This is a genomic window from Corynebacterium sp. NML 120412 (assembly GCF_002285155.1).
Taxonomy (GTDB): Bacteria; Actinomycetota; Actinomycetes; order Mycobacteriales; family Mycobacteriaceae; genus Corynebacterium; species Corynebacterium gottingense.
In genome coordinates this window covers 1,194,787-1,310,129 of the sequence record NZ_NSGL01000001.1, presented here as the reverse complement: position 1 = coordinate 1,310,129, position 115,343 = coordinate 1,194,787, and the positions used below count along the sequence as shown (strand labels likewise).

Annotated in this window: 101 protein-coding genes, 2 tRNA genes and 1 riboswitch (2 of these 104 only partly in view); of the genes, 55 read left to right on the top strand and 48 right to left on the bottom strand. The window is 65.6% G+C overall.

Translation table 11 applies throughout. The features are described 5' to 3' along the window. On the bottom strand, window positions 1-654 hold the 5' portion of the coding sequence (trmB, locus tag CKJ84_RS05980; RefSeq protein WP_095536024.1) for a tRNA (guanosine(46)-N7)-methyltransferase TrmB. The gene continues 126 nt to the left of window position 1, outside the view; 654 of the gene's 780 nt are visible here — the first part of the coding sequence; the start codon lies at window positions 652-654; its stop codon lies off the left edge, out of view. A gap of 382 nt (window positions 655-1,036) precedes the next feature. On the opposite strand from trmB, the gene CKJ84_RS05975 reads away from it, so the two are divergent. Together CKJ84_RS05975 and CKJ84_RS05970 are read left to right on the top strand one after the other, a co-directional pair. After that, window positions 1,037-2,863, top strand: coding sequence for a phosphoenolpyruvate carboxykinase (GTP) (locus CKJ84_RS05975; protein WP_095546232.1), 1,827 nt, complete (start codon window positions 1,037-1,039; stop codon window positions 2,861-2,863). Window positions 2,864-3,436: 573 nt separating this feature from the next. Continuing rightward, window positions 3,437-5,203 carry a DUF726 domain-containing protein gene (locus CKJ84_RS05970; protein ID WP_095546231.1) on the top strand — a complete coding sequence of 589 codons (1,767 nt, stop codon included), beginning with the start codon at window positions 3,437-3,439 and terminating at the stop codon, window positions 5,201-5,203. 165 nt (window positions 5,204-5,368) lie between these two features. On the opposite strand, the gene CKJ84_RS05965 is transcribed toward CKJ84_RS05970, so the two are convergent. Beyond that, entirely contained in the window at window positions 5,369-5,788 is a 420-nt protein-coding gene (locus CKJ84_RS05965) for a hypothetical protein (protein ID WP_133064877.1), read from the bottom strand. Window positions 5,789-5,895: 107 nt separating this feature from the next. Beyond that, window positions 5,896-6,645, bottom strand: a complete 750-nt coding sequence (locus CKJ84_RS05960; protein ID WP_095546229.1) for a class I SAM-dependent methyltransferase — start codon at window positions 6,643-6,645, stop codon at window positions 5,896-5,898. 4 nt (window positions 6,646-6,649) lie between these two features. Here CKJ84_RS05960 and CKJ84_RS05955 point away from each other — a divergent pair, with 4 nt between their 5' ends. Then, on the top strand, window positions 6,650-7,726 hold the full coding sequence (locus CKJ84_RS05955; RefSeq protein WP_095546228.1) for a glycosyltransferase family 4 protein: 1,077 nt from the start codon (window positions 6,650-6,652) through the stop codon (window positions 7,724-7,726). Here CKJ84_RS05955 and CKJ84_RS05950 read toward each other — a convergent pair whose 3' ends face one another. Further along, window positions 7,727-8,182, bottom strand: a complete 456-nt coding sequence (locus CKJ84_RS05950; RefSeq protein WP_095537473.1) for a DIP1984 family protein — start codon at window positions 8,180-8,182, stop codon at window positions 7,727-7,729. A 403-nt stretch (window positions 8,183-8,585) separates the two neighbouring features. Then, entirely contained in the window at window positions 8,586-8,714 is a 129-nt protein-coding gene (locus CKJ84_RS12605) for a hypothetical protein (RefSeq protein WP_255407227.1), read from the bottom strand. Here CKJ84_RS12605 and CKJ84_RS05945 point away from each other — a divergent pair. Then, window positions 8,661-9,910 (top strand): IS3 family transposase gene (locus CKJ84_RS05945; protein WP_369801163.1). Its coding sequence is split into 2 segments (ribosomal slippage): window positions 8,661-9,009 and window positions 9,009-9,910, totalling 1,251 coding nucleotides; the frame shifts between segments, so codons are not numbered across the junction. The genes CKJ84_RS12605 and CKJ84_RS05945 overlap by 54 nt on opposite strands. Window positions 9,911-10,014: 104 nt before the next feature. Here the strand turns inward: CKJ84_RS05945 and CKJ84_RS05940 are convergent. Continuing rightward, the gene (locus CKJ84_RS05940; RefSeq protein WP_095546227.1) at window positions 10,015-10,260 is read right to left on the bottom strand and encodes a three-helix bundle dimerization domain-containing protein; all 246 of its coding nucleotides are present in this window, start codon (window positions 10,258-10,260) and stop codon (window positions 10,015-10,017) included. 250 nt (window positions 10,261-10,510) lie between these two features. Between CKJ84_RS05940 and CKJ84_RS05935 the strand changes: the two genes are divergently transcribed. Beyond that, window positions 10,511-10,990: a hypothetical protein gene (locus CKJ84_RS05935; protein WP_143340321.1), complete on the top strand. Its 480-nt coding sequence runs from the start codon at window positions 10,511-10,513 to the stop codon at window positions 10,988-10,990. Here CKJ84_RS05935 and CKJ84_RS05930 read toward each other — a convergent pair. Next, window positions 10,915-12,354, bottom strand: a complete 1,440-nt coding sequence (locus tag CKJ84_RS05930; protein WP_198949244.1) for a hypothetical protein — start codon at window positions 12,352-12,354, stop codon at window positions 10,915-10,917. The two genes, CKJ84_RS05935 and CKJ84_RS05930, sit on opposite strands and share 76 nt — an antisense overlap. After that, window positions 12,338-13,063, bottom strand: a complete 726-nt coding sequence (locus CKJ84_RS05925; protein WP_233125515.1) for a porin PorA family protein — start codon at window positions 13,061-13,063, stop codon at window positions 12,338-12,340. Before CKJ84_RS05925 ends, CKJ84_RS05930 begins: the two co-directional genes overlap by 17 nt. Here CKJ84_RS05925 and CKJ84_RS05920 point away from each other — a divergent pair. Then, window positions 13,040-14,140: an acyltransferase gene (locus CKJ84_RS05920; protein ID WP_198949256.1), complete on the top strand. Its 1,101-nt coding sequence runs from the start codon at window positions 13,040-13,042 to the stop codon at window positions 14,138-14,140. The two genes, CKJ84_RS05925 and CKJ84_RS05920, sit on opposite strands and share 24 nt — an antisense overlap. On the opposite strand, the gene CKJ84_RS12045 is transcribed toward CKJ84_RS05920, so the two are convergent. Together CKJ84_RS12045 and selD are read right to left on the bottom strand one after the other, a co-directional pair. After that, entirely contained in the window at window positions 14,073-14,405 is a 333-nt protein-coding gene (locus tag CKJ84_RS12045) for a hypothetical protein (protein ID WP_143340320.1), read from the bottom strand. The genes CKJ84_RS05920 and CKJ84_RS12045 overlap by 68 nt on opposite strands. A 16-nt stretch (window positions 14,406-14,421) precedes the next feature. Beyond that, window positions 14,422-15,414 carry a selenide, water dikinase SelD gene (selD, locus tag CKJ84_RS05915; protein ID WP_095546224.1) on the bottom strand — a complete coding sequence of 331 codons (993 nt, stop codon included), beginning with the start codon at window positions 15,412-15,414 and terminating at the stop codon, window positions 14,422-14,424. 24 nt (window positions 15,415-15,438) lie between these two features. On the opposite strand from selD, the gene CKJ84_RS05910 reads away from it, so the two are divergent. From CKJ84_RS05910 to CKJ84_RS05900, 3 genes are all read left to right on the top strand, one after another. Continuing rightward, a tRNA-Sec gene (locus CKJ84_RS05910) sits at window positions 15,439-15,533 on the top strand. Window positions 15,534-15,556: 23 nt separating this feature from the next. Further along, entirely contained in the window at window positions 15,557-16,228 is a 672-nt protein-coding gene (locus tag CKJ84_RS05905) for a SelB C-terminal domain-containing protein (protein WP_095546223.1), read from the top strand. Window positions 16,229-16,346: 118 nt separating this feature from the next. Further along, on the top strand, window positions 16,347-17,423 hold the full coding sequence (locus CKJ84_RS05900; RefSeq protein WP_143340319.1) for an HNH endonuclease signature motif containing protein: 1,077 nt from the start codon (window positions 16,347-16,349) through the stop codon (window positions 17,421-17,423). A gap of 11 nt (window positions 17,424-17,434) precedes the next feature. Here CKJ84_RS05900 and CKJ84_RS05895 read toward each other — a convergent pair whose 3' ends face one another. Together CKJ84_RS05895 and CKJ84_RS05890 are read right to left on the bottom strand one after the other, a co-directional pair. Beyond that, window positions 17,435-18,631 (bottom strand): hypothetical protein, encoded by a 1,197-nt coding sequence (locus tag CKJ84_RS05895; RefSeq protein WP_095546221.1) that lies wholly within the window; start codon window positions 18,629-18,631, stop codon window positions 17,435-17,437. Window positions 18,632-18,691: 60 nt separating this feature from the next. Next, window positions 18,692-19,636 (bottom strand): DUF808 domain-containing protein, encoded by a 945-nt coding sequence (locus CKJ84_RS05890; protein WP_095546220.1) that lies wholly within the window; start codon window positions 19,634-19,636, stop codon window positions 18,692-18,694. A 112-nt stretch (window positions 19,637-19,748) separates the two neighbouring features. After that, window positions 19,749-19,860, top strand: a riboswitch (TPP riboswitch). On the opposite strand from CKJ84_RS05890, the gene CKJ84_RS05885 reads away from it, so the two are divergent. The 4 genes from CKJ84_RS05885 (at window position 19,855) to CKJ84_RS05870 (ending at window position 23,030) form a co-directional block, all read left to right on the top strand. Beyond that, the gene (locus CKJ84_RS05885) at window positions 19,855-20,478 is read left to right on the top strand and encodes an ECF transporter S component (RefSeq protein ID WP_095535184.1); all 624 of its coding nucleotides are present in this window, start codon (window positions 19,855-19,857) and stop codon (window positions 20,476-20,478) included. It overlaps the preceding riboswitch by 6 nt. After that, window positions 20,479-21,804 carry an ABC transporter ATP-binding protein gene (locus tag CKJ84_RS05880; protein ID WP_095546219.1) on the top strand — a complete coding sequence of 442 codons (1,326 nt, stop codon included), beginning with the start codon at window positions 20,479-20,481 and terminating at the stop codon, window positions 21,802-21,804. Next, window positions 21,801-22,562, top strand: a complete 762-nt coding sequence (locus CKJ84_RS05875; RefSeq protein ID WP_095275809.1) for an energy-coupling factor transporter transmembrane protein EcfT — start codon at window positions 21,801-21,803, stop codon at window positions 22,560-22,562. The genes CKJ84_RS05880 and CKJ84_RS05875 overlap by 4 nt, the downstream gene beginning before the upstream one ends. Beyond that, a complete protein-coding gene (locus CKJ84_RS05870) occupies window positions 22,563-23,030 on the top strand; it encodes a hypothetical protein (protein ID WP_095546218.1) in 468 nt (155 codons plus the stop codon). On the opposite strand, the gene CKJ84_RS05865 is transcribed toward CKJ84_RS05870, so the two are convergent. Together CKJ84_RS05865 and CKJ84_RS05860 are read right to left on the bottom strand one after the other, a co-directional pair. Further along, window positions 23,027-23,563, bottom strand: coding sequence for a DUF402 domain-containing protein (locus CKJ84_RS05865; RefSeq protein ID WP_095546217.1), 537 nt, complete (start codon window positions 23,561-23,563; stop codon window positions 23,027-23,029). The genes CKJ84_RS05870 and CKJ84_RS05865 overlap by 4 nt on opposite strands. A gap of 5 nt (window positions 23,564-23,568) precedes the next feature. Next, window positions 23,569-24,255, bottom strand: coding sequence for a hypothetical protein (locus CKJ84_RS05860; protein WP_095275816.1), 687 nt, complete (start codon window positions 24,253-24,255; stop codon window positions 23,569-23,571). A 239-nt stretch (window positions 24,256-24,494) separates the two neighbouring features. Between CKJ84_RS05860 and typA the strand changes: the two genes are divergently transcribed. From typA to CKJ84_RS05825, 7 genes are all read left to right on the top strand, one after another. Then, window positions 24,495-26,411 (top strand): translational GTPase TypA, encoded by a 1,917-nt coding sequence (gene typA, locus CKJ84_RS05855; RefSeq protein WP_095275818.1) that lies wholly within the window; start codon window positions 24,495-24,497, stop codon window positions 26,409-26,411. A gap of 11 nt (window positions 26,412-26,422) precedes the next feature. Continuing rightward, window positions 26,423-28,069, top strand: a complete 1,647-nt coding sequence (locus CKJ84_RS05850; protein ID WP_095546216.1) for an ABC transporter family substrate-binding protein — start codon at window positions 26,423-26,425, stop codon at window positions 28,067-28,069. A gap of 50 nt (window positions 28,070-28,119) precedes the next feature. Continuing rightward, window positions 28,120-29,001: an N-acetyl-1-D-myo-inositol-2-amino-2-deoxy-alpha-D-glucopyranoside deacetylase gene (gene mshB, locus CKJ84_RS05845; RefSeq protein WP_095546215.1), complete on the top strand. Its 882-nt coding sequence runs from the start codon at window positions 28,120-28,122 to the stop codon at window positions 28,999-29,001. Beyond that, on the top strand, window positions 28,998-29,378 hold the full coding sequence (locus tag CKJ84_RS05840; protein WP_233125514.1) for a hypothetical protein: 381 nt from the start codon (window positions 28,998-29,000) through the stop codon (window positions 29,376-29,378). Before mshB ends, CKJ84_RS05840 begins: the two co-directional genes overlap by 4 nt. A 13-nt stretch (window positions 29,379-29,391) precedes the next feature. Then, entirely contained in the window at window positions 29,392-29,715 is a 324-nt protein-coding gene (gene fdxA, locus CKJ84_RS05835) for a ferredoxin (RefSeq protein WP_095546214.1), read from the top strand. 4 nt (window positions 29,716-29,719) lie between these two features. Next, window positions 29,720-30,826, top strand: a complete 1,107-nt coding sequence (dapC, locus tag CKJ84_RS05830) for a succinyldiaminopimelate transaminase (protein WP_095546213.1) — start codon at window positions 29,720-29,722, stop codon at window positions 30,824-30,826. A gap of 190 nt (window positions 30,827-31,016) precedes the next feature. Continuing rightward, complete coding sequence (locus CKJ84_RS05825; protein ID WP_095546426.1) at window positions 31,017-31,550, top strand: GtrA family protein; 534 nt, start codon at window positions 31,017-31,019, stop codon at window positions 31,548-31,550. Between the two features lie 55 nt (window positions 31,551-31,605). On the opposite strand, the gene dapD is transcribed toward CKJ84_RS05825, so the two are convergent. From dapD to CKJ84_RS05805, 4 genes are all read right to left on the bottom strand, one after another. Then, complete coding sequence (gene dapD, locus CKJ84_RS05820) at window positions 31,606-32,571, bottom strand: 2,3,4,5-tetrahydropyridine-2,6-dicarboxylate N-succinyltransferase (RefSeq protein WP_095546212.1); 966 nt, start codon at window positions 32,569-32,571, stop codon at window positions 31,606-31,608. 5 nt (window positions 32,572-32,576) lie between these two features. Continuing rightward, window positions 32,577-33,977, bottom strand: a complete 1,401-nt coding sequence (locus tag CKJ84_RS05815) for an amino acid permease (protein ID WP_095546211.1) — start codon at window positions 33,975-33,977, stop codon at window positions 32,577-32,579. Then, a complete protein-coding gene (locus CKJ84_RS05810; protein WP_369801168.1) occupies window positions 33,974-35,380 on the bottom strand; it encodes an amino acid permease in 1,407 nt (468 codons plus the stop codon). Before CKJ84_RS05810 ends, CKJ84_RS05815 begins: the two co-directional genes overlap by 4 nt. 109 nt (window positions 35,381-35,489) lie before the next feature. Continuing rightward, the gene (locus tag CKJ84_RS05805; protein WP_095546209.1) at window positions 35,490-36,434 is read right to left on the bottom strand and encodes a succinyltransferase; all 945 of its coding nucleotides are present in this window, start codon (window positions 36,432-36,434) and stop codon (window positions 35,490-35,492) included. Window positions 36,435-36,466: 32 nt separating this feature from the next. Here CKJ84_RS05805 and dapE point away from each other — a divergent pair, with 32 nt between their 5' ends. The 7 genes from dapE to CKJ84_RS05770 all read left to right on the top strand — a co-directional run bounded on the left by dapE (window position 36,467) and on the right by CKJ84_RS05770 (window position 41,671). Beyond that, window positions 36,467-37,594 (top strand): succinyl-diaminopimelate desuccinylase, encoded by a 1,128-nt coding sequence (dapE, locus tag CKJ84_RS05800; protein WP_095546208.1) that lies wholly within the window; start codon window positions 36,467-36,469, stop codon window positions 37,592-37,594. 29 nt (window positions 37,595-37,623) lie between these two features. Then, entirely contained in the window at window positions 37,624-38,430 is an 807-nt protein-coding gene (locus CKJ84_RS05795) for a TIGR00730 family Rossman fold protein (protein ID WP_095275845.1), read from the top strand. Then, on the top strand, window positions 38,387-39,262 hold the full coding sequence (folP, locus tag CKJ84_RS05790) for a dihydropteroate synthase (protein WP_233125512.1): 876 nt from the start codon (window positions 38,387-38,389) through the stop codon (window positions 39,260-39,262). The genes CKJ84_RS05795 and folP overlap by 44 nt, the downstream gene beginning before the upstream one ends. Then, complete coding sequence (locus CKJ84_RS05785) at window positions 39,259-40,014, top strand: glucosyl-3-phosphoglycerate synthase (RefSeq protein ID WP_233125511.1); 756 nt, start codon at window positions 39,259-39,261, stop codon at window positions 40,012-40,014. The genes folP and CKJ84_RS05785 overlap by 4 nt, the downstream gene beginning before the upstream one ends. A 10-nt stretch (window positions 40,015-40,024) precedes the next feature. Continuing rightward, entirely contained in the window at window positions 40,025-40,444 is a 420-nt protein-coding gene (locus CKJ84_RS12345) for a cell division protein DivIVA (RefSeq protein WP_198949243.1), read from the top strand. 94 nt (window positions 40,445-40,538) lie between these two features. Continuing rightward, entirely contained in the window at window positions 40,539-40,709 is a 171-nt protein-coding gene (locus CKJ84_RS05775; protein ID WP_095275850.1) for a DUF3117 domain-containing protein, read from the top strand. A 65-nt stretch (window positions 40,710-40,774) separates the two neighbouring features. After that, window positions 40,775-41,671, top strand: a complete 897-nt coding sequence (locus CKJ84_RS05770; RefSeq protein WP_095546207.1) for a methyltransferase domain-containing protein — start codon at window positions 40,775-40,777, stop codon at window positions 41,669-41,671. Window positions 41,672-41,685: 14 nt separating this feature from the next. Here CKJ84_RS05770 and CKJ84_RS05765 read toward each other — a convergent pair whose 3' ends face one another. Together CKJ84_RS05765 and glgA are read right to left on the bottom strand one after the other, a co-directional pair. Then, entirely contained in the window at window positions 41,686-43,116 is a 1,431-nt protein-coding gene (locus CKJ84_RS05765; protein WP_095546206.1) for a GH32 C-terminal domain-containing protein, read from the bottom strand. Between the two features lie 17 nt (window positions 43,117-43,133). Continuing rightward, window positions 43,134-44,288: a glycogen synthase gene (gene glgA, locus CKJ84_RS05760; protein WP_198949242.1), complete on the bottom strand. Its 1,155-nt coding sequence runs from the start codon at window positions 44,286-44,288 to the stop codon at window positions 43,134-43,136. A gap of 132 nt (window positions 44,289-44,420) precedes the next feature. On the opposite strand from glgA, the gene glgC reads away from it, so the two are divergent. Next, window positions 44,421-45,638 (top strand): glucose-1-phosphate adenylyltransferase, encoded by a 1,218-nt coding sequence (gene glgC, locus CKJ84_RS05755; RefSeq protein WP_369801156.1) that lies wholly within the window; start codon window positions 44,421-44,423, stop codon window positions 45,636-45,638. Here the strand turns inward: glgC and CKJ84_RS05750 are convergent. Continuing rightward, complete coding sequence (locus CKJ84_RS05750) at window positions 45,635-46,321, bottom strand: O-methyltransferase (RefSeq protein WP_095546204.1); 687 nt, start codon at window positions 46,319-46,321, stop codon at window positions 45,635-45,637. The genes glgC and CKJ84_RS05750 overlap by 4 nt on opposite strands. Window positions 46,322-46,430: 109 nt before the next feature. Between CKJ84_RS05750 and sigE the strand changes: the two genes are divergently transcribed. From sigE to tatB, 3 genes are all read left to right on the top strand, one after another. Beyond that, the gene (gene sigE / locus CKJ84_RS05745; RefSeq protein ID WP_095536998.1) at window positions 46,431-47,045 is read left to right on the top strand and encodes an RNA polymerase sigma factor SigE; all 615 of its coding nucleotides are present in this window, start codon (window positions 46,431-46,433) and stop codon (window positions 47,043-47,045) included. 140 nt (window positions 47,046-47,185) lie between these two features. Further along, entirely contained in the window at window positions 47,186-47,572 is a 387-nt protein-coding gene (locus tag CKJ84_RS12640) for an anti-sigma factor (RefSeq protein ID WP_143340318.1), read from the top strand. Between the two features lie 12 nt (window positions 47,573-47,584). Beyond that, on the top strand, window positions 47,585-48,049 hold the full coding sequence (tatB, locus tag CKJ84_RS05735) for a Sec-independent protein translocase protein TatB (RefSeq protein WP_095275863.1): 465 nt from the start codon (window positions 47,585-47,587) through the stop codon (window positions 48,047-48,049). 19 nt (window positions 48,050-48,068) lie between these two features. Here tatB and CKJ84_RS05730 read toward each other — a convergent pair whose 3' ends face one another. Continuing rightward, on the bottom strand, window positions 48,069-49,205 hold the full coding sequence (locus CKJ84_RS05730) for an Mrp/NBP35 family ATP-binding protein (RefSeq protein ID WP_095275865.1): 1,137 nt from the start codon (window positions 49,203-49,205) through the stop codon (window positions 48,069-48,071). Between the two features lie 79 nt (window positions 49,206-49,284). Between CKJ84_RS05730 and CKJ84_RS05725 the strand changes: the two genes are divergently transcribed. Together CKJ84_RS05725 and CKJ84_RS05720 are read left to right on the top strand one after the other, a co-directional pair. Then, a complete protein-coding gene (locus CKJ84_RS05725) occupies window positions 49,285-49,857 on the top strand; it encodes a general stress protein (RefSeq protein WP_198947126.1) in 573 nt (190 codons plus the stop codon). 51 nt (window positions 49,858-49,908) lie between these two features. Next, entirely contained in the window at window positions 49,909-50,694 is a 786-nt protein-coding gene (locus CKJ84_RS05720) for a hypothetical protein (protein ID WP_095536996.1), read from the top strand. 81 nt (window positions 50,695-50,775) lie between these two features. Here CKJ84_RS05720 and CKJ84_RS05715 read toward each other — a convergent pair whose 3' ends face one another. The 3 genes from CKJ84_RS05715 to CKJ84_RS05705 all read right to left on the bottom strand — a co-directional run bounded on the left by CKJ84_RS05715 (window position 50,776) and on the right by CKJ84_RS05705 (window position 59,351). Then, window positions 50,776-54,555 carry a multifunctional oxoglutarate decarboxylase/oxoglutarate dehydrogenase thiamine pyrophosphate-binding subunit/dihydrolipoyllysine-residue succinyltransferase subunit gene (locus CKJ84_RS05715; protein WP_095275872.1) on the bottom strand — a complete coding sequence of 1,260 codons (3,780 nt, stop codon included), beginning with the start codon at window positions 54,553-54,555 and terminating at the stop codon, window positions 50,776-50,778. Between the two features lie 115 nt (window positions 54,556-54,670). Beyond that, window positions 54,671-58,387: an ABC transporter ATP-binding protein gene (locus CKJ84_RS05710; protein WP_095546202.1), complete on the bottom strand. Its 3,717-nt coding sequence runs from the start codon at window positions 58,385-58,387 to the stop codon at window positions 54,671-54,673. Between the two features lie 4 nt (window positions 58,388-58,391). Beyond that, a complete protein-coding gene (locus tag CKJ84_RS05705; RefSeq protein WP_158221675.1) occupies window positions 58,392-59,351 on the bottom strand; it encodes a hypothetical protein in 960 nt (319 codons plus the stop codon). Between the two features lie 160 nt (window positions 59,352-59,511). On the opposite strand from CKJ84_RS05705, the gene CKJ84_RS05700 reads away from it, so the two are divergent. Both CKJ84_RS05700 and CKJ84_RS12215 read left to right on the top strand, forming a co-directional pair. Then, a complete protein-coding gene (locus tag CKJ84_RS05700) occupies window positions 59,512-61,083 on the top strand; it encodes a carboxylesterase/lipase family protein (RefSeq protein ID WP_095546200.1) in 1,572 nt (523 codons plus the stop codon). Between the two features lie 146 nt (window positions 61,084-61,229). After that, entirely contained in the window at window positions 61,230-62,036 is an 807-nt protein-coding gene (locus CKJ84_RS12215) for a hypothetical protein (protein ID WP_095546199.1), read from the top strand. Window positions 62,037-62,046: 10 nt separating this feature from the next. Here CKJ84_RS12215 and CKJ84_RS05690 read toward each other — a convergent pair whose 3' ends face one another. Then, entirely contained in the window at window positions 62,047-62,565 is a 519-nt protein-coding gene (locus tag CKJ84_RS05690; protein WP_233125510.1) for a hypothetical protein, read from the bottom strand. A gap of 117 nt (window positions 62,566-62,682) precedes the next feature. Between CKJ84_RS05690 and CKJ84_RS05685 the strand changes: the two genes are divergently transcribed. From CKJ84_RS05685 to CKJ84_RS05665, 5 genes are all read left to right on the top strand, one after another. Next, window positions 62,683-63,897, top strand: a complete 1,215-nt coding sequence (locus CKJ84_RS05685; RefSeq protein ID WP_095546198.1) for an MFS transporter — start codon at window positions 62,683-62,685, stop codon at window positions 63,895-63,897. A gap of 1 nt (window position 63,898) precedes the next feature. Continuing rightward, entirely contained in the window at window positions 63,899-64,894 is a 996-nt protein-coding gene (locus tag CKJ84_RS05680) for a nucleoside hydrolase (protein WP_095275885.1), read from the top strand. A 170-nt stretch (window positions 64,895-65,064) separates the two neighbouring features. Beyond that, the gene (locus CKJ84_RS05675) at window positions 65,065-65,841 is read left to right on the top strand and encodes a glycosyl transferase family 9 (protein ID WP_095537063.1); all 777 of its coding nucleotides are present in this window, start codon (window positions 65,065-65,067) and stop codon (window positions 65,839-65,841) included. Further along, window positions 65,834-66,514 (top strand): energy-coupling factor transporter transmembrane component T, encoded by a 681-nt coding sequence (locus tag CKJ84_RS05670; protein ID WP_233125509.1) that lies wholly within the window; start codon window positions 65,834-65,836, stop codon window positions 66,512-66,514. Before CKJ84_RS05675 ends, CKJ84_RS05670 begins: the two co-directional genes overlap by 8 nt. Next, window positions 66,505-67,641: an ATP-binding cassette domain-containing protein gene (locus tag CKJ84_RS05665; RefSeq protein WP_095546197.1), complete on the top strand. Its 1,137-nt coding sequence runs from the start codon at window positions 66,505-66,507 to the stop codon at window positions 67,639-67,641. Before CKJ84_RS05670 ends, CKJ84_RS05665 begins: the two co-directional genes overlap by 10 nt. Before the next feature lie 824 nt (window positions 67,642-68,465). Here the strand turns inward: CKJ84_RS05665 and CKJ84_RS05660 are convergent. From CKJ84_RS05660 to CKJ84_RS05630, 6 genes are all read right to left on the bottom strand, one after another. Further along, window positions 68,466-71,882: an SNF2-related protein gene (locus CKJ84_RS05660; RefSeq protein ID WP_198949241.1), complete on the bottom strand. Its 3,417-nt coding sequence runs from the start codon at window positions 71,880-71,882 to the stop codon at window positions 68,466-68,468. After that, window positions 71,882-76,006, bottom strand: a complete 4,125-nt coding sequence (locus CKJ84_RS05655; RefSeq protein ID WP_095546196.1) for a hypothetical protein — start codon at window positions 76,004-76,006, stop codon at window positions 71,882-71,884. Before CKJ84_RS05655 ends, CKJ84_RS05660 begins: the two co-directional genes overlap by 1 nt. Window positions 76,007-76,481: 475 nt before the next feature. Further along, window positions 76,482-77,474 carry an L-lactate dehydrogenase gene (locus tag CKJ84_RS05645; RefSeq protein ID WP_233125508.1) on the bottom strand — a complete coding sequence of 331 codons (993 nt, stop codon included), beginning with the start codon at window positions 77,472-77,474 and terminating at the stop codon, window positions 76,482-76,484. 168 nt (window positions 77,475-77,642) lie between these two features. Beyond that, complete coding sequence (locus tag CKJ84_RS05640; protein ID WP_095536986.1) at window positions 77,643-79,046, bottom strand: amino acid permease; 1,404 nt, start codon at window positions 79,044-79,046, stop codon at window positions 77,643-77,645. A 91-nt stretch (window positions 79,047-79,137) separates the two neighbouring features. Then, entirely contained in the window at window positions 79,138-80,037 is a 900-nt protein-coding gene (locus tag CKJ84_RS05635; protein ID WP_095546194.1) for a trypsin-like serine protease, read from the bottom strand. A gap of 2 nt (window positions 80,038-80,039) precedes the next feature. Further along, window positions 80,040-80,981 carry a DUF418 domain-containing protein gene (locus tag CKJ84_RS05630; RefSeq protein WP_095546193.1) on the bottom strand — a complete coding sequence of 314 codons (942 nt, stop codon included), beginning with the start codon at window positions 80,979-80,981 and terminating at the stop codon, window positions 80,040-80,042. 81 nt (window positions 80,982-81,062) lie between these two features. Here CKJ84_RS05630 and CKJ84_RS05625 point away from each other — a divergent pair, with 81 nt between their 5' ends. Further along, window positions 81,063-81,731, top strand: coding sequence for a response regulator transcription factor (locus CKJ84_RS05625; RefSeq protein WP_095546192.1), 669 nt, complete (start codon window positions 81,063-81,065; stop codon window positions 81,729-81,731). Then, window positions 81,728-82,798, top strand: a complete 1,071-nt coding sequence (locus tag CKJ84_RS05620) for a HAMP domain-containing sensor histidine kinase (protein ID WP_095546191.1) — start codon at window positions 81,728-81,730, stop codon at window positions 82,796-82,798. The genes CKJ84_RS05625 and CKJ84_RS05620 overlap by 4 nt, the downstream gene beginning before the upstream one ends. Here the strand turns inward: CKJ84_RS05620 and CKJ84_RS05615 are convergent. Genes CKJ84_RS05615 through CKJ84_RS05600 form a run of 4 tightly spaced genes read right to left on the bottom strand, consistent with a single transcriptional unit; the run spans window position 82,795 to window position 87,009 of the window. Then, complete coding sequence (locus CKJ84_RS05615) at window positions 82,795-83,829, bottom strand: hypothetical protein (RefSeq protein WP_143340317.1); 1,035 nt, start codon at window positions 83,827-83,829, stop codon at window positions 82,795-82,797. The genes CKJ84_RS05620 and CKJ84_RS05615 overlap by 4 nt on opposite strands. Window positions 83,830-83,886: 57 nt before the next feature. Then, window positions 83,887-84,885 (bottom strand): hypothetical protein, encoded by a 999-nt coding sequence (locus CKJ84_RS05610; RefSeq protein ID WP_143340316.1) that lies wholly within the window; start codon window positions 84,883-84,885, stop codon window positions 83,887-83,889. Between the two features lie 42 nt (window positions 84,886-84,927). Then, on the bottom strand, window positions 84,928-85,599 hold the full coding sequence (locus CKJ84_RS05605) for a hypothetical protein (RefSeq protein ID WP_095546188.1): 672 nt from the start codon (window positions 85,597-85,599) through the stop codon (window positions 84,928-84,930). Window positions 85,600-85,653: 54 nt separating this feature from the next. Further along, entirely contained in the window at window positions 85,654-87,009 is a 1,356-nt protein-coding gene (locus CKJ84_RS05600; RefSeq protein ID WP_095546187.1) for a CitMHS family transporter, read from the bottom strand. A gap of 152 nt (window positions 87,010-87,161) precedes the next feature. Here CKJ84_RS05600 and CKJ84_RS05595 point away from each other — a divergent pair, with 152 nt between their 5' ends. The 3 genes from CKJ84_RS05595 to CKJ84_RS05585 all read left to right on the top strand — a co-directional run bounded on the left by CKJ84_RS05595 (window position 87,162) and on the right by CKJ84_RS05585 (window position 91,201). After that, complete coding sequence (locus CKJ84_RS05595) at window positions 87,162-89,210, top strand: DEAD/DEAH box helicase (RefSeq protein ID WP_095546186.1); 2,049 nt, start codon at window positions 87,162-87,164, stop codon at window positions 89,208-89,210. A gap of 202 nt (window positions 89,211-89,412) precedes the next feature. Continuing rightward, entirely contained in the window at window positions 89,413-90,225 is an 813-nt protein-coding gene (locus tag CKJ84_RS05590) for a hypothetical protein (protein ID WP_122086280.1), read from the top strand. Window positions 90,226-90,283: 58 nt separating this feature from the next. Continuing rightward, a complete protein-coding gene (locus tag CKJ84_RS05585; protein ID WP_095546184.1) occupies window positions 90,284-91,201 on the top strand; it encodes a trypsin-like serine protease in 918 nt (305 codons plus the stop codon). A gap of 61 nt (window positions 91,202-91,262) precedes the next feature. On the opposite strand, the gene CKJ84_RS05580 is transcribed toward CKJ84_RS05585, so the two are convergent. The 3 genes from CKJ84_RS05580 to putP are packed head-to-tail and all read right to left on the bottom strand — an operon-like array spanning window position 91,263 to window position 94,056. Beyond that, a complete protein-coding gene (locus CKJ84_RS05580) occupies window positions 91,263-91,745 on the bottom strand; it encodes a DUF2269 domain-containing protein (RefSeq protein WP_095546183.1) in 483 nt (160 codons plus the stop codon). A 33-nt stretch (window positions 91,746-91,778) separates the two neighbouring features. Further along, window positions 91,779-92,438: a DUF1524 domain-containing protein gene (locus CKJ84_RS05575; RefSeq protein WP_095546182.1), complete on the bottom strand. Its 660-nt coding sequence runs from the start codon at window positions 92,436-92,438 to the stop codon at window positions 91,779-91,781. 49 nt (window positions 92,439-92,487) lie between these two features. Continuing rightward, a complete protein-coding gene (gene putP, locus CKJ84_RS05570; protein ID WP_095546181.1) occupies window positions 92,488-94,056 on the bottom strand; it encodes a sodium/proline symporter PutP in 1,569 nt (522 codons plus the stop codon). A gap of 149 nt (window positions 94,057-94,205) precedes the next feature. Here putP and CKJ84_RS05565 point away from each other — a divergent pair, with 149 nt between their 5' ends. From CKJ84_RS05565 to CKJ84_RS05540, 6 genes are all read left to right on the top strand, one after another. Then, on the top strand, window positions 94,206-97,319 hold the full coding sequence (locus CKJ84_RS05565; protein ID WP_095546180.1) for a DEAD/DEAH box helicase: 3,114 nt from the start codon (window positions 94,206-94,208) through the stop codon (window positions 97,317-97,319). Further along, window positions 97,320-98,141, top strand: a complete 822-nt coding sequence (locus CKJ84_RS05560; RefSeq protein WP_095536973.1) for a hypothetical protein — start codon at window positions 97,320-97,322, stop codon at window positions 98,139-98,141. 84 nt (window positions 98,142-98,225) lie between these two features. Next, window positions 98,226-99,413, top strand: a complete 1,188-nt coding sequence (locus CKJ84_RS05555; RefSeq protein ID WP_095546179.1) for an exonuclease SbcCD subunit D — start codon at window positions 98,226-98,228, stop codon at window positions 99,411-99,413. Between the two features lie 3 nt (window positions 99,414-99,416). After that, the gene (locus tag CKJ84_RS12635; RefSeq protein ID WP_095546178.1) at window positions 99,417-102,086 is read left to right on the top strand and encodes an AAA family ATPase; all 2,670 of its coding nucleotides are present in this window, start codon (window positions 99,417-99,419) and stop codon (window positions 102,084-102,086) included. Between the two features lie 79 nt (window positions 102,087-102,165). Then, window positions 102,166-102,690, top strand: coding sequence for a MarR family winged helix-turn-helix transcriptional regulator (locus CKJ84_RS05545; protein ID WP_095546420.1), 525 nt, complete (start codon window positions 102,166-102,168; stop codon window positions 102,688-102,690). A gap of 106 nt (window positions 102,691-102,796) precedes the next feature. Further along, window positions 102,797-103,015 carry a PspC domain-containing protein gene (locus CKJ84_RS05540; RefSeq protein WP_095275938.1) on the top strand — a complete coding sequence of 73 codons (219 nt, stop codon included), beginning with the start codon at window positions 102,797-102,799 and terminating at the stop codon, window positions 103,013-103,015. A gap of 84 nt (window positions 103,016-103,099) precedes the next feature. On the opposite strand, the gene CKJ84_RS12495 is transcribed toward CKJ84_RS05540, so the two are convergent. Next, on the bottom strand, window positions 103,100-104,035 hold the full coding sequence (locus CKJ84_RS12495; protein WP_233125507.1) for a hypothetical protein: 936 nt from the start codon (window positions 104,033-104,035) through the stop codon (window positions 103,100-103,102). A 979-nt stretch (window positions 104,036-105,014) separates the two neighbouring features. Further along, the gene (locus CKJ84_RS05530) at window positions 105,015-105,329 is read right to left on the bottom strand and encodes a Shedu anti-phage system protein SduA domain-containing protein (protein ID WP_095546418.1); all 315 of its coding nucleotides are present in this window, start codon (window positions 105,327-105,329) and stop codon (window positions 105,015-105,017) included. 90 nt (window positions 105,330-105,419) lie between these two features. On the opposite strand from CKJ84_RS05530, the gene CKJ84_RS05525 reads away from it, so the two are divergent. Next, window positions 105,420-106,883 carry an integrase core domain-containing protein gene (locus tag CKJ84_RS05525; protein WP_095546138.1) on the top strand — a complete coding sequence of 488 codons (1,464 nt, stop codon included), beginning with the start codon at window positions 105,420-105,422 and terminating at the stop codon, window positions 106,881-106,883. A 94-nt stretch (window positions 106,884-106,977) separates the two neighbouring features. Here CKJ84_RS05525 and CKJ84_RS05520 read toward each other — a convergent pair whose 3' ends face one another. Continuing rightward, window positions 106,978-107,331, bottom strand: a complete 354-nt coding sequence (locus CKJ84_RS05520; RefSeq protein WP_095535077.1) for a Shedu anti-phage system protein SduA domain-containing protein — start codon at window positions 107,329-107,331, stop codon at window positions 106,978-106,980. Window positions 107,332-107,351: 20 nt separating this feature from the next. Further along, window positions 107,352-107,756: a hypothetical protein gene (locus tag CKJ84_RS12210; protein ID WP_158221674.1), complete on the bottom strand. Its 405-nt coding sequence runs from the start codon at window positions 107,754-107,756 to the stop codon at window positions 107,352-107,354. A gap of 39 nt (window positions 107,757-107,795) precedes the next feature. On the opposite strand from CKJ84_RS12210, the gene CKJ84_RS05510 reads away from it, so the two are divergent. Together CKJ84_RS05510 and CKJ84_RS05505 are read left to right on the top strand one after the other, a co-directional pair. Then, window positions 107,796-108,155: a helix-turn-helix transcriptional regulator gene (locus CKJ84_RS05510; protein ID WP_095275948.1), complete on the top strand. Its 360-nt coding sequence runs from the start codon at window positions 107,796-107,798 to the stop codon at window positions 108,153-108,155. Further along, window positions 108,152-108,754, top strand: a complete 603-nt coding sequence (locus tag CKJ84_RS05505) for a cadmium resistance transporter (RefSeq protein WP_095535075.1) — start codon at window positions 108,152-108,154, stop codon at window positions 108,752-108,754. Before CKJ84_RS05510 ends, CKJ84_RS05505 begins: the two co-directional genes overlap by 4 nt. Window positions 108,755-109,087: 333 nt before the next feature. Here CKJ84_RS05505 and CKJ84_RS05500 read toward each other — a convergent pair. From CKJ84_RS05500 to CKJ84_RS05480, 5 genes are all read right to left on the bottom strand, one after another. Continuing rightward, a tRNA-Arg gene (locus CKJ84_RS05500) sits at window positions 109,088-109,161 on the bottom strand. A 315-nt stretch (window positions 109,162-109,476) separates the two neighbouring features. Further along, the gene (locus CKJ84_RS05495; RefSeq protein WP_095275952.1) at window positions 109,477-110,130 is read right to left on the bottom strand and encodes an LUD domain-containing protein; all 654 of its coding nucleotides are present in this window, start codon (window positions 110,128-110,130) and stop codon (window positions 109,477-109,479) included. A 2-nt stretch (window positions 110,131-110,132) separates the two neighbouring features. Then, window positions 110,133-111,701, bottom strand: coding sequence for a LutB/LldF family L-lactate oxidation iron-sulfur protein (locus CKJ84_RS05490; RefSeq protein WP_198949239.1), 1,569 nt, complete (start codon window positions 111,699-111,701; stop codon window positions 110,133-110,135). Further along, entirely contained in the window at window positions 111,698-112,483 is a 786-nt protein-coding gene (locus tag CKJ84_RS05485; RefSeq protein WP_095546176.1) for a (Fe-S)-binding protein, read from the bottom strand. The genes CKJ84_RS05490 and CKJ84_RS05485 overlap by 4 nt, the downstream gene beginning before the upstream one ends. A gap of 57 nt (window positions 112,484-112,540) precedes the next feature. Further along, complete coding sequence (locus CKJ84_RS05480) at window positions 112,541-114,217, bottom strand: L-lactate permease (RefSeq protein WP_095546175.1); 1,677 nt, start codon at window positions 114,215-114,217, stop codon at window positions 112,541-112,543. A 288-nt stretch (window positions 114,218-114,505) separates the two neighbouring features. Here CKJ84_RS05480 and argS point away from each other — a divergent pair, with 288 nt between their 5' ends. Further along, window positions 114,506-115,343, top strand: the 5' portion of a protein-coding gene (gene argS / locus CKJ84_RS05475; RefSeq protein ID WP_095546174.1) for an arginine--tRNA ligase. The gene runs 815 nt beyond the window's last position; only the first 838 of its 1,653 coding nucleotides appear in the window; the start codon lies at window positions 114,506-114,508; the stop codon falls past the right edge of the window.

The window sequence follows — 115,343 nt, the reverse complement described above, 5'->3', positions numbered from 1 at the left end:
CAGCAGCGGCTCCACATCCACCAGCTCGTCGATCCACTCGGCGTAGTCGGCGTGGTCGGTGGCCACGTGCAGCACCCCGCCGGGCTTGAGGCGGGTGGCGATCAGGTTGAGCGTGCCCGATTGGATGATGCGCCGCTTGTGGTGGCGCGCCTTGGGCCACGGGTCTGGAAAGAAGACGCGTACGCCGTCGAGCGAGGCTTCCGGGAACATGCGCGCCAGCACCTCCACGCCGTCGCCGCGCACCATGCGGACGTTCTCAATCCCGCCGCGCACGACCGCGCCGAGCAGCTTGGCCAAGCCGGGTTTGTACAGCTCCACCGCGATCACGTTGGTGTCCGCCTCGAGCGGCGCCATCGCGGCGGTGGAGGTGCCGGTGCCCGAGCCGATCTCCACAATCGTGGGGTGGCCCGCGCGCCCGAACCACTCGTCCACGTCAATGTGCCCGTCCGTCTCGTTCGTGAGCACGCGGCCGAGGCGCGGCCAGTGCTCGTTGAATAGGGCCTCCTGGTTCTCCGTGAGCGTGCCGCGGCGGAAGGTCACCGAGCCGAGCCGCGGGTAGTCCAGCCCGGTGCCAAAGTCAGTTTGCAGCGGGCGCCCGGCGGGCAGCTCGCCAGTCCCCTCGCGGGGAGTTTGGGAAAAATCAGCGTTATTCATTGTGTTTATTGTCCACATGACGTGCAGTGACGCAAGTTTGTGAGGGGCTTTCGTGCGCTTATCGACGCCCCCTTGCCACCCCATTCCAGGGGGAGGCGCCACGCAGGTCGGGCAACGGTGTCCGTTTGACCCCCGCGCGGTCCCCCGTTTGCCCAGTGTGCCGCGCTGTTTCGGGCTTGTTTTACGGCGGACGTATACCCCCAAATGGGGAGGTGGTGGCCCCAAATCCGCACGCGAATGTATGGTGTGCGTCACTTCAGGGTGTAGCGTTCTACCTGGGAAAACGTGGATTCTATCCGGCGCGCCCGCGATTCAGATACGCTGGAAATCCCGAGGATTTGTGCGGGGACGCAAAGCGGACGTGAACTATGAAGGAGAGCACATGACCACTGCAGTGAACCGTTTGGAGGGTACGGCTCCGACGGACAATGAAGCACTTATTGCCTGGGTAAACGAGTCGGTCGAGCTGTTCCAGCCCGACAAAGTGGTCTTCGCCGACGGTTCCCAGGAGGAGTGGGACCGCCTGGCCGCAGAGCTGGTAGAGAAGGGCACCCTGCTCAAGCTGAACGAGGAGAAGCGCCCGAACTCCTTCCTGGCTCGCTCCAACCCCTCCGACGTTGCCCGCGTGGAGTCCCGCACCTTTATCTCTACGGAGGAAGAGGAGGGCGCCGGCCCGACCAACAACTGGATGAAGCCGGCCGCGCTGAAGGAGGAAATGCTCGAGCACTTCTCCGGTTCCATGAAGGGCCGCACCATGTACGTGGTGCCCTTCTGCATGGGCCCGATTAGTGATCCGGATCCGAAGCTCGGCGTCCAGCTCACCGACTCCGCCTACGTGGTCATGTCCATGCGCATCATGACCCGCATGGGTCAGGAGGCCCTGGACAAGATTGAGGGCGACAAGTTCGTCCACTGCCTCCACTCCGTCGGCGCTCCGCTCAAGCCGGGCCAAGAGGACGTTGCGTGGCCGTGCAACGACACCAAGTACATCTCCCAGTTCCCTGAGACCAAGGAGATCTGGTCCTACGGTTCCGGCTACGGCGGCAACGCCATCCTGGCCAAGAAGTGCTACGCGCTGCGCATCGCTTCCGTGATGGCCAAGGAGGAGGGCTGGATGGCCGAGCACATGCTCATTCTCAAGCTCACCAGCCCGGAGGGCAAGAACTACCACGTCGCTGCGGCGTTCCCGTCGGCGTGCGGTAAGACCAACCTGGCCATGCTCACCCCGACGCTGGAGGGCTGGACCTCCGAGGTCGTGGGCGACGACATTGCGTGGCTGCACCTCAAGGAGGACGGCCTGTACGCCGTGAACCCGGAGAACGGTTTCTTCGGCGTTGCGCCGGGCACGAACTACAAGTCCAACCCGAACGCGATGCGCTCCATGGAGCCGGGCAACACCCTGTTCACCAACGTCGCGCTGACCGATGACGGCGATGTCTGGTGGGAGGATATGGACGGCGAACCGCCGGCCCACCTCATCGACTGGCGTGGCAACGACTGGACCCCGGACTCCGCCGAGAAGGCGGCGCACCCGAACTCCCGCTACTGCGTACCGATCAAGCAGTGCCCGACCGCTGCGCCGGAGTTCGACGACTGGCGTGGTGTGAAGCTGGACGCAATCCTGTTCGGTGGCCGTCGCCCGGACACCGTCCCGCTGGTCACCCAGGCACTGAGCTGGGAGCACGGTACCCTCATCGGCGCGATGCTCTCCTCCGGCCAGACCGCTGCCTCTGTGGAGGCGAAGGTCGGCTCCCTGCGCCACGACCCGATGGCCATGCTGCCGTTCATCGGCTACAACGTGGGCGACTACTTCCAGAACTGGCTGGACATGGGCGAGCGCGGCGGTGACCGTCTGCCGTCCATCTTCTTGGTCAACTGGTTCCGTCGCGGCGAGGACGGTCGCTTCCTGTGGCCGGGCTTCGGCGAGAACTCCCGCGTGCTCAAGTGGGTCGTGGAGCGCATCGAGGGCAAGGTCGGGGCCGAGGAGACCCCGGTTGGCCACACCGCACGGGTGGAGGACCTGGACCTGACCGGCCTGGACACCCCGGCCGAGGATGTCAAGGAGGCGCTCTACCCGGATCCGGAGCTGTGGGCTCACGACGTGGCAGACGGCCGCGAGTACCTCGAGGGCCTTGGCTCCCGCGTACCGCAGGAACTGTTCGACCAGCTCGATCAGCTTGCTGAGCGCGTGAAGGCAGCGCGCAGCTAGCCTGCTGACCCAAAAGGCCCGCCTGTTTGAATGTGAACTGGCGGGCCTTTCGTCATGCGAATTTTGCGGCGAGTGTTGTGAGCCCCGTTCTGTGCTGTATCCCGTGCTCTCGCAGGAAGGCGGAGACTTTCTTCTTGATGGTGATTTCTGCGTAGGTGAGCCACGTTGCGATCTGGCGGTTGGTTGTCCCCTCAGAGTTTTGTTTTTGCGGTTGTCACGTTGCCGTTAGCAACAGGGTGAATTGCCTCGATGATCTCAGCCGGGCGTTGACTCTTGATTGCATGCCTTGCGGCTGAAGCGCCCCAGGTTTTGTTCCGTTTGAGTAGATGGGAAAAGCTGGAATATGACGAGAAAATTTGACCAGGATGCGAAGGACCGCGTGGTTCGTCTCGTGGAAGACCGAATCTTGGCGCAAAATATGTCGATGCAAGCCGCGTGCCAGGCAGTAGCCCCAACTTGTTTACACAACTCTTCGCACGGTTGCATTTGCTAACTAATATCCGGCCGCTAAATTGGCAGTTGCTGACATAAAATCAACACAATTCTTATTCCTTGACTGAAAGGCTATCCGCCATGGCCAAGAAGAACTCCATTGAGTCTGCCGCAATTTCGTTCAGCTCTGAGGAGGATGGCGCCTTTTCCTGCGAGCTGCGTTCCAATCTTGGTCGGTTTGTGCGCGTTGTGCAGCGCGGTGATATTCAGTCGCCGGAGGTAGAGGGCGATCCGGAGCTAACTGAATCGACGGCTATCGTAAATGCGCTGTGGCTTGCCGCGGTGGGGCAGAAGGAATCGGATGATGTGGAAGCACAACTTCCGTCTGTCGTGGCTGCGGTGCAGGAAGACTTCAATTTCAATAACGAATTTATTAGCCCAGATGATCAAAGAGACTTCGCCGCTAAGGCAGTAAAGCGCGCAGTCAAGCGTCAAGAAGGTGAGGTCCAAGAACTTAGGGAGCAAGCTATTGCTTCCGCAAAGTTGGCCACGACTTTGGCCGAGCTCATGGACACGCTAAGCGACGACACCGAAGAAGGCTGGTGCTCTCGTTGCTTGACCAAATCCACCCACAGGAAGTCCAAGTCTAAATCGCTGTATGTATGCGAAAGCTGCGGCTCGGCGACGTCCCACTGTACCGTACCCCAGTGCAATAACTTCGCCGCTGCTGGCCTAGGCTTGGTGGCTTTGCCAGCCGTGTGCGCAGAACACCTTCATCAGGTTCCGGACTTTGAGAGCCTCGAGCATCGCATTGATGACCTCACTCAGTGGCGTGAGCTGCGCGAATTCAAGGCAACCAATGTTGGTCGCGCAGCCAAGTTTGCTGCTGTTGGCGCCGTCGCCCTAGTTCTCGGAGTTGCCGGTGGATGGGTTGCTGCACCGATGGTAGGCAGCGCTTATGGAACCACGATTCTTGGGTTATCTGGCGCTGCTGCCCACAATGCTGGCCTAGCAGCGCTCGGCTTCGGCTCTTTGGCCTCGGGCGGGTTGGGGATGGCAGGAGGAAGCCTGGTCGTTACTGCTGCTGGTGGACTGCTTGGCTCCGCCTACGGAATTAAGGCGCTTAACTCTTATGTTGGCGAGGATGACTCCTTTGATATTCAGTGCGTCCGCAAGGGGAGCGGCACGCCCGTTCTCATTGCGCGTGGTTTTACCACTGAGAAGAAGCTAGATTGGCGGACGGAAGTTAAATCGGTTGAAGCCGCGTACCCTGATTCCCCGATTTACCTCGTGACGTGGGGCAGCAAGGAAATTCTGGAGCTTGCTGGTTTTCTTTCCCCAGGTGTTGGCCTCGTCGGAGGTGGCGTGCTGAAGGGGATGGTCAAACATGCCGGAACGAAGCTGGCTAAGAAGGCAACGCCTGCCGGTCTGGCGCTAGGTGTTGTGGATCTGGTCAAGAACCCATGGACGGTTGCAGTTAACCGTGCAAATAAGACTGCCCTAGCTCTCGCCGCAATTATCCAGCGCTCCAACCTAGAGTCCGTGGTACTCGTAGGGCATAGCTTGGGTGGCCGCGTCATGCTAAACCTCGCTACTGCACTTGCGGGCGCTGCCGGAACTGAAAACGAGGTCCGGGTTGAAGCCGTGCATCTTCTGGGCGCGGCCATTGGTCAAGATACGAGGTGGGATTCTGCTGGTGAATTCCTAACCGGCGTCGTCCACAACTACCATTCCCACAGTGACCGGGTCCTCGGGTACCTATACCCTGCCGCGATGGGCGGTAGGAAAGCGATCGGTTTTGAGGGCTTGGACGCTAGTTTCGCGGTTAATCACGACGTGAGCGAGGAAGTTAAATCGCATTCTGCTTACTACGAGAACGTACAACTAGCTCGTGCCGTTCAAGACTAGGTAGGAAATAAACCCAGGACGCTTCACGACCGGCTATTTGGTGGCAGCGTCGTGACTTTCCGGAGGCGCTTGAGTGAGTATCGGGTAACGCATTGGTGACCCCGAGACTGACTACAGGGCACGCGACATTATCAGAGGAGTCTGATCGTGACTGACTGCCCGACGCTATTGCACAGTAATTTTGACAACTTGCGGTGCGTCGAAGCTCTTTACTATCGCGTGGCCTTCCAAACGCTTTTTACCGGAGGAAAGGGCACTAACACTGGGGCATGATGCGTCAATGCGTTCTTCGCCGGGCTTGAGCTCCCAGTAGTAGACGGAATTCTTGTCGGTGTAGTGCACTTTCTCCTGGCGCAGGCCTCCGAGTGCGCATACACCTGCTGTCTTTCCATCCACCGTGACGACCTGGATCACAGACTTCTCGCCGCGGGGCTCGACGGTTGGTGCTTTCGAGGAAGATTCCCCAACTGCGATAGCTGTCACGAGGGAAATCAGGGCAATCACGCTGGCTAGAAGCGCTCCCACCGTGTGTGGGGTGAAAGGAATCTGCTTCATTGCAGCTTGAAGTTGGGATGGGAGTTGCATTGCGGTCCTTCTCTTTCAGGGGGCTCATCGATACGGGCTGCTACTGTCGGCCGCCTCGGGGTAAGTATCTATCACGCACCCCGTAAAAGCAATGGAATCTGGCGAGCCTATCCGCGCAGCACAAGCACCAGGTTCGAAACCGCGAACTCTCGGAGGACGGGCACGCGCGAAAGCCACCACGCCCAATGCGGGTGGTAGCGCGGGAAGGCGGTGAGCAAGCGGCCGGTTGATTCCGCCCACTTGAGCCCTTCGCGGGCCGAGACCGCGAACAGGGAGGTGCCCCACACGTTCTTGGGCGGTTTCCCATGCTTCCGCTCGTAGCGTCGGCGTGCGAACCCTCCGCCGATGTAGTGCTCCCACAACCCAGTCTCGTGGCCGCCGAAGGGGCCTAGCCACACGGTGTAAGACAGTACGACCAGGCCGCCGGGTTTGACCACGCGCAGCATTTCCTCGCCCATAGCTCGCCAGTTGGGGATGTGTTCGGCCACGTTGGAGGAGTACACGAGGTCGAATGAGCCGTCGGCGAAGGGCAAGTGTGCCCCGTCGCCGCGCACCGCGCCGAAGCCGGTAAGCCCCGCGGCGGAAAGCTCGGAGACGTCCGGCTCCATCCCGACGTAGAAGGTGTCCGCAAAGACGTCGGCGAAGTAGCCGGGCCCGCCGCCGACGTCCAACACAGCACGTCCGGTGAGGCCGGTTTGGCTGGGGGCGGTGGTGTCCTGCCACAGGGCGTCGAGAAGCATGCGGGTGTCGCGCGCCAGGCCGGTGTAGAACACGGCGGGGCGGAACTGCTCGTAGGCAAACGAGCGCAGAAGGCGCAGCGAACGTGCCAGGGTGGCGAGGCGGCGGGTACGGTACATAGCAATGAAGATACTGCTGATGTGCTGGCGCGACTCCACCCACCCGCAGGGTGGCGGCAGCGAACGCTACCTGGAACGCGTTGGCGAGTACCTCGCGACGCAGGGCCACGAGGTCATTTTCCGGACCTCGAGCCACACCGATGCGCCGCGGCGCAGCACTCGTGCCGGCATCCGCTTCGAGCGCGCCGGCGGTAAGTACGGCGTGTACGTGCTGGCACCGCTGTCGATTTGGCGCAACCGGCCGGACGTGATCGTGGATACGCAAAACGGGATCCCGTTCTTCGCGCGCCTGTTCACGCGCCGCCCGGTCGTGCTGCTCACGCACCACTGCCATAAGGATCAGTGGCCGGTGGCGGGCCCGGTCATCGGGAGGCTGGGCTGGTTTTTGGAGTCCAAGGTGGCGCCGCGGGTGTATCGGGGTGTGCGGTATGTGACGGTGAGTGAGGCGTCGAAAAGCGATTTGGTGGCGCTCGGCGTGCGCGAGCGCGACATCGCGATTGTGGAAAACGGCGTGGATCCGATCCCGGACGAGCTGCCCGTGGTGCCCGACGACGGCAAGGTGCACGTGGTCACCTTGTCGCGGCTCGTGCCGCACAAGCGCATCGAGCACGCGATCGACGCGGTGGCTGGGCACGAGGACGTGGTGCTGGACATCCTCGGTTCCGGTTGGTGGGAGGATAAACTGCGCGAGTACGCGGCGGGGCGGGCGGAGATCCGCTTCCACGGGCATGTCAACGACGCGTATAAGCACGCGATCCTCTCGCGCGCGGCGCTGCACCTCATGCCGAGCGCGAAGGAAGGGTGGGGTATCGCAGTCATTGAGGCCGCGCAGCACGGCGTGCCGACGGTCGGCTACCGCGGCGCCGGCGGCGTCAACGACTCCATCATCGACGGCGAAACCGGCCAGCTCGTCGATACAAAGGCCGAGTTTGTGCAGGCAGTGGAGCAGTTGCTTGTCGACGCCCCACTGCGCCGCCGCCTCGGCGCCGCCGCCCAGGCGCGGGCGGAGAAGTACTCGTGGGTAGCAACGGGAGAGAAGTTCGCCGCGGTGCTGCGCAGCGTGGTTGGCGCCAAGCGCTAGTTACCGCAGCTCAGTGGCCCAGTTCAGCTGCTGGATCTTCGTATCCAGTTGGCGGTACTCCTTGGCAGCGCCGTCGGACATCTTGCGCAGTGCGGCCGCATCCACGGTGGGCACGTAGCGCACCTCGGAACGCGAGTAGCGGTCGATCCGCGCCGTCGCCGAGTCCGCGACCGCGGAGTAGAAGCGGCCCGCGCGGACCAGCGCGTCGCGGCGCGCGATTGCGTCGGTCAGCGTGGCGTCGCCCTCGAAAGGCGTGACCGAGTTGGTGTGGTTGATGCGGCGCACCAACACCTCAATCTGTTCCAGCACGTGCGCTGCCTCTTTGAGCAGCTCAGCTGGGTCCTCGGCGGGCTCGTCGCCCTCCTGCACGCGCGCCTGCTCAACCAGGCGGGAGCGCAGCTCGTCTAGGCGGTGCTGCGCCTCGGCGCGTTGTGCGAGTGCCTCTGCAAGCAACATGGTGGCCCCTTTCCTTTTTACGTATGCGTCCCCGTATCCCAACCCTCACGGGTCCCGGGTGTGGCGGGAGTGCGTCTTCCAACACTGCGGTAATACTCAGTTATCTGTGCGTTCCCTGGTGGGGAGTGCTCGTGTGCTCGATGCAGGCCGCGTCACAATGCAAGGGGTGGCCGTGCGGCAAAGGGCCTGATCAGAGTCTCCAGCCTTACCCGGGCTGGCGCGGGTGAGTGTTCGCTAAGACGCACGCCGCGGCCCGGGGTTCCCGCTACCGACAGCATGTAGCAGGACAGTATAGCAAAAACCGCAGCCCCCGGCCCGCGTTGTGAACTGCTCCCCATTAGTTGGACTGAGAAATCAGTTACCGACTAGTGGGGAGTAGTTTTCTTTGAGAGCACGAAGTTCGCTAAGTGAGCGGCAGCGCGAGCAGTTGGTTGAGCTTTTCGAGCAAGGCATGGGCTCTATAGCCGCTGCCAATGCTCTGGGTGTCTCCAAATACGCCGTCCGTACGTTGTACCGTCGGTTTCAGCTGCATGGCAGGCTATGTCTTGTGGAGAAACCGACAAAGCAGCAGTACTCGTTCGAGATCAAAAAGGAAGTTGTCCAACGCCACCTTGCTGGCGAGACAAGAATGGATCTTGCCCATGAGTTTGGCCTGTCGTCAGACCAACTCGTCAAAGACTGGGTGTGGAAATGGCGCAAAGGTGGCGATGAGGCACTAAAACCGAAGCCGAAAGGCAGGCCCAGAGGCTCGGCCGTCCCGAAGCGGCTTAGCGAGGAAGAGCAGCTGCGCCGTCAGATCGCGCGGTTGGAAGCGGAAAACGCTTATCTAAAAAAATTGCGGGACTTGAGGAATCAGGGACGCGCCTGAAAGTCCAGGCGATCGTCATTCTCAAGTCGCACCACCGCTTGGAATACCTCCTAGAGGCAGCTGGTATCCCACGGTCGACATTCTTCTACCACCAGAAACGACTCAGCCAACCGGATAAGCACGCCGCGCTTAAAGATGCGATTCGGGAAAGCTTCGAACGTAACAAGCATCGCTACGGCTACCGGCGAGTACTACTCGATCTGCGTAACCAGGGCTGGGTGGTCAACCACAAGCTCGTCTACAAACTCATGCGCGAGATGGGGCTGCGAGCCAAGGTCCGCCAACGCAGGCCTTATGTTTCCTACGCTGGGACGATCAGCCACATCGCCGACAACACACTCGACCGCAAGTTCACCCCGGATAAGCCAAACACCGTCTTTGTCAGCGACGTCACCGAGTTCAGGGTCCAAGGCCGCAAGGTGTATTTGTCACCGGTGATGGACTTGTTCGACCGCTCCATCGTCGCTCACACCGTGGCCACATCGCCGTCGACAGCCTTTACCGCCGATTCTTTATCCAAGGCGATCGCGGCGTGTGCGCCTGAACCCGGGTGGATGATGCACACCGATCAAGGCTTCCAGTACCAGCATGCCTCCTGGCGTGACCTGATCGGCGACAACGGTGGTGTGCAGTCGATGTCGCGTAAAGCCAACTGCTACGACAACGCGGTCATGGAGAACTTCTTTGGACACTTGAAGACAGAGATGTACCACGGTGAAGTCTTCGACACCGTCGCAGAGTTCAACCAGGCGATCGATGAGTACATCGGGTGGTACAACACCGAACGCATCCAACAACGACTCAAGGGCCTGACCCCGATGCAATATCGGAATCAGACCCTTGAACCCCTAACCGCTTAGAATTAAACCAGTCCAACTTTCGGGGGCTAGTTCATTGTGCGGGGAGGGGGCTGCGGTTGTGCTGTGCTTGCGGCTCGCGTACGCGACGCCTGTGTCTGCGACGTTTACGCAGCAGTGGCGGGCCACAAGTTGCCGGAGCGCAGGCGCGCGCTCATCTCAGCCTCGACCAGGACCGGGATGAAGTGGTCTAAGGTCGCGCCATCGCGGTGCGCCTTGAGGATGGAATCGAAGGCGAGCCCGATCTCCTCGGCGTCGAAGCGGTCGGACCACTCGGCGATGAGGTCTTCGCGGATGTTGCGCAGTGCGCGCTCGCGGATAATAGAAAAGTCGATGTTGTTGATGTCCTTCATGAGGGTCTCCTTTGCTGTGTCTTGGGGTAGTTCCCCCGGACTACCGGGTACGTAACCTTTTGTTCATCTGCGGTTAACTTTAGTGGCGCGGGTTTAATCATGCAAGGATTTCAATGATTGGGTCTGCTCATTTATTGGAGTGGGCCAACTAAAAACGGAATATACGCTGGTAAGCGGGTTTGCCTACGAAATTTCAGTGATCCATATATGCGTGAATAAAAATACGCGTGAACACTGTTACGCTTGTGACATGACAAACCTGGAACGAGACCGCAGGGTAAACGGTGTGCCCTTGGCCGTCATTCTTGTCGCCACGGTACTGGTGGTGCCGATGGTCGGTGGATTCCGCTCCGACCCGTTCAGCTGGATCCTTCTGGGATGCTTTGCCGCCTACGCCTTCCTTTACTCGCGCATCACGCTGCACGTCTGCGTTGACGACCGCGGAGGTAGCTCCGCCCTGCAGCTGCGCCTTGCAGGCCGAGAAACCGCGATCCCGCTGGATCGGATCACCGGCGTCGAAGAGGCAGGCCCGCAACCGAGCCTGTGGTCTTGGATGTTCTCCCCACCGCACTTAAGCGGCCCACGGAAGGTCGACGGAGCTGAATGCTACTCCGTCGGTGGCCCGACAGTACGCATCAACACCACAGATGGCGACTACGCCGTGTCCGTGCCGGACCCCGAGACCTTCGCCGCCGAGCTGCGCGAGCACCTCCCCGCAGCTACCGCGTAGGCCAGCGCCGCCAAGTAACCCGCGAAAAGCGCAATCCCCACCGGCGGCAGCCCGCGCGGGGGCGCGCCCGTGTCCACCGCGCGGCCGTCCGGGTACACCACCAGCCCCACCCCGAGCTCGCGCAAACGCGCCAAATCCACCGGCTCCTCCGACACAGCCTCGCGCGCGGCGACCCACCGTGGCGATGGGGGATCGACCAGGGTGGCGTCGACAAGCAAAGCCCCGGACTCCACGACATTCATGCACTTCGGCGCCGGATCCACCGTCGGCTCACCGCGCACGAGCGTCAGCGGCGCACGCTCAGCGAAATACACATCTCGGCCCGCGGCCGCCACCGCCGGGCACTCGACAGCGGCGGGGCGCAGCTTTTCGACGCCCACCGCACCGTCCGGCACCTGCAACAGCGCACACGCGAGCGCGGCTGCGGCGCGACGCGGGGTGAGCGCCCCCGCCGCCGAGACGAACGCCGGAATGGCCAGGACGAGCCACTTCTGCGCGTCGCGCAGCAGCCCGCCGCCGGGCACGTGCGTGACCACGGGTTCGGTCAGCCCCGCCCAGGACGCGAGCGCGACCGCAAACCCTGCCCCGGCCAGCGCCAGCCAGCGGCGCGGAACCGCACGCCACCCCAGCCCGAGCAGCACGAACAGCGGGATGCCGAACAGGGCAAAGCCGACCTCGCGCGAAGCCGGGACCGCCGCCCCGTTCCAGATGCCGCCCAGTCCCATGAGCGCGCCGAGGGTGCCCACGTACTGCTCGGCGCGCGGCGCGAACGCGGCAGCGCTTGCTGCAGTCGCGATCCCGCCACCAGCGGCGAGCGCACCCGCCACCACCCACGGCGCACACGCCAGCACCGCAACAACCACGCCCACGCGGTCGCGCACAAAGCAGGCGGCGGAAATCGCCCCGGTGGGAGTAAGCGAGGCGACCCACTGCGCCACCGGACCCGCCCTTCCACCCAGCGCGACCAGGGGAATGAGCCACGCGGCGACGGCCAGCGACCACTGGCCCTGCAGCAGACGCTCGATGACCAGCGGGTTCCACACCGCCACCGTCATCGCCGCCGCCTTGCCCAGCGGGTGGGTGCCCAGGCGGTGGCCGGCAACGGCCGCGGCGGCGGCCGCGCCGATGACGAGCACGCGCACGAGCAGGACCGGGAACGGGACGAGGCCCAGCAGCGCGTCCTGTGGCACGTTGCGCGCGGGCAGGTCGCCGAAGCCGAGCGAGGCGCGGGTGAGCGCCATGTCGGGCAGCACCATCATGTCGCGCAGCGCGAACGCACCGCCCGGCAGGAAAAACGGCCAGGTCAGGCCCAGTACCAGCAGGGTGCCGTAGGCGGGCAGCAGGTACTTAGCGGCGGCGCGCAAGGAGCACCAACGCCCACACGATTGCAATTGCGGCGACGAACCGGGTCACCAGCGCCATGATCTGCAGCGCGCGCAGCCACGTCGTTTCGCTGCGGGCGCGGTCCACCGCCGCGGACTTGGAGGCGTCATTGAGCGCCCAGACGCCGGAGGGGAGGGACCAGGTTTCGTCGACAAGCGTGCCCGTGCGCCGCTCCGCATTGACCGTGCGCTGGGTGCCGTCGGGCAGCGTGGCGCGGTACTGGTACGTGTCCAGGCCGCCGACGGAGCCCGGGCCGAGGTAGTCCAGCGGGACCGTGGCCTGCGCGCCGGGGTCAAAGTAGGGGTACGAGCGGCGCTCCGGGCGGTACGGCAGGTAGGCGCCGAGGCCCTGGCGGTCCTTCTCCGGGAAGGCGGTGGTGCGGTTGATCTGGAAGGAATCAGTAAACGCGTTCGGGCCCGTCTGCTCGGTGGAGAGCGTGTAGATGTCCTTGTCCTTGCCCGTTGTGGGGTCAGTGGCCGTGGACTTCTCCAACGTCGTCGTGCGGGTGAAGTGCTCGCCGTCGGGGCCGTCAAAGGTCATCGCGTACGTGCCGGTGGGCATGGTGCGCTGGTGTGCGATGACGATCGGCGATGCAATGTTGAACGCCAGCGCGCCGACGGCGATGCCCGCCGCCCACGCAAGTTTGCGCTTCTTTACAATGTCCACATCGAAAAGCTCACCGAAAACCACACTCGAAACTCTAACCTACTGCCGGAACTCGAGGGCCTGCGCGCCGTCGCCGCCCTCGGGATCCTGACCACGCACGTTGCCTTCCAAACCGCGAACCACTCGCCACTGCTCGCGCGCTTCGACTACTTCGTCGCCGTGTTTTACGCCCTGTCCGCGTTCGTCCTCGCCCGGCGCGGGCCGCGGCCCGGGTACCTCGCGCGCCGAGCGGCGCGCATCGCGCCCGCGTACGTGGTGTGCGTGGTGGTGGCCCTGCTCGCGTTGCCCGCCTTAAGCGGGGTGGGCGTGGGCCAGGCGGTCGCGAACCTGCTCATGCTGCAGATCTACGTGCCCGATGGGCTGATCGCGGGGCTGACCCAGATGTGGTCGCTGTGTGTGGAGGTAGCGTTTTACCTGGTCCTGCCGCTGTACCTGGCGCGCGGCGGGCGGGCGCGCAGGAGGGTGCTCGCCGCGGCGGTGGTGGCGGGGCTGGCCTGGCCGTGGCTCATCCAGCCGCTCTCCAACCCGGAGGTGGTCAACCTGCAGATCTGGCCGCCGTCGTACGCGCCCTGGTTCGCGGTCGGGCTCGTCTGCGCGGAACTGGAGCGCGTCGGCCTGCGCTACCGCGGCCCGCGATGGCCGTTCCCGCTGCTGGCCATGCCGGTGGCGTGGTTCGCCGGGGTCGTCGGACCGGAGGGGCTGACCCACCCCACGCCGGCCGAGTTCAACGTGCGCGTCCTGCTCGGCGCGCTCTTCGCCGCCCTGTACGTCGCGCCCTACGCGCTCGGGCCGAGGGAGGGTGGGACGCTGCTGTCTACGCGGCCCGCGATGTTGGCCGGGCGCTGGTCATACTCCGTGTTCCTGTGGCACATGGCGGTGCTGGACCTGGTGTTTCCGGTGCTCGGGGTGCCCGTCTTCGGCGGACACTTCTGGCTGGTCCTGGCCGTGACGGCGGCCGCGAGCCTGGCCGTGGGCTACGTCTCCTACGAGCTCGTGGAGGTGCCCGGCGCGCGGGTGATGCGCGCGGCGCTGGCTACTCGTCGCGGTCCGGCCACGCCAGGCACGCCACCGCGAAGCACCCCACAACCGGCAGGAGCGTAGCGCCCGCATAGCTTGCCGACGGCCACGGGGCCCTCGCCAGCACCAGCCCGGCGACCACCAGCGCGCCACCGGACAGCCACGCGGACGGCAGTACCCCGGAGGCGCAGCCCTGTCTCTTATACACATCGCGAGGGGTATAAGAGACAGCCCGTTGCGGCATCATCGCCGCGGGGAAGCGCTCCACCGAGGACCCGAAGTACGTGGTGGAGCCGCAGCGCGCCAGGTTGCGCGCCCGGCAGGAGGCGGGACAGGTCGGCGACTCCATCACCACCGCGTCCTAGCTAGCGCACGCGCACGCGCCCGGTGCCCCCGGTGGTTTCGCCGATGATGGGGTAGCCGGGCACCTCGCCGATGACCAGGAGGCCGCCGGAGGTCTGCGCGTCGGCGAGCAGGAGCAATTCCTCTTCGTTGACCCCATCCGCATCAACGTGCGGGCGCACCCAGTCCAAGTTGCGCTGCGAACCACCCGGGACGAAGCCTTGCGCGAGGGTGTCACGCGCGCCGTCGATAAGCGGCACCTTCGTGTGGTCGATGACCGCGTCGACGCCGGAGGCGCGCGCCATCTTGTACAGGTGGCCGAGTAGGCCAAAGCCGGTGACGTCGGTAGCGGCGCGCACACCGGCGTCGACGGCGGCGCGGGAGGCGTCGCGGTTGAGCGTGGTCATGACCTCGATGGCCTCGTCGAACCACTCGCCGGTGGCCTTGTGGCGGTTGTTCAGCAGGCCGGAGCCGATCGGCTTGGTCAGCGTGATGGGCAGACCGGGGGCGGCGGCGTCGTTGCGCATAAGGCGCGCGGGGTCGATCGTGCCGGTGGCGGACATGCCGTAGATCGGCTCGGGTGCGGAGATGGAGTGCCCACCGGTGACGGAGATGCCGGCCGCGCTGGCGCCGTCGAGCCCGCCGTGGAGGACCTCGCGGATGAGCTCCTGTGGCAGGACGTCGCGCGGCCAGCCAAGCAGGTTGATGGCGGTGATGGGGGTGCCACCCATGGCGTAGACGTCGGAAAGCGCGTTGACCGCGGCGATCTTTCCCCAGGTGTACGCGTCGTCCACGACGGGGGTGAAGAAGTCGGCGGTGGAAATGACGGCAAGGTCGTCGCGCACGCGGATCGCGGAGGCGTCATCGCCGTCGTCCAGGCCGACGATCACGCTGGGGTCGTGCACGCCGACGAGGCCCTTGACGGCGTCTTCCAGCTCGCCGGGCGGGATCTTGCAGGCGCAGCCGCCGCCGGCGGCGAATTGGGTGAGGCGAATCTTGGGGTTCGTGGTGCTCATGTGGCCTATGGTAGCGTTTTGCGCGGAGGCGTACGTGTCCTGGTGGGCGCCCCAGTCTTCAAAACTGGTGAGGCCGAGCAGCTCGACCTGGCAGGTTCGATTCCTGTCCGTCTCCGCCACGCTTTTCGAGGAGGACACGAGCTTGACCGACACGCGCCGCCACATCCCCCGCACCGACGCGCTGCTGGCGTTGGCGCAGGACACGCCGCTCGCCGCGCACGCGCTCAAGTCCCTCGCGCGCACAACGCAAGACGCTTGTCGACGCCACCTTATCCCACCCCACGCCGCCGAGTCTTACTTCCTCGCACTGGTTGGCAAGGGTGTCGCCTCTATGACGCCGGTGCTCAACGCGACGGGCGTGGTGGTGCACACCAACGTAGGGCGCGCGGCACTCGCGCCGGAGGCCGTCGACGCCCTCGTCGACGCCGCGGGCTACGTGGACGTAGAGATGGACCTCGCGACCGGCCGCAGGTCGCGCAACCGCGGGGCGGGGGCCGGGTCTGAAGGCGCGCGCGAGGTCCGTGCCCCGCGAGGCACTGACAGCACCGCGAAGTCTTGGCAGACTGAGGCCCCGCTGCGTAGGCTGCAGAACAACCTCGACCCAGAGGTTGCGGAGCGCCCGGACGACCTCGTCGTCTATGGCGGCACCGCCCGCGCCGCGGAGCTGTTGCGCGACCTCGACTCGCCCTTCACCGCCTCGCAGGCGCGCCGCGTGTGGGACACGACCCGCCGCGTGGCGATTCCGCTGCTCGAGCTTCTCGACGCCCACGGCATCACCCGCCGCCTCGACGGCAACCTCCGCGCGCTGCGTTGAAAATCCCGAAACCTTATTAGACGTTGAAAACACCCCGCCGGTTCCCTTGTCGGCCGAAAGTGGAATCCTTCTCACAAACCATTGAACCCGCAGGTCAGGGGGGTTTATGCTGTGTGGCATGACGCTTCTCGACGACCTGATCACCCTCGACAGCCGCGGCATCGACCTTGTTGCCGCGGCCGCGTCGTTAAGCGCCGAGACCCTGATCTCCCGCGGCATGGACCCCGACCGCGCCGCCCAACTTGCCACCGCCGCCGAGGTTTTCTTCGCCCCGGTGCGCAACCGCCGGGCGCAGACCGCCTGCGTCGACGCCGCACGTGACCGCGGCCACCGGATCGACACCCTCGCTTTTATCGCCCGCTCGTCGCGCAGCCTGACCAAGGATGCGGATCGCTGGAAATACCGCCGCGCCCTGTGCGAGACCGACGGCGATTTGCGCACCATCATGCGCGCTGCGAAGAAACTCAAAAAGAAACTCGCCCCACCGACACCGCGGGCACCGAAAGCAAGCATTACCTACCACGACAAGGGACTGTCCACCCTGCACGTGACGGGGCGTACCAGCGACGTGCTCGCCGCCTACCACGCAGCACGCCCCGACCCGGCAGCCTGGTTGACCGGTGATGCCACCACCCGTGCTGCCGCACCTGCGGTGACCACGGTGCTCAACATGGACATCGGCAACTTCGCCGCCTGGCGCACCCACCCCGACAACGCCGCCGAGATCCAGGTGCAGCTGACCAACGGCGAGTGGCTTGACGGTGCCGAGTTGGTCAACCGGAAGCTCGACAAGGCGGGCTATATCGCGTTGATCTCGCCGACTGACGGGCCGGTCAACCTGTATGCGACCACCCTTGCCGGGGATGACCCTGTCAACCCGAGGCGGGCGACCCGGGAGCTGCGGCTGTTGATGAGTGCGGACGGGCCGACGTGCGCCTGGGCGGATTGCCACCAGCCGGCGGATGTCTCCGAGGCGCACCATCTCACTGAGTGGGCCAGCGGGGGTGGGACGGAGATTGGGAACCTGTGCTGGTTGTGTACGTATCATAATCGGCAAAACGGCAGGCCATCCCGCGGCAGGATGCACCGGCACCGCGGGCGCGTCACGTGGCAGAGCCCGAGTGGGTTTCGAATACCCGGCGGGGTTGATCACACAGACCCCGACAGACGCGAACAACGCCTCGCCCACATCTGACACACGCCCGCCTAGTCGGCCGGTGTGACTCCGTCGCGCTCTGCTATGAAATGCTGCAGCGTGCGGTCGGGGGCGCGGTGGTGCCCCTCGGCCTCGAGACCCGACGCTGCCTGTGCGCGCTGTTGGCGGCGCAGCTGCACCTTCTCCACTTCGGTGAGATAGTCACCCGCGCCGCTCCACGAGTGCTGGGGCGCGAACCCCGCGAGGCGCGCGCTGTGCAGGTCCGCGAACGATTCGGTTGGCGTGGGGTCCGGTTCCGGTGCTGGCGCTGGTGCTGGTTCCGGTTCCGGGTCCGGGTCGGGGGCGGGAGTGTCGTCGACGATGCCGAAAATCTCCGTCGGCGCGGCCATCTCGGCCGGACGGTCGCCGCCGGTGAGCGAGACGTAGCGCGCCGTGTGCAGTGGCTTGACCTCCTCGTCGGGGTCGGTCGCGTAGTCGTGTTCCACGGTGACAGCCCACGAGCCGTCGGGGAAGTCGACCACGGACCAGGGGCGGCGCGGGCGCGAGTCGGGGACGCTCAGCGCGGGGACGAGTACGGGCCCTTCGCCCGGTGAAGCGACGTCGAGGGCGGCCATGGCGTCGATAAGCACTGCCCTGGCGTAGACCTCTGGGGCGCCGAGGGCCGTGGCTTCTTCGACGAACTCGACGAGGTCGAGCGCGTCGTCGCCGGTGAAGCCGCCGAGCACGCGGCCGTCGTAGACCGCGACGACGGTGTCGGCGATGCGGTGCAGGGCCACGAGCCACTGGCCGGGGGAGAGCATCTCCAGCTCCTCGGCGGAGAACTCGCCCGCGGCGGTGTCGATGACCATCATGTCGCCGGGCGGGAGGACCCACGCGCCGGCCGGGGTGTCGTTGCGTGGCACGGCGAGCTGGGTCGGCGGCAGGATCACGGCCACGTCGAACTGGCCGGTGGCGGCGTTGAACCGCAGCTCTGCGGTCGTGCCCGGGCGGAGCAGCGACTTGTGCACGCGTTCGATGTCGGGGAAGCGGGCGCGGTCCTCGGCGGGGACGGTGCCGATCACCGCGCCGTTGTAGCGGACGCGCCACGACCCGGTCAGCGGGTTCGCCTCGAGGTCGACGTCGATGTACGAGGTGGCGCGGTTGGCGTCGAAGTCGGTGAAGAGCGCGGCCTGCACCACGTGGGTGAGCCGGATCTCTTCGCCCGCGCCCCAGATAGCGGGGGAGAGGGGGTAGCGCTGGAGTCCCACGGCCTTGGCCTCCTTCAGCTTGTGTCGTTCGTTGCCGTTTACTTTAGGCGCTCCGACACACTACGCGGCCTGGTGCCCCGCTTCCTTGTCGCGAGACGGCAGCACCTTCTTCACGCCGGAGACAATGGCCAGCACGATGAGACCCACGATGAGGCCGGTGACCAGGGAGATGCCGGTGTCGACGAGCCAGCCGAGCGCGCCGCCGCCGACGGCCTCGACGCCGCGCTCGATGAGGTCGTGCGGCCAGTGCCAGCCGAAGACCTCGTGGAAGCCGCGGATGATGAGGTGGCCGCCGACCCACAGCATGGCGACGGTGCCGATGACGCCGATTGCGGTGAGCACGTACGGCATGCCCTTGACCAGCGCGCGGCCGAGTCCTGGCGTGCGGCCGCGTTCGATCATGCCGTGGCCGATGTCGTCGACTTTCACCAGCAGCGCAACGGCACCGTAGACCAGCACGGTGAGGAAGATGCCCACCGCGATGAGGACGGCGGCTTCCATCCAGATCGGCTGGTCGGCGACCTCATCGAGCGAGATGATCATGATCTCGGCGCTGAGGATGAGGTCTGTCGTAATGGCGGACTTCACCAGCGAGTCTTCGTCCGCAGCCGACTTGTTCGCGGCGCGCTCCTGCTCGGCCTTGTCGTCGGCGGTGAGCTTGTGCACGATCTTTTCGGCGCCCTCGAAGCAGAGGTAGGTGCCGCCGACCATGAGCAGCGGCACGAGCGCCCACGGCGCGACCGCGTTGAGCAAAAGCGCAATCGGCAGGATGATGAGCAGCTTGTTGCGCAGCGAGCCCTTGGTGATCTTCCAGATCATTGGCAGCTCGCGCGCGGGCGTGACGCCGGAGACGTACTGCGGGGTCACGGCGGCGTCGTCGATGATGACGCCGACCGCCTTGCTCGAGGTTTTCGCGGTCATCGCGGCCACGTCGTCTGTTGATGCCGCGGCGGTGCGCGCGATCAGCGCGACGTCGTCAAGCAGTGCGAGGAGTCCACCAGCCATCTTCTTACCTTTCTGTTGACAGCGCTCCAAGCTTATCGACGATCACCCGCCCCGCCCACTCCGCACGAATCGGGCGGTTCCGGCGGCCCCGTTGCGCTCGGGTACGCTAATGATGCACTACACGGGAGCTGGGCGCGCGCCTGGCTGAGATTCCGCGATACGCGGTAAACCGTCGAACCTGATCCGGGTAATACCGGCGATAAGGAAGGAAGATTCGCATGACTGCGGCACCGAAATCCAACTCCTGGCGCGTGATCGACATTGTCACCGCCGCCGTCCTCGGCGTGGCCTGCGGCCTGCTGTTCGTGCTGTGGAACGGCGTGGGTTACGCGGGCTACAAGGCTATCGACGCCGTCACCCCCGGCCTCGGCGGCCTGTTCACTGGCATTTGGCTGATCGGCGGCGTGCTGGGCGGGCTTATCATCCGCAAGCCGGGCGCGGCCGTGTTCGTGGAGGTGCTCGCGGCGTCGGTCTCCGCGCTGCTGGGCAGCCAGTGGGCGATCGAGACCGTTTACTCCGGCCTGGCCCAGGGCCTCGGCGCGGAGCTCATCTTCCTCATCTTTATGTACAAGCGCTTCTCGCTGGACGTCGCGGTGCTCTCCGGTATCGGTGCGGGCGTGGGCGCGTTCGTGCTCGAGCTGTTCACCTCCGGGAACCTGGCGATGAGCCTGAGCTACAACCTGATCTACCTCGTGTGCACGGCCATCTCCGGCGCGGTGCTCGCGGGCCTGCTCGGCTTCGTCCTGGTCAAGGCGCTGGCGAAGACCGGTGCGCTGGACCGCTTCGGTGCGGGCCGTGAACGGCTGCGCGCACAGGCAGGCACGCCGAACCCGGGCCGCTAGATGCCCGCGATCCTGGCCGAGGGCCTGAGCTACCAGTACGCCACCCGCGCCGAGCCCGCGTTTACCGGCGTGGACCTGTGCGTCGAGCGCGGTGAGCGCGTCATCCTCACCGGCGATTCCGGCTCCGGGAAGTCCACGCTGCTTGCCGTGCTCGCCGGTCTGGCGGGCGGCGACGACGAGGACGGCCACAGCACCGGCACGCTCAGCGTCGACGGCACGGTCGGCATGGTGATGCAGGACCCGGAGGCGCAGACCATCCTCACCCGCGTGGGCGACGACGTCGCCTTCGGCGCGGAGAACCTCGGCGTGCCCCGCGAGGAGATCTGGCAGCGCGTGCGCGCCTCCCTCGACGCCGTGGGCCTCGACGTGCCGCTGGATCACAACACCGCGCACCTCTCCGGCGGGCAGAAGCAGCGGCTCGCGCTCGCCGGCGTGCTCGCGATGGGGGCGGACATCCTCATCCTCGACGAGCCGACTGCCAACCTGGACCCCGCGGGCCGCGACGAGGTCATCGCGGCGGTGGAGCGCGTGTGCAACGACACCGGCGCCACGCTCATCGTCGTGGAGCACCGCCCGCGTCCGTGGGCCCACCTGGCGACGCGCGCGGTGCGGCTGGGCGCGGAGGGGGTGGATGAGGTGGGCGTCGAGAAGCTGCCCGGCGCCCCGCAGCTGCCTCCCGCGCGGGGTGTGCCGAGCGAAACCCCCGCGGCGCTGACGACGCGCGGCGTGCAAACGCGCGTGGGGCCGCCGCGCGACCTGACCATCCCCGAGGGTGCGTCGACCGTGATCACGGGCCCGAACGGGGTCGGAAAAACGACGCTCGCGCACGTGCTGGCGGGCTTGGACGCGCCGAAGGCGGGCGAGATCATCTACGCGGACTCGATTACCCGTGGGCTGACCACGCCGGCGATCCGCTGGAAGTCGGCGCAGCTCGCCGAGCGCATCGGCTTCGTCTTCCAGGAACCGGAGCACCAATTTGTCACCTCGACGGTGCGCGAGGAGATGGCGCTGTCCGGCGCGTCGCAGGCGCGCATCGACGACCTGCTGCGGCGGCTGCGGCTGTCGCACCTCGTCGGCGCGAACCCGTTTACCCTCTCGGGCGGCGAGAAGCGCCGGCTGTCGGTGGCGACCGCGCTGGTCAACGCGCCGAGCCTCGTGCTTTTCGACGAGCCCACGTTCGGCCAAGACGACCGCACCTTCGCCGAGCTGGCGCGCCTGATCCGCGAGCTCACCGAGGTGGGTGTGACGGTGGTGTCGATTACGCACGACGAGGTGTTCATCGACTCGCTCGGCGACCACATCATCCGGTTGGAGACTGCATCGTGAACCTGCTCGAGGGGATGAACCCCGTCACGCGCATCCTGGGCCTTGCGCTGATGACCACGCCGCTGTTGGTGAGCATCGATTGGGTCTCCGCGACCGTCGCCATCGTGGCGACGCTCCTGCTCGCGCCGCTGTGCGGGGTGGGCTACGGCAGGTTCGCGCGCCGCGCCTGGCCGATTCTCCTGCTCGCCCCGGTCGCGGGCATCCCGATGGCGCTGTACGGCCAGTCGGGCGGCGAGGTCTACCTGGACTACGGGCTGATCCAGGTCTCGGAGCTGTCGGTGTCGCTGGCGTGGGCGATTACGTTGCGCGTGCTGGCGGTGGCGCTGCCGGTGGTGGTGCTCTCCGCCGACGTGGATCCGACGGATCTCGGCGATGGGCTGGCCCAGGTGCTGCGCCTGCCCGCGCGGTTTGTGCTGGGGTCGGTCGCCGCGCTGCGCATGCTCACGCTGCTGCGCGAGGACGTGGAGGCGATGCGGCGGGCGCGCCGCTCGCGCGGGATCGCGGACATGAACCGGGTTCGCTACGCGTTTTCGCTGGCCTTCGGCTTGCTCGTGATGTCGTTGCGCCGCGCCGGCAAGCTCGCCACCGCCATGGAGGCGCGTGCGTTTGGGCGGTCGGGGACGCGCACGTGGGCTCGAGAGTCGAAGATGCATGCTCGCGACTGGGTGGTGCTGGCGGTGTGCGTGGCGCTCGCCGCCGTCGCGCTCGGCGCGGCTTGGGCGACGGGGGAGTTTCGCCCGGTGTGGGCGGTGGGCTAAGTGCCGTACACGCTGCTTATCGACGGCCCCTCCGGCGCCGGAAAGACCTCGCTGGCCAACCAGATTGGCGCCGCGCTCGGCATCCGCGTGGTGCACCTGGACGACTTTTATCCCGGCTGGTCGGGCCTCGCGGAGGGGGCGGCGATGGTGGCCCGCGACGTGCTCGACCCGGTCGCGCCCGGATACTGGCGGTGGGACTGGGAGCGCGACAGGCGGGGGGAGTGGGTGCCCCTTGACCCGCGCGCGGATGTGATTGTGGAGGGGGTGGGGGCGGTCACGTGGGCGTCGATAGGCAAGGCCCGGGCGCGGGGCAGCGTGGACACGCTGCGGGTGAGCGCCGACGAGAACTTGCGCAAGCGGCGGGCGCTTGCACGCGACCCGTACTACGCCGAGTATTGGGACATGTGGGCCGCGCAGGAGGCGCAGCTCGCCTGCGTTCCGGTGGACGTGGAGGTGCGGCGCGTTTAGCCGGCCGGGGTGAGCTCGACCTTGTCGGCCCAGGTGAGCTCGATGCCGAGGGCGCGGAGCCACTCCATCGCGTCGTCGTCGTGGCGAGTGATGCCCTCGACCGCGCGAAGGGTGACGTCGATCGCCTTTTCGGCTTCTTCGGCGGTGATGAGGCCGGCGGAGCAGGCGGCGGCGAGCTCGTCGATGTCAAGCACATCGATCGGGTTGCCGGTCAGCGACACAAGGTCGACGTAGAGGTCGCGGGTGCGCCAGACGTCGCCGTCAACGTCAATGTCCGCGACGTCGAAGTAGAAGTCTTGCTCCTTCTCCGCGCCCTCGCGGAAGTGGAAGATGTTGGCGCGCAGACCAAGCTCGGGCAGCAGCCAGCTCTCCAGGTAGCCGAAGCGGGGGTGGTTCGCGCCGCGGGCCATGTAGAGGCCGAAGTCCGTCACCTTGTACGTGTCCACCTCGCGGAGGAAGCCCTTCGGGTCGGTGTTGGTGTTCGACGTGGTGTCGAAGCTTTCCTGCTTCACGGGGTGCAGGTCGGCGCTCATGGTTACTACCTCACGTGGAAACTAGCTGCGGTGGGGGCGAACTTGCAGACGTTGTCGGCGGTGCGGGCACTGCCGTCAATGACTGCCAGGACGCGGCCGGCGCCTGTCGCGGCGGTGCCGGACAAGGTGGTCGGTCCTGTCGGGTTTATCCCGTGGTTGCCCAACGGCGTTACACCGGTGCGGAAATTGTCCAGGTTGATCCAGTACGCATTCATGAGGCCCTGGTCCTGCGCTGCCGCCGGCGTGCCGAGCGCCGTGAAGACGAATGTAGCCTCGCCCGCGGCGGCGCCAGGCTGGGGGCTCGTGGCGGGGCCGGGGACCACGAGCGCGGAAGCGGTGGAGTGCATACCAGGGCCGATGCAGTTGGAGGAGACGGTCGGCCAGGCGAACTGCGTGAACGCGGGCGCGTCCTGCGGCAGCTCGGGGCCGCCGAGCTCGCCTTGCCCGGCGTAGAAGGCGAGGGCGGTGCGCAGCAGGTTGGCCGCGTCAGCGGGGACGAACGGCTGGCTGGCAAACGCCTCGACGCGCGCAATGGTCTCGTCGTTCGGGCGGCCCAGCGTGTCGAGCGGGTTGGAGGACGTCGTGGAGCCGACGGTGACGGGCCCCGCGGAGGGAGCGGCGTGCGCGGCCGGGGCGACGGCGAGCGTGGCGGCGGCAAGTGCGCTAGCAGCGGCGATGGCGGTGGTTCGCACGGCGGTGACGTCTTCCTTCGGGGTCTCGGGGCTGGGGGCTCGACGCAGGGTCTGGCGCGCACGAACGCGCGCAACACACCCGCACCTTGCGCAACTACAGCAACAGTAGTCACTTTTGTCACACTGTCAAGGTGGGGTGGAGGGGCGTCGATAAGCGAAATGCTCCAAACGTGCGAGTTGGGCGCGGCAGGGGTAAGGTTTAAGCGTTCTACCGCCTATGTATAAGGAGCACCGGATCAGTGTCGCATCCTGAATTTCGTAACGTCGCCATCGTCGCCCACGTTGACCACGGCAAGACCACCCTGGTGAACGGCATGCTGGAGCAGTCCGGTGTGTTCGGCGACCACGGCGAGCACGGCGACCGTGTGATGGACTCCGGCGAGCTTGAATCCGAGCGTGGCATCACCATCCTGGCCAAGAACACGGCGATTCGCCGTAAGGGCAAGGGCAAGGACGGCCGCGACCTGGTCATCAACGTTATCGACACCCCGGGCCACGCCGACTTCGGCGGCGAGGTCGAGCGCGGCCTGTCCATGGTGGACGGCGTGGTGCTGCTTATCGACGCCTCCGAGGGCCCCCTCCCGCAGACCCGCTTCGTGCTTGGCAAGGCCCTCGAGGCCAAGAAGCCGGTGATCATCTGCGTGAACAAGACCGACCGCCCGGACGCGCGTATCGACGAAGTCGTGGAGGAAGCACAGGACCTTCTCCTCGAGCTCGGCGCGTCCCTGGAAGACCCGGAGGCCGCAGAGGCCGCCGAGAACCTGCTCGAGCTGCCGGTGCTCTACGCCTCCGGCCGCGAGGGCCGCGCGTCGCTGGAGAACCCGGGCAACGGCAATGTCCCGGAGAATGAGGACCTCCAGCCGCTCTTCGACGTCATTTACGACACCCTGCCGGAGCCGTCCGCCGAGATCGACGCGCCGCTGCAGGCCCAGGTGACCAACCTGGACTCCTCCTCCTTCCTCGGCCGTATCGCGCTGATCCGCGTGTACAAGGGCACCGTGAAGAAGGGCGACACCGTCGCGTGGGTCCACTACGACGCCGAGGGCGAGCAGCACGTGAAGAACGTGAAGATCGCCGAGCTGCTGGTCACCGAGGGGCTCGACCGCGTCCCGGCGACCGACGACGTGGTCGCCGGCGACATCGCCGCGGTCTCCGGTATCGACGAGATCATGATCGGCGATACGCTGTGCGACCCGGAGCACGTCGAGCCGCTGCCGCGCATCAAGATCGATGACCCGGCGATCTCCATGACCATCGGCGTGAACACCTCCCCGATGGCCGGCCGTAACGGCGGCGACAAGCTCACCGCGCGTATGGTCAAGGCCCGACTCGACCAGGAGCTCATCGGTAACGTCTCCATTAAGGTGCTGCCGACCGAGCGCCCGGACGCCTGGGAGGTCCAGGGCCGTGGCGAGATGGCGCTGACCGTGCTCATTGAGACGATGCGCCGCGAGGGCTTCGAGCTCACCGTGGGCAAGCCGCAGGTGGTGACCAAGGAGGTCGACGGCAAGACCTACGAGCCGTACGACCACATGATCATTGACGTCCCGTCCGAGCACCAGGGGGCCGTCACCCAGCTCATGGCCAACCGCAAGGGCCAGATGACCACCATGGGCAACGCCGGTTCCGGCGACTGGGTCCGCATGGAGTTCGACGTGCCGTCGCGCGGCCTCATCGGCTTCCGCACCACCTTCCTCACCGAGACCCGCGGCGCTGGCATTGCCAACTCGTACTCCATCGAGCACCGCCAGTGGGCCGGCGAGATCAAGGGCCGCCCGACCGGCTCGCTCGTGGCCGACCGCTCCGGCCAGGTCACCGCGTACGCGCTGCAGAACCTCGCGGACCGTGGCGACTTCTTCGTCGAGCCGGGCGCCGAGGCGTACGAGGGCATGGTCGTCGGCGCGAACAACCGCGACGAGGACATGGACGTCAACATCACCAAGGAAAAGAAGCTGACCAACATGCGCTCCGCCACCGCGGACGCGACCGTCACCCTGGCGAAGGCGCGCACCCTGTCCCTGGACGAGGCCATCGAGTTCTGTGACGACGACGAGTGCGTCGAGGTTGCCCCGGAGGCCATGCGCGTGCGCAAGATCATCCTCGACGCCACCGAGCGCGGCCGCGCACGTTCCCGCGCGAAGGCAAAGAACAAGTAAGCGGTCTCCCCATGCACGTCCCCGCACGCAGGTGGTGTGCCGCGTTCGGCGCAGCGCTGCTGCTCGCGGGGAGTGCCGGGTGCGCCGCCAACCCAGGTCCGCCGCCACTGGTGGACCCCGCCGAGGTGCAGGACGCCCCCGGCGGCGACACCAGCGCCAACGATGCTGGTGACAGCGCCGCGGAGCCGGACGAGGAGACGTCGACAAGCAAGCCCACGCAAGGCCCCGAGCGGACCCAGATCACGGTCGGCACGGACACGCTGCGCAACGGCCTGAACCCGCACTTGCGCGCCGACGAGTCCGCGATGGTGCGCAGCATTGCCAACCTCGTGCTGCCCAGCGCGTTTGTGGACGGCGTCCGCAACGACGAGCTGCTCGTCGCGGCGACGCGGCTGCCCACCTCGAGTTACGCCATGACGGTGCGCTACGTCATCGCGCCGGAGGCGCAGTGGTCCGACGGCACGCCGATTACCGGCGCTGACTTCGCCTACCTGTGGCGCGGGATGTCGCACACCCCGGGCGCGATCGACGCGGAGGGGTACGACGCGATCGTGGGCGTGCGGGTGAGCGGCGACGGCGGAAAGGTCGTCGACGTGGACTTCGCCCGCCCGGTCCGGCAGTGGCAGAGTCTGTTCCAGCACCTGCTTCCCGCGCACCTCTTCGCGGCGGACGCGTCGGACTTCCGCGCGGCGCTGCACGACACGATCCCGGCGTCGGCCGGCCGCTACATGGTGCGTGAGGTGGACCGCGGCCGCGGCACGGTCACGCTCAACCGCAACGACAGGTTTTGGGGCGAGTCGCCCGCGCAGATTGACATCATTAACCTCCAGGAGGTGCGCACGACCACCCAGGTTGCGGACCAGCTGCGCGCGGGCCAGCTCGCGTTCCTGGACAAGACGCCGCAAGAGACGTCGTCGCGAGTGCTCGACCTGCTGCCATCAACACAGACGCGCCTGATCAGCACCCCGCGCACGCTCGGCGTGAACGTGTCAGTGAACTCGGGCCTGTCCCGCGGGATGCGCGAGGAGCTTCGCTCGCTTATCGACGTTCCACTGCTCGCCCCCATCAGCGCCGGCCGCTCCGCGGACCTGGACCCAGCCGAGCCTACCCCGCCCCTGGAAGGCGAGCCTGTGCGGCTGCAACAGTTCGTGGAGAAGTACCGGCCGCTGCGCATCGGCGTGGACGCCTCCGACACGGCCGCGTCCGCCGCGGCGCGCTCGCTCGCGGACATCCTCAACGGCCGCGGAGTGCGCGCGAGCGTCGTGTCCACCGATACCGCGTCGCTGCTGTCCAGCAGCATGCCCGATGGCAACGTTGACGTGCTGGTGGGGTGGCGGTACGACGCGGGGACCACCACCCAGCTGGCCGGGCGCGTGGCCTGCCCTACAGGCAAGTACCTGGAGGAGAACGTTTCCGGGCTGTGCACGCAGGAAAACCAGCTACTGGCCAGCGCCATCCTTTCCGGCGAGGTGGGCCAAGGCGAGGCGGCGCGGCGCGTCGCCGACATCGAGCAGCAGGAGGTGCTCTGGGTGCCGGTGGTGCGGGAGCGCCGCATCCTGGCGCTCGGGACTACAATCGACGGCCCCGACGCGGACCTGCAACGATGGAACCAAGGCCTGTCGAGCGCCGCGCAGTGGACGCTCACCGGCACTGAGTAGCAGCCGAGCAGCGCACGCCGCCCAAACCAATTCAACGCAAGGAGTAGACAATGCACACCACCAACAGGGACCTCGCCGGCTACCGCGTGGTGGCGGTCCACGCACACCCGGACGACGAGGCGATCACGATGGGCGGCACGCTCGCGGACCTGGCGGCCCGCGGGGCGGACGTGCTTGTGGTGACCTGCACGCTGGGGGAGGAAGGCGAGGTCATCGGCGAGCCCTACCAGCAGCTCACCGTGGACCACGCCGACCAGCTCGGGGGCTTCCGGATCCGGGAGCTGCAGGAGTCGCTCGCGGCGATGGGCGTGCGCGGCGCGTTCCTCGGCGGCGCGGGCTGCTACCGGGACAGCGGGATGGCCGGGTCCAAGGCGCACGAGAATCCGCGGGCGTTTGTGCATGGGGGGCAGGGGAGCGTCGATAAGCTTGCTGCCCTGCTCGAGGCCGAGCGGCCGCACCTGGTGCTGACCTACGGGCCGGACGGCGGGTACGGGCACCCCGACCACATCCGCGCGCACGAGATTGCGCACGCGGCCGCCGAGCAGGTTGGCGTGCCGCGCATCCTGTGGGCAGTGCGGCTGGAGGAGGAGACCAACGCGCTGCTTCCCGCCGAGGCTCCGGATGGCTGGCGGCTGCCGGAGGACGGCGAGCTCGACGGCGTTGCGCATTCCGACGTCGCGGTGCTGCTTTCCCACACCGCGTACAGCGCGAAGGTGGCGGCGATGCGCGCGCACGCCACCCAGCTGTGGATCGCGGACGGGCGCACCAGCGCCACCAACCCGCACTCGGTCGTGGGGCAGGGGCCGGTGGTGTACTACGCGCTGTCCAACCTCATCGTGCAGCCGATCCAGCCGTACGAGCACTTCCAGCTCGGCGCGGGCGTGCCGATTGAGCGACCGGAGGACGGCGTGCTCGGAGGCCTGGCTCAGTGACGGAGCCGGCCGTGCGCACGGACTACTCGCGGGGCGAGGTCGTCGCCGCGATGGTGTGGCTGGGCATCGGCGCGCTAGTGTCACTGCTGCTTGAGGTGGTCTACCTGGGCGCGCGCGTGGGCAACGTCCCCGTGCCCGCAACGGTGCTGGTGGCGCTCGCGTTCAATGTGGTGCTGACCAGGACCGCCCGGTTGTGGGCGCGCGGTGGAGCGTGGATCGCCTTCGTACCCCTGGCGGTGTGGCTGGGCGGGTTCTTCGCCCTCATGTTCGTGCTTCCAGCTGGCGGCCCGCAGCTCGTGCCGGATAATATTCTGACGTTGCTCCTGCTGTTCGCCGGAATTTTGGGTGGCGTTTTCCCGATGCTCCGAGCGAAGTGACATACTGGACGGCATGACTTACGTGATTGCTCAACCATGCGTGGACGTGCTGGATCGCAGCTGCGTCGAGGAGTGCCCCGTCGACTGCATCTACGAAGGCAAGCGCATGCTCTACATCCACCCGGACGAGTGCGTCGACTGCGGCGCCTGCGAGCCGGCTTGCCCTGTCGAAGCCATCTTCTACGAGGACGACACCCCGGACGAGTGGGCGGAGTACTACGACGTCAACGTCAGCTTCTTTGACAAGCTCGGCTCCCCGGGCGGCGCTGCGAAGACCGGCCCGACCGGCTACGACCACCCGTTTGTAGCAGCCCTGCCGCCGCAGAACCAGGACTAGGCGTATGCCGGTTACGCCTAAGCGTCAGCCCCTTGGTCAGCGCCTGCCGGAGTTTCCTTGGGACACCATCGCCGAGGTCAAGGCGAAGGCGGCCGCGCACCCCGACGGTATTATCGACCTCTCTGTGGGCACCCCGGTCGACGACGTCGCGCCGTCCATCCAGCTCGCGTTAGTCGAGCACGCTGCCGAGCCGGGGTACCCGCAAACCGTTGGGCTCCCGGAGCTGCGCGAGGCGATCGTGGGCGCGATGGCGCGCCGCTTCGCCGTCACCGGGTTGGATGAGCGCTCCGTCCTGCCGGTGATTGGCACCAAGGAAGCCATCGCGTGGCTGCCCACGCTGCTTGGCCTGCAGGGGCAGAAGGTGGTCATCCCGGAGCTCGCGTACCCGACGTACGAAGTCGGCGCGCTGCTCGCCGGCGCTGAGCCCGTGCGTTCCGACGCACCCGTCGAGGGCGCCGCGCTGGTGTTTATTAACTCGCCGTCGAACCCCTCGGGGCGTGTGCTCAGCGAGTCCGAGATGCGCGAGTGGGTTGAGTTTTCGCGCGATACTGGCGCGATCATCGCGTCCGACGAGTGCTACCTCGGCCTGCCGTGGTCTGCGGAGCCGCTGAGCGTGCTCGACCCGCGCGTGTGCGGCGAGGACATGACCAACCTGCTGGCACTGCACTCGCTGTCCAAGACCTCCAACCTGGCCTCCTACCGCGCTGGCTGGATCGCGGGTGACACAGACTTGGTCCAGGAGCTCCTGTTTGTGCGCAAGCACTCCGGGCTCATGGTGCCGGGCCCGATTCAGCACGCCATGCGCGCCGCGCTTATCGACGACACCCACGAGGAACTCCAGGCCTCGACCTACGCCAAGCGACGCGCTACGCTCATGGCCGCGCTGCTCAAGGCCGGCTTTACCGTCGACCACTCCGAGGCCGGCCTGTACCTGTGGTCGCGCCGCGACGGGATGGAGGCCCGCGAAACGCTGGACTGGCTCGCGGAGCGTGGCATCCTGGCGGCGCCCGGCGACTTCTACGGACCGGCCGGTGGGGCCCACGTCCGCATCGGCCTCACCGCGACGGACGAGCGCATCGCCGCCGCCGCGCAGCGACTCACCGCGGCGTAAACACTGCGTATCCACCGCGCGCGTTTTTCTTCTCAATACGGCCACGTACTAAGCTACATGGGTTAGCACGTGGCCGTTTCGCGCTGCCGGGCGCCGGCGATCGGCGCGGCGGCGGAGACGGCGCAGGACAACGTCCCGGCAGGAAGAAGGAGGCGCGGGTAGCGTGAACAGCTCAGCAACCACCGAGCGTATGGCGAACGGTCTGCGCGAATTTATCAAGTTCGGTCTCGTCGGCGGCTCCGGCGTGGTGGTCAATCTCGCCGTCTTTTACGTGGCGAAGAAGTCGCTCGAGGCAGGGCTGGACCTTCACGAGGCCGACGCGCTCATGAGCATCCCGGGCACCCGGTTCAACATCCGCTGGTACCACCTGCTCTCTACGCTGGCGTTCGTCATCGCCAACGTCTGGAACTACCAGCTCAACCGCTCCTGGACGTTCCGCAAGATCGAGCAGCGCAACTGGTTCGCGGGCTTCTTCCCGTTCCTCGCCACGGGTGCCATCGCCTTCCTTGTCTCGCTGACGTTTATGACGCTGTTTATGAACCCGACCTCGCCCATCGCGCTGCCGGACCACATCTTCGACGATTCCTCCGGACTGCGCACCAAGTCGTACTGGGCCCAAGGCTTATCGACGATCATCGCCACCCCCGTCAACTTCATCATCAACAAGTTCTGGGCGTTTGCGAAGCCGAAGCCGTCGGCTCCGCACGCGGGGGAGGAGACGTAAGAAACTCCCCACCAGCCCGAGCAGGCCAGGTGGGGAGTGATGGGGGGCAGAGCGCCTAGTTGGCGTGCAGCGCCTCGTTGAGCTCGATGCCCTTTGCGGCAACGACCTCGATGGCTCCGGAGGTGGAGTTGCGTCGGAACTGCAGGCCGTTGGCGCCGGAGAGCTCGAGCGCCTTGATGGTGGCGCCTGCTTCCTTGCCCAGCGCCTCGGCAACCTCGGCGGTGAGCACGACCTTCGCGCCTGCGGTGACGTAGAGGCCGGCTTCGACCACGCAGTCGTCGCCGAGCGAAATTCCGATACCCGCATTCGCGCCGAGCAGGCAGCGCTCGCCGAGGGTGATGGTTTCCTTGCCACCGCCGGACAGGGTGCCCATGATGGAGGCGCCGCCGCCGATGTCGGTGCCGTCGCCGACGGTCACGCCGGCGGAGATGCGGCCCTCGACCATGGAGGCGCCGAGCGTGCCGGCGTTGAAGTTGACAAAGCCCTCGTGCATGACGGTGGTGCCCTCGGCGAGGTGGGCGCCGAGGCGGATGCGGTCGGCGTCGCCGATGCGCACGCCGGAGGGCACCACGTAGTCGACCATGCGGGGGAACTTGTCCACGGAGTAGACGATGACGGGGCCGCGGGCGGCGAGGCGACCGCGGGTCATCTGGAAGTCGGAGACCTCGCAGGGGCCGTAGTTGGTCCACACCACGTTGGCGAGCAGGCCGAACACGCCGTCCATGTTCGCGCCGTGCGGCTTGACCAGGCGGTGGGAGAGCAGGTGCAGGCGGAGGTAGACATCGTAGGCGTCGATCGCCGGCTCGTTGATGTCAGCGATCTGGGTCTCGACGGGGACGCGTGCGACGCCGCGGTCCTCGTCGGGGCCGACCAGGTGGGAGAAGCGAGCATCGGCCTCGTCCAGGCGCTTCGTGCCACTTTCGGCAACGGTTTCGCCCAGCTTAGGGGCGGGGAACCAGACGTCGAGGACAGTGCCGTCATGAGTAACCGTGGCAATTCCACGTGCAATCGCTGAAGTCATGCCTGTTAGCTTAGATCATCCTGTCGGAGCGCTGCAGCCCTGCCCCGTGTGAATAGGGACGCGACAACAAGTGCTGCGGAAACGATAAGGACGGCGAGGATCTGACCGCGCGCGGAGGCGTCGATAAGCATGAGCCCCACGAGCGCGAGCAGGGCGGCGAGCGTAGCCCACGGCACGAAAATCCCACCTTGTACCTCGACGGCGGAATGGCCTTCGCCCGCGCGCATTTCCGGGCGCAGGCGGATGTAGCTCAGCGTGATCATGATCCAGGTGACGATGAGGCAGCCGCCGACCGCGTTCATGAGGAAGCTGAGCAGCCCCGGCGGGTTCCACCACTGCAGACCGACCGCGACGAACGCGAAGAACATGGAAACCAGCACCGAGTTGAAGGGGACGCCACTCGCGTTGGTCTTGGCAAGCCACTTCGGGGCGTCGCCCTCGAGCGCTTGCTGATACGCCAGGCGAGAGGTGCCGAAGATCTGCGCGTTGAACGCCGAGAGCAGCGCGAGGACGATCACGACTTCCATGAAACCGACAACACCGGGCAGGTTTGCCATGGACAAGACCTGGGTAAACGGCGAGTCCGCGGCGGAATCGGCGGCGTCGATCTGCGCGTAGGGCAGTAGGAGGATGATCACCACGACGGAGCCGACGTAGAACAGCGCGATACGCCAGATAATGGAGTTGACCGCGTTCTTTACGGCCTGGGCGGGGTTTTCGGACTCAGCCGCCGCGATGGTGACGACCTCGATGCCGCCGAAAGCGAAGGCGACGGCGAGCAAGCCGGCGGCGATACCCGGGATGCCGTTCGGCGCGAAGCCGGATTCCTTCACGTGGGTGAGCCCGACAAAGTCGCTGCCCGGCAGCACGCCCAAGAAGAGGAGGGCACCAATGACCAAAAAGCCCATGATGACCACGATCTTGATCATGGCAAACCAGTACTCAAACTCGCCGAAGCCCTTGACCTGGGCGAGGTTGACCACGGCGAAAAACACCACGGCGACCAGTGCCGGGATCCACTGCGGGATGCCGAACCAGCCGGCCATGATGGCGGCCGCGCCCGTGATTTCGGCACCACCGACCATGATGAGCAGGAACCAGTAGAGCCAGCCAAGCAGGAAGCCGGCCCAATGCCCGAAGGCTTGGCGGCCATAGGTGGCAAACGATCCGGAGGATGGGCGGGTCGCGGCCATCTCGCCGAGCATGCGCATCACAGCGATGACGATAAGACCGGCGATGAAGTAGGCGATCAGGATCGCGGGCCCGGCGGCGCGGATGCCCTCGCCCACGCCGAGGAACAGGCCCGCGCCGACGGCCATCCCAAGGCCCATCAGCGTGAGGTGGCGCGATTTCAGGCCGGTGCCGAGCTCGGAATCAGGGCCGTTGTGGGTGGTAGCGCTGCTCATCGGATGTTCCTTTCGGCCGCCTTCGCGGCGTTGATGCGGAAGGAGTCGGTGCGCGTCCACAGCACACCTGCAATGGCGGCCACGCCGACGACGACGGCCACCGCGAGTAGCTGCGTGCGCCCGTCGGGTGTGGTGAGCATGAGGACGACGAGCGCTGCAGCGAGCGCGATGGTCGCCCAGGGCAGCACGGACGGCGCCCACATGCGCACCTGCGTGATCTCGCCCGTGGCTACGAGGCGTGGGTGGAGGCGCAGGAAGGAGAAGCTGATGGCAAACCAGATCACGATCAGGCAGCCGCCGACCGCGTTGAGCAGGAATGCGAGCAGCCCCGGCGGGTTCCAGTACTGCAGGGCGACGGCGCCGAACCCGAAGCAGACGGAGACGATGACCGCGCGCATGGGCACCCCGCGCGTGTCCGTGTTGGCAAACATCTGCGGGGCGTCGCCGCGCAGCGCCAGGTTGTGCAGAAAGCGGGAGGAGCCGTAGATTTGCGTATTGCACGCCGACAGCAGCGCAACCACGATGACGGCCTCCATGATGCCCACCGCGCCCGGGACGTTGGCCAGGTGGAGAACGGCGGTGAAGGGGGACTCGGAGGCGTCCTCGGCTCCGCCGATCTGCCCGAACGGCAGCAGCATGACGATGAGGAGGACCGAGCCGATGTAGAAGAACCCGATGCGCCAGATGATGGAGCGGATCGCGGCGTGGACCGCCACCTCGGGGTCTTCCGACTCGGCGGCGGCGATGGTGACCAGCTCGATGCCGCCGAAGGCGAATGCGACGGCGAGCATGGCGGTGGCCACGCCGCCCCAGCCGTTGGGCATGAACCCGACCTCGGCGATGTTGCTTGTGCCGACGAAACTGGTGTCGGGCAGCAGACCGAGCCACAGTGCCACGCCCAGGATCAGGAACGCGATGATGACGGAGACCTTGATGAGGGCGAACCAGAACTCGAATTCCCCGAAATTCTTCACCGCGGCGAAGTTGATCACGGTAAACACCACGATGGCCACGAGCGCCGGGATCCACGGCGAGATGCCAAACCAGGCGGCGATGATGGCGGAGGCGCCGGTGATCTCCACGGCCATGATCATGATCATCATGAACCAGTACAGCCAGCCGATGGCAAACCCGGCCCAGGGGCCGAGTGCCTGCTCCGCGTAGGTGGAAAAGGTGCCGGAGGACGGCCGCGCCGCCACCATCTCTGCAAGCATCTGCATGATGCACACGGTGATCGCGCCGGCGATGAGGTAGGCGATAATTACCGCGGGCCCGGCAGCGGCGATGCCCACGCCGGTACCGAGGAAGAGCCCGGCGCCGATTGCGGAACCGAGCCCCATCATGGTCAGGTGGCGGGTTTTGAGGCCACGCTCAAGCGAGACGGAGGCAGAAGTCGGTGCGATGACCGACGCGCTGCCAGGGGAATCCTGAGAAGACATGGTCTTACTCTAATCGTTGGCACCGCGTCGCGGGCCAATAAGGCTCGCATCGTCCCAGCTGGGGGCTTGAATGCTAATCGACGCTTCCCTGATCCCTCACAACCGGACAATTGCTCATCGCCTCGCGCCGGATGAGCAAGTCGTCCTGCCCGGCGATCTCTTTGGCGGGGATCTCGCGGTCCAGGCGGGCGTCGTACACCACTGATTCCGGCTCGATCATGACGTTGACGCCGACGGTGCAGTTATCGCCCAGGTCCACGCCGAACACGCCGGCTGAGGGGTGCATCGTGCAGTGCTTGCCCACCCGCATTGGGCCGCGGGTGCGTTGCGTGGCGCGCGACGCCATGAGCACGGATGACAACGCCAGGTCCGCGCCCTCGCCGATCACCACGGACGAGGACAGGCGCCCCTCCACCCGCGAGGGGCCGAGCGTGCCCGCGTTAAAGGAGACGTAGCCCTCGCGCAGGACCGATGTGCCCGGCGCGAGGTAGGCGCCGAGACGGACGCGCTCGGCCTGCGCGATGGACACGCCTGAGGGGACGACGTAGTCCACCATGCGCGGCACCCGCTCGATGCCCCAGACGTGGATCGTGCCGCGGGAGCGCAGGTTGGTGCGGATGAATTCGAAGTTGTCCGTCAGGCACGGGCCCTTATTGGTCCACACCACGGGCACGAGGTGGCTGAGGCAGTCCTCCATGTTCAACTCGAGCGGCTTGACCAGGCGGTGGGAGAGCAGGTGCAGCCGCAGGTAGACGTCGTGCGCGTCCACCGGCGGCTGTGACAGGTCCGGGATGCGGGTGCGCACCGGGACGAGCTCCACCAGCCGGTCGCGGTCCAGGCCGACGAGGTTGAGGAACCGGTCGGACAGCTCGTTCGCGCTGACGCGCTCGGTGCTTGCGGTAGCGGGTGGCTCGGACGGTGTGGCGTCGATAAGCGCTGGGCTCGGGTACCAGGTGTCCAAGACGGTCCCGTCCATAGCGATGTTGGCAATTCCGGTTGCTTCCGCTCCAATGGGCATGTCCTCATCCTAGGCGGATTGCCGCCCGTAGGATGAGTGGGGTGAACACGCTAGACCTCTTTGCAGACCCAGTCGATCTCACCGCCGCGCTCGTGGACATCGAGTCGCCGTCCCACCACGAGGAGGCGATCGCCGACGCCGTCGAGGGTGCGCTTCGGGCGCTTGCCGACGCCTCCGGGGACGGCGCAGTCGACGTGCAGCGGATTGGTAACACCGTCGTCGCCCGCACGCACTTCGGGCGCGAGCAGCGCGTCGTGCTGGCGGGGCACATCGACACGGTGCCGCTGGCAGACAACACGCCGCACCGCATTGAGGGCGACACCATGTTTGGCTGCGGGACCGTGGACATGAAAAGTGGCATGGCGTGCTACCTCGGGGCGTTCGCGCGGCTCGTGCGTGGCGAGGCCGAGGCACCGGGGGAGCGCGCGGCGTTTGATATGACTGTCATTGCCTACGAGGCCGAGGAGGTCGCCCAGGAATACAACGGGCTGTTCCACCTCGAGCGGGACCACCCGGAGCTGCTTGCGGGCGACATCGCGCTGCTTGGCGAGCCGTCCGGCGGGGTGATCGAGGCCGGCTGCCAGGGCACGATCCGCGTCTTCGTAGACGCGCACGGCACCCGAGCGCACTCCGCGCGCTCGTGGCTGGGGCACAACGCGGCCCACGACCTCGCGGGTGTGCTGACCCGCATCGCCGCCTACGAGCCGCGCCGTGTCACCATCGCCGGCTGCGAGTACCGCGAGGGCATCAACGTCGTCGGCGTGGAGGGGTTCGTGGCCACCAATACGATCCCGGACCACGCCCGTCTGATTGTCAACTTCCGCTACGCGCCGGACCGTGACGTGGAGAACGCGAAGGCGCACCTCGAGGAGATGCTCGCCCTGGAAGACGGGTTGACGCTTGCGTACGACGACGTGGCGCCGGCCGCGCTACCGGGGCTGGACCACCCGGTGGCGGCCAACCTGGTGAAGGCCGTGGGCGGGAACTTCCGTGCGAAGTTCGGATGGACGGACGTGTCCAGGTTCTCTAACCTTGGTGTTCCGGCCGTGAACTTCGGCCCCGGCAATCCGGGCTTTGCTCACAAGAAGGACGAGCAGTGCCCGATCAGCCAGATCCGTGAGGTGTTCGCGCAGCTCATGGACTACCTGTCCCTTCACTGAACATAGAAAACTTTCCACACACAATTACTATGGCACCGCACACCACACCCCGCCCCGACCGTGACCGCAAGCTCCGCGGCCCGCTCATGCTGCGCAGCGACAACGAGCAGGCGTCCACGCACGACCGCCGCCTGCTCGAATCGCTCGGCTCCTCCGACCACGACTGGAAGCACGCAGACCCGTGGCGCGTCATGCGCATCCAGTCCGAGTTCGTGGCCGGCTTCGACGCGCTCAGCGAGCTGCCGAAGGCCGTGACTGTCTTCGGTTCCGCGCGGCTGGGCGAGGGCACGCCGGAATACGAGCAGGCGTACCAGGTTGGCCACGGGCTGGTCGAGGCCGGCTACGCCGTGATCACCGGCGGCGGCCCGGGCCTGATGGAGGGGCCGAACCGCGGCGCGCATAACGCCGGCGGCATGTCGGTCGGCCTGGGCATCGAGCTGCCGTTCGAGCAGGGGCTGAACGACTGGGTCGACCTCGGCCTGAACTTCCGCTACTTCTTCGCCCGCAAGACCATGTTCCTGAAGTACTCGCAGGCGTTTATCGCGCTGCCCGGTGGCTTCGGCACGATGGACGAGGTCTTCGAGGTGCTGTGCATGGTGCAGACCGGCAAGGTGACCAACTTCCCGATCGTGCTCATCGGCACCGACTTCTGGTCCGGCCTGGTCGATTGGATGGTCAACCAGCAGCTCGAGCGCGGGCTCATTTCGCCTGGCGACGAAAAACTGTTCCTGGTCACTGACTCGGTTGAGGAGGCCATCGCGCACATCGTGGAGACGCACCAAGTGATGACGGATGAGCGCCTCGGCGACGCGCAACGCGCTGGTGGACATGAGTAACTCGCTCGCGCGGGTGATGGCCATTGTGAACCGCACCCCGGACTCCTTTTACGACAAGGGCGCGACCTTTGCCATTGAAAAGGCAGCTCAGCGCGCGGACGAGGTCATCGCGGCGGGCGCGTCCATCGTGGACGTCGGCGGCGTCAAAGCCGGGCCGGGGGATGAGGTGGACGTCGACGAAGAGATCGATCGCGTTGTCCCGCTGATTGCCGAGGTCCGCGCGCGCCACCCCGAGGTGTCCATCAGCGTGGACACATGGCGCGCGAGCGTCGCCGAAGCGGCTATCGACGCCGGCGCGGACCTGATCAATGACACCTGGGCGGGCTGGGACCCCGAGCTCGTCGAGGTGGCGGGCCACCACGCGGTCGGCTACGTCTGCTCCCACACCGGCGGGGTGGTGCCGCGCACCCGCCCGCACCGCGTGCATTTTGACGACGTCGTCGCCGACGTGATCCGCGAAACTTCAGCGCTGGCCGAGCGCGCCGTGGACTGCGGCGTGCCCGCCGAGCGCGTGTTCATCGATCCCACCCACGACTTTGGCAAGAACACGTTCCACGGCCTGGAAATCCTGCGCCGGATCGACGAGCTCGTTGCCACCGGCTGGCCGGTGCTCATGGCGCTGTCCAACAAGGACTTCGTGGGCGAGACGGTTGGCCGCACCGACCCAGCGCAACGCGTCGCGGGCACGCTCGCTGCCACCGCCTGGTCAGCCGCCCGCGGCGTCGCCGCCTTCCGCGTCCACAACGTCGCGGAAACCGTGGACGTGATCCGCATGACCGCGGCGATCCAGGGTACCGCCGCGCCGCTTGCCACCGTCCGGGGGCTCGCGTGAGCAGCCCGCGCGTGAGCGTGGTCATCCCGGCGCTGAACGAGGAGCGCACCGTCGCCGGCGTGGTGCGCACCTGCCTCGAGTCGCGCGCCGCGCGCGATGGCGGGGAGGTGCTGGTCATCGACTCCGACTCCAGCGACGCCACCGCCAGCGAGGCCGCAGCGGCGGGCGCCCGCGTGGTGAACTGGCGCGATGTCGGTCCCGCCGAGACCGTTCCCGGCAAGGGCGAGGCGCTGTGGCGCGGGGTGAGCGCCGCGAGCGGCGACGTCGTCGTCTTCGTCGACGCGGACGTGACCTCGCTGCGACCCGGCTGGGTCGATGCGCTCGCCGCGCCGTTTGCGAACCCGGCGATCCACCTAGTCAAGGCCGCCTACACCCGCGAGCTCAACGGCGGCCCCGGCGGCGGCCGCGTCACCGAGCTCACGGCGAAGCCGCTGCTGCGCGCGCTGTTCCCCGAGCTCGGCCACATCTCCCAGCCGCTCGCCGGCGAGTACGCCATCCGTCGTAGCACCGCGCTGAGCCTGCCGTTTGTCGCCGGCTACGGGGTCGAGGTGGGCTTGCTCCTCGATGTCGCGTCCTCCCACACCCCCGCCGCCGTCACCGAAGTGCAGCTTAGCGCGCGGCGACACCGGAACCGTCCGCTGGAGGAGCTCGCGCCGATGGCGGATGTGATCGTGGCGACGATCCTGGATCGGGCCGCGGGGCGGGGCGCGCTGGGCGAGGTACAGCAGCGCGTTGCGTGGGGCGGGAAGTAGAATAGCGCCCATGCTCTCTTGGATTATCCTGATTCTTGTCTTGGCGCTGTTCAGCGTGCTGGGGATGCTGCTGGCGTCGTCGATTTTTGGGCGCGGTGAGACGCAGCCGCCGATGCCTGATACGGAAGATGTGAAGGCGGCGAATCGCCGCGCGGTTGAGGACGGCAACTTTGACGACATTCAGCTGGAGGTTGTCCACCGCGGGTACCGGATGGACCAGGTCGACGCACTCATCGCGCAGCTGACCGGCCAGGACACCGCGGAGTGGCGCGACGACGAGGCCGCTGAGGCTCGCCCGGCGCAACCCCGCAACCCGCAGAAGGTGGACTCGCACTCGCTCACCGAGGGCGTGAGCGCGGCGGAGTTTGAGGCGCCCGCGACGCTGGAGCCGGCACCGAAAGCTGGGGAAAATCCGTACGGAAAGGCATAGTTAGCTACCGAAATGCTGCTTGGCCCGGATGGTCGGGCCCATACAGGCGTATCATTGACTCCATACGTCATTGAGTTCAAAGGAGAGAATACGCATGGCAGCAATGAAGCCGCGCACCGGTAGCGGCCCGATGGAAGCTGTAGAAGAGAGCCGAAAGATTGTGATGCGCATTCCATCCGACGGCGGCGGGCGGCTCGTCGTGGAGATGAGCAAGGAAGAGGCAGCCGAGCTGGGCCAGCTGCTTATCGACGCCGCGGGGCAGTAACCCACGGCGTCACCGCATTCACCCTGCACCGCTTGGCCCGGTCGGCGGTGCGGTAAGCTTTCCACATGCTCAAAGACATCGTGGACGTGCTTGCAGACCCGGCAGATCTTTCCCCGTTGCGGGGCGAGGACGACTTTTCGCGCCTCGTCTCCGAGACGGGGCATTCTTATGACGTGGCCAAGCAGGGCTACGTCACGCTGGCCAGCGGAAAGGGCCTGAACCACGAGGGCGACTCGATCGAGATGATCCACGCCCGCGAAGCCTTCCTCTCGCAGGGGCACTTCGCGCCGTTCGTCGAGGCGGTGACGGAGCAGGTGCATCACGTGTTGGAGCACAGTGCGCCCGAGCCGGGCGACCCGTCAGTTGGGGAGGCGCGCGGCGTGGCCGAACCGGCCGTGCTGGAGGTGGGGGCCGGCACCGGCTACTACCTGGCGCACACGCTGGACAGTGTCGGCGGCGCGCGCGGCATTGGGCTGGATATTTCTGTGCCCGCCGCGAAGCACCTGGCAAAGTCCCACCCGCGCGTCGGCGCCGTGGTGGCCGACGTGTGGAGCCAGCTGCCGGTTCGCGACGGCAGCGTTCACGCCATCATGGATGTCTTCGCGCCCCGGAACCCGGCGGAGTTCGCCCGCGTCCTTGCGCCCGGCGGTGAGGTCGTAGCGCTCATCGCGCACCAGGGGCACCTGGACGAGCTGCGCGAACCGCTGGGCATCCTCGGCGTTGAGGCGGGCAAACTCGAGCGCATGGTGGAGCAGGCCAAGGGCCACCTGGAGTTGGCCGCGGAGCCGCAGCTCATCGAGTACACGATGCGCCTGGAGCGCGACGCGATTGCCGCGCAGGTAGGGATGAGCCCGTCGGCGCGCCACGTGGCGCCGGACGTGCTGCAGGAGCGCCTCGCGGCGCTGCCGGAGCACATGGACGTGACGGCGCGCGGCCAGCTAGTCCGGCTGCGCAAGGCGTAGGCCGGAGCGGGCGCCTACCGGGCGCTGGGGAACCCCCGGCGCCACTCGTTGTAGATCTCGGCGTCGCCCGCCGCGCGGGAGCGGATTCCGCTGTAGCCGGTGGCGGACCAGATGCGGGATGCGGTGACGACGCTGCCGCCGCCCGCGTAGACCTCGAGGGTGGAGCCGTCGACGATGACGGTGATGTTGTCCTCATCGTCGTCGTGGATCTCCGCGACCGCAGGGGCGCCATCCAGACGGTCGACGGTGAGGGTCTCCCCGTTATGGGTGATCACAGCCACCGGCTCGCCGTTGCCGTCCAGTACCTCGGCCTCCACGGACGAGCCCGCGGGGATGTCGCACAGCGCCGTCCACATCAGTGCGTGGCGCGACGACTGCACCGCCTCCGGCAGCCCGCCGGCGGGGACCTGGTAGAGCTGCCCGTGCTGCAGGGTCGCGCGGCGCGGCAGCGTCAGCGTGTTCGCCCAGCCCTCGGACTCCCAGTTCGGTTCCTTGGTGGGGTCGCCGTGGCGGCCGGAGTCCGTCATGAAACCGAACAGGTAGGTCCGCTCGTAGCGGTCCTCGGCGTTCGACGGCTCCAGGGTGTAGGCGGAGTTGCGGGGGCGGGTGAAGTCGTGGCCGTAATCTAGCGGCTTCGCCTGGGAGGTCACGGTGAAGACGCTGCCCTTGAGCACGCCGACGAGGTACACGGTGCGGTCCTTGCCGTCGATCTCGGCGGTGAGGAAGAGGACATCGTAGATCTCGCCGTCCACTTCGTCGCGCAGGCGGGAGATGCGCGGGGCGACGAGCGGCTTGGTTACATCGAGGCCGGGGTCGCCGTCGAAGGTCAGCGCGCCGTCGACAAGCCAGCTCTGGCCGTCGTGCGAGGAAAGGACGACGGGCACGGGTGCCTCGAGCGAGCCGGTGACCGCGAGCATGAGCCAGCCGTCGTGGCCGCGCTCGCGGTTGCCATCTTCCTCCCAGTCAGGGACGACGCAAGGGGAGCGGAAGTTGGTGTATACCTGGCCGTCGACCTCCGTGTCCTGGACCACCGCGCCGAGGCGCTTGACGCCGGAGGAGGGGAGCAGTTGGCCGGTTTCGGACTCCTCCAGCTCCTCGCAGAGCGCGGCCAGGTCGTCGGCGTGCGCGCGCTGCACGGTGTCGCCCGCAGCGGTGTTGGAGGTGAAGTACAGGTCCGCGCCGTCATCGGTGGCGACGACCGCACCGGCGCGGACGTTGAGCTCACCGCCGATGGCGACGAGGGCGTCGTTGCACTCGAGCCAGCTGAACGGGTCCTGCTCGCTCATGTCGTGCCCCCACGCGCTCGGGGCGTCTGGGGTGAGCTTGTACTGGTAGAACATGTGCCACACGCGCTCGCCGCGCTCGCCGGCGCGGATGACACCTGCGGGGCCCTCGAGGATGCCGCGCTCGGCGGTCACGTGCAGTTCGGGTCTGTAAACGCTCATACTTAGTTCTGTTTCCTCTACAGCAGCTTCTTGTATACGTCCACGGTTTCCTGCGCGATAGTAGACCAGGAGAACGTGTCGCGGGCGCGCGCCAGGCCCGCGGCGCCCATGCGCTTCGCCGTCTCCGGGTCCCCGACCAGCGCGTTGACTGCCTCGGCGAGGGCCTGCTCAAAGGCCTCCGGATCGTGCTCGTCGTAATCAACGAGGGTGCCGGTCTCGCCGTCAACCACGACCTCCGGGATGCCGCCGACTCGCGACGCCACCACGGCGGTCTCGCACGCCATGGCCTCCAGGTTGACGATGCCCAGCGGCTCGTAGATCGACGGGCAGACGAACACGTCCGACGAAGCGTAGACCTCGCGGATCTTCTCCGGCGGCAGCATGTCCTGCACCCAGAAGATGCCGTCGCGCTGCGCGCGCAGCTTCTCGACGAGCCCCTGCGTCTCCGCCGCAATCTCCGGGGTGTCCGGGGCGCCGGCGCAGAGGATCAGTTGCACGTCCTCGTCGAACTGCTGCGCCGCCTTGAGCAAGTGGGGCACACCCTTCTGACGGGTGATTCGGCCGACGAACGAGACGACCGGCTTCGCCGGGTCCACCCCGAGCTCCTCCAGAATCGTCGCTTGGCCGGGGTACCAGTTGGCAGTGTCGATCCCGTTGAGCACCACGTGGACCTTGTCCGGCTCAATGCGCGGGTACGCCCGCAGGATCGCGTCCTTCATGCCGGAGGACACCGCGATGACCGCATCGGCGTACTCCATGGCATTCCGCTCGCTCCAGGAGGAGACGTTGTAGCCTCCGCCGAGCTGCTCGCGCTTCCACGGGCGGTCCGGCTCCAGCGAGTGCGCGGTGACCACGTGCGGGATTTCGTGGAGCTGGGATGCCAGGTGGCCGCCCAGGCCCGCGTACCAGGTGTGGGAGTGCACCAGGTCCAACCCGCTCGCCGCGTTGGCCATGCGCAGGCCGGTGGACAGCGTCTTGATCGCGCCGTTCGCGTCGGTGAGCTCCGGGTCTACGCCGTGGACGTAGACGTTGTCCATCTTGCGCGGCGTCCCCATGCAGTGCACGTCGACGTCGATAAGCTCGCGCATAAAGCGCGTCAGCTCAGTGACGTGCACGCCGGCACCACCGTAGATCTCCGGTGGGTACTCTCTGGTCATCATTCCGACTCTCATGAGCCCCAACAGTAGTGAGGAATGCGCGGCGCTGCAGGAACCCGAACGGGAGGTGTGGTGCGTACCCCTAAAGTGGTGAAAATGTGTACATAGCCACTGCGGGAGACGTTGCTTTTCAATACTCTGGTGGGCGTGAAAAGCCAGCCAAGAGTCCTCGCCATCGTCCTCGCGGGCGGCGAAGGGAAGCGACTGTTCCCCCTGACCGCCGACCGTGCCAAGCCTGCAGTCCCGTTTGGCGGTAACTACCGCCTCATCGACTTCGTCCTGTCCAACCTGGTCAACGCGGGTTACATGCGCATCGCCGTGTTGACGCAGTACAAGTCCCACTCGCTCGACCGCCACGTTGCCACCGCGTGGAACGTGTCCGGCCCAACCCCGCAGTACATCGCGTCCGTGCCCGCGCAGCAGCGCCGCGGCAAGCGCTGGTACAACGGCTCGGCGGACGCGATCGTGCAGTCGCTCAACCTCATTTATGACGACAAGCCGGACTACGTCCTCGTCTTCGGCGCGGACCACGTCTACCGCATGGACCCGTCGCAGATGGTGGAAAACCACATCGCCTCGGGTAAGTCAGCCACCGTCGCCGGCATCCGCGTGCCGCGTGCGGAGGCCACCGCGTTCGGCTGCATTCAGTCCGACGAAAACGGCACGATCACCGAGTTCCTGGAAAAGCCGGCCAACCCGCCGGGTACCCCGGATGACCCGAACGTGACGTTCGCGTCCATGGGCAACTACGTCTTTTCTACCGAGGCGCTCGTGCAGGCCCTGCTGGAGGATGAGCAGAACGAGGACTCCGCCCACGACATGGGCGGGGACATCATCCCGTACTTTGTGAACCAGGGCGAGGCGAACGTCTACGACTTCTCCGAGAACCACGTGCCGGGCGCGACCGAGCGCGACAAGGGGTACTGGCGCGACGTCGGCACCATCGACTCGTTCTACGAGGCGCACATGGACCTGATCTCCTCGCACCCGATCTTCAACCTCTACAACAACGCGTGGCCGATCCACTCCACCGAGGACGGCAACCTCCCGCCCGCCAAGTTCGTCATGGGCGGCATCGCACAGGAGTCCATCGTGGCCTCCGGTTCCATCATCTCCGGCGCGACGGTGCGCAATTCCGTCCTGTCCACGGACGTGCGCGTGGAAGAGGGCGCGACCGTGGAGGGGTCCGTGATCATGCCGGGCGTGCGCGTGGGCAAGGGGGCAGTGGTGCGCCACTGCATTCTGGACAAGAACGTCTACGTGTCCGATGGTGAGATCATCGGCGTGGACCCGCAGCGCGATCGCGAGCGCTACAAGGTCTCCGACAACGGCGTGGTCGCCGTTGGCAAGAACGAAGTGATCTAGCGCTTCGTCACAAGCGTCAGTCCCCCGTCGAGGGGCAGACGCGTGACGACGCCACCGTGCTCCGCCGCGAAGGTCTCCGCGTAGTCGTCCGCTTCGCGGGCGGCCGCGGTCTCGCGGTCGCGGCGGGTGGCGTCGGCGACCGTGCCGTCCAGCAGTGAGCCGGCGAGCACGAGGGTGCCGCCGGGGGTGAGGAGGGGCCACGCGGCGTCGATGATCGCCCCGAGCTCAACGGGCGAGACGTCCGCGTAGATGACCTGGTAGGCGTCATTGGCCAGGCGTCCCATCACATCGAGCGGACGGGCGGTGAGGAAGCGGACCCGCGAGGGCGCGTACCCCGCGGCGCGCACTGCGGCCTTCGTGCCGGACTGCAGCGCGGCCTCGGGCTCGATGCAGGTCAGGGTGGACTTTTCCGGCAGGCCGCGCAGCAGGTGCAGGCCCACGGTGCCCGCGGCCGGGGTGACGGCGACGGCGCCCTGCGCGGCGTCTGCGCGCGCGCCCGCCGCGGCGAGGGTTGTCAGCAGCGTGCCCACGGTCGGGGAGGGCAGGCTCACGCCGTTCTCCTCGGCCTCAACGCGGGCGACCTCGAGCCCTTGGCTGAACGGGTCCGCGTCCGCCGCGCCCTTCGCGTGGTTCGCGCGCTGGTCGATGTAGGCGATCATTTGGGAAAAAGCTGTCTCACTCACACCGCACATCATAGCGAGCTGCGGATCGTGAGCGGATTGTTACCCGCCACCAGGCAAAGTGCCGGGCAAAGTGTTGCCCAGGCTTAGTTATCTCTGCCACAATAGAGTAATGACTTCACCGCGCGAGCAGCCCACCCCGAACGCCGACACGCTGACGGGCACTGCGGCGTTTGACGCTGGCCAGGGCGGGATGCCCACCTGGGCCGAGTTGGTTGCGGAGCACGCGGACAGCGTCTACCGCCTTGCGTTCCGCCTCTCCGGCAACCAACAGGACGCGGAGGACCTCACGCAGGAGACGTTCATGCGCGTCTTCCGCAACCTGAAGAGCTACAAGCCCGGCACATTCGAGGGCTGGCTGCACCGCATCACCACCAATTTGTTCCTGGACATGGTGCGCCACCGCGCCACCATCCGGATGGAGGCGCTGCCGGAGGACTACGAGCGCGTCCCAGGCACCGACATGACGCCGGAGCAGGCGTACACGGTGGCCAACCTCGATCCCGCGCTCCAGCACGCGCTGGACGAGCTCGGCCCGGACTTCCGCGTCGCCGTGGTGCTTTGTGACGTCGTCGGGATGACCTACGAGGAGATCGCCGACACCCTCGGCGTGAAGATGGGCACGGTCCGCTCGCGCATCCACCGCGGCCGTCAGCAGCTGCGCGCGTCGCTGGAGGCGCAGGCAACACACGATCAAGCGGCGAAGGACCTGATCCGGGCGCGGTAGTCTTACCTGCTGCGCGGGGCGGTCAGCGCATTCGGCGCCGGACGGGCGTACGCTAGGTGCAAATTGGGCCAGTGGCCTCAACATGCGATCGAGCGAGCACGAGGAGTAAAGGAGCGCACTGAGTGGGCGAGGTGAGCAGGGTGAGCAAGAAGATGCCGTCGGCTGTGTCGGCCTCCGGCGCACCCCGGCGCAAGCAGTTTTCCTCCACCGAGCACCTCAGCCCCGAGGCCATCGCCGCGTTCACCGACAACGAGCTCAGCGCCACGGCGGCGCGTCGCGCCCGTTCGCACCTGATGCAGTGCGCGGAATGCTTCGCCGAGGTGCAGGCGCAACGCGTCACCTCCCAGCGGGTGCGCCGTTGCAACGACGATGACTTGCACGCCCCGGACTCGCTGGTCGAGCGGCTGGCGCATTTGTGCAGCGACGACGTCGCCGACCGTCCGGGGGCGGATCCCTCCGCGCAGTCTCACGGCAGCATGTTGGACAAGATGGAAGTAGTTTTCCGTACGCTGAGGCGCCGCGGGTAGAGGGAGCAGGCAGTGTTTTCCAACATCGGCTGGGGCGAGATTTTCTTCATCCTCATCATCGGCCTCATCGTCATCGGCCCCGAGCGTCTGCCGGGCGTGATCCAGGACGTCCGCGCAGCCATTTATGCGGCCCGCAAAGCCATCAACAATGCGAAAGCGGAGCTCAACGGCGAATTTGAGGAGTTTGAGGAGTTCCGCGCGCCCATGCAGAAGGTAAGCAAGTACGCCGCCATGGGCCCTAAGCGTGCGATGGCGCAGATGCTTTTCGACGATGACGTTAAGGACGCGAACGCCCCCGGACACACCGACCCGCGCGCGGCGCTTCGCGACGACCCGCAGGCCCGGACCCCCAAGCCGCCCGTCAACCCGGGCGAGCCGGGCGGGGGCTCCACCCGCCAGGTGGCGCGGCGCGACGCCCAAGGAAAGCGCAAGCCGGACACCTCCGGCGGCGGATTCTCCTGGGCCGACATCACCTAGGCGCAGGCAGCGCCAGGGGCTACTTCACGCCGAGGTTCAAGCTCTTGCCCGCCAGCGAGGTGCGGCGGATCTTTAGTTTGTTTGCAACCTCCGTGATGGCCTTGGCAGCGGGGGAGTCGGGCTCATCGAGCACGACCGGCGTGCCCGTGTCCCCGTGCTCGCGCAGCTTCGGGTCCAGCGGGATCGACCCGAGCAGCGGGACCTCATTATCCGTCAGCGCGGTGAGGCGCTCGGCGACCTGCTCGCCGCCGCCCTCGCCGAAGATGTGCATGGTGGAGCCGTCCGGCATGACCATGCCCGCCATGTTCTCAATCACGCCCGCGATCGGCTGATCCGTCTGCTGCGAAATAGTGCCCGCGCGCTCCGCCACCTCCGCGGCCGCGGCCTGCGGGGTGGTGACGATGAGCAGCTCGGCGTTGGGCACCAGCTGCGCCACGGTGATGGCCACGTCGCCGGTCCCCGGCGGCAGGTCCATGAACAGGACGTCGAGGTCGCCCCAGTACACGTCCGCGAGGAACTGCTGGATGGCGCGGGTGAGCATCGGGCCGCGCCACACGATCGGGGCGTTGCCCTCCACGAACTGGCCGACGGAGATGTGGCGGACGCCGTGCGCGATCGGCGGCATGAGCATCTCGTCCACCACAGTCGGGCCCTGCCCCGCGGAGCCCATGAGGCCGGGGATGGAGTGGCCGTAGATGTCGGCGTCGATAATGCCCACGGAAAGCCCCTGCTTGGCCAGCGACGTGGCGAGGTTGACGGTCATGGAGCTCTTGCCCACGCCACCCTTGCCCGAAGCGACCGCGAAGACGCGAGTCCGTGAGTTCGGGTCGGCGAACGGGATCGCGGGGCCGCTCTGCTGGCCGCGGAGGGACTGTGCGAGCTCGCGCCGCTGCTCGTCGCTCATCGTGTGCAAGGTGACCGAGACTTCGCCTATGCCCTCGAGGTCCTCGAGCACCGCGCGCGTGTTGGACTCGATGGTGTCTCGCATCGGGCAGCCGGCGATGGTCAGGTATACGCCCACGGCGACATCGTTGCCGTCAATGGACACGGACTCGACCATGTTGAGCTGCGTGATCGGCTTGCCAATCTCGGGGTCCTCGACACGCGAGAGGGCCTCGTAGACGGCGTCTTTGGTAATCGGGGAAGTGTCAGTCATAACGCCTACCAAGTATAGGGTGGCGCGCGACGTGGCAGAAACGGCGTAGCGCGGTCCAGCCATGAGCGCGGGCGGTAAGATGTGGACGTTGCACGCGCAGGCCGCTGACTCCCCGGAAAGGACACCGACCATGACTTCTCCCTCGCTCCGAAGCCCGCAAAACCGCGAGATCCCAACCGGCTGGCCGGTGGGCAGCTTTGGCACCTACCAGGAGGCGCAATCGGCCGTGGACAACCTGTCCGACAACGAGTTCCCGGTGGAAAAACTCACGATCGTCGGCGTCGACCTGATGCAGGTGGAAAACATCACGGGGCGGCTGACCTGGCCGCGCGTGCTCGGCGGCGGTGCGCTGTCCGGTATGTGGTTCGGGCTGTTCATCGGCCTCATCATGGGGATGTTCGCCTCCGAGGGCAGCACCTGGCTGCTGGTGTCCATGTGTGTCATCGGCGGTGCTGTGTTTGGGCTCATTTCCGCGGCGTTTGCGTACGGATTCACCGGCGGCAAGCGCGACTTCGCCTCCGCGACCACGATCGTGGCGGGCCGCTACGACGTGCTCGCGGAGCAGGACGTGGCCACTCGCGCCCGCGACATGATCGCCGCGATGGGGCAGCCGCAGCGCCCGTTACCGGGGGCCGACGGCGACGAGCGTTAGGATCAAGAGGACCAAACGGCCGAACGTACTGACCGAGAGGACGGGATCTGTGTGGGCAAGGTGAATCAGCGGTGGCGACGCGTCGCCACCGCGGCGATAGTGACAGCGAGCGCGCTGTCCCTCGCGTCCTGCACGCCGTTTGAGCGGCCGGAGATTACCACCGTACTCAACGTCGGAGCAGAGGGGACGCTCGCTATCGCCGTCGACCCGGCGTCGCCGGAGCAGCTGGTCATCGGAGAGATCTACAACCAGGTCCTCGCCGCGTACGGCCGCCCGGTCGGTCTCGCGGCGAACTCGTCGTTTGCGTCGCGCAGCCCGTTGGACATCCTGAAGGAGGACAACGTCGACATCGTGGTCGGCTGCACGGGCCAGGTCCTCACGCAGCTGGATCCGCAGACCGCGGCAAGTTTCGCGCAGCCGAGCGACGAGGCGGCCGGAGCCGCGGACGAGAACACGACGAGTAGCGCGTCCGAGGCCGAGCGCCAAGATGAGGTGTATGCCGCCATGGTCGCCACGTTCCCCGCAAACGTTCGCTCGGTGGATCCCTCGCCCGCGCAGGCCTGCCAGGACAGCGAGGCCGCGAAGCAGGGGCTGCCGGAGAACATCGTCCCCATCATCAAAGACGGCAGGCTCACCCGCACCGAGTCGACCCGATTGAACTTTATTACGCGCGTGATGTCCACCAAGGACATCGAGGAGATGACGGAGCGCGTAGAAGCGGGGGAGACTGTGCGTTCCGCGGTGGCGGAATGGTTGATGGAATACGCGAGCATCAACATCAACGCCCCGAAAACCAAGGACGAGGACGAGAAGGACGGGACGCAGCGCGCGGCGTAGCGGGAGGCGTCGAGAAGCGCGCGCCCTAGGTGCGACCAAGAAGAAAGGCCCCCAGGACGGGGGCCTTTGTGCTGCGAGGCGTTACTTGGCGAATGCCTCCTCGAGCAGCGCCTTCTCCTCCTGCTGGTGCACCTTGGCCACACCGGTGGCGGTGGTGGACTGTGCACGGCGGGAGACGCGAACCATCTTCGGCATGTCCGGGATCAGCTCGCGCAGGTGCTCGTTGTAGAACGGCCAAGCGCCCTGGTTGGCGGGCTCGTCCTGGACCCAGCGGATCTCCTTCGCGTTCGGGTAGTTGGCAAACGCGTCGCGGAGGCGGTTGAACGGGATCGGGTGGAGCATCTCCACACGGATGATCGCGATGTCGTCGCGGCCGTCCTTCTCGCGCTTCTTCTCCAGCTCCCAGTAGATCTTGCCGGAGCAGAGCATGATCGTGGTGACCTTGTCCGTATCGGCGATCTTCTTGTTGCCGCGCTCGACAAAGTTCGGGTCGTCGATAACAGACTGGAAGCGGTTGACCTCGATGAAGTCAGCCGGCTGGGAGACCGCGGCCTTGTTACGCAGCATCGACTTCGGGCTGAAGACGATGAGCGGACGCTTCATCTCACCCATCGCCTGGCGGCGCAGGAGGTGGAAGTGGTTTGCCGGCGTAGACGGCTGCGCGATGGTCATGGAGCCCTCCGCGACGAGCTGCAGGTAGCGCTCGATGCGGGCGGAGGAGTGGTCCGGGCCCTGGCCCTCGTAGCCGTGCGGGAGCAGCAGCGTCAGGGAGGACAGCTGGCCCCACTTGGTCTCGCTGGAGGAGACGTACTCGTCAATGATGGTCTGCGCGCCGTTGGCAAAGTCGCCGAACTGCGCCTCCCACGCGACCATGGCGTCCTGGTTGCCCAGGGTGTAGCCGTACTCGAAGCCCATGCCCGCGAACTCGGTGAGGGCGGAGTTGAAGACCTCGAAGCGGCCGCCGTTGCCGGACTCGATCGCGTTGTGGTCGAGCGGGTTGTACGCCTCGCCGTTCTCCGGGTTGTACAGGACCGCGTGGCGCTGGGTGAAGGTGCCGCGCTGGGAATCCTCGCCCGCCAGGCGGATGAACTTGCCTTCCTCGGCCAGGGAGCCGAACGCGAGCAGTTCGCCCCAGCCCCAGTCGATGTTGCCGTCCTCAAAGGAGCCGCCGCGCTTCTTCATCACGGACTTCAGGCGCTTGTTGGAGGTGAAGTCCTCCGGCAGGTCCACAAACGCGCCAGCGAGGCGCTTGAAGGTCGCCTCGTCGATGGAGGTGTCCAGGCCGTGGGTGAGCTCCTGGGAATCGGTGATGCCGGTCTGCTCGCTCGGCTGGCCCTCGTGCTCCTTGACGTCGGTGAACACGGAGTCCAGCTGGTCGTGGAAGTCCTGGGCTGCCTTCTCGGCCTCCTCGGCGTTGATGTCGCCGCGGCCGACGAGGTCCTTGGTGTAGCGGGTACGGACCGAATCGTGGCTGTGGATGCGGTCGTACATCACCGGCTGGGTCACGGTCGGGTCGTCGGCCTCGTTGTGGCCACGCAGGCGGTAGCAGATGAGGTCGATGAAGACGTCCTTGCCAAACTCGCGGCGGTACTCGGTGGCCAGCTGGGCAACCCAGGCTGCCGCCTCCGGGTCGTCGCCGTTGACGTGGAAGACCGGGCAGTCGAAGCCCTTGGCCAGGTCGGTAGCGTAGAAGGAGGAACGGCCGGAGTCCGGGGTGGTGGTGAAGCCGATCTGGTTGTTCACCACGATGTGGACGGTGCCGCCGACGGTGTAGCCGGGCAGGCGAGACAGGTTCAGGGTCTCCTGGACCACGCCCAGGCCGGTGAAGGAAGCATCGCCGTGCAGCATGATCGGCACGACCGGGTGGTCCTCGCGCACGCCGGCTTCCTTGAGGATGTCGGCCTTCGCACGGGCCATACCGACGAGGACCGGGTCGACGGCCTCGAGGTGCGACGGGTTAGCGGCAAGGGAGACCTTGATCTCGCCGTCGCCGAACATCTGGATGTGCTCGCCCTGGAAGCCGAGGTGGTACTTCACGTCGCCGGAGCCACCTTGCTGTGCGGACTGCACGTTGCCCTCAAACTCGTTGAAGATGGTGGCAACCGGCTTGCCCACGATGTTGAACAGCACGTTGAGGCGGCCGCGGTGCGGCATGCCGATGACGACCTCGTCGAGGCCCTGGCCAGCGGCGGTGTCAATGACCGCGTCCATGAGCGGGATGAGGGTCTCGGCACCCTCGAGCGAGAAGCGCTTCTGGCCGAGGTACTTGGTCTGCAGGAAGTTCTCAAAGGCCTCTGCGGCGTTGAGCTTCTGCAGGATGTACTTCTGCTCGGCGTTGGTGGGCTTCGGCATACCGACCTCGAGGCGGTCGCGCAGCCACTCGCGCTCGTCGCGGTCCATGATGTGGGTGAACTCCGCGCCGATGTGCAGGGTGTAGGCCGCGCGCAGGCGAGACATGACCTCACGCAGCGTCATGGTCTCCTTGCCGCCGAACCCGCCGACGTGGAAGGTGCGGTCCAGGTCCCAGATGGTCAGGCCGTGGGACTCCATGAGCAGGTCGCGGGAGTCCGGCATGGGCAGGCCCGGCTGGTGCCAGCGCAGTGGGTTGGTATCCGCGATGAGGTGGCCGCGGGAGCGGTACGCCTGAATCAGCTGCATCACGCGGGTGTCCTTGTTCACACCGGTGTTGGGCTGGTCCTGTGCCCAGCGCATCGGGGAGAACGGAATTTCCAGGGCGGTAAAGATGTCGTCCCAGAACTTGTCGTCGATAAGCAGCTGCGAGATGTCGCGGAGGAACTCGCCGGATTCCGCGCCCTGGATAACGCGGTGGTCGTAGGTGGAGGTCAGAGTGACCAGCTTGCCCACGCCGAGCTCGGCGAGGCGGTCCTCGGACGCCCCGGCAAACTCAGCCGGGTAGTCCATGGCGCCGACACCGACGATGGTGCCCTGGCCCTTGGTCAGGCGCGGGATGGAGTGGCGGGTGCCAATGCCGCCCGGGTTGGTCAGCTGGATGGTCACACCGGAGAAGTCGTCCATGGTCAGCTTGCCGTCGCGGGCGCGCTTGACGATGTCCTCGTACGCGTCGATGAACTCGTTGAACGCGAGCTTCTCGGTCTCCTTGATGGCGGCGACGACGAGGGAGCGGGAGCCATCCTTGCCCGGCAGGTCGATCGCCAGGCCGAGGTTGATGTGCTCCGGCTGGACGGCGAAGAACTTGTTGCCGTCCTCCTTGTAGTTCTTATTCATGTCCGGGTGCAGCTTGGCTGCCTGGACGATGGCGTAGCCGATGATGTGGGTGAAGGAGATCTTGCCACCGCGGGTGCGCTTGAGGTGGTCGTTCACCAGCGCGCGGTTCTCAAACATGAGCTTGACCGGCATGTCTCGCACGGTCGTCGCCGTCGGGACCTCGAGGGACTCGTTCATGTTCTTAGCAATCGCCTTGAACGCGCCCTTGAGCTGGAACTCGCCGGGCTCAACCTCAATGTTGTTGATGTTGTCCAGCGGGGACTTCTTCGGCTTCGGCAACGTTGCCTTCTCCTTGGACGCGGTGGCCTTCGCGGCGGTGGCGGCGCGGTCGATCTGGGTCTCGCGGCCGTCCTGGCTCGGCGCGGCGGTGGAGGAGGAAACCTTCGGGTCGGTCTTCGCCGTCTCCTGCTTCGCAGCCGGCGCAGCGGAGGCCTTGGCGGCCTTGGGCGCCTGCTGAGCCTTCGACGCCTGCTGAGCCTTCGGTGCCTTGGGAGCACCCTCTGCATCGAAGAGCTTGCGCCATTCCGGATCAACGGAATCCGGGTTCTCCTGGTACTGCTGGAACATCTCGTCAACCAGCCAGCTGTTCTGGCCGAACGTGTTATCGCTGCTCACGGCAGGTCCTCGCCTCTTTCTGTCGGGTCTTTACTCGAACTAAATCTTGACTGTAATTCGCTTGATAGCCAGAGCGTTAAAACTCTCTCGCATTCTTCCACGACGCCACCATGGCCTACCCCCGATTTCGGTTGACTGCCCACATCCGGGCATATTTTCCGTCCGATTTCAGGAGGGTCTCGTGGGAACCATCTTCTATGATACGTCCTCCTTCAACGACAACTATGCGGTCGGCCCGTTGCGCGGTGAGCAACCGGTGCGCGACGATGATGGAGGTCCTCCCAGCAGTGGTGCGACCAGCAGCGTTGAGGACCGCGTGCTCGGTGGCCGGGTCAAGCGTCGCGGTCGCCTCGTCCAGCAACACCACATCTGGGTGGAGCAGTTCCGCCCGCGCCAGCGCAATAATTTGCCGTTGCCCGGAGCTGAGCCCGCGGCCGCGCTCGCCGACCGAGGCGCAGAACCCGCCGGGGATCGCCGCGATGACGCCGAGGGCACCGAGCCGGCGCACCGCGTCTTCGATCTCAGCCCGCGAGGCGCCCGGCGCGCCGTACGCGATGTTGTCGGCCACGGTGCCGGGGAAGAGGTAGGACTCCTGCGGCACCTGCGCGAGTGCGCGCCGCCATGCCGGCAGCGGGAACTCGGCGATGTCCGTGCCCGAGGCGGTGATCCGCCCGGCGGTCGGGTCGTAGAAGCGAGCCAGCAGCTTGACCACGGTCGACTTGCCCGCGCCCGTCGGCCCCACCAGGGCAACGGTCTCGCCGGGCCGAAGGTCGAGGTCCAGGTCTTTCACCACCAGGGTTGGGGTGTCGCGCTTGTCGACGCCCCCGTAGCCGAAGCTCACGCCCTCGAGAGCAAGCGGACCGCGGGCGGCGTCGGCGGCGCGCGGGTTGGTGCCGGTATCGGGCACGGTCGTGCGCTCCGCCAGGAGCTCCGTGATGCGGTCGAAGCTGACGGTGGCCTGCTGCCAGGAGTCAAAGATCTGGCCCAGTTGCTGGATCGGCCCGTAGAGCTGTCCGAGGTACATGGTGAAGGCGACGAGTACGCCGACGGAGAGGTCGCCCTCGGACACGCGCGTCGCGCCCACGCCGACGACGGCGGCGGTCATGATCTGCGAGATGGCCTGCATGCCCGGGAAGTAGGCGGCGAGGAGCGTCACGGAGCGCATACGGAGGCGTCGATAGGCGAGCGAAGCGTCTGTGAACGCCGCCTCGGCGCGGCGCTCCGCGTTGTACATCTGCGTGACGCGGATGCCGCCGATGAGCTCCGCGAAATCGCCGTTGACCACCGAGATCTGGGCGCGGGAGGCCGTGAAGTAGCGGCGCGAGAGGCGGCGGAAGATGAGCGTGGCGACGACGATGACGGGCACCGCGCTCATCGCGGTGAGCGTGAGCTGGCCGTCCGTGGCAAGCAGCATGGCGGAGACGCCGACGAGGCTGCCCACCGCCACGATCGCCTGCGCCAGCCCGGTCTGGAGGAAGCTGGAGAGGGTGTCAATGTCCGTGGTCAGGCGGGTGATGATGCGCCCGGACAGGTGCCGCTCGAAAAAGCTCAGCCCCAGCTGCTGCAGGTGCGCGTAGGTGCGCAGGCGCAGGCCGTAGAGGAGCCGCTCGCCGGAGCGGGAGGACAGGACGGTCAGGCACGCGTCGGCGGCCCAGCCGATGAGCACGACGGCGAGCGTCGCGCCCGCGATGGCACACAGCGCGCGGAAGTCGTTCGGTGCGATGCCGCGGTCGATCGATGCACGGATGAGCGTGGGAAACGCGAGGTCGGCGAGCACGCCGACGATGAGGAGCGCGACGCTGCCCGCGATCAGCCAGCGCACCGCGCGGAAGAGCTGCGAAACCTTGAACTCGTTGCCGCTGCCCGTCGGGGTGCGCAGCCGCGCAAGCGTCGCCTCGTTGAGGTTCGGCTGCTCTCGCGCGGGCGGGAGCTTTGCGACGTCAGCCAGCAACCCAGCATCAGCCATGATGGTATGCCGACCGCCCCCGCTGCTGGTCGCGCGGGCGGCGGATGCCGCGGCCAGGTCGGGGTTCGCGGATGTGGAGTGCTCGTCCGGCCAGAGCAGGTGCTCGGGCGCCTCCGCGCTCGCGGGGGCCTGCGTCGCCTCGGGGGTCATGAGTGCGCGGTAGGCGGGCGTGGCGACGAGGTCCGCGCGGGGGCCGTGCTCGGTGACGTGGCCGGCGTCGAGGATGAGGACGGTGTCGGCGTGGTCGACCGTGGATTGGCGGTGGGCCACTGTGAGGACGGCGACGTCGCCGAGCTCAGTGCGAAGGTTGTGCAGGATCTCGGCTTCGGTGATGGCGTCGATGGCGCTGGTGGCGTCGTCAAGCACGAGCACCCGCGGCTGCGAGAGGAGCGCGCGGGCGAGGGCGACGCGCTGGCGCTGCCCGCCGGACAGGGTGAGCCCGCGCTCGCCGACGAGTGTGTCGTAGCCGTTGTCGAGGCGCTCGATGAACTCGTCCGCGCGCGCCAGCCGGGCCGCGCGGTGCACCGCCTCCGTGAGCGCCTCGCCCGACAGCGCCGCGGGCGCGCCGAGGGCGATGTTGTCAAAGATGGAGAAGGAGAAGAGGAAGGCGTCGTCGAAGACGCAGGTCACCCGGTCGCGGAGGTCCTCCTGCGCAAGGTCGGAGTAGGGAGTCGTGGCCAGGGAGGCGTCGACAAGCGCGCACTGCCCGGAATCGGGGGTGTAAAAGCCGCCGGCGAGTTGCACGGCCATGGTTTTGCCGGCCCCGGGTGGGCCGACGACCGCGAGGGTTTCGCCGGGGGAGACGGTGAAGCTGACGTCGTTAAGCACTGTGGTCCCGCCGTTGGAGAATCGCACGCGATCGAACGCGAGCCCGACGGGGCCTTCCGGGGCGCTGCTGCGCGCGGGCTCCGGCGAGTGCGGGGCGAGGGCGAGGACCTCGTCGAGGCGGTCGAAGCTGCTCATACCCATCTGCAGGCGCACGTACTGGTTGGTCAGCATGGACATCGACGAGGTCAGCGACGTCAGATACGTGGTGAACGCCACGAACGCGCCGATGGTGATGCCGCCGCGCATCACCATCAGCCCCGCCGCGACGATGGTGATGACCAGCGCAATCTTGGGCAGCTGTGATAACAGCGGCTGGAAGCGGGCAGTCAGTTTCGCCGCGCGCATCTTCACCGCGTACAGCTCGCGGCCGAGCGCATCAAGCTTATCGACGCTCCTTCGCTCCCCGCCGAACGCCTTGACCACCCGCACCCCGGAGACGGTCTCTTCCACGTGCTCCGCCAAATCCGCCGTGGCCTGCTGGTTCACCCACGTGGCGGCGTAGAGCGCCTTCCGGGAGCGGTTCGCCTCCCACAAGATCAGCGGCAGCAGGCACAGCGCCATCGCCGTCAGCGACAGATTCATGCCCACCATGACGACAAGCGTGCCGACCAGCTGCATCGCGCGGGTGAAGAACATGGGCGTCTGGCCCAGGACCATGGCGTACTGGTTGAGGTCCGAAATCGAGCGGGCCACGATCTGGCCGGTGACAATCGCGTCCTGCCCGTTGCCATCCAGCCGGTGCATCGTGCGCAGCAGTTCCACGCGAAGCCAGTGCTGGGAGGTGGCGGAGAGCCGGCCCGACGCCCAGCGGCGCACCGCGCCCAGCGCGTACGTAACCAGTGCGACGCCAACCATCGTCCACGCGGTGCGCGAGACCGAGCCGGTGGCATTGCCCGTGGCGATGTCCACCGCGCGCCCCGTCAGCGCGGGGAGGAGGACCTGCAACACCGCGGCGGCCGCAGCGGTGGAAAACGCGAGCGCCGCCGTGACCGGGGTGGCGGTCAGCGAGCGGCGGAATAGGGGGAAGCCGTGGGGCACGGCGCTACTTGGTTGCTTCGATGGCGGCGTCGACCTGCGCGCGCTCCTCCGCGTCGTTTTTGCCGCGGCCGAAGATGTTGAGGATCCACTGCGCGAAGCGCTTCGGGTCGAAGCTCAGGCCCTGAGAGTCCTGCCCGTCGTCCTTCTTCGGCGGGAGCGGGGTAGCGAACGCGTCCGGCACCGGGTCGAGCGACTGGCCGACGCGCTTGATCACCTCATCCGCAAGCTTGCGGTTTGCCGTGGTGCCAGCGACCGCGCCGAGACCCAGCGGGAGGAGTTTGCCAATCCAGGCGCGGCGCATCTTCTTTCGCACCTGCTTCAGTGCGGCCTTGGTGAGCATGTTGTTTGCCTCAGCCAGGCCCGGGCCGGAGAAGCGTGCGAGCGTGGACTTGGACGGCAGGCGCGAGGCGTTCTCGCCGACAAACGTGTCCACGATGGCGAGACCCTCGGTGCCCACCAGCGTGGTGAGCACCATTGCGCGGCGCTGCTCAGGGTCGGCCGGATCGTCGCCGCGCAGGTACGCAGACGCGACGGTGTAGAAGGCGGCCAGATCAAGGAAAAGGACGGACTCGCCGGCCACCGCCGCGCTGCCGGAGATCAGGCCGACGCCCGGGACCGCGGCGGCGGCGCCGACGCCGGCGCCGGTAGCGGAGACGGTGTTGCGGAAGTGCGCATCCATGCGCTTCTGCACGTCCTGCGGGGTTGCGTCCGTGTCCTGGCGACGCAGCCAGTCCACGTACGCGCGGATGGTGCCGGTCTGGAGCGAGACGGCCTTGTCCACGGAGCTGATGAAGGCGCGGGCGATCGGGCCGGCGCCTTCGGCCAGCTGCGCACCGTTGGCGGCAGTGACGTCGCTGGTATCGCTGGCATTGCCTTCGCGGTTCGTGCTGTCCTTGTCGTTGTTGCGATCAAGCAGTCCCATGCTTTCCTCCTCCGGGGCGAGCCCGATAGTGTGATATTGCAAACCTATTGTGCACGTTTCGGCCGAACGCTCGGTGATTGCTCGTGCCCACCTGGGCGGTCGGACCGAGTTCCGCACGGTATAGCGTTGCGCGTGCGGTTTCCATTCCCGTTGCCGTTGAGCGTCGCTGTACGTGGCCGCGTTCGCGTCTAGGGTGGGGGCTATGTCGAGCGCTGATCAACCGGTGGTGACCACAAGTGCCGGTCGCGTGCGCGGAATTGTCGACCCGGACACGGGGGTCCGCACCTGGCGCGGCGTGCCGTACGGCGCGACCACCGAGGGCGCGGGGCGATTCCGTGCGCCCCGCCCGGTTGAGTCGTGGACCGGGGTGCGCGACGCGAGCGCCTTTTCGCCCCCGGCCATGCAGGGGTTCTTCGGCTGGACGGACAACGTCATCGGCACGGAGGACTGCCTCACGTTGGACATCGTGCGCCCCGACAACGACGAGGAGTTGCCGGTGGTGGTGTACTTCCACGGCGGAACCTTTGTCACGGGGTCGAGCCACGAGAAGGTTCTCCAGGGGCACTACCTGACGAAGACGACGGACATCGTCTACATCTCGGTCAACTTTCGCCTGGGCGTGTTCGGGTACTTGGACTACCGCACGCTCGGCGAGGACTGCGTGGCCAACCCGGCGCTCTTGGACCAGATCCTCGCCCTGCGCTGGGTCCACGACAACGTGGCCGGGTTCGGCGGCGACCCCGGCCGCGTCACCATCATGGGCGAGTCCGCGGGTGGCGCGGCGGTGATCCACCTGATGTGCGCCCCGGCTGCGCGGGGGCTGTTCCACCGCGCGATTGCGCAGTCGCCGCCCGTTGCCAGCGTGCACTCCCGCGTGCAGGCGGCGATGTGGGTGCGCAAGCTGATCAAGGATATGGGCTTGCCCAGCCAGACCACGTTGGAGGCGCTGCGCGAGGCTGACGCCGAGGCACTGGTGCGGGTCGGGCAATCGATGCTGCTCAACCGCAAAGAGCTCGTCCAGTTCAACACCAGCTTCATGCCCACCGTGGATACGCACACGCTTCCCGCGCACCCGATCGACGTGTTCCAATCCGGTGCCCAGGCGCCGGTCCCGCTGATCATCGGCACGAACGCGGACGAGGCCAGTTTTGCCAAGGCGCTGTACCAGACGAACAAGTCGCGCCTGCGCGCGGCGCGCCGGGCGCTGAGCGTCTACGACCCCGACAACGCCGAGGCAGTGCTGGAGACCTACGACTTCGTGGACGATCGCCGGAAGTTTGCCGCCCTCATCGCGGACGCGGTCTTCTGGGCGCCGTCGGTGATACTGGCCACCGAGCATCGTCGCACGGCCCCGACCTGGATGTACCGCTTTGACTACGCGTCGACCACGATGCGCCGGATCGGGCTCGGCGCCATGCACACCTCGGACCTGGCGGCGGTGTTCGGCGATGCGAAGGCAACCCGCGCTTCCAAGTTCGACCCGTTCCAGCCGCGCGAGGAATTCGACGAGGTCAGCGCCGCCATGCAGTTCCACTGGGGCTCCTTCTTCCACAACGCGCATCCGGGCGAGAAGTGGCCGGTCTACGGTTTCCGCAGCGACACGGAGCCCGGCCGCGCGACCGCGATCTTCGCGGCGAAGTCCTCCGTGGAGTACGACCCCAAGGCGGCGCAGCGCCGCGCGTGGGAGGGCTTTGACATGCGCGAATGGGGCATGCACAGGCAGGACCTGGTGGAAACGCTCACCGATTCCATCCCCGACGAGGGCAACGCTTAGCGACGCCACCGCCACCCCCTCAACGCACCTCCCAGCAATTCCCACCGCGCGTGCACCCGTGCTTTGTGCGCGTCGGCCGACGGCGCGGCGAATTCCTGGCTAGGCTGGGGCAGGCCTGGACTGGAGAGTGGAAGGAAACCGCCGCCATGAGCTTTTTCGAGGACATTGCAGCCAGCCTTGACCGTGAAGGGATTGAATCCCGGGTACACGACGACACCATGTTCGTGCCCATCACGTCCGAGGTGGAAATCCAGTTTGTAGAAATCGACCCGCTCCTGCCCGCCGCCAATGTGTACATCGCCGCCGCAGACGTGGACGAGGACGATGATGAATTTGAAGCCGCGCTCGTCGCCGTCGTCTTCTCCGTGGAAAGCGCCGTGGAGACCGTGGCAGAGCACATGGCCACCGACCAGGTGATTACCGTGCTGCGCGACCTCCTCGAGGCTACGGACGAGCGTATTGAGGACCTGGAGTTCTTCCCGGATCGCGTCAACAGCCAGCTGGTGCGCGCCGAGGTCGGCGAAAGCGCCGAGCTGCAGGTCCAGGTCGAGGTGGTGCAGGGGACCGCCACCGCGACGGTCGAGTTCATCGCGCTGTCGGACAACTACGACGACCTCATGGACGACGCGATCGGCGAACTCTGGGAGTCCGACGGCGACGCAGAGCTGACCGAGGAGGATCGACTGCGCCTGTTCGAGACCATCCACAGCGAAGCGGTGTCCGAGGCGGAAATGCTCAGCCTCGGCACGTTCACCGACTTCGACCGGCTCTTCGACGTCCTGTCGCTTGCCGCTGACCAGGCGGAGGAGTGGGAAGGCCAGCTCCTCCCGCTGGAAGACGACGAGGACGAGCCCGACATCTACGACATCTTCGGCCACGACGACGTCGAAGATGATGAAGACGACGACTTCGATGAGGAAGACGACGAGGACGACGGAGACGACGAGGACTAGCCCGGGCGGGCTACGCCGCCGCGAGACCCTCAAACATGGAGGACGGTGACAGTACCGGGACGAAGTCGCCGTCGGTGAGCCAGACGTAGCTGGCCGCGCGGGGTGACGGAAGCTCGTGGACGGCGCCCGCGGCGTCGATAGGCAAAAGCGCGCGCACCCACCCTTCGGCGACGCGGCGGTCCGTGGGGAGTCCGGAGGGGTCGGTGACGCGGACCTCGATGAGAAACGCGGGCACTCGGTCCTCGCCGTACCCGCGGACTCTTGCCTGCGCGCGTGGGCCGACGCGGCGCCGCGAGATGGCGATGGTGAGGTCGGTGGTGTGACCAAGGCGGGGGAGCCGTTTTGTCGGCGGGCGCCAACGCGCAGTGGGCCGCGCGAGCGAGCGCGGGTGGTGGATCATCGCCGTGAGCTGCTGGAGCGTGTCCGGTTCGCGCTCGCGGATGTGCGCGGCGTACTCAGTGGGCAGCGGGGCGCAGTAGTCGGAAGGCTGGGCGGGGGCGATGTGCGTTTTGCTTGTGAAGTTCAACATGCCTGGCACTCTAAGAGGAGAGGTGAACACGGCACCGCACAAATTAGAACACAGTGGCGAACGTGTGGTTGTTCTTGCAGTTTGCTCGCTTGGCGCGTGGGTTTAGGCTGTTTCCCGATGACCCCTACGCCCGAACCTCAGCAGCAGCCGCACACACCGCCACGGCCGGCCATCCCGCGCACCATCTGGGTGCTCGTGGGGGCGGCCTTTCTCATTGCTCTCGGGTACGGATTTATCGCCCCGATCCTGCCGCAGTTCACCGCGAGCTTCGGCGTGTCCATGGCCGCGGCCGGCGCGGTCGTCTCCGTGTTTGCTGCTGCGAGGCTCATCGGCGCGCCCGGTGCGGGCATACTCGTGGACAAGCTCGGCTCGCGGCCGGTCTACATCACGGGCGTGAGTGTGGTGGCGGCCGCGACGTTTTTCGTGGCGTTTGCCACCGCGTACTGGCAGATCTTTGTGCTGCGCTTCATCGCGGGGTTCGGCTCAACCATGTTTACGTTGTCGGCGCAGGCGCTCATTGTGCGGGTGACGCACCCCTCGATACGCGGCCGCGCCAACGCGATCTATTCGTCAGCGTTCCTGTTGGGCAACATCATCGGCCCCATCATCGGTGCAGCCCTGTCTTTCCTTGGCTTCCGCATCCCGTTCGCGGTCTACGGGCTGATGGTGGGCGTCGCGGCGGTGTTCGTCTGGGCGGCCACGCACAATTCACAGGGCCGGGCGCAACTGCCGCCGCCGCTGCCGCCGATGCAGCTGTCCAGCGCGCTGCGCATGCCCACGTACCAGAGCCTGCTGTCCTCGGCATTTGCGCACGGCTGGGTCAACTTTGGAACCCGCGTGTCCATCCTGCCGTTGTTCGCCGCAGCGGTGTTTGCCAACGGTGGGGCGGCCGCAGGGTTTGCGCTCACCGCCTTTGCGTTCGGCACCGCGGTCACGCTGCAGTTCTCCGGCAGGCTCGCGGATAAGCACGGGCGCAAGCCACTTATCGTTGCCGGCTTGATCACTACCGCCGTGTTTACCGGCTCGATGGGGCTGGCCACCGGCGTCGTGCCGCTGCTCGTCCTGTCCGCGCTTGCGGGTGTGGGCAGCGGGTTGATCGGCCCGGCGCAGCAGGCGTCGCTCGCGGACATCATTGGGAATAACCGCTCCGGCGGCAAGGTGCTCTCCACGTTCCAGATGGCGCAGGACGCGGGCCAGATCTTCGCGCCGATTGTGGTGGGGCTGCTCGCCCAGGCCTTTGGGTTTGGCGTAGCGTTTGTGGCCTGCGCGGGGATTGCGGTGGCGTCGATAGGCGTCTGGCTCACGCGCGGAACTGAGACGAAGGAGACTTAGGATGAGAGTGCTGCTGGACTGCGACCCCGGCATCGACGACACGTTCGCGCTGACCTACCTCACCGCCGCGCACCACGCCGGCGAGCTGGAGCTGGACTGCGTGACCACGACCGCGGGCAACGTTGAGGCCGAGCAATGCGCGCAGAATGCCGCGTGGGTGCTTGCGCAGTGCAACCTGCCAGCGATCCCCGTGGCCGCAGGCGAGCCGCAGCCACTCGAGCTTGCGCTGACCACCACCCCGGAAACCCACGGCGAGACGGGCTTGGGCTACGCGCACGCGCCCGCGCGCCACGTGGCGACAGACTGGGACATGCTCTGGTGCGACGCCATCGAGCGCGGCACCGAGGACCTCCACCTCATCGTCACCGGCCCCATGACCAACCTCGCCGTGTTTGCGCGCCGCCACCCGCGCCACTTCGCGCAGCTGCGTCACATCACGGTGATGGGCGGCAGTGTGAACTATCCCGGGAACACCACTCCGACCGCCGAGTGGAACTTCTGGGTCGACCCGCACGCGGCGCAGGAGGTTTTCGCGCGCACGCCGGTGCCCATCACGCTGTGCTCGCTGGGCGTGACCGAGCAGATGCTCCTGGACCCGCCGCGCCTCGAACGGCTCGTCGCGGCGCTGGGGGAGACGCCGATCGCGTCCGCGCTGCCGGAAATCACGCGCTTCTACTTCGAGTTCCACGAGGACGTCGGCGAAGGCTACCGCGCCCAGCTCCACGACCTGCTCACCGTCCTCATCGCGCTTGGTCGCGTCGACACCGCCGTCGCCGAGGCCACCATTGACGTCGAAGCCGCAAGCGAGCTCATGCGCGGCACCGTCGCCGCCGACCTGCGCGGCATGTGGGAGCGCGAGCCCAACGCGCGCGTGGTCACCTCGGCGGACATTCCCAGCGCTTGGGCGCTTGTCGACGCCGCGTTCTCCCTCCACGCACGATTCACCGCAGGAGATGAGCAGCTCAAGGCGGGGTATCACCTCAAGGCGGAGGAATAGCTGGTACACTTTCGCCGTCTGCTTCGCCGAGGTGACATAGGCGAAACCCTGTCGACCACAGGACTAGTTTCCCCTTTTCCGCGTATTACCCCTGGAGAACCCCCATGTCGCACGATACCGACGACCGCCTGCCGTTTCCGCCCAAAGGGCCGGTGAAGCCCCCGACCGACATGGCGCTTGGAGACTGGACCCTGCCACAGCGCCTCCTCGTCATCGCCGGCGCCCTGTGCATCGCCGCAACCTGGGCGTATCTTGTGCTGGTCCGCCCGAGCAGCTGGGACAGCGTCGGCGGATCCACCGAAGCGATCATCACCCTGTGCGGCTACGGGCTGGGCACCGTCCTGCTGCTCGCGGCGACGCTGCCCATGCTTCCGGCGCGCACGCTGGGCCTGATCCCGCTGGCCATCCTCATCAACTCCGTCGTGGGGCAGATCGTCGGCTCGATCGGGCTGCCGCTCTACCTGGACACGATCGGCACCGTGCTCGTTGCCGCGCTCGCTGGGCCGATCGCCGGCCTGACCACCGGCGCGCTCAACAACGTCGTCTGGGGGCTGCTCAACCCGGTGGCGCTCCCGTTCGCGGCGGGTTCCGCGCTCGTCGGGTACCTCGCGGGCGTGTTCATCCACCGGCTGCACGCGCTGCACTCGATATTCACGGTGGTTGGCTACGGCATGCTGCTGGGCCTGGTCGGCGGCGCCGTCGCCGCGCCGGTGGCCGCGTTCGTGTTCGGTGGCACCGCGGGCGTAGGCACCGGTGCGCTCGTGTCGCTGTTCCGCGAGATGGGCGGATCGCTCATCGCGTCGGTGACCACGCAGGCATTCCTCTCGGACCCGCTGGACAAGGTGATCGTCCTCGCGATCGCCTACGTGACGGTGCGGGCGTTGCCGCGGAAGACAGTTCAGGCGTTCGCGCCGCGTCGAAAAGCGCACTCCGCGCAGCGTGATTAATCCTCTCACGGCGCTGGCGGCGGGGGCGTGCGGGTGGATCCTGGTCCTCGGACTGAATTCGCCCGTGGTGTCGCTGGCCATGACGGCTGTCGCGTGCGTGCTCGGGGTGTGGCGCACGCGCAACGCCTCGGTGCCGGCGACGACGGTGGCGCTCGCCGTGCCCGTCGGGCTGTCCATGCTGCTGATCCACGCGCCGTACGGCAGCGAACGCATCGCCCCACTGCTCACTGCGGACGGCCTGGCGGTGGGCGCGGCGCTGGCGGCGCGATTCTGCGCGTTGATGGCGTGCATGCTCGCCGCCGTCGCGTACGTCCGCATCCCCGAGCTGGTCAAGGCGCTGCAGGTGCTGCCCGGCGGAAACAAGCTGGCGTACATCGCGGGCGCGACGCTGCAGCTCGTCCCGCACGGCAGCGCGCAGGTGAAGGTGGTACGCGACGCGCAGGCGCTCAAGCGCGCGCCGGTGTACGCGCGAAACGTGGTGACGCGCCTGATCATGCCGGTGCTCACCGCGCTGCTCAGCCAGGGCGCGAGCCGCGGCGCGGCGTTGGAAACCGCCGGCTATGACTTGCAGGGGAAGCGCACGGTGCTACGGCCGGTGCCGGACTCCGCGGTGCAGAAGGCGCTGCGGATCGTCGCCCCGATCGCGTGCGTGGTGGTGGTCGTATGGATCTGACGCTGCTGCAGCGCGCGCTGAGCACGCACGACCGCGTGCAGGTTGTCGGCGCGTCCGGCTCCGGGATGTCGCAGCTGGCAAACCAGCTGCACGAGGAGTGGCCGAACGTCGGTGTCGTGGGCCAGGACGCTGCGGCGCACGTGACGTACCTGCGCGAGACGGTGATCGAGGAGGTGGCGATCGGCCTGGAGCAGCGCGGCGTCGAGCGTACGGAGATGCAGGCGCGCTGCGAGCGCATTCTTGCGCGCACGGGACTTGCGCATTTGGCGGAGCGCCACCCGGCGACGTTGTCTGGTGGCGAGACGCGCCGCCTCGCGATCGCGTGCGTCGCGGTGCTTGAGCCGGAGCTGCTCGTGCTCGATTGCCCGTTTGCGGGCCTTGATGTGGAATCTGCGCGCTTGATTGAGCAGCTCGTCGCTACCTCCCGCGCGCTGGTGCTTGGGTATCAGCCGCGTGCGATTGGTGGCGCGCAGCTCGGCATTATCGACGCCACACTCACCCCGAATCCGCACCTCACCCCAGTTACGCTTCCCGATCCCGTCGAGCCGCAGCCTGGTCGCATCGACCTCGGCGCCGTAACCGCGGGCCGCCGGGCACCGCAGCGAAAGTGGTGGCATTTTCGGGAACAGCGCGGCGAGCAGTTCCAGGTCGGCCCGGTGGAGCTTGCCCCGCGCAAGGGCGGGGTGTTGTGGCTCCGCGGGCACAATGGGTCGGGCAAGACCACACTGCTGCGCGCGCTCGCTGGCCTCGACGGCAATCCGCCTCAGCCGGTCGGCGTCTCACTCGCGCTGCAGCGCGTGGCTGACCAGGTCGTGGAGACCACCCTCGCGGAGTTCGCTGGCGGCGGCGATGCAACGCATCCGCTCGACCTTCCGCAGGCGCAGCTACGGGTCGCCCAATTGCGCCAGGTCTTCGCCCAAGGCCGGGAGCTCGTGCTTATCGACGAACCCGATACCTCACTCGACGCCACCGGCCGCACCCAGGCGCACCACGTCATCGCGGACGGCCTGCGCGCAGGCCAAGCGGTGATCCTCACCTGCCACGACGAGAGCTTTGTCGACGAGGTCGCAGCCTACGCGGAGGTGGAACCGGTCGTGCTCAAGGCACAAGGGCATAACCCTCATTAGGCGTGTGTTTTGGATGCGCTTTTTTGGTTGACCGCTGCGGTTTCGAGTTCGTTCTCGCAGTGGCAGGACTCGAGCTTGTTCAGTTGCCGGCGATCGAGCCGAGCACTCCGCGCGTGGGGGTGACTCATCATGGGATGGGTATGCCACCGTGCGGTTGCCTGGGCCACCTGTGGATGTGCAGGCGTGTTTGATGCGGCGAAAAAGATGTAGTTGGATGACACGGTGATAGGTGCCTGAAGGCGCAGTACCTGGTGTGGGGTTCTGCGCGACCTGGGCGCTTGAAAAACCCGCATCTGACAGCCCGGCGCCTTCGCTCATCATTTCGAGGATTACACAATCCGCGTACTATAGTTTGGAATTTCGGGGGTCCGCGGCGCTGTTTTTGAATGCGTGAACACCTAGGAATCTGCGGTAAACCTGCTGCTCACTGGTGGCGTACCCGTTTTTGCAACGGTTTTATACCCGTTTTTGCAATTTGCTTGTTACGAGGCTGTTGTTGCGTCGAATAAATGATCGTCAGCTGTTCGTGTTTCTTATGAGCCAGGTCACGGGTATTCGGAGAGATCCACACACTAGCAGTGTTCGGAGCTCCAGTAATTAGCTTCTGGCAGACCTTCGGAGACGTATCGGCGAGTCGTCGCGGATGAGAGCGTTCCACAAGGCGCGAGTAGCCTTGCGGGCGCAGATGCACGGCTCCGTGGAGAGAGCCATAATAATGGGTGGTGGAGGGACGGCGTGTACCCAGATTGCTGGATGGTTTTTGAGAACATTGTTTCTCGGCCCTTACACCGCCACATTGTGGCATGAATTTGCGAGTATCTGCATTAACTCAAATCGTCCTCCTGCGTTGTTGAAGATGGCTCGAATGACATCCAACAAATGAGATGGATATCGTCGTCATTGACCAACGGCTTTTGCTCGGGTTGGGGTGCAGGCTGCAAATTGTTTCTGGTAACCAGTTCATCTAACAGCTTCACCTTCTCGGCGTTACTTGCATCCGAGTCGAGAATGCGACGGATGGCCCGCTGAATTCGGTTGGTGTGCGGTGCGTTGAGACGGTCGGTGACGTCGTTTTGGCGTTCGCCAAGCTCGGCTCCGTAGGTGCGGACATGAACCGCGGCCTCGCGCATTGCTTTCGGAATGTCTGGCCGGGACCCTGCAGGATCCGCTAAATGATTCCATTTATCGACAATATCGGCGCGCGCAATATCCCAAAGCGAGTAAATCTGTGACTGCATTTCGTCGCTCAGGTAGCGCGTTGCGTCGGTGCCTGGATCTGCCTGTGCGAGAGATGCAAGGGTATCGCTGATCACTACTGGTTCAAACTGCCCAGCGTCCGAATACTGAATTATAGGTTGGAAGTTGTCTGGACTAAGCGGGATGTACCGGAACCAAGGCAGAGGGTGGTCGGCTATTCGGGCGCAGAACACCACACCGGCTTCTCTGCCCGAGCGTAGACAACCTGAGCCGCTGCCCCATGGCAAGTGTTCGATTGCCCGCTTTGTCTCGGAAGACTGAAGCATTGTTTCGAGTGTGCGGCGGTAGTCCTCGCCCGACAAGGCAGCGGAGCTACCACTCGCACGGAACAGCGAAGCATCGCCGCGGCGAAGCTCCTCGATCGTGTCTCGAGTTTCCGTGAAGGTGCCTTCCCGGCCTTCTATTCCCGGCAAAATTCCGGCGCTTGCCCCGAATGATGCATTAGCGAGTTTCAGCTTCCGTTGGATCTTCTGTTCCAGACCGAGCATCTTGTCAAGGTGCTGGTCGGGGAAGAAACAGCGGAGGTAAATGGTGTTATGAGGAGAACCAATGCGGTCAATACGCCCGTGCCGCTGTACAAGACGCATTGGGTTCCAAGGTAGGTCGTAATTAATGATGTTGCGTGCCTGCTGCAAGTTGACACCTTCCGCAAGCACATCGGTAGCGACCACTACGTCGTAAAGATCGTCATCATCTTTGCTACCAGCAGTCTTGGGGGCAAAGTTTGCGATTTCCTCTGCGCGATTGTGAGCGTCATTTCCTGTGACCAATAGGAGACGGTCGGCGTATGGGGCGAGGGTGGCGTCGGTAAGCATTCGCTTCTTTAGCTCTGCTTCGAGATACGTGGCGGTATCTGCAAAATACGTGAAGATGAGCACCTTGGTTTTGTCGCGTCGCTCTTCGTCAGTATGACCTTCCTCTTCGGCACGCTGCACAATCTGTCGTAGTTCCTCGATAAGGGCATCGACCTTTGGGTCGGATTGTGCTTGCAGCGTAGATACTTGGTCGCGCATGTGGCAGAGCAGCTCTCGGTCCGAAGCACAGAAACTACGCAGCGTGTCGGTGTCGTATTCAGCCGAACTGGTGGCATCGCCGGACGTAGTGTCAATCGTTTCAAGGAATTCAGCCAGATCGTCAGAATCGCTGGAACCCCAATCGCGTAGTGCTTGTCCGGTGAGCACGTAACCGTGATCCAGCGCATCAATGAAAACGTCGTGGCTGGCAATCAGCTTGTTCAATGTCGCGATGTACGCCACGGTGGAAGACTCAAAGCGCTTCAACAGCGCTGACCGGAGCAGGCCCGCGTTCTGTTGCTCGTACTGCTCCTCCTCGAAGCCACCAAGTCGGAAGCGAGAAGGTACGTACCGCGCCATGGTGAGCACTTTGCCTGGTGCCACCGTGATTACACCCGATGAGTCAGCGTCGTCGTCGATGTTGGCACCGAGCGCGGTGGCGACATCATCGAAAAGCCCAGGCATTGCTTCGTCGAGGTTGTAATCGACGCGTAAAACCTTTGGTTCGGGGAAGGAAATTGTTTGCAGCTCGCCGTTGACGTAAACCTGATCATTCCGGTAGTGGTTCTTTACAAACTCGCGGGTACGACGGACTGCCACTTTGTCCAGAACGTCGAAAAGGTGCTCCGGCGATAGATCGTCCGGGTGCATGTCCATCGCGCGCTTGAAGTACTGCTGCAAAGATGGCACACCAATGTCGGAGAACTGAGCATCATTGGTCACGAAGTAGGAGATGAGGTTGTACACATCCTGCAGACTGTTGTTCACCGGAGTAGCGGTGAGCATGATGATGTCCTTCGGCGACTGGCCCTCGACCACCCTACGCATGGCATCAGCGCGATTCGATGATGCGTTGCGCAGACCATGGGCCTCATCCACAACCACCATCGCATACTCGTCCAAGTTCTGCAGCTTTGACCCGGTGGTGCCCGCGCCCTCAACGTGGTTGACCAAATCGTTGTACGAGACGACGTCGGCGGCGAGGTTGTACTCGCGCAGGAACGGTGCCCAGGTGGAATCGCGCAGCGTTGCCGGTGCAACGATGAGCACCTTCTGGCGGCGCGTAATCACAGCGTCGTGGATCAACTCCCCAGCGAGGAAGGTCTTACCCAAGCCGACCTCGTCTGCGATAATCACACCGTGCAGCTCTTCTAGGATCCGTCGCGCCCGCCAAGCACCGTCGGACTGGAACTTGGTTAGCTGCAGTTTGGAACCGCGCCGGTCCTTCTTTTCGTCTTCGAGTTGGGCGTTGTAGCGCTCCCAAAGCATGCGGCCGAAAATGACCTCTGGCGAGTGTGGATGCCAACGCTCGGCATATAGGCCAGCGAGATCAAATGGTGAGGCCTTGGCCCAAATGTCCTCGAACCATTCTTCAACCTGGTCAAACGTGTGGTGTTGGTTGGTGCCGATGTTCAGCTCGCGGTTTGAGAACATCCCAGCGCCAGTAAAGTTCGACGACCCTGAGAAGACAGCCTTGAAGCGCTTCCCGCCATTCACCAAGAAAGCTTTGCCGTGTAGAAACTCGGTGGTCAGGCGCCTAACTTCGACCTTCGGGTTGCCGTCTTCATCAGTTGAACGAAGCCAATCCACTAGATCTTTCGCTGCTTGCGTGGTGGCGACGCTGAAACCTAAAAGGTTTCGGTCGAGTTCCAGATCTCGACCGTGAGCTGCGATGGCATTTCGCGTTGCGGCTGAGACCCTACGGCGGCCCGTTGGCCTACCCTGCAACGGTTCAACTGCGGGCGTGCTGTCCGGCTCCGCTCCGAGAAGTAGACGGACGTGCGCCATCTGGTTGAGGCCCTCTTCTATCCCCTTGAAACCAGACGGATTGAAATACGCGGACACAATGTCCAGCGTTGGAGGGAGCTTCAAGTCCTCTTTTGTACCAATCAGGAATTCGTTCAGAGGACCCGCGACAGTGATCCCTTTATCTCGGTCATTGGTCAGGAAGGTTGGCATTCCATCGCTCATTAGTTTTCCTCCAAGGCATCGAAAGACTTCTGGGTACGAGCAAGGTCATCGCTGTAGTCCCAACCGATATGAAACGTCTCAAACAGCAAGGTCAGTTGCTCCCGGTTCAAGCCATAAAGCTTTGCGACGATCGCGTCATTCTCCGCAATCAATTCCCTCTTCACTTCCGGATCGTTAGCAGAACCAACAGGCACACCAACTGCTTCGGCCCATTCGGCGTACCGGTCGTCAACAGCAGCGAGCCGACCTGAGTTTTCGATGAGGCGTCGCTCGAGCACGCCTTTGGGGTTGGTGTCTGGGAACGGGAGAGACCTGAGGACACCAAGTGAAACTTTGTTTTCCACTATGCGCCGAGCGTTCCAGTCGAATGGGAGAGAACTAATTACCCCTAACACTAGAGCCTCCAATGTTTTGGAACTTGTTCGATTGAAGAGGTAAGGGGCCTTTTCCACTAGTGCTATACCACCGGGGAGTAGACACGTGAGGAACGTCCGGGTATCGGTGGAGCGCGCAACGTCTCTGAAGGCGATTCGCGGCTGCTGGAGCGGAAGCGTCGATCGATCGGCAGCCCAGGCATTTGAGAATCCCTCGAACGCGCCCCCTTTTCGTACTATCTGTCGATCCCTGCGATTCAGAATCAGGTTCGTAATCGTGTCGTAGTCCGCCGTGGCGTAGATTTGGCCTGAGCCAGGCTCCCAAAGGTTAAAACTTTTCCCGGTCCAGACCTCGAGATTGCCCCGGTGATTCTCAAGATCGAAATCAAAGTAGCGCTTCTCTTTTGAAGTATCCAACTCCCTCACGAATCGGAAATCTTTAGCAACGTTGGCGACTTCGAAACGGGGGGATTGCTGCATCTGAAGGAAGACCTCTTGTGCATCAACAGAAGGGATTAGCGGAACTGCAAGGGATGGGGACCAACTCGCAAACTCTGCCTCAGCCACGGAAATGCTCAGTTCTTTTTTGTTTGTGGTGCCTTCAATAAAATGTTCGAAGCTCCGGTATGGGCCATGGAATCGGACTCTGTCTCCATCACCTCGCTCTGCGGTGATAATTGCGATGGTGAACTGCGGGTGGATCTGAAAGATCCATTGCCGGTTGTTGACCGCTATGCAGATGTCTTCAAATGAACCGTTGGTGAGGACTTCCCTCCGCCACTGTTCAGTACCAGAACCAGATAGCGCTGCGCGCGGTGCCACCACACCGATGCGGCCCTGGTAACGCAGGATGTCCCAATCACGCCATAGAAAGATCTTGTACAGATCAATATCGCCTGCTCCGATGGGGTACTGGCTCTTCTTGAGGACTTCGGCCTGTGCAGCAACTTCAGATTTCTCGCGCTCATACGCGGAAGCGAGGTCCGGACGCTTTTCTCTAGCGCTTTGGATTGCGGCATTCTTCTCCGATTGCTTCATACTGCGTAGACCGGGGATGCGGATTGTCCACCACGTGTGCTCCTCCACTTTGACCTTGTCCCAAGGTGGGTTCCCCAGCACCACGTCGAAGCCAGGGCGCTCGCGGGTCATCACTTCAGGGAAGGCGAGCGGCAGATGCAACACCTTCAGTGCTTCTAACCGATCCTTGGTTTCCTGCCCTAACGTAACCTCCATCTCATCCAGGTCCAGGAATGGGCGGGGCTCCTCAAATCCAAGGTTGATGGCCAGCGCGAAGTTGAAGAGCTCGCGCATGGACTGGAGGTCATTCCAAATCCGCTGATACTCCTCGCGGGCTGCGCAAATCTCCGCAATTGTTCCTTCGAAAGCCATTCCTAGACGGCGGAAATCCATTGCCGCGGTTTCGAGGTGCTCTGAAATTATGGAGTGAGCTAATGAGTAGGCGGCACCAGAAAATCTGTTGTCACTTCGGACTATTCGGCCGTCGGGGGACAGTACATCAAGGAGGTCCTGGACATGCGTGAAACCGATTAGCGCGTTGCCGTGAACAAGACGTTGGCCAAGGCTTGCCATGGGGAGACCCGGAACGAACGTGCGGATCCAGATGGCGAGGCGAGCCAGTTCAACGGCCATGAGATTGAGGTCGATGCCGTAAATGCATCGGCGGGCGACCTGGCGGCTCAGAATTCGATCAAGGCTGATGTCAACGGCTGACGACTGTTCATTCTGCGCGTCTGGGTCGATGCCTACACTGACAAGTGATTCGCGGGCTTGCTTCTGTAAGGTTTCGAGTTCACGAGCAACTCCTGGAAGTTCATGTTCGGTGAGAAACTGGGCGAAAGCGGTGCTCACTCGATCTACTGCAGCAACCAGGAAGTGGGCAGATCCCATTGAAGGATCGATGACACGGAAGTCGAAGAGTTTTTCGGCGACGCGCTCGGTTGGCTCACCGCTTTCGACCAGGTTACGAACCTCTTCCAAGTGCTTCTGTAATACCGGCTCCAAGGCCTGATCCAGCAGGTAGTTCACCGCGAAACTAGGGGTGAAGTAGGAACCGGTAGCCTTGCGCTCACCCGAGGCTGAGTGGAAGTAGATTTGCCCAGCACGAACCGCAGGGTCAGTTGTCCCAGCGGGCGCCGGAACGTAAACGCCTTTTGTTTTCCCTTTCTCCGACACCACCAAGTCCTGCTCAGCAAAGCTGATCTCAGATTCCAGTAGGCCTTCGTACAGGGTGCCGAAAGCAGTGACGTCCAAGGCACGGAAATCGATGGGGCCGCGCTCGTCACCGGAAGCGTCGACAAGCAATGCCTCAAGTACAGGTGCGATGAACTGGTCAGCGACTCTCAGCCGAGTAGTCCAAGGATTGAGCGGGTCTGGACCTTCCGGACGGAACAATCCGCCGTTGTACGCGGGCACGTTGAGCTCGAGGCTGCCTTTGTCTACAGCGGCCCACAAAACTTCCAAGCGGTCCCAAAGTACGAAGCTGTCTGCACCCGAGTATGCGTGGGGATCCCGAGTGAGCTCGCGCGCCAGCGCGGTGAGTGAGACTTTTCGGTAACTCGGAGAAAGGGCGTAGGGGAGAAGACCCTCGTCCTCTGCGTAGGCCAGGAAGATCAGCCGGAAGAGGATGACGAGTGACCGGTGGTAGGCATCATCGAGCTCGTCCTTGTTTCGGGCACCGAGTGCATTTGCAACTCCGACTGACAGACCTGGAATGACGTCAGCGTAAACGCGCTCTTTGAGGCGGTCAATGAGCGCGACTGCGTGAGTCTTTGAGCTTTCGAGGATCTGGTTTGTGGTCCCATCGATCCTCAGAGCGGCAGCGGAGAAAAGCAGAGTGAGGTACCCGGCAGTGTCGGCTTCAAGCTGAGAAAGGTCGAGTTGCAAGTAACGGTCCGATAATGTGCCACCGGAGACTGGTTGGGATTCTTTGGTGGGGTAAAGCCGGATGCGATTGTCGCTTTGGACCACCACCCAGTCCACACCAGCATCGCGAGCGATTTTCTGGGCCTGGCGGACGGGGGATTCGTTGCCGAAGCGTGTAAGCCGCTGGTTGAACTGCTCATTGTCTTGCAAAAGCGCTGCGACTGCATGGTTCTCGCCGTCGGACGTAAGGAAAGTCAGTGAGTGGGGACCGTCGGTGAGCGTATATCCAAGACGTCGGAAGAGGTCTCGGCCCTCGGCAGTAAGAAAACTAAACGACGCATCACAATTTTGCTGCCAATCGGCGCGATGGGGGACGCCATGGAGCAGCTCGTGCGTTGCGAACAGACCAGAATTAATCACGCCAGTAGATTCGTCGTCACTACCAAGGTTCTTCAGCAGTTCCTGTGCTCGGAGGATGGCGGCGTTGTGTTCACTCTTCGAAAGCGCGGCGGCCAACGCGGTCTCAACCTTCGAAACGGGAATGTCAAAAAGCACTTCGTCTTGCTCGGTGGGGCCAGCGAGCGCACTCTTGTCATCGTAGAGAACGGCAACGACAAACCCGGGTGCGCTGCGTCCTCGGGTGGCCCAGAGCGTGCGCATATCGCTAGTTGTCGGCCGGGATGCCGAAAGTGCTGAGGCAACTTCTAGAGGTTGCCCCTGATTCTCGCCCCTGTGACTGAGGATGTATCCGGGAATGAGTTCGGAGGACCAGCTAATATCAACCCCACGCCAGTCAGAATCAACGATGCTTTCATTCTCAACGAGCTCCGCTAGAAAATCCTCTAGGCGACTCTGGTCCATGGTCATCCGCACTCCATTTGTTTTGTAAGTTCGCAATCGCGAAACCAATCACATTCCGAGGTTAGCCGGTGAAGAGTATTAGGGGGCACAACTCTCCCGGATTTCTAGTCAAGTTGTATCAAGGAAATGGATGCAGGTGGAGCCGCATTGCGAAATGAAACGCTGTAGACCGTGCGCTCCGGGAGGCAATGGGTGACTACAACCAAATTATCCTCTCGGCTCAACTGCTGCATCTCAGCGAAAGCCACACTGGCGTTGTTCTGCAGCCAAACTTTCAGTAGCGATATAAAACCCGGGGCTTGCACGCTTCCTGCATGGATATGTTCTCCGCCAAAATGCGGTCTTCCCCGAGGCGGACCACACAGTCGATTGAATCCTGGTGAAATTTCTTTGGTACTCTCCAGATTTTTCGCTCTACTCAAACAGAACGAAACCCGCGCGCCAGTACAACCGACGCGCGGGCAAGCATGGTTAGCAGGGCTTAGAGCAGGCCTGCGTCCTCCATGACCTTGCGCAGGGTGGTTGCGGAGTGGTCGAACTTCTCCTTCTCCTCATCGTTGAGGCGGAGTTCGACGGCCTCGCGCACACCGTTGCGGTTCACCACGGCCGGGGTGCCGATGTAGATGTCGTTGTGGCCGTACTGGCCGTCCAGCTTGGCCGAGATCGGCAGGACGACGTCCTCGTTGGCGAAGATGGCGCGGGTGATGCGGGCGAGGCAGCTGCCGATGCCAAAGTCGGTCGAGCCCTTTGCCTGGATGATGTGGTACGCGGCGTCGCGAGTTGCTACGAACATCTCGTCGACCTCCTTGTACACGTCCGGGTTGGTCTCGGCTTCCTCGGCGAGGCGGTTGCGCAGCGCGATACCTGCGATGGAGCCGGTGGAGATGACCGGGAGCTCGGTGTCGCCGTGCTCGCCGATGATGTAGGAGTGCACCGACGATGCAGACACGTTGTACTTCTGGGACAGGTTGTAGCGCCAGCGGGCGGTGTCCAGGACGGTGCCGGAGCCGAGCACCTGGGAGGCGGGCAGGCCGGTCTGCTTCTGGGTGGCGTAGGTCAGAATGTCGACCGGGTTGGTGGCGACCAGGTAGATGCCGTTGAAGCCGTTTGCCATGACCTCCTTGTTAATGGACTCGAAGATCTTCACGTTGCGGCCCACCAGGTCCAGGCGGGTTTCGCCTTCGCGCTGAGCGACGCCCGCGCAGTTGACCACCAGTGCCGCGTCGCGGCAGTCCTCGTAGGTGCCGAAGGTGACCTTGGTGTTGTGGCCGGAGTAGGGGACAGCGTGGTTCAGGTCCTCGACCTCGCCGCGAGTCTTTTCCTCAGCGAGGTCGATGATGGCGAGCTGGTCACACAGGCCCTGGTTGATCAGGGCGTAGGCGTAGGCGACACCTACGGCGCCGGCGCCGATGAGCACGACCTTGTTGCCGGGGGTGATGTTGTTCTTCGGGGTGGACGGGTTCGTGATGCTCACTGTGGTTCTCCTCTTTCCGATACCGTGACCGGTAGACGTTGTTTCCGGCATCCATCATTGCACAACGTTGGGGCCGGTGCCGCGGAGCCGGTCAGAAAACAACGGAATTTCCCGTAAAGTCGGACGTATTCGGGCGAAAGCGGGCACGGTGGCGTCGATAAGCCAGCCCTACTTGAAGTCTTCCTCTGTGTGCGCCGCAGCGATCGCCTTCGGGCGGCCGGTGACGAAGTACATGCCCGTCATGACGATGAGGAAGACGACGCCGGCGGCGAGGGCGACGTGGTACTGCGGCAGCCACACCATGATGCCGAACGTGAACAGGATGAACGCCACGGCGAACCACTGGCCGTAAGGCCAGAACGGGACCGGGAAGTGCAGCGCGCGCTGCTCGGCGGCCGTCATGCGGCGGCGCGAGGCGAGGTGGGCGATGAGGATCATCAGCCAGACGAAGACGGTGGCGAAGGTGGCGAGCGCGGCGATCGTCTCGAAGACGTTGGGGAACTGCGCGTTGAGGACAACGCCCACGACCAGGACGATGAGCAGGGTCACGGTGGTCATGACGGGGATGTCGCGAACCGTGCGCGCCATCACGCGGGGCGCGAGTCCCTCGCGTGCCAGGCCCGTGAGCACACGGCCGGTGCCGAAGAGGTCCGCGTTGATGGCGGAAAGCGCCGCGGTGATGACCACCAGGTTGAGCAGGCCCGCCGCCCAGTTCACACCGAGGGTGGAGAAGATCTGCACGAACGGGGACTCGTCGCCGGTAATGCTGCGCCACGGGTTGAGCATGAGGATGATGAGGATAGCCAGCACGTAGAACAGGAGGATGCGCACCGGCACCGTGTTCACGGCCTTGGGGATGGAGCGGTCCGGGTCGTCGGCCTCGGTGCCGGCCACACCAATGATTTCGGTGCCGCCGAACGCGAAGAGCACGAGGATGAACGCCGCGATCATGCCCTCTGGGCCGTTGGGGAAGAACCCGCCGTCGTTCCACAGGTTGGCCAGCCCCGTGGTTTCGGGGTGCGTGCCCAGCCCGAAGGCGAGGACGGCCGCGCCGCCGACGATCATGGCCACCACAGCGACGACCTTGATCAGCGTGAACGCGAACTCCAGCTCGCCGAACCACCGCACGCTGGCCAGGTTGGCGGCGCCGATGACCAACAGGGTCGCGGTGATCCACACCCAGGCGGGCGTGCCGGGGAACCAGAACTTCATGTAGATGCCGATGGCGGTGAGGTCCGCCAGGCACACGATGATCATCTCGAAGGCGAACATCCAGCCGGTGATGTAGCCGCCCAGCCCGCCGAGGTGCTCTCGCGCGTACACGGCGAAGGAGCCGCGGACGGGGTGGCGCACGCTCATCTCGCCGAGCGCGCGGAGCATGAAGTACACCACCGCGCCGCCGAGCAGGTACACCAGCAGGACGGACGGCCCAGCGGCCTGGATCGCGCCGGCCGAGCCGTAGAACAAGCCGGTGCCGATGGCGGAGCCGAGCGCGATGAAGTGGATGTGTCGGTGGCTGAGGCCTCGAGCTTTGCGTGCGGGCTTCGCAGGTGTTGGGGAGCTCGTGGACATCGGCGCTGAGCCACCTTCCATAAAATTGTCCGAAACAATGGGCTTTTACAGCATATTGCCACAGTGAGCCTCGCCAAATGTGGGGTTCGGCCTATTGCTTATCGACGCCCCCGTGCCCCCTCCGCCGCGCAACCACCGACGCACCGGCCGCCACGGCGAGCAGCACCGCGATGGCGATGAGGTACGGTGTCGCGTTCGCCTCGCCGGCGCCGGGGTCCGCCGCGGCGTCCGCATCGCTCAGGTCGTCGGCGATTGTGTCGTTGATCCATGCGGCGGCGTCGCCGAGCGGGGCGGCGGAGGCGGCCGCGTTGGTGTCCATGGCGATTTCCTCCGGGTCGTCCGGGTTCACGAACAGTCCGGCGCTGAGCACGCCGGTGAGCTTGCCGTCGCGGAAGACGGGGCCGCCGGAGTCGCCGCCCTGGATGCCGGCTCCTTGGGCGAGTGCGATGGTGAGGGCTTGGTGGGCGTCGAAAAGCGCCATGGGGCTTGCGCCCTCGACGGTCGCATCGGTGACGGGCAGGCGGGTCGTGGCGCCCGAGCCGTCGGAAGACCAGCCATAGACGTGCGCGGCGGTGTCGGGGCCGGGGACCTCGGTGTCCACGGTGGCGTAGCGCTCCAGGCCGAGGTCCTCGGCGGTGTGCAGCAGCGCGATGTCGCCCTGGGGCGCGGTGAGCCACCGATCCACGGCCACCGTCCGCTGGGCATCGCCCTCGCCGGTCCGCACCGACCCGCCGGCGGTGGGCAGGTGGTCCATGCAGTGGCGCGCCGTGACCACCCAGTGCGGTGCGACTGCGGTGCCAGTGCACACGCCGTCGGCAGGGTCGTCGTTGGCGGTGCGCACGGAAACGACGCTCGCGCCCTCGGACGCGGTGTCGGGGGAATCGACGGCGAACGTGTCGGATTCGAGCGCTCCGGCGGGCGTGGCGGCCAGCGCCGTGAGCGCTGCGACGAGCGCAGCGGCGGCGGGGATCGTGGAGGTGGAGATTCGCATGGTTATGCTCCTTTGGTAAGTGTGGTGGGAAGTGGTCGCGGGGGTAGGTCCTGGCGCGAGAGCGACCGGGTGAACGCGCGCAGGGCTTCTTCGAGCGGGCCGCGCGGGAAGCGCAGCAGCCACACCGACGCAAGCGCGCACGCGGCGGCGATGCTCACGGCCGCGGATGCCGCGCCGGACGGCACAAGGTCCGCAGTGGTCACGTGCAGGCAGTACACCGTCAGCGGCATCCGGCCCAGGGCCTGCAGCGGGTACGGGCAGAAGCGCCGGAACACGATGAGGCAGACGGTGAGGACGCCCAGGGAGCAGCCGACCTCGCTGAGGATGGCGATGAGGCCGCCGGTGTGGCCATTGGGGTTGAGGAAGGGGTGGAGGTGGGCGTCGATAAGCGAGCGGGCCCATACGCCGCCGACGGCGAGCGCGAAGCCGAGCGCTGCGAGCCACACGCGCGGGCGCAGGCGCGCGGCGATGAGGCCGGCGACCATGAGCGCGGCCCACTCGAACAGTGGGTACGGTGGGGCGGTGACCGCGAGTGGGAGGCGCAGCGCCGAGGCGAGCGTGAGGGCTGCGAACAGGGCCGCGAGCGTGCGCGTGCGCCAGCGCGGCGCCGGTGCGAGTGCGAGGTAGCAGGCGCCGAACGCGCCGAGAACCACCTCGATCGTGCCGGTCAGCGGGGTGAGCACGACGTGCAGGGCGAGCAGGGCCGCGCCGCGCAGCATCGCCTGGTGGCGCTGACGCGCCAGCGCCACACCGCCCGTCGCGCGCGACGAGACCTGCATCGACACACCCGCGAGCACCGCAAACAGCGCCGAGGGGAAGCCGTAGAGCCACGGCGAGGCCGAGTCGGTCAGATGCGCGCACATCATCGCGGCAAGTGCGACGGCGCGGGCGGCGTCGAGGCCCGCGATGCGCGTGGGCGGGGGAAGTCTGGAAGCTGTTGTCATGGCACACACGCTAAAAACTGCCGTGTTGCGAGAGCGTTAACGCGCGCTTCGCGCGCGCCCACCGGCGTTAGACTGACCCGCATGTCCAACGTGTTAGTTGTGGAAGACGAGGCCTACCTCGCCGACGCCATCGCCGCCGCCTGCGCCGCGCACGGCCTGCAGACCCAGGTTGCTTACGACGGCGCGCAGGCGCTCGAGATGCTCGAATCCGCCGACGTGGTGGTCCTCGACCGGGACCTCCCGCGCGTTCACGGCGACGAGGTCTGCGCCCGCATCCGCGCCGACTACCCGCACATCCGCGTGCTCATGCTCACCGCGGCCAGCGCCCTCGACGAGCGGCTCGACGGCTTCGCGCTTGGCGCCGACGACTACCTCACCAAACCCTTCGAGGTGCCCGAGCTGCTCGCGCGCGTGGACGCGCTCATGCGCCGCCACACCCCGCCGCAGGCCGACGTGCTGCGCTGCGCGGACGTGCGCATGGACACCGCGCGCCGCACCGTGACCCGCGCGGGCGCGCCGATCGCGCTGAGTCCGAAGGAATTCGCGGTGCTGGAGACGCTGCTCGCCGCCGACGGCGCGGTCCTGTCCGCCGAGGCACTGCTCGAGGAGGCGTGGGACGCGTTCGCCGACCCATTTACCAACTCGCCGCGTGTGACCATCTCGCACCTGCGCCGCAAGCTGGGCCAGCCCTGGATCATCCACACCCAGCCCGGCGCGGGATACTACGCCGCGGAGGAGGCGCGCCCGTGACGCTGCGCCTGCGCCTGACCCTTGTGTTCGTGGCCACAGTCTTTTCCGCCGGCGCGGCGCTCACCGCGCTCGTGTGCGCATACCTCGCGCTCACACCGGTGCCGCTGCACGTCTCTCTGCCAGGGCCGGAGGGAGTGCTTATCGACGCCGCCATGCCCATCCCCGCCGACATCATCACCGTCGTGCTCGTCACCATGCTGATCGCGCTTGCCCTGCTCACCGCGCTTGCGGGGGCGGTGGGCTGGTTTGTCGCCGGGTACGTGCTCACGCCCGTGCGCCGGCTCGCCACGGTGGCGCGCCAGGTCTCAAACGGCGAGGTCAGCCAGCGCATGCACTACGAAGGGCCTGCCGATGACGTCGGCGACCTGGCCCGCGCCTTCGACCAGATGCTGGACTCGCTGGAAGCCTCGCTCGACGCGCAGCGCCGCTTCGCCGCCAACGCTTCGCACGAGCTAAAAACCCCGATCGCTACGATCCAGACGGTCGCGGACGTCGCGCTCATGCAAGGGGAGCAGAGCGCCACCGCGCTGCGCCGGATTCGCGAGGTCAACGCGCGCGCCGGGGAAACGGTCGAGCGGTTGCTTGCGTTCGCGCGCGCCGAGGCGGCGCAGCCCGGCAGCGTGCGCGGCGAGCAGGTGGACGTGGCCGCGCTGTGCGAGGAGGTGTGCGCGCAGTACGGCGTCGCGCTGCGCGTCGATCCCGCCGCGGCGACGGTTGCCGGCGACGCGGTGCTGCTGCGCCAGGCCCTGGGTAACCTCGTCGCCAACGCGGTCGAGCACGGCGCGCCGGGCACCGCCGCGGTGGTGGTGAGGGTTACGGATGGGGCCGTTGAGGTGGGCGTCGATAATGGTGGCCCCGAGCTGGGCGAACGCGAGGTTGAGCGGCTCAAAGAGCCGTTCGTGAGGGGAGCCGGGCGCGTCGCGGGTTCGCACGGGTTGGGGCTTTCGCTTGCCGACGCCATCGCGCGCGCCCACGGCGGACACCTCGACCTCAAGCCGCGTTCCGGCGGTGGGCTGGCCGCGCGGCTGAAGCTTGAGCGGTGGCGTCGAGAAGCGACACAGCGCTAGAGCATCTCGGTACCGGCGATGACGAAGGCGCCGCCGCCTTCGTTCCGGCACAGCGGGGCCGCGTTGAGCACGTCGGTGTGCGTGCCCGGCAGCATATAGTCCATGCTGCACGACCAGCCGTCGGGCGAGGACCACTCCAACGTCGGCGGCTGCACCTCGCCGGCCTGCAAGGCAGTGATGAAACGCTGGGCCACATCAAACGTGGTGGTGCAGTCCGTGTTGTCGGCGTGCGCGATGAGGGAGAAGTGGTGGGTCTCGCCGGTTTCGGTGTCCGAGGCGCTGACCACGTTGCATGGCGTGCCCTCGGGCGCGGCGGTGTTGGAAAGGTCGAACAAGTCCGGGTTCGGCTCGCCCTGCTGCACGCTTTCCACCGGCGGGCTGTGCACCGCGGTGTTGCCGTTGGAAATGGTGAGGCTGTGCACGCCACGCTGGATAACGACGGTGTCTTCTGCCGGGCGGGCGAGCGTAAACCCGCTCAGCGCAACCTTCTGCCCGACCTGCAGCTCCGGGTAATCCTTCGTGTACTCGTCCTTGTGGATCGGCTCCTGGCTGCTGAAGGTGTAAAAGCCGACCGTCGGCTCGTACTGCATGGACAGTGCCCGATTGCTGGATCCAGGCGGGGTGTCGTATTCGCGCGCCGGATTTGCGGGGTCTTCGATGCCGATGTCGCAGTTGAATTGGAACATCTCGTCCTTGCCCTGCGTGTAGCTGGGCGCCATGCGCTCGGTGGGGACCATGCAGCCCTTGGTTCCTACCCCGGGGAAGCCGACGGCGAAGGTCACCGGCGTGGCCTTGAACGTGTCCGCGGGGACCTCAGTGAGGCCGGCGAGCTCCTCGGACGAGACCTCGCGGACCTCGGTCGTGGTGGGTTTGGTGCTGGTCGTGGATTCGGGTGGACGTGAGTCGGTGGTCTCGCTGGATGCGGTGGTTTCGGTCTCGGGGGCGTCGTCTGGCGCAGCGCTACACGACGCCAACGTCAACGCCGCCGCAGCACAGAGGGGAAGGGCCTTGCGTGTCAGTGAGTGTGTCACGGCTCTCAGTGTAACTGTGGTCTGGGTAACACGCACGAGATTTCTGGGGCGGGCCGGCTAGAAGCGGGCGACGTCGTCAGGCCGCAGCGCGACCACCGCGCCGGATCCCTCCTGGGCGGGGTTGCCGGCGCGGTCCGACGCGCTGCACGTGTTCTTGGCATTGGCGCGGATCTGCTCGTCGCCGGGGAGGAACCACCCGTTCGCGCAGCCCCAGCCGTTCGGCGCGGTCCAGAACCCGGCTTGGCCCTCGACCTCGCCGTTTCTGTACGCGTCGACGTAGCCGCGCATCGCCGCAAGGGCGCTCTCACAGGTCGTGCCGTCCTCCAAGGCGATGATTTGGTACGAGCCACCCATCGAACTCTCGACGGTGCCGCAGACATTGCCGGCAGCGCCGCCGGCCGCCTCCGCCTCGGCGGGCGAGCCGGGATCGGTGGTGGTGTAGACGCCGTCGTGCATTTCAAACGTGGCGTCGCCTTTGGTCACCCGGTAGCCGCCGCCGTGGAGGTGGGTGACGGTGAGGCCGTCGACCGTCACCTGCTCGCCCTGCCTGAGGCGCTGGGTGCCGGGGTGGAGCTCGGCGCCGGGGGAATACGCCGTGCTGAAGCGCCCGCCGTCCTCGTCCCAGTTGATCATGTTCGGAGCCGGCGGATTGGGAACGCCGTAGTCCTCCTCGGTCGGGGGCACGGGGTCGGCGAAGTCCGCGTGGCAATAGGTCCCCGAATCAGATTCGGAGTTGAGCTCCGCTGTCTTGATGAAGCAGTCGTGGAACCAGCGGTCGCCGTCGCCGCCGATGACGTATGCGGTACCGAGCAGGAACCGCTCCGGGTCGACGACGGTGTAGAGGTCGGCCTGCTCCGCCTCCGCGGCACTCGTGTCTGGTGCCTCGGACTCCGCGCTGGGTGCATCGCTGGTCACGGCTTCCGTGCTCGCCGCGGTCGCAGAGGTCGCAGAGGTCGTGCCGTCGGCGCCAGGTTCCCCGCCGCCCCCTCCGCAGGCGGCGAGTGCGAGGGAAGCGGACACCAGGAGAACGGTCGTGGCCCAACGACGTGCGTGCATACGAAAAACTATAAAGCGGGCTGTGTGTTCCCGCGGCGTTTTTTAGCGCGGAATCTCGTCGACGGCCTCGGTGGCCTCCTGCGGGTACATGGCCACGACCTGGTGGCGCGGCTCGCCGAAGCGCGCCGCGTTGCCGCGCGTCGAGGTCTCGTCGGTGTTGTCTGGGTCGTCGGACGGGTCGAGCAGGTCGGCGTCCTGGCAGGTCATGCGGCCCTGCGAGTGCGTGTCCAGCTCGCGGGGGAGCAGCCAGTCCATGGAGCAGTGCCAGCCCTCTTCGGAGGTCCAGTTGTGGAAGCGGTCCGCGTCCGCGCCGTAATCGTCGGCCTTGTATTCCTCCATGACGTGCTGGCCAGCGCTACAGGACGTCCCGTCCTTCACCACGATCACCTCGAGGCGCTCGCCGTACGCGTTGACAATCTCGCCGCACTTGGTGCCGATCGGCTGGGGGTCGTCGGTGGCAATCGCCTTGTAGGTCGTCGGCTCGGTCTTGGCAGCGGCAGAGGAGGAGGCGGCCGCGGCGGAGGACGCGGACTTTGCAGCGCTTGACGACGATCGCGCCGCCTGCGACGCGGCGATCACCTCTTCATCGGACCGGGAACTCGTGGTGCTCGACGCATCCTGGGATGCGTTGCTGTCGCTGTCGCCGCTGCCGCAGGCGGACAGCGGGAGGGCGAGCAGAAAGACTGAAGCTAGCAGGGAAGAAGTTTTACGCATGCGCACATAGTACGGCAATGTTCCTGTTTTGCGGCGGGTGATCGGAAGGGCCTATTACGCCATCATCCCGGTCGCAAACGCGCCGAGCACGAGGACGACCGAGAAGCCCCAGCACAGCGGGAACGCGACGCGGATGTACTTGCCCATGTTGGCACCGGCCAGCCCGAGGCCCAGCCACAGGGCGGGAGAGAACGGGCTGACAAACGTGCCGATGACGTTGCCGACGATCATGGCGGTGGCCGCGCCCATGCCGGAGACGCCGAACGCCGCGGAGGTTTCCTGCACGATGGGCAGGACCGAGAAGTAGTAGGCGTCCGTGGAGGTGGCCAGGTCGAGGGGCACGCCCAGCAAGCCGACAATGACGTGGATGTAGGCGCCGACGGACGCGGGCAGGACTGAGATGAGCGAGAGCGCGATCTGCTCGAGCATCCCGGTGCCGTCGAGCACACCGAGGAACATCGCGGCGGCGAGGATCACGCCGGCCATGGATAGTGCGGTCGGGGCGTGGCGGCGCAGCACGTCGTTCTGGTCGTCCAGGGTGGCGAAGTTGGTGATGAGCAGCAGCGCCGTGCCCACCAAAAACGCCGGCCCGGGCGAGGTGATGCCGGAGACGAGGACGCCGATCAGCGCGAGGGTGACGATGACGTTGATCGCGGTGACCCAGGTGCCGGTACGCGGGGTGAGGTTGAATTTGGCGCGCTCCTCCGCCTGGGAGCGGCGGAACTCGTCGGCGATGGCGTTGACGTCGACGGTGGCGGTGGCGTCGTGAAGCGATCGCTTCGAGATACGGCGCTTCTCGGATAGGCCGAAGCCTGCGGCGACAAGAAAGACGAGGACGATGGCGATGCCCTGGGCGGGGAGGAGGTGGGCCCAGATCTCGTTGGGGGTGGCCTCGATGACGCTGGCGGCGCGGCCGACGGGGCCGCCCCACGGGATCATGTTCATCACGGACGCGGACAGCGCGACGAGGGTGAGCAGCACGTATCTGGACATCCGCATCGCCTTGTACAGGGGGAGGAGCGCCGGGATGGTGAGCAGGAAGGTGGTCGAGCCGGAGCCGTCGAGGTGCGCGACGATCGCGATCGCGGCGGTGCCGAGGGTGACCAGCATGACCTGGCCGCGGGTGGCGCGGATGAGCGCGGTGATGACGGGGTCAAAGAGGCCGACATCGGAAAGGATGCCGAAGAAGATGATCGCGAAGATAAACATCACGACCACCCCCATGACCCGCTCGAGGCCTTCGCCGTAGAAGTCGGTGATGTCACCGATGCCGAAGCCGGTGATGAGCGCGCCGATGATCGGGATGAGGGTCATGGCGATAATCGGGTGCATTTTGCCTTTGAGGAGCACGCCGACGGTGACGAGGATGATGGCCAACCCGACCAGGGTCAGCGCGAGCGGTGAAGTCATGCGGGAAACACTACTGCGCTATTGCGGGACATGTCACATTGGGTGGGTGTAGTGAGTTGCAGCCAAACGGGGGTGGAAACGCCAGCGCCGGGTGCGGATGGCCAACTTGCGGAATAGTCCTGGGGCTCCATGTGGCGTACGCTGGTGAAGCAATGAGCAATTCCGAAAACGCGACCGGCAGCGAAAATGGGCCGGATATGAACTTGTCGGAAACTCAGAACACCCCGCAGGATGTCGCAGCGGACGCAGTTGAGCCTGCCGCTGCAGAAGACACCAGGGATGCGGGTTCCTCTGAGCACACCGGCGCTTCTGTGCAGAAGACTGCAGAAGCCACCGAGAAAGTAAATACTGAAGCAACCGAAGCAACGACGCCGAACGAGTCCAGCGAGGAGAATGCAGAGCCGGAAAACGGCTTCACCACGCTGAGCCTGCCGGACAACGTGATCGCGGCAGTGAAGAAGGTCGGCTTTGAAAAGCCGTCCGCAATCCAGGCGGAGACGATTCCGCTGCTGATGCAGGGCCGCGACGTCGTCGGCCTGGCGCAGACCGGTACGGGCAAGACCGCGGCGTTCGCGCTGCCGATCCTGAGCCGCATCGACACGAGCAAGCGGTACCCGCAGGCACTCATCCTCGCGCCGACGCGTGAGTTGGCGCTGCAGGTGTCCGATTCCTTCCAGTCCTTCGCCGACCACCTGGGCGGCGTGCACATCCTGCCGATTTACGGCGGGCAGGCGTACGGCATTCAGCTGTCTGGCCTGCGTCGCGGCGCGCAGATCATCGTGGGCACCCCGGGCCGCGTCATCGACCACCTGGAGAAGGGCTCGCTGGACATCTCCAGCCTGCGCTTCCTGGTGCTGGACGAGGCCGACGAGATGCTCAACATGGGCTTCCAGGAGGACGTCGAGCGCATCCTGGAGGACACGCCGGACGAGAAACAGGTGGCCCTGTTCTCCGCGACAATGCCGAAGGCGATCCGCCGGATTTCCCGCGACTACCTCAACGACCCCGAAGAGGTCACCGTCAAGTCGGAGACCCGAACGAACACCAACATCACGCAGCGCTACCTGTTCACGGCGCACCGCAACAAGCTCGACGCGATCACCCGCATCCTTGAGGTGACCGAGTTTGAGGCGATGATCGTCTTCGTCCGCACGAAGAACGAGACCGAGGAGCTGGCCGAGAAGCTGCGCGCCCGCGGATTCTCCGCCGCCGCCATCAACGGCGACATTGCGCAGCAGCAGCGCGAGCGAACGGTGGATCAACTGCGCGACGGCCGCCTGGACATCCTTGTGGCCACCGACGTCGCCGCCCGCGGCCTCGACGTCGAGCGCATCTCGCACGTGCTCAACTTTGACATCCCGAACGACACCGAGTCGTACGTCCACCGCATCGGCCGCACCGGCCGCGCGGGTCGGTCCGGCGAGGCGATCCTCTTTGTCACCCCGCGCGAGCGTCGCATGCTGCGCTCCATCGAGCGCGTGACCAACGCGAAGATCGAAGAGATGGACCTGCCCACCGTGGACGAGGTCAACGAGAGCCGCAAGGCGAAGTTCATGGACTCCATCACCGAATCCCTCGAGGCGTCCGACCTGCAGATCTTCAAATCCATGGTGCGCGAGTACTCGGCGGCGAACAACGTGCCGATGGATGACATCGCCGCAGCGCTCGCCACGCAGGCGCTTGCGGGCGACGAGTTCCTCATGAAGGAGCCGCCGAAGGACAAGCGCGACCGGCGCGATCGCGACCGTTGGGATCGCGACGACCGTGGTGGGCGCGGCCGTCGCGGACGTGACGACCGTGACGATCGCGGGCGCGGCAAGCGCCGCCACAACGACAGCGAGAACTTTGACACCTACCGCCTGGACGTGGGCAAGCGCCAGCACGTCCGGCCGGGTGCCATCGTCGGCGCGCTGGCGAACGAGGGTGGCCTCAATTCCAAGGACTTCGGCCGCATCACCATCGGTGGAGACTTCACCCTGGTGGAGCTGCCGAAGCAGCTGGACAAGAAGGTCCTGGACCGGCTCTCCGACACCCGGATTTCCGGTCAGCTGATCAACATCCAGCGCGATCACGGCGCACCCCCGCGCGACCGAGGCGGTCGCGGGCGCCGCGGTGGCTTCGGCGACCACAAGGATCGCCGGGACAAGTTCCGCGGCGATCGCCGCGACAGGGGCGGGCGCGGTAAGCGTCACTGGGACTAGGCCCTTGCTGCGGAAACGGGGCCGGTGAGCACAGCGCTCGCCGGCCCCGTTGCGCTTTCCGGGGTGGTTTCAATGCAGGCCACACCCGCACAGTAGAGTGAGATGGACTTCACTGCCTCCACTGCGAAAGGGTGCCATGTTCGGACTTCACCGGGGAACGCATCGCGCGCTGACAGGACTGTCAGCGCCGTCAGGAAGCCGGGTGGCGCGAGCCGTTGTGGGGTGCGTGCTCGGGGCGATGGCGGTGGCGTCGATAAGCGTGCAGCCCGCCGCTGCCCAGCCGGTGGTGGCGCAGGGCTCCGAGGTGGTCGTTGAGGGCGGGGGAAAGTGCACGGTGGGCTTCAGCGATCCCGTGCACCAACGCAGCCTGATCGCGGCGCACTGCGGGCGCGAGGGCGGCCGGGTGGCCATCGTGGACCCCGCGACCGGCGCGTCGAGCGGCCCCGTCGGAACGTTCTTCCGCTCGAAGGCGTTCGACTCGCGCCTGGGCAATGACTGGGCGGCGATCCAGTGGGACCCGGGCGTGGCGATCGGGGGAAATGGGTACTCGGGGAACGGCTGGGTGCACCCGAACGACATCGCGCTCGGCGAGCCGGTGTGCTACCACGGCAACACCAGCCACGGCGGCGGGGGCGAGACCTGCGGAAAGTTCGCGGGTTCGGTGGGGAACACGTTTTTTGTGGATGCCCCGCTCACCCGCGCCGGCGACTCCGGCGGGCCCGTGTGGGTGCCGGGGCGCGGCTTCGTCGGCGTGATTTCCAGCCAGTGGGCGGCTCGCCAGCTCCCCGTGGTCGGTGGCGCCAACTTCGTCGTTGGCGTTGTGCCAAGCGACGGCCCGGCGGTGTCGCAAACGCAGCTGATGGGGCTGTACATGGAGAACCTGGCTGCCCCGGTGTCGCGCGGCGGGTCCTCGGTCGGTCCGGCGGGGGAGCTGCTCCGCCGGGCGGTCAGTACTGTGTTTGGGGTATTTTCCCGCTTCGGCCTGCCGGAACCGGCCTCTGTGCACTACACTTAGGAGATATTCGGGCGAATTGCAGTTCGCTTCCAGTTTTCTCCAATGTTAGGTGGACCCCATGTCTTCTTCCCGTTCCCTGCTCGCCGCCGCGCTCCTCACCTCAACCCTGCTCGTGCCCGCCCCGGCAGGGGCCGCGCAGCTCGACTCGCCAGTTCAGGGCATGGCCATCGGGACGAGCATCGGGTGGTGCACCCTGGGCTACAACGACAAGGACCAGCACATCAGCTACACCGCCGCGCACTGCGGCAAGGAGGGCGACCGCGTCCACCTCGTGGACCGCGCCACCGGGAAGCAGTCCAAGGACATGGGCACGTTCCGGCCGTCGACCAAGTACGACGGGGCCTTCTCTAACGACTGGGGCTATATCGAGTGGGACCGCGACGTGCGCCTGGGCGACAACGTCTACTCAGGGGATACGATCGTGGCTCCGTCCGCGGTAAAGCGCGGGGCGAAGGTGTGCTACCACGGCGAAACGTCCCACCTGGGCACCGATGAATTCAGCTGCGGCACCTTCTACCGCGCGGTGAACGAGAGTTTCACGCTGCGCGGGTCTACGTGGCAGCAGGGCGATTCCGGTGGCCCGATCTGGGTGGAGGGCCAGGGCTTCTTGGGCGTGACATCGGTCGGCCCGGCGGACTCGAACAGCGTCGGCGAGGCCTGGCTTGGCCCGGTGCACGTGAAGGGGAAGCCGATGGGCTGGGGAGCAGCGCCTCGCGACGGCCGCGCGGTCACCTCCGAGCAGGCCAGCCGAGAGTTCTTCGCCGCCGCCGGCCTGGACGAGGCCGGGCTGTACGACGGCCTCATTGATAAGAGCACTGCCGGTTCGTCCGGATCCTCGGAGAACGGGTCTAGTGCTGAGTCCGGCGCTGCGTCCAGCTCGGAGAAGTCGCCGGGCGAGATCCTGGCCATCGTGGTGCCCATCCTCGCTGTCGTGGTGCCGCTGCTCGCCCAGCTTGCCCAGGCCTTTATGAAGTAGCCGCGCGTTCAGGGGCACGAAAAAGCCCCGCGCGAGGCGGGGCAGATGCGTTCCGGGCGGGTTAGACCGGCGCCGGCAGGAACATCAGCACGAAGGTGAGCAGCCAGAGCAGGTTGAAGATGCCGGAGCCTGCGGTGGCCGTGGCCTTGGCCTTCTCAAAGTTCGGCGCAACGTCCGAGGCGTCGCCTTCGGCAGGGGAGAGCGCGCCGAGCGAGCCCATCATCTTGCGCTGCTGCGGGATGACCAGGAAGAACAGCAGGCCCCACGCGATCACGGACAGGATGATCGCCGTGTGCAGGAAGTAGTTGGTCTTGTAGGTGCCCCAGTCGGAGGCCATGACGACCGCGCCGAGCAGCGGGACCAGGACGGAAAGCATGCCGTAGGTGGTCGTCACCTTGTGCAGGACGGATGCGCGACCGGTTGCTTCCTCGCCGTCGTTGCGCGATTCTGCGGCTTGCTTGGGGAACATGGACGTAGAGACAACGACGGGGCCGAGCAGAATGATCGCGGCCACGACGTGCAGGGCGGTGAAAAAGGTAACCATGGTGACTTACTGTAATGGACACGTGCACGATCGTCACAGTTCGCGGCCAGCGGTTTGCGCATGAACCTGGGAACCATTCAGCGAGCGGGCGCCGGTGAGGCCGGAAAACCCTGCACATGAGCGTCGCATAGCGCGCAAGTCCTCGGCAGGAAGCGCGAGGTGATACGCCTGCGCCACGTCCGCGAGCCGGTGCGAGTACGCGCACCGCTTCCTCCGTGCGGGCGGCATCCACTCGCTGGGCAGCTGGTCCGACTTCTCCTGGTTCGCCGTGGCGGACACGACGACGAGGTTGCGCGGGTCGTTGGCAAAGGCGATGCGCGTGCGCCGCGGCCACGCGTGCGCGCCGAGATCCCACGCGGCGGACAGCGGGATGAGGTGGTCGAGCTCGACATCCGCGGGAGTGATCGCGGTGCCCGTGTAGGGGTCGTCGATCGGCGCGGCGCCCCAGCTCGTGTGCGGGGTCGAGCAGCTTATCGACGCCACACCATCCCCGCCGAACGCCACCGCCAACGCCTCCGTGCGGGTGGTGCACCCGTTGCCGGTGTCCGCCCAGCCCTGCCCGAACTCCTCGCGCGAGTAGCCGAGCACGGTGGCCCGCGGCGGCCCGGAACCGGCCGCAATGTGCGAGCGCGGGGTGGGAAACGGGGCGATGAACAGTGTGGCAACGGTGAGGAGGGCAAGGTAATAGCGCATACCTTGTTAGACGCGCGCGGGGCGGCACCGGTTCCCACCGCCGCGGAAACTATTTCGCGCGCTGCGTGGCGCCGAGCGCGGCCTCGAACGTGGCCTCGGGGTGGCGCACGGCGTACTCGGTGACGGCGATGGCCTGGTCGAACTCAGACTCCACGCCCGGCTTCGGCTTCGTGGCCAGCGAGACGATCACCATCGCTGCGGTGGCGAGGATGACGCCCGGGACGATCTCGTAGATGGTGTCGGCGAGCACCTCAGTCGAGCCCCACACGAACACGGTGACGGCGCCGACGATCATGCCGGCGATCGCGCCGGGCGCGGTGAGGCGGCGCCAGTAGAGAGACGCGAAAACAACCGGCCCGAAGGCCGCACCGAACCCGGCCCACGCGAATCCGACGAGGCCGAGGATGGTGTCGGAGGGGCGGGCGGCCATGATCATGGCGACGATGGCAATGAGGACGACCATGGTGCGCGACGCGACGAGCAGCGTGGTGTGGCTGGGATCCTTGCGGAAGATGCGGAACAGGTCTTCCACCAGCGCCGACGAAGTGATGAGCAGCTGCGAGGACATGGTGGACATGATGGCGGCCAGCACGGCCGTGAGCACCAAGCCGGCGAGCAGCGGGTGGAAAAGGATGCGGGCGAGGTCCAAGAAGACGGTCTCGTAGCCGGACTGGTCCGTCACCGAGTGCGTGGTTTGGGAGAAGAACATGGTGCCCACCATTGCGGTGAAGACCGCGCCGGCGTAGCAGATGGCCACCCAGATCATGCCCGTGCGGCGCGCCGATGTCGCCTGCGCGGGGGACTTCAGCGCCATGAATCGGGTGACAATGTGGGGCTGGCCGAAGTAGCCGAGGCCCCAGGCGATGTTGCCGATGATGGTCGCGGCGGACACCCCGGCGACCAGGTTGAAGTAGTTGGGGTTGCCCTCCGGCCACGGGCCGTAGGCGTGGTCCGTGGCGTAGGAGAAGATCTCGCCCGGGTTGTCCACGGCGACCAGCGCCATAATGGGCACGGCCAGCAGGGCGAGGAACATGAGTCCGCCCTGGACCACGTCGGTGTAGGAAACCGCAAGGAACCCGCCGATGAAGGTGTAGAGGACCGTGATCGAGCCGACGATGAGCATGCCGACCAGGTAGTTGCCGCCGAAGGTGGACTCGTAGTAGCGCCCGCCCGAGACCATGCCGGAGGAGACGTAGAAGGTGAAAAAGAAGATGATGATCACGGCCGCGACGATGCGCAGGACGCGCGAGGTGTCGCGGGTGCGGTTTTCAAAGAAGCTGGGCAGCGTGATCGAGTTGTTGGATACTTCGGAGTAGGCGCGCAGGCGCGGCGCGACCCACTTCCAGTTGGCCCACGAGCCCAGGAACAGGCCGATGACAATCCAGAGCTCGCTCATGCCGGAGACAAAGAGCGCGCCGGGAAGTCCCATGAGCAGCCAGCCGGACATGTCTGATGCGCCAGCCGAAAGGCCGGCAACGAAGGGGTTGAGTCCGCGGTCGCCGAGGACATAGTCGTCGTACTTCTGCGTCTGGAGCCACGAGTAGAACCCGATTGCTACCATGACACCGAAGTAGATCACAATGGCCATGACGAGCCAGAAACTCTCAGTCACGTGCATCTCCTTGGGGGTAACTAGGTAATGAGTTGGAAAAAGCGTAACGCAGCACAGATGTGCAATGTGGGGGATTGGACGAAACGTGTGGTCGTCCGCGCCGGCGAGCGAACCTGCGAGCCCGGAAAATTCCTCGGAGTGGTATAAGGGTGGGTATGCCTGAATACCTGCTCCACGGACTTTGGCTGCCGGAGTCCGGGCTCAATATTTGGATTGAGCAGGTCTCTGGCCACAGAGTTGTCACGATTGATGCCGTCCGCGACGGGACATTCCCGTCACACGTGCAATCGTTGCTGAGCAAGAACCACTTTCGCGGCCGCCAACGGTTGCAGCTGCAAACGCCGAAGGGCAAAGAGGCGATTCTGCGCGCACCGACGGCGACGTTTTCCCCGAGCACCGCAATCGAGTTCCTCGCCGCGCTGGCGCATCTGGACGAAAGCTCGATGCTCAGCACCGGGGCGCAGCGCGAGACGATCGCCCCGGACCTGCGCTGGCTGGTCCGCGCGTACTTGGGGCTGAACCAATTCGTGCGCGCGGGCCGGGTGACCATCCACGTGCCCCGGCGCGACGGGAACTGGTATGCGCAGTGGCAGCTGGGTACCGGGGTGCAGGAGCGCGGCTGGTTGGCGGAGATGATCGCCGCCGCCCCCGGCGTGCTCTCACTGAACAACCCCAACCTGAGCGAGGATCTCGCGCAGACCCTGACGCACTGGATCGCCACAGCGCGGCTGCAGTCGGTGGGCGTGCCGTCGAGAGTCCGGCCCTACCCGTGGCACGACTTCGTGGCGTCGCTGGTCTTTGGCACCCCGCTGCGCCGCGGGAACGCGTCGCTGGTGCAGCAGATCAACGAGTGGGGCGGCTCCATTACCGCGGTGAACCTGCAGCTAGTCTTCCTCGTGGAGGCCCCCGAGGACGAGCCGGAGGACGCCGACGCCGCAGAGGAAGCGGAGGACCTGCAGTGGCCCGTGCGTGTGCAGGTGCGCGCCGGGACGGACGCCCCGCGGCCCGCGCGCCTGTCCGACTTCGATGCCCAGACCGCGCAGACACTGCGCGAGTCCATCGAGGCGGCGATTGATGTCACGGAGTTGGTGGACTCCCGCCGGCACCCGCGCCAGGGGTCGGCGATCCGAGACCGGAATCGGGGCGACTGGGATAGCTTCCTCTCCACCGAGGAGATTGTCCGGTTCGTGGAGACAGAGGCGTCGAAGCTGCGCCAGGCCGGGTTTGCCGTCATGCTGCCCAAGGCGTGGTCCACGGCGGAGACCTCGGCGAAGCTGCACGTGACCCGCCCGGAGAACCCGTACGATTCCTCCACCGTGACCATGATGGGCTTTGACACGCTCGTCTCATACGACTGGCGCGTCTCCCTCGGCGATATGGAGCTGACCGACGAGGAGATGGAAAAGCTGGTTCGCTCCAAGTCCGGCCTGGTCAAGCTGCGCGGCGAGTGGGTGCTTGCAGACGGCAAGGACCTGTCGCGCACCAAGCAGTACATGAAGCGGCTGCAGCGCAGCTCGGCCGACAAGGCGCGCCTGGAGGCGGAGGCCGCTGAGACGCGCGCCAAGCTGGCCGAGGCCGCCGGTTCGGACGACGCCGCGGAGCTGCGCAAGCTGGCGGACGAGGCCCGCGCGCGCTACGAGGAGCTCGCTGACGACGAGACCAAGGGGCAGGTGTCCGCCGCCGAGTTGCGCCAACTCGCGCTCGAGACGGCGACGGAATCGCCCGTGGAGTTCTCCGGCTCGACGTGGTTTACCTCGCTCGTCGGCGGCCAGGACCGGCCCGCCCCGGAGCGCGTGGACATCCCCGAGGCAGTGCACGCGGAGCTGCGCGAATACCAGCGTCGCGGCGTGGACTGGCTCTACTACATGTCGCGCAACAACCTCGGGGCAGTGCTTGCCGACGACATGGGGCTGGGCAAGACGCTGCAGCTTCTCGCCCTGCTCGCGGTCGAGGAGGCGGCGGGCCGCCGCACCGGGCCGACGCTGGTGGTTGCACCGACCTCGGTCGTGGGCAACTGGGCGCGCGAGGCCGCCCGCTTCGTCCCGGGGATGAAGGTGGTGGTCCACCACGGCGCGAACCGGTCCAAGGGCGACGAGCTGTTTGCCAAGGCAGACGAGGCGGATCTGGTGATTACCTCCTACGGCGTGGTCGGGCGAGACTTCACGGATTTGGCCCGGGTGCAGTGGGATCACGTGGTGTGCGATGAGGCCCAGGCGATTAAGAATTCGGGGACGCAGGCGTCGAAAAGCGTGCGGGCGATCCCCGCGCGACACCGCATTGCGCTGACGGGTACCCCGATTGAAAATAAGCTGTCCGAGCTGCGCAGCCTGCTGGACTTTGTGAACCCGGGGATGCTGGGCTCGCAGGCGTTCTTCCGCAACCACTTTGCCAAGGCGATCGAGTCCCGGCGCGACGAAGGCCTGGCCGATGAGATGGGCGAGCGGCTGCAGCGGCTCACGGCGCCGTTTATCCTCCGGCGCGTGAAGACGGACGCCGCGATTATCGACGACCTGCCGGAAAAGAGCGAGCACGTCGTCGCCGTGGAGATGACGCAGGAGCAAGCGGCCCTGTACACGGCGCTGGTGAACGAGATGAAGCAGCAGCTCGAGCAGCGCAAAGGGATGGCGCGCCGCGGGCTGGTGCTGGCCACGATCACGCGCATCAAGCAGATCTGCAACCACCCGGCCCACTTTCTCGGCGATGGCTCGCCGGTGACCATCCGGGGCGCACACCGCTCGGGCAAGGTAACCAAGCTCATGGAGCTCCTGCACCAAGCGGTGGAGCGCGACGAGCGCGTCCTGATCTTCACCCAATACAAGGCGTTCGGCGACTTACTGCAGCCGTACCTGTCGGACCAGCTGGGCGAACAGGTGCCGTTCCTGCACGGCGGGGTGGGCAAGAGCGCCCGCGACGCGATGGTGGAACAGTTCCAGCGCGACGACGGGCCGCGGGCGATGCTGCTCAGCTTGAAGGCCGGCGGTACCGGGCTGAACCTCACCGCCGCCTCCGTGGTGATTCACATGGACAGGTGGTGGAACCCGGCGGTGGAGAACCAGGCGACGGACCGCGCGTTCCGCATCGGGCAGCGCCGGGACGTGACCGTGTACAAAATGATCACCAAGGGCACGATGGAGGAGTCCATTCAGGACGTCCTGGACGGCAAGATGCACCTGGCCGGCGCGGTGGTCGGCGAGGGCGAGGGGTGGATCACGGAGCTGGACACCGAGGATCTGGCCCGCCTGATCAGCTTCCGAGGGAGGACCGAGTAAGTGGCAGAGAAGAAACGTCCGAGCGAGGACAACGTCATCTACGCCAACTTTGGCGAGCGCCGGCGCGTCTCGTCCGCGGAGGAGACCGGCGAAAAGGTGCTGTCCGCGCGCGCTGTATCTACGATGTCGGCGCCCGCGCAGCGCGTGGTCAACGCGGCGCTCCGCAAGACGGACCTGGGCCGGGCGAACCGCGGGCGCGACTACGCTTCCAAGGGCCACGTGGTGAACCTGGAGTTCAACAACGCGCGGATCAACGCCTCCGTGGTAGGCAGCCAAAACTACCCGTTCGAGGTCTCGATGATGCTGCCGTTCCGCGCGCCACGCGAGGTGCGCGTTGCGGTCGGCGAGCTGGCGCGCAACCCGGGAGCGCTCGAGCGCGCGATGCAAGGCGACTTCCCGGACACAGTGCTCGACGTGATGCTTTTCTCCAGCCCAAACGAGGTGTATTTCTCCTGCACGTGCCCGGACAGCGCGTCCGTGTGCAAGCACGCGGTGGCGCTGGCCCAGGTGGCGGCGTCGCGCGTGCACACCACGCCGTCGCTGGTGTTTACGCTGCGCGACCTGAGCATGGCGTCGGTGGAGCAGGCGGTGCGCGAGGAGGCGACGTCCATCGCGCGGGAGAACACCGAGCCGGGATCCAAGTACTTCTGGGCTGGGCGGGATCTGCCGCCGCTGCCGCACCCGAAGGTGGCCCCGATGATTGATGATTCGGACACGGGGCTGCTGCACCGGGCGATGCAGACGGTGTCTTTTACCAACATCGATCAGCTGCGCGCGGTCTCTGACATCACCGAGCTGTACGATGACCTCACCACCGATTAAACTGCCTGCTCAGCATGGTGTTTTGGAATGTATATTCTATGCTGGTAGGGCGGGTGTCCGGTCGGCCTGGTAGTTGTGTAAAGCATGACGCACACAACATTTATCCATAGCTCCGATTTGCAGATCGGTATGACCCGAAAGTTCTTAAGCCCCGAGGCCCAGGCTCGTTTTGACGAATCTCGGGAGCGCTCCATCGACGCGCTGGGGAACCTGGCGCGCGATCGCGGCGCGGAGTTTATTGTGATTGCCGGCGATGTCTTCGAACATAATTCGCTGGAGGAACGCACGCTTGGCCGCGCGCTCGAGGCGCTGCGCCGCCTGCCGGTCCCGGTCTTCTTACTCCCTGGCAACCACGATCCGTTCGTTGCGGATTCAATTTTTAGCCGCACGGAGGACATCGACAACGTCACCGTCCTTTCATCCTCGGAGCCGGTAGAGGCGGTCGACGGGGTCGACATTGTCGGCGCGCCGCTGCTGACCAAATACCCCTCGGACGACCTGTGCGCGCAGGCGGTCCGCGCCCTCGAGCCTTCGGACCGGGTCCGCATCCTCGTCGGCCATGGCCAGGTGGAGGGCTTTGGCACGGATGATGACGAAGCCTTGATCCACCTCGACCCCCTCGAAGATGCTCTCTCGCGCGGAGTGATTGATTACGTCGCCCTGGGTGACTCGCACTCGACGGCCTCGCTGGGCTCCTCCGGCAAGGTGTGGTTCTCCGGAGCCCCGGAAACCACAGACTACGCGGAGCGCTCGGGCACTTCGGGCCCCGCGGGCTCCTCGGGCTTCTCGGGCGCTGTGGCTGGCGGCGAATCCGACTCCGGCAACGCCCTGGTGGTCACGGTGACCAAGGACGGCGGTGCCTCCGAGGTGTCCGTGGACAAGGTACGCACCGGGATTTGGACGTTCGACGCGCTCGGCTGGGAGGTGACCGACGCCGACGACGTCGCCGAGGTCATCGACCAGCTGCGGGCGTACCCCGACAAGGACCGCACGGTGATTAAGTACGCGCTCACCGGAACGTTGGGGCTCGAAGCGACCCGCACGTTGGAGCGCGAACTGGCAGCGCTCGAGCCGGTGTTCGCCGCGTTGTACGAGCGGGACCGGCTCATGGACTTGCACCTCGAGCCGGGGGAGGAAGAGCTGGACAACCTCCCGCTGACCGGATACGCCAGCCAGGCGATGCACCAGCTTGTCGGCGAGGCCGCGCAGGGCGATCCGACCGCGCGCGACGCCGTCAACCTGCTGTTCCGATTCTCCCAGGAGGCGAAGTAGCCAATGCGAATTCACTCCCTGACAATTAAGCACTTCCGCGCCATCGACCACCTGAAGCTGGAGAACCTGCCCGATACGGGCGTGGTGATCGTCCACGGGCCGAACGAGGCGGGCAAGTCGACCATCCTGGACGCGCTCGACCTGGTGCTGCGCGAGCGCTATACCGCCGGCGGCAACAAGGTGGAAAAGTATGCGCCCGTGGGCAAGGATGTGGGGCCCGAGGTCTGGCTCGACGCCACCGTGGGCGAAGTGTCCTTTGTGGTGCACAAGCGCTGGGTGAAGTCGAAGAAGGCGGAGTTGACCGTCCGCGCGCCGCGCCGGGAAAACTTCTCCGGCAGGAAGGCCGACGACGAGCTGTTCCGAATCCTGGACGAGCACCTGGACCGCTCGCTTATGGACACGCTCTTCCTCCGCCAGGGAGACCTGGACCCAGCCGTTGCGGCCGCGGGCGTGCCCTCGATCACCAGGGCGCTCGACGGCAGCGACGAGCAGGGCGACTCCGCCACCGAGGACACGAAGCTCATGCAGGCCGTGGAGGAGGAGTACGCCAAGTACTGGTCCAACAGCACGCCGCCGAAGCCGAAGAAGTCGGTGAAGCAGCTGGAAAAGGACGTGGAGGCCGCTGCGGAATCGCGCGATGCGTGCGTCGCCGAAGTGGAGCGCCTCAGCGCGTTTGTGGACGAGGTGTCGCGCCGCGAGGAGGAGATCGCCCAGGTCGACGCGGAGCTCCCGGGGGCGCAGGCCGACCTGGCTGAGCGCGAAGAGGACGCGACCAAGGCGAAGGAACTCGCCGAAAAGGTGGCGGACGCGCAGAAGAAGTACACGCAGGCGGCAATTGAGGTGCAGCGCGCCGAGAAGGACCTGGCCGGGCGTGCCGCGCTGGCCGAGCGCGTCGATACCCTGCGCACGGAGCGCACCGAGCTGGAACGATCCCTCGAGCCGGCACGAACCGCGAGCGAGGAGGAAGCCGCCAAGCTGGAGCAGCTTCGCACGGCCTCCGCGACGGCCCGCGAAGCGCTCGTCGGCGCCCGTGCCGCGGTGAAGGAGGCGGAGCAGCGCCGCGACGTCGTCCGCGCGACGCACCGCCTCGAGACGCTCAAGGCGCACCTCGCGCGCGTTGACGAAGCGGAGCAGGCCTACAAGGAGCTGCTGGAGCAGGCGCTGAGCAAGGAGATCACGGAGAAGGCGGTGCGCGCCGCGGAGGCGGCAGAAAACGAGGTGGCGCTGCAGCGGAAGCTCCGCGACGCGGCGTCGGCAAAGCTTGCCATCGCGGGCAAGCAGGGCACCATCGACGTTGATGGGCGGGAGGTGCGCGTTGACGAGGGCACCGAGGTGCAGCTTTTCGACGGCACGCAGCTGGCCATCGGCGGCTACGACCTCACCTACCGCGCAGCCCAGGGGGCCAAGGACCCCCGCGAGGCGGTCCGGGACGCGGAGGAGGCGCTCGCCGGCCTGCTGGAAAACGCCGGGTGCGAGTCCGTCGACGCGATGCGCGGCGCGCGCGACGCGTACAAGGCGCATGAGTCCAAAGTGGAGGCCGCGCGTCGGCGGCGCGAGGACGTACTTGCGGGCACGGACCGCGATGCCCTCGTCGCAGAGCGTGACCGCCTCGTGACGGTACTGGAAGAACTGTCCGGCGCGGCAGACAGCGCGAGGAGTGAGATCAGCGAGTCTGACGCCGACTCGGTTGTGAAGGAGGCCAGCGCCGCGCTGGCGAAGGCCGAGCAGGAAGCGGACCACGCCGAGGCAGCGCTGAAGCCCTACGCGGAACAGAAGGCGGCGAAGGAACTCGCGGTGCTTGAAGCCCGCCTCGAGGCGAAGGCGAACGAAACTGCCAACGCCGACAAGGAGTTCCAGGCGGCAGAAACCGCACAGACGCAGCAGACACTCGACGAGGCGCTCGCGGCTGCGACCGCGGCGCTGCAATCGGCAAAGCAGGACGCCGACGAACTCGCCGCCGCCGCGGCCGAGGCGGATGTGGAGCTCGCCCAGACGTTGCTTGAGGGCGAGCAGTCCAGGGTTGCCAATATGCAGAAACGGAAGCACGAGGCCACGATTCGCATCACCGAGCTGCGCGGCCGGATCGAACAGGCGGCGGGTGCCGCGGAGAAGGCGGACAAGGCCGAAGCCGTGCTGGACAAGGCGGAGACCGCGCTTGCCAAGGCGACCCGTCGCGCGGACGCGATCCGCCTGTTGCGGGAGACGCTGCACGCGCACCGCGACGCGGCGCGCGCCAAGTACACCAAGCCTTTCAGTGACGCGGTGCGCAAGCGGGCCAGCATCATCTACGGCAAGGACGTCGCGTTCAATTTCGGCGACGACCTGCAGATTACGGACCGTTCCATCGGCGAGCAGACCGTGCCGCTGAGCTCCCTGTCTGGCGGCGCGAAGGAACAGCTGGCGCTGCTGACACGGTTTGCCATTGCGGACCTCGTGTCCACCGAGGGGGATTCCGCGCCGGTGCCGGTCGTGGTGGACGATGCACTTGGTGCGACCGACCCGGAGCGCCTGGCCCTGATGAACACGCTGTTTTCTCAGGTGGGGAGGACCGCGCAGGTGCTCGTGCTCACGTGCTTCCCACAGCGCTTCGACCGCGTCGCCGCTGCGCGGACCGTCCACATCGACGAGCTCAAACAGGCCGGGAGCGCATTCGCGGGCGGGGAAGTGGACTAGCGGAAAGGAGAGGAGCGGGAGCGCCCGAACTGAATTCACTTATTTTGTTAGGGCAGTCACATCCGCTATGGTGCAGAGTATGAAACACGATGCCCGCTGGCTGAACGACGAAGAGCAGGAACTCTGGCGCCTCATGCTCGCTGCGTCGCGAAAGGTCACCCGCGTGCTGGACGACACGTTGCAGGCGGAGTCCGACCTTTCCTCGTCCGAGTTTTCGGTGCTGGTCACACTCTCGGAGGCGGAGAACCAGGCGCTCCGTTTGCGGGATCTATGCAGCGAGCTGGAGTGGGACCGCTCTAGGACCTCCCACCAGGTCACGCGGATGGCAAAGCGTGGTTTGGTGACCAAGGAGAAGAGCCCCGGAGATGCCAGGGGAGTGCTGGTGTGCCTGACATCGGAGGGCATGAGCCGCCTCGAGTCGGCCGCCCCCGAGCACGTGGAAAGTGTCCGCCGAGTGGTGTTTGACCATATGGACCCCAGCACCGTTTGCGCGCTGAAGCAGTTCTTCCAAGGCATCATGGACGTCACCAACGTCCCCGGCTACGCCGACTACCGCGGTGCGCAGCCGATGACGGAGCGCGCTCGCCCGTACAACACCCCCTAGGGGTCAAAGATCGGGGTGTATCTCCGGGGAAACCCCGTTGTCGGCCGCCTCCCAGGCACGTTTAATGGGTGGTGTACCGACAAGGATTTGAGAGAAAGGACCGATCATGACCTACCAGAGCTACAACCCCAACCAGGCCCCGAAGCGCCTGACCCGCTCCATGACCAACAAGATGATCGGTGGCGTGTGCGGCGGATTCGCCGACTACTTCGACATGGACGCCACCGTCATCCGTGTGCTGGCCGTCATCCTGCTCCTGTTTGGCATCTTCCCGATGTTCCTGGCCTACCTCGCCGCCTGGATCATCATGCCGGCTGAGTTCTAGCGGCAGCTTATCGGCGCCCCTGCGGCCTCGACGTATACGATCCGGCACGGCCGCCCCGGACCCCCGCCGGTCTCCCGGGGGGCGCTATCCGTAGTTCTCGACAATGTCGACGTAGTTGCTCATCCGGTCTGGGAGTTCGGGGGTGAACCAAGCGCTCACGGTCCGGTCTTCGGGTTTTTCGCAGGTCACCGTTGCCCAGTCGCTGCCCAGACGGCAGTCAAGGTTGTACGTCTCCTTGGTGACGGGGCTTGCGACCGTGACCGCTGCATGCGGCACCTGGGTAACCTCTGAGGACGCCACGTGGGTAACAGTGAATGTGGCTTGCAGTGCGGCATCGAACATCGCGGCGGCGAATTCGCACGAGGTCGCCGAGCCTGCCTTGATCGGAATTCCGGAATCGGTTGTTCCGCAATCGCCGCCGACCTGGCCGACATTGATGTTGTGATTCCCCGCCGGAGGTGCCGGCGTAGCCTCGGGCGCGGGCTGCTCCGGCTGGGCTTCCGGGGCCGCCTCCCCGGCCGGTGGTGCCGTCTCGGCGGGCGTCGGATCCTCGTACTCAGTGACGGTCTGTTTCACCGTCACGGTTTCGGGCGAATCTTGTGCCGCATTCGGGGCGCCACATGCGCTGATGGCAAGGCCGGAGGCGAGCAGGAGCGTGCTGGCGAGTCCTCGTTTCATGTTGGTGAGTGTAACCGAACTCTGAGTAAGGTTGCAGTACTCTGTCAGGCAGCGTTGACGTGTGGTCGGGTGGTCTACCTCTGTGGACACGTTTGTTGTCCGGCGGCCCAGGCTCAGCGACGCCACGCCGATCAGCACCGCGCTGAACGCCAGCAAGCAGACCGCGTCGATGGCGATGCTGCTCTGCGAGAACGCGCTGTGCTCCGTCATCCCTCCGAAGGCCCACAGTGAGCCTTCGACCTCAACGCCGAGCCACGCCACGCACACTCCGACCGTAATCAGCACCTGCACGAATGAGAGCAGCGCGAACGCCAACACATATCCGGCGGATGAATGAGCCACGCGATACGGGCATGGTGAGTGTGCGCTCGAGTGTGCCTCGTCGGCGTTCGCGTAGCGTCGTGATGGACGCGACGAGGAACATCACCTGGAACGGGGACAGCGCAAAGATCGCGTGCGCGAACCCCCGAACGTTGGCGTATCAATGAGCATCCAATACGGCAGCGAAGGCACCACGAAGACCAGCATCAAGGTCCGCGGGTCCCGATGCAGCTGCGTGAGCACTCGCTTAGCGACGGCTAACGTCACCCTCATCGTCCCATCACCGCTCAAAATGCGTCTTCCATCGAATCCGCTCCGGTGCGTTCCAGTACTTCGTCGCGGGTTGCGTGCTCGACGCGTCCCTCATCCACAAAGAGCAGGTGCTCGCTACCCTCCGTCTCGTCTTCAACGACAAGGACACCCGAGCCCCTGTCACCGGATACATCGAGAGGGAGATTCTCGCTGAGGCAGAAAAATCAAGGCGCGGCACCCCGCCCCACTACCGCAAGCGCGTATGAGGCCGTCATCGACCTCTCAACGGTGCTGCTCGGCGTGCTCGTGTCGCGCTACCTCCTTCGTGCTGGTCCGCACGCAGGCATGTCCGTATACGACTTCGGTGGGGTCATGGAGCGGGTGCTCAGAGGCGCGCTGGGGTGGGGACTACCCCGCTGACCCTCGCACGATGAATGTGCCGGAGGGTGATGGATTCCAGGATCACTACCGCCAATGAAGCCAGTGCGCCCCGCTTCGCCAGATACCGATACCGGCATGGCGAGAATGCAGTACAGGGGGCCAAACGCCTACGCAGGGGCCCGGCGATAACGGCAACAAAAAGAAAGAAGCCCCGAGACATAACCGGAACGATGTCTCGAGACTTCGGGGCTTTCACGAAACACCCTGACCAGTTATATCAGATCCGCGGCTACACCCCGGTTACACCGGGTTCCTCCTCCGGTTACACGACAGTAGTCAAGCAAATGCCGCGAGCAGGAACTTCGTCTTAGAACTCAAAGTCAGGAACTTCCGTCTCCGCGCCTTCTCGCTTCTCGGCAAGCTCCACATCCCACCGCGCCCGCTCGACAAGTTCGTCAAAGGTAAGCACCTCCGGTGACTTAAGGTTCGAGCGGAAACTTTCAAAGCTACGGAACTTCGCGTCAATCCGGTTTCCTTGCGAGCTACACAAGTCGCTCATGGAGCCGATCACCAAAAACGAGCGTGGCTCGACCAAATTCGCACCGTCGCCAGTGCTGCCGCCCTCGGTGTCCCTCTCGGGAATCCAGCTAGCGTGGCTCTCTTTGGCGACTAGAACTGTCATGTCTAGGGACTTTTTGGACGAGGAGTCCAGGAAGTTTTTGGACAGGATGTCTAATGGCTTTTTGGACACCTACAGCGGTGGAATATCCGGATGGCTATTCCATTGCACAAGCGCAGAAAAGTCGCAGATTTCGATCCCATTCTCGACGGCAAAACAATCACACAGTTTTGCAAAGAACTGGGCATCTCGCGGCAGACGTATCACAACATCAAAAACCGGATCACGCAGAAAGGACGATCTGGCATCGTGCCAGATTCGACTGCACCGAAGCACCCGGCCGGAAAATTTCAGGACGCCGACAAGATCGCAGTCGTCCACGCCAGGCAGACGTTGATGGAGCAGGGCTTGGATTATGGTCCTTGGTCGATCTACTACTTCTTGTTCGACTCCGTTGGTCCCGATCGCACCCCTTCACGTTCCACAATCGCCGCATGGCTCCATGAGCTGGGGTTCGTCGACGCTAATGCCCGCAAACGTCCACGGAGTTCCTATAGGCGCTTTGCCCGTGATTTCGTTGGTGAACTCTGGCAGATCGATGGACTGGTCTATCGCCTCTTCGACTATGCGCACACGCTCGTGACGATCTACCAGGTCATCGACGACGCCAGCAGATTCGACGTCGGAACCAAAGCGTTCGCGTTGCCGGAAAACGGTACTGATGCGCGCGCCGTGCTGGCTGAAGCGTTCGCCACCTACGGCAAACCCCAAGAGATCCTTTCCGACAACGGCGATGCGTTTGCCGCCTACCACCGTGGATACCTTTCAGCCACTGAAACGTGGCTCGCCAGCGAAGGTGTACTCGCAATTGCGGGATTCGCTCCGACAACCCAGGGAAAAGATGAGCGCTCCCACCGCACGCTGACCCAGTTTCTTGATGCACGCCACCCCACAAGCCTTGCCGAGGTCAACACATATCTCGCTGAGTATCGACAGGTATACAACGAGCGACGACGGCACCAATCACTGCTGGTCGGCAAAATGCACATCACCCCGCACCAGGCGTTCGAGACCTTCCCTAAGGCGCCTTCGCCCACGCAACCACTTGATCCAGATCAGGTCTGGGCCCGCGTGCTGGCCTACAACCAGGCACACAACCCGCAGGCAGCATCCGAAGTCAGAAACGGCCCCAGGGAAGCGGCAACTTCACCCGAGGCCAGCACCGATGACATGGCAGCTCAGCAAGGCTTACCTGGCACCGATACCCCCACAGTAACGGTGCCGACGACACAATCAACAAACGATTGGGGTATCCCAGACCAGACCCGCGTGAGCAAAGACGGTGTCGTTCGTGTGTGTAGCTACGGTCTCTACATCGGCCTGAGGTTCAAAAACCGCCAGCTCTACGCCACGGTCACGAACGGCGATGTCGCGGAGTTCTTCACGGCCCATGACGGTGAGTTCCTCTTCAGCGTGCCACTGCCGGTCACACTGAGCCACAGGCCACCAGGTGGGCAGATCAACATCAACCTTGTTGAAGGGATGAAGCACCGCCACCCGCCGCGGATGAACCCGAAACTGTCCAAGCCCCGACCGAAGCGCAGGCCACCAGAATGACCCGCTAGAAACTGTCCAAGAACTCCATGGATTCCATGTCCAAAAAGTCATTGGACTCCTTGTCCAAAAACTCTATGGACATAACATTTGGCGACTAGAACCGTTTCTTGGCCTGGGCTACTGCGCCGAAGAACTCGCGGCTGATCCCGTAAACATCACTGCGGTATTGGTCCCGTGTCAGCAAAGGCGTGTCCGGGTGTTTAATCTCTGCCAGCGCCACTGAACGCAGCAGGCCGTTGGACACTAAGAAGGCGTCGGCACGTTTCCCGGAAGTGTGCAGGTTTGCTCCGCGAACTGTTTGCTCAAGTTTTCCCTCGTCCCAAGTGGTGTAGAGCCCTATCTCCGAGACCAATGCCGAGGACCCATGGGTTGGCTTCGAGAAGGTTCTGCCACGCCTTCTCATCGCCACCCGCCGCGTTTTTCGCTTCGGCAAACGCTTCGTGGTCATCGAGCCACGATTGCATAGTGTTAACGACGTCGCGATGGTTCTTCAGTTCCCTTGATCTCAGCGGCCGAGGTCTCGGCTTCTACGAGTGCCTGGAGCGCCTTAGGGTCTCGCTTGTACAGCCGTTGAAGTTCGCTTTGGTCGGCGATGATGCGGTTGAGAACGTCATCGTCAACCCTGGAGGTTTTCTCGCCGTTAACGGGAATCGAATCGAGGTTGCGGGTCAGGTCGATAATTTTGTTCGAGCCTTCCCGGTTCAAGATGATCAGGTCATCAAGTTTCGGGTCGTTCGGGTCTTTTCTTCGCGCTTGAATTCGGATTTCCCGAACTACGCCCAGTTCACGAACGACATGAACCTTGATCTGGCGACACTGTTTTCGCAACTTGCCGGAATCTCTGCCACTTCCACTGTCCTTTGAGCAGCGCACACAGCTGCACCGCTACCCGGAATTTGACTAGTTCAGTGCATGCTGACTATTGCTTCACGTCTCGACGTGATGAACCGCCTGGGTCGTGCACTGGCCGACCCCACTCGATCGCGGATCATCTTGACCTTGCTCGACCATCCCGCTTACCCGGCGGAACTGGCTCGAGCTTTGAATCTGACACGCCCGAATGTGTCCAACCACCTGGCATGTCTGCGCGATTGCGGGATTGTCGTCTCCGAGCCCGAGGGGCGTCGGACGCGATATGAGATCGCCGATCCGCACTTGGCGCAGGCGCTGACTGCATTGGTCGATGCCTCCTTGGCAGTAGACGAAGACGCCCCGTGCATCGATCCCGCCTGCTCGCTTCCCGGGTGCTACACAGCTGGGGAGGGCGCATGATCCTCACCGCAGTCTTGCAGGCGATAGGCCTGTTCGCAGCTACCAACATCGACGACATCATCGTGCTCTCTCTCTTCTTCGCGCGAGGGGCAGGCCAGCGCGGCACAACCGCGCGCATTATGGCCGGCCAGTACCTCGGATTTGCCGGCATCCTCGTCGCCGCGATCCTTGTGACCATCGGCGCCGGAGCATTTCTGCCCCCGGCAGCTATTCCATACTTTGGTCTCATCCCTCTGGGCATCGGCCTCTGGGCCGCATGGGAGGCTTGGCGCGGAGACGATGACGACGATGACGACGAGGCCAAGGTTGCCGGCAAGAAGGTCGGCGTTTGGACAGTCGCAGGCGTCACGTTTGCCAACGGTGGCGACAACATTGGCGTCTACACCCCTGTATTCCTCAGCGTGGAACCTCTCGCAGTAGTCGCCTACTGTGTTATCTTCCTCGCGCTCGTTGCGGTCCTGGTGGCCCTGGCAAAGTTCGTCGCCACCCGCCCCCCGATCGCGGAAGTGCTCGAACGCTGGGAGGGCATCCTCTTTCCCGTCGTTCTCATCGGCCTCGGCATCGTGATCCTCGTCAGTGGCGGAGCCTTCGGGCTCTGACGTAGCGGCAGCGTTCCAAACGGTCCTAACCGGGCGCACCCCTCTCGGTTCAGACCCCAACAACTACCCGCAGCCAGTCCTGCGTGATCACAGCAACAAGACCGCTATGACGGGCTGCAAAAACCGCGCCACCAGATGAGTACGGAAACTCTTCCGCGGCTCGGTCCGCGCTCATAAACAATCCGCGCTATAACCCGAGCAGGAACGGCGTTCAGACAAAGAAAAATGACCCCTCCGAACGAACGGAGCGGGTCATTTTTGTGTTCGCGGCCGTATTCCTTCGGTCGACAGGAGGTTTCGTGAAACCCCCACTTCACAGTGTGTCCCCGACAGTGTCCCCGACAGGATTCGAACCTGCGACCTTCGGTACCGGAAACCGATGCTCTCATCCACTGAGCTACGGAGACAGTGCTTTACCTGCACATACGTGCGCGGGAAAGCAATACGGTAAAGGGTAGCACTTGGAGTGGGCGGGGGAGTAATCGGCCTGGTCGGTGGCGTCGACAAGCGAATGCGACGGAGTCCGGAATTTCCTAAGCACGTCTATGGAATGGGCCAGGGAGTTTTCACGGAGTTGCAGGGGTGGTGTCGCATGATGATTGTGCGCCTTTGAGGAGGCGTGACACGGGAAACAATGACAGCAGAACGGCCGGTACCGAAAGGTACCGGCCGTTCTGTGTGTGTAGACCGCTGGAGGGCGAAGCCTTAGCGGTCCTGGCGCTCTAGTGAACGACCATCACGATCAGGTCGCGGGGGCCGTGCACACCCTCGACGCGGACCAGCTCGATGTCGGAGGTTGCGGAGCCACCGGAAATCATGGTGGCCGGCTTCTCCGGGTCAATGCGGCTCATCATCTCCGGGACGCCGTAGACCAGCGAGTCCGGGCGGACGATGACCACGTGGCGGTCGGGCACGAGCGAGAGCGCGCGGCGGCCGCAGAGGTCGCCGGACTCGAGCACGATGGAACCCGTCTGCGCGGAGGTGACCTGGGAGTCGGTCACTGCGGCGCCGATGTCGCCAAGCTGGCGCGGGTCGGACGCGGGGTCGTCCGCGCGGGCCTCGCCGTCGAACTCAGCGAACAGGGAGGCGTCCAGGCCCGGGGCGTAGACGATGTCCTTCGCGCCGCGCTCGGCGAGGATCTTGGCAATGTTGGACGCGAGGTCCGCCTCAGACGTCTCAACGACGCTGGCCTTGTAGTCCAGCAGGCGGTCGATGAGGATCTCACGGAGCTGCTCCGGGGTGTGATCGGAGGTGGTGCGGTACTCGCGCACTGCCTCGACGTGGGACGGGGCCTCGGAGAGCTGCTGCGCATCGCGGACGCGCTTGAGAATCTCCTTCTTTGCGTCCTCGTTACGGGAGGAAACGTTCGGTGCCATGCTTACTTATCCTCTCCGGTGTTCGGGTCGACAAAGTTGGTGGCCTGCGATTCGGAGTCGCGCCCCGGGACGCCGCGCTTGCGCTCGGCGGCGAGCAGGTCGCGCGCCTCGTCCGTCTCCCACCACTGGCGGAAGGACTTCTTCGGCGGCACGGCCACGTCGCGGTACTCCGTCCATGCGGACAGCGGCGCCGGCATGGAGGAGATCTCGCCCTTGAATCCGCCGAGGATGCGGCCGAGCGCGACCATGCGCACTGCCTTGTCCCACAGCTTCGGGTTGCCCCACATGGTGCCGATGAGGCCGAAGGCCTTGGACTCCATGAACGGACGGTGCTGCTCCACCTTCTGGTGGCGCATCTCCAGCAGGATGTCCGTGATCGGGATCTTCACCGGGCAGACCTCGTTGCAGCGGCCGCACAGGGACGACGCGTACGGCAGGGAGGAGTTCGGATCATCCAGGTCCTCCATGCCGGTCAGCTGCGGGGTGAGGATGGCGCCGATCGGGCCCGGGTAGGTGGAGCCGTAGGAGTGTCCACCCGCGCGCTCGTAGACCGGGCATACGTTCAGGCAGGCGGAGCAACGGATGCACTTGAGGGCCTCGCGGCCGATTTCGTTGGACAGCGCCGCGGTGCGGCCGTTGTCCAGCAGCACGATGTGGAAGTTCTGCGGGCCGTCGCCCTCGGTCACGCCGGACCAGAGGGAGGTGTACGGGTTCATGCGCTCACCGGTGGAGGAGCGCGGCAGGAGCTGCAGGAAGACCTCCAGGTCCTGGAACTTCGGCACGAGCTTCTCAATGCCCATGACGGAGATGAGGGTCTCCGGCATGGTCAGGCACATGCGGCCGTTGCCCTCGGACTCCACGATGGAGACGGTGCCGGTCTCAGCAACACCAAAGTTCACGCCGGAGATGGCGACCTTCGCCTTCATGAACTGCTCGCGCAGGTACTGGCGGGCAGCCTCTGCCAGTTCGGCCGGGTCCGAAGTGAGGGACTCGTCCGTGTTGGGCATCTTATCGACGAAGATGTTGCGGATCTCAGCGCGGTTGCGGTGAATCGCCGGCACCAGGATGTGGGAGGGGAAGTCCTCGCCGAGCTGCACGATCAGCTCCGCAAGGTCGGTCTCCTGCGCGGTGATGCCGCGCTTTTCCAGCTCCTCGTTGAGGGCGATCTCCTGGGTGGCCATGGACTTGATCTTGACCACGTCGGTCTCGCCGGTTTCGCGGATGAGACCCTCGATGATGTCGTTGGCCTCGGCGGCGTCGCGCGCCCAGTGGATGTGGCCGCCGCGGGCGGTCACGTTGCGCTCGAACTCTTCGAGCAGCTCCGGCAGGCGCGCGCCGACGTCCTGCTTAATGGTGGAACCTGCGGTGCGCAGCTCCTGCCAGTCATCCAGCTCGTCGACAACCTCCTGGCGCTTCACGCGAATCGCGGTGGTGGCGTAGTTCAGGTTGCGGCGCTTGGTGACGTTGTCCAGCTCGTGGTGCGCAGCCTTCTGGAACTTCTCGGTGCCACGCAGGTGGTTGGGGCCAGCCGCGTGGGGCGGCATCTGGGGTTTGCCAAGTGCAACTTTCACAGCATGGTCTCCTTCGAGTAAGCGGCCGACTTGGGGGTCCACGGGTGCTCCTTGGTGGAGGCGAGGATCTCGGCCATGTGCAGGGCGCGGACGCCCGAGTGCTGGCGGCTCATTGAGCCGGCGATGTTCATGAGGCAGGAGGAGTCACCGGCGGTGACGAACTCGGCCTGAGTCTCCTTGATGTGGCGGGTCTTGTCAGAGACCATCGCGGCGGACACCTCAGACATCTTCACCGCGAAGGTGCCGCCGAAGCCGCAGCACTCCTCGCGGTTGGGCAGCTCCACCAGCTCGAGGCCCTCGACTGCGCGCAGCAGCTTGTAGGGGCGCTCGCCAACTTCCAGGAAGCGGCGGGAGTGGCAGGACTCGTGGTAGGTGACGCGGTGGGGGAAGAACGCTCCGACGTCCTCGGTCCCTGCGACGTCGATGAGGAACTCGGAGAGTTCGTAGGTCTTCTTGGAGGCCTTCTTCGCGCCGTCAACCAGCGCGGAGCTGCCGTAACGGTCGGCCAGGAAGACATGCTGTTCGCGGACAGCGCCAGCGCAGGAGCCGGAGGGTGCCACGACGTAGTCAATGGACGGGTCGGCGAATGCGTCGACATAGGACTCGACGATCGGGACGGCTTCCTTCTGGTAACCGGTGTTGACGTGCATCTGGCCGCAACACGTTTGACCTTCTGGGAAGACGACCTCGTAGCCCAGACGGGACAGCACGAGGGCGGTTGCCTTGTGCGCGTCCGGGAACAGAGCGTCGCCGATACAAGTAGAAAACAGTGCTACTCGCAAAGTGGACTCCTTAGAAAAATTGCTGCTGTCGGTTCATCCGACAGCCGGGCGGGTGCATTATACGGCAGGTGCCAGGAAGCTGAGAATGTTGGTCTGGAGGAAGACCATCACGCAGACGGCGAGCAAGAAGATAAACGAGTAGCCGACAACCTTCTTGAAAATCTCCGATTCCTTGCCCTCCATGTCTACCGCTGTTGCGGCGATCGCGAGCGACTGAGGCGAAACCATCTTGCCCACAACACCACCGGTGGTGTTGGCGGCGAGCATGAGATCCGGGTTGAGATTCAGCTGATCAGCGGCTGTGACCTGCAGTTTGGCAAAGAGTGCGTTGGCAGAAGTATCGGACCCGGTCACGGCGACACCCACCCAACCCAATATGGGGGCAGTAAAGGCGAAGAACCCACCCAGGTTGGCAAAGAACTCGCCGATGGTCACCGTCTGGCCGGAGTAGTTCATCACGTAGGCGAGTGCAAGAACGAGCACGATGGTGGCGGCGGACCAGCGCATGCGGTACATGGTGTCCGTCAGCTCCTTGCCCACCTGGCCCCAGGTCAGCGAGTAGCGGCCGTTCTCGTTGAACATGATGTAGGCCAGGGCGACGATGAGGCCGGAGATGACCAGTAGCGTGCCCGGGTTGTTGAGGTAGGCGAAGGAGTAGTCGGCCTTGACGTCGGCGCCGTTGGCGTCGAGAAGCGAGCCCTGCGGCAGGCCCGGCCAGGGGAAGGAGACCTTGAAGGAGCTCAGCCACTCGGGGATGGTGGAGCCGAGGTTGGCCAGGCCGAAGATGAGCACGACGACGGCGTAGGGCATGAGTGCCATCCAGATGCGGTTGCCGGGCAGCTCGACCTCGTCGGGGTTCTCCGAGCGCGGGAGCTCAAGGCGTTCGCGCATGTCGGCGATGCCCTTCGGCTGCCAGAAGCGGAGCAGCAGGAAGGCTGCGCCGAGGGCAACGATGCAGGCGACGACGTCAGTGAGCTGGTAGGCGAAGAAGTTCGAGGTGAACCACTGCGCGATACCGAAGGAGAGGCCGATGACCAGGGCTGCGGGTGCGGTCTCGCGGACGCCGCGCATGCCGTCGATAATGCCTGCGATGATGAAGGGGACGAAGAACGCCAGGAACGGGGTCTGGTGGCCAACGATGGCGGCGATGTTCTCGGTCTGCTCGAGGGTGCGGCCGCCGACCTCGCCGGCGGTGGTAATCGGGATGGCGACGGCGCCGAACGCAACCGGTGCGGTGTTGGCAATCAGCACGATCGTTGCGGCGCGCAGCGGCTTGATGCCCAGGGCGAGAATCATGGTCGCGGTAATGGCGACGGGGGCGCCGAAGCCTGCGAGGGCCTCGAGCAGTCCGCCGAAGCAGAACGCGATGAGCATGGCCTGGATGCGCACGTCACCGTGGCCCATCTTGTCAAATACGAGCCGCAAATCTTCGAAGCGGCCCGAGGCGACCGTGATTTGGTAGAACCAGATCGCCGCCATGATGACAAAGACGATGGGGAGCAGGCCGAACAGGCCGCCGCGGAAGGCGGAGGAGATGGCCATTCCCGCGGGCATGTTGAAGCCAAAGATGGCGACCAGCAGGGCGGCGACGAGGGCGACGAGGCCGGAGAGGTGCGCGCTGGCTTTCACACCCAGCAGCATGATGAAGAAGGTGAGCAGAGGGATCGCCGACACCAATGCGGAAAGGCCGACGCTGCCCCCGACTGCGTCGGTGAAGACCTGGAACTGGTCCATGTTTGCGCTCCTTGGTTGAAAGGAAATGTATGAAATGCCACGCGGGGTGGTCCCCTGTGTGTGCGCCGACATTCTCACGGAATTATGACACGCGAGTAAACGTATTCGCAGGAGAATTTTGAGAAAAGTACACTCAACGCGAAACTATTCTGAGCTGGGCCGACGCCGGAGGCGGGGGTATAAAAGGCGGCCAGACGGGGGAGGAGGTACCACCATGCGAACCGGGAAACGTGGTGCGCACGCGGGCCATGGAGAGAATGCGGTAGGGGTGAATTAGACTTGCACCCCATGACGCCAGCAGACCTTTCTCAGCTCATCAGGACGACGACCGTTTCCGTGCTCACGCAGCACGACCTCGACGCATCCGTAGTGCCGGACAACGTCACCGTGGAGCGCCCGCGTAACCCCGAGCACGGCGACTACGCCACCAACATCGCGCTGCAGGTGGCCAAGAAGGCGGGGACCAACCCGCGCGAGCTGGCCACCTGGCTGGCTGAGGCGCTGTCGTTGGACGATGCAGTGGACACCGCCGAGGTCGCGGGCCCCGGGTTCCTCAACCTGCGCCTGGCATCCGCCGCGCAGGGGCAGCTGGTTGGCCAGATCCTGGACGCGGGAGAGGGCTTCGGCGGCTCGACCCTGTACGCAGGCGAGAAGATCAACCTTGAGTTCGTCTCTGCAAACCCGACCGGCCCGATCCACCTGGGCGGCACCCGCTGGGCTGCCGTGGGCGACTCGCTGGGGCGCGTGCTGGAGGCCTCCGGCGCCGAGGTGACCCGCGAGTACTACTTCAACGACCACGGCGGGCAGATCGACCGTTTTGCCCGCTCACTCGTGGCCGCGGCGAAGGGGGAGCCGACCCCCGAGGACGGTTACGGCGGGGACTACATCAAGGAGATTGCGGGCGCTGTCGTCGATAAGCATGCCGATGCACTCGACGGCGATGACGCGCAGGTGCAGGAAAATTTCCGCGCGGCTGGCGTGGAGATGATGTTTGCGCAGATCAAGGAGTCGCTGCACGAGTTTGGCGTGGACTTCGACGTGTTCTTCCACGAGAATTCACTGTTCGAGTCGGGCGCGGTGGACAAGGCGATCCAGACGCTGAAGGACAACGGCAACCTCTACGAGG

Coding starts and splice junctions, on each gene's coding strand:
- CKJ84_RS05575 (WP_095546182.1), bottom strand. CDS start 92,438: ATGCGCTATTACCTTGCCCTCCTCACCGTTGCCACACTGTTCATCGCC.
- CKJ84_RS05935 (WP_143340321.1), top strand. CDS start 10,511: ATGACAAACCTGGAACGAGACCGCAGGGTAAACGGTGTGCCCTTGGCC.
- sigE (WP_095536998.1), top strand. CDS start 46,431: ATGACTTCACCGCGCGAGCAGCCCACCCCGAACGCCGACACGCTGACG.
- CKJ84_RS05975 (WP_095546232.1), top strand. CDS start 1,037: ATGACCACTGCAGTGAACCGTTTGGAGGGTACGGCTCCGACGGACAAT.
- CKJ84_RS05965 (WP_133064877.1), bottom strand. CDS start 5,788: ATGCAACTCCCATCCCAACTTCAAGCTGCAATGAAGCAGATTCCTTTC.
- putP (WP_095546181.1), bottom strand. CDS start 94,056: ATGCACGTGACTGAGAGTTTCTGGCTCGTCATGGCCATTGTGATCTAC.
- CKJ84_RS05565 (WP_095546180.1), top strand. CDS start 94,206: ATGCCTGAATACCTGCTCCACGGACTTTGGCTGCCGGAGTCCGGGCTC.
- CKJ84_RS05865 (WP_095546217.1), bottom strand. CDS start 23,563: ATGAGCGCCGACCTGCACCCCGTGAAGCAGGAAAGCTTCGACACCACG.
- CKJ84_RS05580 (WP_095546183.1), bottom strand. CDS start 91,745: ATGGTTACCTTTTTCACCGCCCTGCACGTCGTGGCCGCGATCATTCTG.
- folP (WP_233125512.1), top strand. CDS start 38,387: ATGAGCGCCTCGGCGACGCGCAACGCGCTGGTGGACATGAGTAACTCG.
- CKJ84_RS05635 (WP_095546194.1), bottom strand. CDS start 80,037: ATGCGAATCTCCACCTCCACGATCCCCGCCGCCGCTGCGCTCGTCGCA.
- CKJ84_RS05680 (WP_095275885.1), top strand. CDS start 63,899: ATGAGAGTGCTGCTGGACTGCGACCCCGGCATCGACGACACGTTCGCG.
- CKJ84_RS05885 (WP_095535184.1), top strand. CDS start 19,855: ATGACTGCGGCACCGAAATCCAACTCCTGGCGCGTGATCGACATTGTC.
- fdxA (WP_095546214.1), top strand. CDS start 29,392: ATGACTTACGTGATTGCTCAACCATGCGTGGACGTGCTGGATCGCAGC.
- CKJ84_RS05510 (WP_095275948.1), top strand. CDS start 107,796: ATGCTGACTATTGCTTCACGTCTCGACGTGATGAACCGCCTGGGTCGT.
- CKJ84_RS05955 (WP_095546228.1), top strand. CDS start 6,650: ATGAAGATACTGCTGATGTGCTGGCGCGACTCCACCCACCCGCAGGGT.
- CKJ84_RS05725 (WP_198947126.1), top strand. CDS start 49,285: ATGTGGACGTTGCACGCGCAGGCCGCTGACTCCCCGGAAAGGACACCG.
- CKJ84_RS05480 (WP_095546175.1), bottom strand. CDS start 114,217: ATGGACCAGTTCCAGGTCTTCACCGACGCAGTCGGGGGCAGCGTCGGC.
- CKJ84_RS05585 (WP_095546184.1), top strand. CDS start 90,284: ATGTCTTCTTCCCGTTCCCTGCTCGCCGCCGCGCTCCTCACCTCAACC.
- CKJ84_RS05700 (WP_095546200.1), top strand. CDS start 59,512: ATGTCGAGCGCTGATCAACCGGTGGTGACCACAAGTGCCGGTCGCGTG.
- CKJ84_RS05775 (WP_095275850.1), top strand. CDS start 40,539: ATGGCAGCAATGAAGCCGCGCACCGGTAGCGGCCCGATGGAAGCTGTA.
- CKJ84_RS05690 (WP_233125510.1), bottom strand. CDS start 62,565: ATGTTGAACTTCACAAGCAAAACGCACATCGCCCCCGCCCAGCCTTCC.
- mshB (WP_095546215.1), top strand. CDS start 28,120: ATGCACACCACCAACAGGGACCTCGCCGGCTACCGCGTGGTGGCGGTC.
- CKJ84_RS05605 (WP_095546188.1), bottom strand. CDS start 85,599: ATGCGTAAAACTTCTTCCCTGCTAGCTTCAGTCTTTCTGCTCGCCCTC.
- CKJ84_RS05795 (WP_095275845.1), top strand. CDS start 37,624: ATGGCACCGCACACCACACCCCGCCCCGACCGTGACCGCAAGCTCCGC.
- CKJ84_RS05625 (WP_095546192.1), top strand. CDS start 81,063: ATGTCCAACGTGTTAGTTGTGGAAGACGAGGCCTACCTCGCCGACGCC.
- CKJ84_RS05540 (WP_095275938.1), top strand. CDS start 102,797: ATGACCTACCAGAGCTACAACCCCAACCAGGCCCCGAAGCGCCTGACC.
- CKJ84_RS05765 (WP_095546206.1), bottom strand. CDS start 43,116: ATGAGCGTTTACAGACCCGAACTGCACGTGACCGCCGAGCGCGGCATC.
- CKJ84_RS05640 (WP_095536986.1), bottom strand. CDS start 79,046: ATGTCCACGAGCTCCCCAACACCTGCGAAGCCCGCACGCAAAGCTCGA.
- CKJ84_RS05545 (WP_095546420.1), top strand. CDS start 102,166: ATGAAACACGATGCCCGCTGGCTGAACGACGAAGAGCAGGAACTCTGG.
- CKJ84_RS05665 (WP_095546197.1), top strand. CDS start 66,505: ATGGATCTGACGCTGCTGCAGCGCGCGCTGAGCACGCACGACCGCGTG.
- CKJ84_RS05655 (WP_095546196.1), bottom strand. CDS start 76,006: ATGACCATGGACCAGAGTCGCCTAGAGGATTTTCTAGCGGAGCTCGTT.
- CKJ84_RS12045 (WP_143340320.1), bottom strand. CDS start 14,405: ATGGAGTCGCCGACCTGTCCCGCCTCCTGCCGGGCGCGCAACCTGGCG.
- glgA (WP_198949242.1), bottom strand. CDS start 44,288: ATGAGAGTCGGAATGATGACCAGAGAGTACCCACCGGAGATCTACGGT.
- CKJ84_RS05770 (WP_095546207.1), top strand. CDS start 40,775: ATGCTCAAAGACATCGTGGACGTGCTTGCAGACCCGGCAGATCTTTCC.
- CKJ84_RS05520 (WP_095535077.1), bottom strand. CDS start 107,331: ATGACCACGAAGCGTTTGCCGAAGCGAAAAACGCGGCGGGTGGCGATG.
- CKJ84_RS05940 (WP_095546227.1), bottom strand. CDS start 10,260: ATGAAGGACATCAACAACATCGACTTTTCTATTATCCGCGAGCGCGCA.
- CKJ84_RS05495 (WP_095275952.1), bottom strand. CDS start 110,130: ATGGCACCGAACGTTTCCTCCCGTAACGAGGACGCAAAGAAGGAGATT.
- CKJ84_RS05505 (WP_095535075.1), top strand. CDS start 108,152: ATGATCCTCACCGCAGTCTTGCAGGCGATAGGCCTGTTCGCAGCTACC.
- selD (WP_095546224.1), bottom strand. CDS start 15,414: ATGAGCACCACGAACCCCAAGATTCGCCTCACCCAATTCGCCGCCGGC.
- CKJ84_RS05880 (WP_095546219.1), top strand. CDS start 20,479: ATGCCCGCGATCCTGGCCGAGGGCCTGAGCTACCAGTACGCCACCCGC.
- CKJ84_RS12635 (WP_095546178.1), top strand. CDS start 99,417: ATGCGAATTCACTCCCTGACAATTAAGCACTTCCGCGCCATCGACCAC.
- CKJ84_RS12605 (WP_255407227.1), bottom strand. CDS start 8,714: ATGCAGCTGAAACCGACGGTACAACGTACGGACGGCGTATTTGGAGAC.
- CKJ84_RS12215 (WP_095546199.1), top strand. CDS start 61,230: ATGAGCTTTTTCGAGGACATTGCAGCCAGCCTTGACCGTGAAGGGATT.
- CKJ84_RS05610 (WP_143340316.1), bottom strand. CDS start 84,885: ATGCACGCACGTCGTTGGGCCACGACCGTTCTCCTGGTGTCCGCTTCC.
- CKJ84_RS05850 (WP_095546216.1), top strand. CDS start 26,423: ATGCACGTCCCCGCACGCAGGTGGTGTGCCGCGTTCGGCGCAGCGCTG.
- CKJ84_RS05675 (WP_095537063.1), top strand. CDS start 65,065: ATGGCGCTTGGAGACTGGACCCTGCCACAGCGCCTCCTCGTCATCGCC.
- CKJ84_RS05825 (WP_095546426.1), top strand. CDS start 31,017: ATGGCGAACGGTCTGCGCGAATTTATCAAGTTCGGTCTCGTCGGCGGC.
- CKJ84_RS12345 (WP_198949243.1), top strand. CDS start 40,025: ATGCTCTCTTGGATTATCCTGATTCTTGTCTTGGCGCTGTTCAGCGTG.
- CKJ84_RS05660 (WP_198949241.1), bottom strand. CDS start 71,882: ATGAGCGATGGAATGCCAACCTTCCTGACCAATGACCGAGATAAAGGG.
- CKJ84_RS05600 (WP_095546187.1), bottom strand. CDS start 87,009: ATGACTTCACCGCTCGCGCTGACCCTGGTCGGGTTGGCCATCATCCTC.
- CKJ84_RS05595 (WP_095546186.1), top strand. CDS start 87,162: ATGAGCAATTCCGAAAACGCGACCGGCAGCGAAAATGGGCCGGATATG.
- CKJ84_RS05900 (WP_143340319.1), top strand. CDS start 16,347: ATGACGCTTCTCGACGACCTGATCACCCTCGACAGCCGCGGCATCGAC.
- CKJ84_RS05950 (WP_095537473.1), bottom strand. CDS start 8,182: ATGTTGCTTGCAGAGGCACTCGCACAACGCGCCGAGGCGCAGCACCGC.
- CKJ84_RS05685 (WP_095546198.1), top strand. CDS start 62,683: ATGACCCCTACGCCCGAACCTCAGCAGCAGCCGCACACACCGCCACGG.
- dapE (WP_095546208.1), top strand. CDS start 36,467: ATGAGTGGGGTGAACACGCTAGACCTCTTTGCAGACCCAGTCGATCTC.
- CKJ84_RS05815 (WP_095546211.1), bottom strand. CDS start 33,977: ATGAGCAGCGCTACCACCCACAACGGCCCTGATTCCGAGCTCGGCACC.
- CKJ84_RS05970 (WP_095546231.1), top strand. CDS start 3,437: ATGGCCAAGAAGAACTCCATTGAGTCTGCCGCAATTTCGTTCAGCTCT.
- CKJ84_RS05630 (WP_095546193.1), bottom strand. CDS start 80,981: ATGACAACAGCTTCCAGACTTCCCCCGCCCACGCGCATCGCGGGCCTC.
- CKJ84_RS05960 (WP_095546229.1), bottom strand. CDS start 6,645: ATGTACCGTACCCGCCGCCTCGCCACCCTGGCACGTTCGCTGCGCCTT.
- CKJ84_RS05525 (WP_095546138.1), top strand. CDS start 105,420: ATGGCTATTCCATTGCACAAGCGCAGAAAAGTCGCAGATTTCGATCCC.
- CKJ84_RS05555 (WP_095546179.1), top strand. CDS start 98,226: ATGACGCACACAACATTTATCCATAGCTCCGATTTGCAGATCGGTATG.
- CKJ84_RS05730 (WP_095275865.1), bottom strand. CDS start 49,205: ATGACTGACACTTCCCCGATTACCAAAGACGCCGTCTACGAGGCCCTC.
- CKJ84_RS05805 (WP_095546209.1), bottom strand. CDS start 36,434: ATGCCCATTGGAGCGGAAGCAACCGGAATTGCCAACATCGCTATGGAC.
- dapC (WP_095546213.1), top strand. CDS start 29,720: ATGCCGGTTACGCCTAAGCGTCAGCCCCTTGGTCAGCGCCTGCCGGAG.
- dapD (WP_095546212.1), bottom strand. CDS start 32,571: ATGACTTCAGCGATTGCACGTGGAATTGCCACGGTTACTCATGACGGC.
- CKJ84_RS05890 (WP_095546220.1), bottom strand. CDS start 19,636: ATGGCTGGTGGACTCCTCGCACTGCTTGACGACGTCGCGCTGATCGCG.
- CKJ84_RS05530 (WP_095546418.1), bottom strand. CDS start 105,329: ATGACAGTTCTAGTCGCCAAAGAGAGCCACGCTAGCTGGATTCCCGAG.